The sequence below is a fragment of the Actinomadura sp. NPDC048021 genome, assembly GCF_040653135.1.
Lineage (GTDB): Bacteria > Actinomycetota > Actinomycetes > Streptosporangiales > Streptosporangiaceae > Spirillospora > Spirillospora verrucosospora.
Window position 1 is genome coordinate 226,154 of sequence record NZ_JBEZJQ010000008.1, and the last position, 106,881, is coordinate 333,034.

The 106,881-nt window shown below is 73.8% G+C and carries 103 protein-coding genes and 1 pseudogene (1 of these 104 running past the window's edge); 64 read left to right on the top strand and 40 right to left on the bottom strand.

What is annotated here, in order from left to right; translation table 11 throughout:
• Window positions 1–728: the 5' portion of an ABC transporter permease subunit gene (locus AB0C87_RS15870; protein WP_360578108.1), read on the bottom strand. 109 nt of this gene lie to the left of the window's left edge; the window shows 728 of its 837 coding nt (coding positions 1–728); the start codon lies at window positions 726–728; the stop codon falls past the left edge of the window.
• Window positions 729–763: 35 nt separating this feature from the next.
• On the bottom strand, window positions 764–1,684 hold the full coding sequence (locus tag AB0C87_RS15875; protein WP_360578110.1) for an ABC transporter ATP-binding protein: 921 nt from the start codon (window positions 1,682–1,684) through the stop codon (window positions 764–766).
• A gap of 87 nt (window positions 1,685–1,771) precedes the next feature.
• On the opposite strand from AB0C87_RS15875, the gene AB0C87_RS15880 reads away from it, so the two are divergent.
• The 9 genes from AB0C87_RS15880 (at window position 1,772) to AB0C87_RS15920 (ending at window position 13,253) form a co-directional block, all read left to right on the top strand.
• On the top strand, window positions 1,772–2,242 hold the full coding sequence (locus AB0C87_RS15880; protein WP_345181404.1) for a MarR family transcriptional regulator: 471 nt from the start codon (window positions 1,772–1,774) through the stop codon (window positions 2,240–2,242).
• Between the two features lie 163 nt (window positions 2,243–2,405).
• Window positions 2,406–2,546, top strand: a complete 141-nt coding sequence (locus AB0C87_RS15885) for a hypothetical protein (protein ID WP_345181401.1) — start codon at window positions 2,406–2,408, stop codon at window positions 2,544–2,546.
• On the top strand, window positions 2,543–2,632 hold the full coding sequence (kdpF, locus tag AB0C87_RS15890; protein WP_345181398.1) for a K(+)-transporting ATPase subunit F: 90 nt from the start codon (window positions 2,543–2,545) through the stop codon (window positions 2,630–2,632). The genes AB0C87_RS15885 and kdpF (AB0C87_RS15890) overlap by 4 nt, the downstream gene beginning before the upstream one ends.
• Window positions 2,632–4,299, top strand: a complete 1,668-nt coding sequence (gene kdpA / locus AB0C87_RS15895; protein WP_360578112.1) for a potassium-transporting ATPase subunit KdpA — start codon at window positions 2,632–2,634, stop codon at window positions 4,297–4,299. Before kdpF (AB0C87_RS15890) ends, kdpA (AB0C87_RS15895) begins: the two co-directional genes overlap by 1 nt.
• Window positions 4,299–6,458 (top strand): potassium-transporting ATPase subunit KdpB, encoded by a 2,160-nt coding sequence (kdpB, locus tag AB0C87_RS15900; protein ID WP_353833241.1) that lies wholly within the window; start codon window positions 4,299–4,301, stop codon window positions 6,456–6,458. Before kdpA (AB0C87_RS15895) ends, kdpB (AB0C87_RS15900) begins: the two co-directional genes overlap by 1 nt.
• Before the next feature lie 7 nt (window positions 6,459–6,465).
• Window positions 6,466–7,365, top strand: coding sequence for a potassium-transporting ATPase subunit C (locus AB0C87_RS15905; protein ID WP_360578192.1), 900 nt, complete (start codon window positions 6,466–6,468; stop codon window positions 7,363–7,365).
• Window positions 7,366–7,367: 2 nt separating this feature from the next.
• Window positions 7,368–9,902 carry an ATP-binding protein gene (locus AB0C87_RS15910; RefSeq protein ID WP_360578115.1) on the top strand — a complete coding sequence of 845 codons (2,535 nt, stop codon included), beginning with the start codon at window positions 7,368–7,370 and terminating at the stop codon, window positions 9,900–9,902.
• Window positions 9,903–10,020: 118 nt separating this feature from the next.
• Complete coding sequence (locus AB0C87_RS15915; RefSeq protein ID WP_360578117.1) at window positions 10,021–12,579, top strand: DUF4118 domain-containing protein; 2,559 nt, start codon at window positions 10,021–10,023, stop codon at window positions 12,577–12,579.
• Window positions 12,576–13,253: a response regulator gene (locus AB0C87_RS15920; protein WP_360578119.1), complete on the top strand. Its 678-nt coding sequence runs from the start codon at window positions 12,576–12,578 to the stop codon at window positions 13,251–13,253. The genes AB0C87_RS15915 and AB0C87_RS15920 overlap by 4 nt, the downstream gene beginning before the upstream one ends.
• Window positions 13,254–13,295: 42 nt before the next feature.
• Here the strand turns inward: AB0C87_RS15920 and AB0C87_RS15925 are convergent, their stop codons facing one another.
• From AB0C87_RS15925 to AB0C87_RS15945, 5 genes are all read right to left on the bottom strand, one after another.
• Complete coding sequence (locus tag AB0C87_RS15925; protein ID WP_345181382.1) at window positions 13,296–13,871, bottom strand: hemerythrin domain-containing protein; 576 nt, start codon at window positions 13,869–13,871, stop codon at window positions 13,296–13,298.
• 96 nt (window positions 13,872–13,967) lie between these two features.
• Window positions 13,968–15,110 carry an oxygenase MpaB family protein gene (locus AB0C87_RS15930; protein WP_360578121.1) on the bottom strand — a complete coding sequence of 381 codons (1,143 nt, stop codon included), beginning with the start codon at window positions 15,108–15,110 and terminating at the stop codon, window positions 13,968–13,970.
• Window positions 15,103–16,086: a polyprenyl synthetase family protein gene (locus AB0C87_RS15935; protein WP_345181376.1), complete on the bottom strand. Its 984-nt coding sequence runs from the start codon at window positions 16,084–16,086 to the stop codon at window positions 15,103–15,105. The genes AB0C87_RS15930 and AB0C87_RS15935 overlap by 8 nt, the downstream gene beginning before the upstream one ends.
• Window positions 16,079–16,318 (bottom strand): hypothetical protein, encoded by a 240-nt coding sequence (locus AB0C87_RS15940; RefSeq protein ID WP_360578123.1) that lies wholly within the window; start codon window positions 16,316–16,318, stop codon window positions 16,079–16,081. Before AB0C87_RS15940 ends, AB0C87_RS15935 begins: the two co-directional genes overlap by 8 nt.
• Window positions 16,319–16,488: 170 nt before the next feature.
• Entirely contained in the window at window positions 16,489–17,220 is a 732-nt protein-coding gene (locus tag AB0C87_RS15945) for a polysaccharide deacetylase family protein (protein ID WP_360578125.1), read from the bottom strand.
• A gap of 29 nt (window positions 17,221–17,249) precedes the next feature.
• Here AB0C87_RS15945 and AB0C87_RS15950 point away from each other — a divergent pair, with 29 nt between their 5' ends.
• Window positions 17,250–18,323, top strand: a complete 1,074-nt coding sequence (locus AB0C87_RS15950; RefSeq protein WP_360578126.1) for a hypothetical protein — start codon at window positions 17,250–17,252, stop codon at window positions 18,321–18,323.
• Here AB0C87_RS15950 and AB0C87_RS15955 read toward each other — a convergent pair.
• Complete coding sequence (locus AB0C87_RS15955) at window positions 18,301–19,170, bottom strand: DMT family transporter (RefSeq protein WP_345181365.1); 870 nt, start codon at window positions 19,168–19,170, stop codon at window positions 18,301–18,303. The genes AB0C87_RS15950 and AB0C87_RS15955 overlap by 23 nt on opposite strands.
• Window positions 19,167–20,054 carry a DMT family transporter gene (locus AB0C87_RS15960; RefSeq protein WP_345181362.1) on the bottom strand — a complete coding sequence of 296 codons (888 nt, stop codon included), beginning with the start codon at window positions 20,052–20,054 and terminating at the stop codon, window positions 19,167–19,169. Before AB0C87_RS15960 ends, AB0C87_RS15955 begins: the two co-directional genes overlap by 4 nt.
• Before the next feature lie 243 nt (window positions 20,055–20,297).
• Between AB0C87_RS15960 and AB0C87_RS15965 the strand changes: the two genes are divergently transcribed.
• The 19 genes from AB0C87_RS15965 to AB0C87_RS16055 all read left to right on the top strand — a co-directional run bounded on the left by AB0C87_RS15965 (window position 20,298) and on the right by AB0C87_RS16055 (window position 37,958).
• Entirely contained in the window at window positions 20,298–20,744 is a 447-nt protein-coding gene (locus tag AB0C87_RS15965) for a globin domain-containing protein (protein ID WP_345181359.1), read from the top strand.
• A complete protein-coding gene (locus tag AB0C87_RS15970) occupies window positions 20,711–21,085 on the top strand; it encodes a hypothetical protein (RefSeq protein WP_345181357.1) in 375 nt (124 codons plus the stop codon). Before AB0C87_RS15965 ends, AB0C87_RS15970 begins: the two co-directional genes overlap by 34 nt.
• Before the next feature lie 87 nt (window positions 21,086–21,172).
• Complete coding sequence (locus AB0C87_RS15975; protein WP_345181354.1) at window positions 21,173–21,694, top strand: DoxX family membrane protein; 522 nt, start codon at window positions 21,173–21,175, stop codon at window positions 21,692–21,694.
• A gap of 241 nt (window positions 21,695–21,935) precedes the next feature.
• Window positions 21,936–22,058, top strand: coding sequence for a hypothetical protein (locus AB0C87_RS15980; RefSeq protein ID WP_360578128.1), 123 nt, complete (start codon window positions 21,936–21,938; stop codon window positions 22,056–22,058).
• Between the two features lie 158 nt (window positions 22,059–22,216).
• Window positions 22,217–22,651, top strand: a complete 435-nt coding sequence (locus AB0C87_RS15985) for a hypothetical protein (protein ID WP_360578129.1) — start codon at window positions 22,217–22,219, stop codon at window positions 22,649–22,651.
• On the top strand, window positions 22,648–23,571 hold the full coding sequence (locus tag AB0C87_RS15990; protein WP_353833250.1) for a hypothetical protein: 924 nt from the start codon (window positions 22,648–22,650) through the stop codon (window positions 23,569–23,571). Before AB0C87_RS15985 ends, AB0C87_RS15990 begins: the two co-directional genes overlap by 4 nt.
• The gene (locus AB0C87_RS15995) at window positions 23,558–24,985 is read left to right on the top strand and encodes a V-type ATPase 116kDa subunit family protein (RefSeq protein ID WP_360578132.1); all 1,428 of its coding nucleotides are present in this window, start codon (window positions 23,558–23,560) and stop codon (window positions 24,983–24,985) included. Before AB0C87_RS15990 ends, AB0C87_RS15995 begins: the two co-directional genes overlap by 14 nt.
• Window positions 24,970–25,221 (top strand): ATP synthase subunit C, encoded by a 252-nt coding sequence (locus tag AB0C87_RS16000; protein WP_345181340.1) that lies wholly within the window; start codon window positions 24,970–24,972, stop codon window positions 25,219–25,221. Before AB0C87_RS15995 ends, AB0C87_RS16000 begins: the two co-directional genes overlap by 16 nt.
• On the top strand, window positions 25,218–25,448 hold the full coding sequence (locus AB0C87_RS16005; protein WP_345181338.1) for a hypothetical protein: 231 nt from the start codon (window positions 25,218–25,220) through the stop codon (window positions 25,446–25,448). The genes AB0C87_RS16000 and AB0C87_RS16005 overlap by 4 nt, the downstream gene beginning before the upstream one ends.
• Entirely contained in the window at window positions 25,445–25,969 is a 525-nt protein-coding gene (locus AB0C87_RS16010; protein ID WP_345181336.1) for a hypothetical protein, read from the top strand. Before AB0C87_RS16005 ends, AB0C87_RS16010 begins: the two co-directional genes overlap by 4 nt.
• A complete protein-coding gene (locus AB0C87_RS16015; RefSeq protein ID WP_345181333.1) occupies window positions 25,954–27,462 on the top strand; it encodes a V-type ATP synthase subunit A in 1,509 nt (502 codons plus the stop codon). Before AB0C87_RS16010 ends, AB0C87_RS16015 begins: the two co-directional genes overlap by 16 nt.
• Window positions 27,459–28,868 (top strand): V-type ATP synthase subunit B, encoded by a 1,410-nt coding sequence (locus tag AB0C87_RS16020; RefSeq protein ID WP_345181330.1) that lies wholly within the window; start codon window positions 27,459–27,461, stop codon window positions 28,866–28,868. The genes AB0C87_RS16015 and AB0C87_RS16020 overlap by 4 nt, the downstream gene beginning before the upstream one ends.
• Window positions 28,865–29,482 (top strand): V-type ATP synthase subunit D, encoded by a 618-nt coding sequence (locus tag AB0C87_RS16025; protein WP_360578135.1) that lies wholly within the window; start codon window positions 28,865–28,867, stop codon window positions 29,480–29,482. The genes AB0C87_RS16020 and AB0C87_RS16025 overlap by 4 nt, the downstream gene beginning before the upstream one ends.
• Before the next feature lie 170 nt (window positions 29,483–29,652).
• Window positions 29,653–29,742, top strand: coding sequence for a K(+)-transporting ATPase subunit F (gene kdpF, locus AB0C87_RS16030; RefSeq protein WP_345181326.1), 90 nt, complete (start codon window positions 29,653–29,655; stop codon window positions 29,740–29,742).
• Window positions 29,743–31,413, top strand: a complete 1,671-nt coding sequence (kdpA, locus tag AB0C87_RS16035) for a potassium-transporting ATPase subunit KdpA (protein ID WP_360578137.1) — start codon at window positions 29,743–29,745, stop codon at window positions 31,411–31,413. It abuts the gene before it with no gap.
• Window positions 31,410–33,584, top strand: a complete 2,175-nt coding sequence (gene kdpB, locus AB0C87_RS16040) for a potassium-transporting ATPase subunit KdpB (protein ID WP_360578139.1) — start codon at window positions 31,410–31,412, stop codon at window positions 33,582–33,584. The genes kdpA (AB0C87_RS16035) and kdpB (AB0C87_RS16040) overlap by 4 nt, the downstream gene beginning before the upstream one ends.
• Before the next feature lies 1 nt (window position 33,585).
• Window positions 33,586–34,494: a potassium-transporting ATPase subunit C gene (locus AB0C87_RS16045; protein ID WP_360578141.1), complete on the top strand. Its 909-nt coding sequence runs from the start codon at window positions 33,586–33,588 to the stop codon at window positions 34,492–34,494.
• A 32-nt stretch (window positions 34,495–34,526) separates the two neighbouring features.
• Window positions 34,527–37,247 (top strand): DUF4118 domain-containing protein, encoded by a 2,721-nt coding sequence (locus AB0C87_RS16050; protein ID WP_360578143.1) that lies wholly within the window; start codon window positions 34,527–34,529, stop codon window positions 37,245–37,247.
• A gap of 126 nt (window positions 37,248–37,373) precedes the next feature.
• Window positions 37,374–37,958 (top strand): SPFH domain-containing protein, encoded by a 585-nt coding sequence (locus tag AB0C87_RS16055; RefSeq protein ID WP_345181313.1) that lies wholly within the window; start codon window positions 37,374–37,376, stop codon window positions 37,956–37,958.
• On the opposite strand, the gene AB0C87_RS16060 is transcribed toward AB0C87_RS16055, so the two are convergent.
• The 3 genes from AB0C87_RS16060 to AB0C87_RS16070 all read right to left on the bottom strand — a co-directional run bounded on the left by AB0C87_RS16060 (window position 37,879) and on the right by AB0C87_RS16070 (window position 40,200).
• Window positions 37,879–39,093, bottom strand: a complete 1,215-nt coding sequence (locus tag AB0C87_RS16060; RefSeq protein ID WP_360578145.1) for an MFS transporter — start codon at window positions 39,091–39,093, stop codon at window positions 37,879–37,881. The genes AB0C87_RS16055 and AB0C87_RS16060 overlap by 80 nt on opposite strands.
• A 231-nt stretch (window positions 39,094–39,324) precedes the next feature.
• Entirely contained in the window at window positions 39,325–39,618 is a 294-nt protein-coding gene (locus AB0C87_RS16065) for a DUF1330 domain-containing protein (protein WP_345181306.1), read from the bottom strand.
• A 33-nt stretch (window positions 39,619–39,651) separates the two neighbouring features.
• On the bottom strand, window positions 39,652–40,200 hold the full coding sequence (locus AB0C87_RS16070; protein ID WP_345181304.1) for a MarR family transcriptional regulator: 549 nt from the start codon (window positions 40,198–40,200) through the stop codon (window positions 39,652–39,654).
• A gap of 218 nt (window positions 40,201–40,418) precedes the next feature.
• On the opposite strand from AB0C87_RS16070, the gene AB0C87_RS16075 reads away from it, so the two are divergent.
• Complete coding sequence (locus AB0C87_RS16075) at window positions 40,419–40,763, top strand: hypothetical protein (RefSeq protein WP_360578147.1); 345 nt, start codon at window positions 40,419–40,421, stop codon at window positions 40,761–40,763.
• Between the two features lie 10 nt (window positions 40,764–40,773).
• On the opposite strand, the gene AB0C87_RS16080 is transcribed toward AB0C87_RS16075, so the two are convergent.
• Both AB0C87_RS16080 and AB0C87_RS16085 read right to left on the bottom strand, forming a co-directional pair.
• Window positions 40,774–41,163, bottom strand: a complete 390-nt coding sequence (locus tag AB0C87_RS16080; RefSeq protein WP_345181299.1) for a DUF302 domain-containing protein — start codon at window positions 41,161–41,163, stop codon at window positions 40,774–40,776.
• A 64-nt stretch (window positions 41,164–41,227) separates the two neighbouring features.
• Window positions 41,228–41,914: a pentapeptide repeat-containing protein gene (locus tag AB0C87_RS16085; RefSeq protein ID WP_353835267.1), complete on the bottom strand. Its 687-nt coding sequence runs from the start codon at window positions 41,912–41,914 to the stop codon at window positions 41,228–41,230.
• A gap of 192 nt (window positions 41,915–42,106) precedes the next feature.
• Between AB0C87_RS16085 and AB0C87_RS16090 the strand changes: the two genes are divergently transcribed.
• Entirely contained in the window at window positions 42,107–42,856 is a 750-nt protein-coding gene (locus AB0C87_RS16090; RefSeq protein ID WP_345181294.1) for a ZIP family zinc transporter, read from the top strand.
• A gap of 14 nt (window positions 42,857–42,870) precedes the next feature.
• Here AB0C87_RS16090 and AB0C87_RS16095 read toward each other — a convergent pair whose 3' ends face one another.
• Together AB0C87_RS16095 and AB0C87_RS16100 are read right to left on the bottom strand one after the other, a co-directional pair.
• Complete coding sequence (locus tag AB0C87_RS16095; RefSeq protein ID WP_345181292.1) at window positions 42,871–43,203, bottom strand: MerR family transcriptional regulator; 333 nt, start codon at window positions 43,201–43,203, stop codon at window positions 42,871–42,873.
• Between the two features lie 113 nt (window positions 43,204–43,316).
• Window positions 43,317–44,189, bottom strand: coding sequence for a class I SAM-dependent methyltransferase (locus AB0C87_RS16100; RefSeq protein ID WP_360578150.1), 873 nt, complete (start codon window positions 44,187–44,189; stop codon window positions 43,317–43,319).
• Window positions 44,190–44,258: 69 nt separating this feature from the next.
• Here AB0C87_RS16100 and AB0C87_RS16105 point away from each other — a divergent pair, with 69 nt between their 5' ends.
• Window positions 44,259–44,669 carry a VOC family protein gene (locus AB0C87_RS16105; RefSeq protein ID WP_360578152.1) on the top strand — a complete coding sequence of 137 codons (411 nt, stop codon included), beginning with the start codon at window positions 44,259–44,261 and terminating at the stop codon, window positions 44,667–44,669.
• Here AB0C87_RS16105 and AB0C87_RS16110 read toward each other — a convergent pair.
• Window positions 44,666–45,160 carry a MarR family transcriptional regulator gene (locus tag AB0C87_RS16110; protein ID WP_353835271.1) on the bottom strand — a complete coding sequence of 165 codons (495 nt, stop codon included), beginning with the start codon at window positions 45,158–45,160 and terminating at the stop codon, window positions 44,666–44,668. The genes AB0C87_RS16105 and AB0C87_RS16110 overlap by 4 nt on opposite strands.
• 94 nt (window positions 45,161–45,254) lie before the next feature.
• On the opposite strand from AB0C87_RS16110, the gene AB0C87_RS16115 reads away from it, so the two are divergent.
• Window positions 45,255–47,378, top strand: coding sequence for an MMPL family transporter (locus AB0C87_RS16115; protein WP_353835272.1), 2,124 nt, complete (start codon window positions 45,255–45,257; stop codon window positions 47,376–47,378).
• 6 nt (window positions 47,379–47,384) lie between these two features.
• Window positions 47,385–47,891 (top strand): hypothetical protein, encoded by a 507-nt coding sequence (locus AB0C87_RS16120; protein WP_353835273.1) that lies wholly within the window; start codon window positions 47,385–47,387, stop codon window positions 47,889–47,891.
• A gap of 63 nt (window positions 47,892–47,954) precedes the next feature.
• Here AB0C87_RS16120 and AB0C87_RS16125 read toward each other — a convergent pair whose 3' ends face one another.
• On the bottom strand, window positions 47,955–48,164 hold the full coding sequence (locus AB0C87_RS16125) for a hypothetical protein (protein ID WP_345181279.1): 210 nt from the start codon (window positions 48,162–48,164) through the stop codon (window positions 47,955–47,957).
• A 193-nt stretch (window positions 48,165–48,357) separates the two neighbouring features.
• Here AB0C87_RS16125 and AB0C87_RS16130 point away from each other — a divergent pair, with 193 nt between their 5' ends.
• The 3 genes from AB0C87_RS16130 to helR all read left to right on the top strand — a co-directional run bounded on the left by AB0C87_RS16130 (window position 48,358) and on the right by helR (window position 51,837).
• On the top strand, window positions 48,358–48,843 hold the full coding sequence (locus tag AB0C87_RS16130; protein WP_345181277.1) for a carboxymuconolactone decarboxylase family protein: 486 nt from the start codon (window positions 48,358–48,360) through the stop codon (window positions 48,841–48,843).
• Between the two features lie 62 nt (window positions 48,844–48,905).
• A complete protein-coding gene (locus tag AB0C87_RS16135) occupies window positions 48,906–49,397 on the top strand; it encodes a cupin domain-containing protein (protein ID WP_360578155.1) in 492 nt (163 codons plus the stop codon).
• A 268-nt stretch (window positions 49,398–49,665) separates the two neighbouring features.
• Window positions 49,666–51,837 (top strand): RNA polymerase recycling motor ATPase HelR, encoded by a 2,172-nt coding sequence (helR, locus tag AB0C87_RS16140; RefSeq protein ID WP_360578157.1) that lies wholly within the window; start codon window positions 49,666–49,668, stop codon window positions 51,835–51,837.
• Window positions 51,838–51,878: 41 nt separating this feature from the next.
• Here helR and AB0C87_RS16145 read toward each other — a convergent pair whose 3' ends face one another.
• The 4 genes from AB0C87_RS16145 to AB0C87_RS16160 form a co-directional block, all read right to left on the bottom strand.
• The gene (locus tag AB0C87_RS16145; RefSeq protein ID WP_360578158.1) at window positions 51,879–52,409 is read right to left on the bottom strand and encodes a MarR family winged helix-turn-helix transcriptional regulator; all 531 of its coding nucleotides are present in this window, start codon (window positions 52,407–52,409) and stop codon (window positions 51,879–51,881) included.
• Window positions 52,399–53,121: an SDR family oxidoreductase gene (locus AB0C87_RS16150; RefSeq protein ID WP_360358820.1), complete on the bottom strand. Its 723-nt coding sequence runs from the start codon at window positions 53,119–53,121 to the stop codon at window positions 52,399–52,401. The genes AB0C87_RS16145 and AB0C87_RS16150 overlap by 11 nt, the downstream gene beginning before the upstream one ends.
• Before the next feature lie 72 nt (window positions 53,122–53,193).
• The gene (locus AB0C87_RS16155; RefSeq protein ID WP_360578160.1) at window positions 53,194–53,664 is read right to left on the bottom strand and encodes a DUF1801 domain-containing protein; all 471 of its coding nucleotides are present in this window, start codon (window positions 53,662–53,664) and stop codon (window positions 53,194–53,196) included.
• Window positions 53,665–53,711: 47 nt separating this feature from the next.
• Window positions 53,712–54,167, bottom strand: a complete 456-nt coding sequence (locus AB0C87_RS16160; protein WP_345181264.1) for a carboxymuconolactone decarboxylase family protein — start codon at window positions 54,165–54,167, stop codon at window positions 53,712–53,714.
• A gap of 152 nt (window positions 54,168–54,319) precedes the next feature.
• Between AB0C87_RS16160 and AB0C87_RS16165 the strand changes: the two genes are divergently transcribed.
• The 3 genes from AB0C87_RS16165 to AB0C87_RS16175 all read left to right on the top strand — a co-directional run bounded on the left by AB0C87_RS16165 (window position 54,320) and on the right by AB0C87_RS16175 (window position 60,508).
• Complete coding sequence (locus tag AB0C87_RS16165; protein ID WP_353835136.1) at window positions 54,320–56,866, top strand: tetratricopeptide repeat protein; 2,547 nt, start codon at window positions 54,320–54,322, stop codon at window positions 56,864–56,866.
• Between the two features lie 31 nt (window positions 56,867–56,897).
• Window positions 56,898–57,836, top strand: coding sequence for a DUF5996 family protein (locus tag AB0C87_RS16170; protein WP_345181258.1), 939 nt, complete (start codon window positions 56,898–56,900; stop codon window positions 57,834–57,836).
• Between the two features lie 62 nt (window positions 57,837–57,898).
• Window positions 57,899–60,508, top strand: a complete 2,610-nt coding sequence (locus AB0C87_RS16175; protein WP_353835138.1) for a DUF4132 domain-containing protein — start codon at window positions 57,899–57,901, stop codon at window positions 60,506–60,508.
• Between the two features lie 94 nt (window positions 60,509–60,602).
• Here AB0C87_RS16175 and AB0C87_RS16180 read toward each other — a convergent pair whose 3' ends face one another.
• Together AB0C87_RS16180 and AB0C87_RS16185 are read right to left on the bottom strand one after the other, a co-directional pair.
• Complete coding sequence (locus AB0C87_RS16180) at window positions 60,603–61,844, bottom strand: oxygenase MpaB family protein (protein ID WP_353835139.1); 1,242 nt, start codon at window positions 61,842–61,844, stop codon at window positions 60,603–60,605.
• Between the two features lie 118 nt (window positions 61,845–61,962).
• Window positions 61,963–63,195 (bottom strand): acetyl-CoA hydrolase/transferase C-terminal domain-containing protein, encoded by a 1,233-nt coding sequence (locus AB0C87_RS16185; protein WP_345181250.1) that lies wholly within the window; start codon window positions 63,193–63,195, stop codon window positions 61,963–61,965.
• 173 nt (window positions 63,196–63,368) lie between these two features.
• On the opposite strand from AB0C87_RS16185, the gene AB0C87_RS16190 reads away from it, so the two are divergent.
• Window positions 63,369–63,707, top strand: coding sequence for a VOC family protein (locus tag AB0C87_RS16190; RefSeq protein ID WP_345181248.1), 339 nt, complete (start codon window positions 63,369–63,371; stop codon window positions 63,705–63,707).
• 4 nt (window positions 63,708–63,711) lie between these two features.
• On the opposite strand, the gene AB0C87_RS16195 is transcribed toward AB0C87_RS16190, so the two are convergent.
• The 3 genes from AB0C87_RS16195 to AB0C87_RS16205 all read right to left on the bottom strand — a co-directional run bounded on the left by AB0C87_RS16195 (window position 63,712) and on the right by AB0C87_RS16205 (window position 68,509).
• Window positions 63,712–64,929 (bottom strand): putative PEP-binding protein, encoded by a 1,218-nt coding sequence (locus AB0C87_RS16195; RefSeq protein WP_360578163.1) that lies wholly within the window; start codon window positions 64,927–64,929, stop codon window positions 63,712–63,714.
• Window positions 64,930–65,085: 156 nt separating this feature from the next.
• Entirely contained in the window at window positions 65,086–66,960 is a 1,875-nt protein-coding gene (locus AB0C87_RS16200) for an FAD/NAD(P)-binding protein (RefSeq protein ID WP_360578164.1), read from the bottom strand.
• Between the two features lie 370 nt (window positions 66,961–67,330).
• Window positions 67,331–68,509: an ROK family transcriptional regulator gene (locus AB0C87_RS16205; protein WP_360578166.1), complete on the bottom strand. Its 1,179-nt coding sequence runs from the start codon at window positions 68,507–68,509 to the stop codon at window positions 67,331–67,333.
• A 150-nt stretch (window positions 68,510–68,659) separates the two neighbouring features.
• Between AB0C87_RS16205 and AB0C87_RS16210 the strand changes: the two genes are divergently transcribed.
• Complete coding sequence (locus AB0C87_RS16210) at window positions 68,660–72,151, top strand: alpha-N-acetylglucosaminidase TIM-barrel domain-containing protein (protein ID WP_360578168.1); 3,492 nt, start codon at window positions 68,660–68,662, stop codon at window positions 72,149–72,151.
• Window positions 72,152–72,158: 7 nt separating this feature from the next.
• Here the strand turns inward: AB0C87_RS16210 and AB0C87_RS16215 are convergent, their stop codons facing one another.
• Together AB0C87_RS16215 and AB0C87_RS16220 are read right to left on the bottom strand one after the other, a co-directional pair.
• Entirely contained in the window at window positions 72,159–72,980 is an 822-nt protein-coding gene (locus tag AB0C87_RS16215; protein ID WP_345186608.1) for an SAM-dependent methyltransferase, read from the bottom strand.
• A 129-nt stretch (window positions 72,981–73,109) separates the two neighbouring features.
• Window positions 73,110–73,781: a LysR substrate-binding domain-containing protein gene (locus AB0C87_RS16220; RefSeq protein WP_360578194.1), complete on the bottom strand. Its 672-nt coding sequence runs from the start codon at window positions 73,779–73,781 to the stop codon at window positions 73,110–73,112.
• Here AB0C87_RS16220 and AB0C87_RS16225 point away from each other — a divergent pair.
• Window positions 73,758–74,594: an SAM-dependent methyltransferase gene (locus AB0C87_RS16225; RefSeq protein WP_345186606.1), complete on the top strand. Its 837-nt coding sequence runs from the start codon at window positions 73,758–73,760 to the stop codon at window positions 74,592–74,594. The genes AB0C87_RS16220 and AB0C87_RS16225 overlap by 24 nt on opposite strands.
• 55 nt (window positions 74,595–74,649) lie before the next feature.
• Window positions 74,650–76,176 (top strand): AMP-binding protein, encoded by a 1,527-nt coding sequence (locus AB0C87_RS16230; protein WP_360578170.1) that lies wholly within the window; start codon window positions 74,650–74,652, stop codon window positions 76,174–76,176.
• A 44-nt stretch (window positions 76,177–76,220) separates the two neighbouring features.
• Here AB0C87_RS16230 and AB0C87_RS16235 read toward each other — a convergent pair whose 3' ends face one another.
• Entirely contained in the window at window positions 76,221–76,679 is a 459-nt protein-coding gene (locus AB0C87_RS16235; RefSeq protein WP_345186600.1) for a hypothetical protein, read from the bottom strand.
• 1,315 nt (window positions 76,680–77,994) lie between these two features.
• Here AB0C87_RS16235 and argG point away from each other — a divergent pair.
• The gene (gene argG, locus AB0C87_RS16240) at window positions 77,995–79,443 is read left to right on the top strand and encodes an argininosuccinate synthase (RefSeq protein WP_360578172.1); all 1,449 of its coding nucleotides are present in this window, start codon (window positions 77,995–77,997) and stop codon (window positions 79,441–79,443) included.
• Window positions 79,444–79,475: 32 nt separating this feature from the next.
• Here argG and AB0C87_RS16245 read toward each other — a convergent pair whose 3' ends face one another.
• Both AB0C87_RS16245 and AB0C87_RS16250 read right to left on the bottom strand, forming a co-directional pair.
• Window positions 79,476–80,219: an aquaporin gene (locus tag AB0C87_RS16245; RefSeq protein ID WP_360578174.1), complete on the bottom strand. Its 744-nt coding sequence runs from the start codon at window positions 80,217–80,219 to the stop codon at window positions 79,476–79,478.
• A gap of 112 nt (window positions 80,220–80,331) precedes the next feature.
• Window positions 80,332–80,886, bottom strand: coding sequence for a hypothetical protein (locus AB0C87_RS16250; RefSeq protein WP_360578176.1), 555 nt, complete (start codon window positions 80,884–80,886; stop codon window positions 80,332–80,334).
• A gap of 101 nt (window positions 80,887–80,987) precedes the next feature.
• Here AB0C87_RS16250 and AB0C87_RS16255 point away from each other — a divergent pair, with 101 nt between their 5' ends.
• Window positions 80,988–81,845, top strand: coding sequence for a universal stress protein (locus AB0C87_RS16255; RefSeq protein WP_345186590.1), 858 nt, complete (start codon window positions 80,988–80,990; stop codon window positions 81,843–81,845).
• 7 nt (window positions 81,846–81,852) lie between these two features.
• Here AB0C87_RS16255 and AB0C87_RS16260 read toward each other — a convergent pair whose 3' ends face one another.
• Window positions 81,853–82,443 (bottom strand): TetR family transcriptional regulator C-terminal domain-containing protein, encoded by a 591-nt coding sequence (locus AB0C87_RS16260; protein ID WP_345186588.1) that lies wholly within the window; start codon window positions 82,441–82,443, stop codon window positions 81,853–81,855.
• 93 nt (window positions 82,444–82,536) lie between these two features.
• On the opposite strand from AB0C87_RS16260, the gene AB0C87_RS16265 reads away from it, so the two are divergent.
• Entirely contained in the window at window positions 82,537–83,196 is a 660-nt protein-coding gene (locus tag AB0C87_RS16265) for an HAD family hydrolase (protein WP_345186585.1), read from the top strand.
• Here the strand turns inward: AB0C87_RS16265 and dmpG are convergent.
• The 3 genes from dmpG to AB0C87_RS16280 are packed head-to-tail and all read right to left on the bottom strand — an operon-like array spanning window position 83,191 to window position 85,963.
• Window positions 83,191–84,222, bottom strand: coding sequence for a 4-hydroxy-2-oxovalerate aldolase (dmpG, locus tag AB0C87_RS16270; RefSeq protein WP_345186583.1), 1,032 nt, complete (start codon window positions 84,220–84,222; stop codon window positions 83,191–83,193). The two genes, AB0C87_RS16265 and dmpG, sit on opposite strands and share 6 nt — an antisense overlap.
• 50 nt (window positions 84,223–84,272) lie before the next feature.
• Window positions 84,273–85,169 (bottom strand): acetaldehyde dehydrogenase (acetylating), encoded by an 897-nt coding sequence (locus AB0C87_RS16275; RefSeq protein ID WP_345186581.1) that lies wholly within the window; start codon window positions 85,167–85,169, stop codon window positions 84,273–84,275.
• Window positions 85,166–85,963, bottom strand: coding sequence for a fumarylacetoacetate hydrolase family protein (locus AB0C87_RS16280; protein ID WP_353835096.1), 798 nt, complete (start codon window positions 85,961–85,963; stop codon window positions 85,166–85,168). The genes AB0C87_RS16275 and AB0C87_RS16280 overlap by 4 nt, the downstream gene beginning before the upstream one ends.
• A 93-nt stretch (window positions 85,964–86,056) precedes the next feature.
• On the opposite strand from AB0C87_RS16280, the gene AB0C87_RS16285 reads away from it, so the two are divergent.
• The gene (locus AB0C87_RS16285) at window positions 86,057–86,803 is read left to right on the top strand and encodes an IclR family transcriptional regulator C-terminal domain-containing protein (protein ID WP_353835097.1); all 747 of its coding nucleotides are present in this window, start codon (window positions 86,057–86,059) and stop codon (window positions 86,801–86,803) included.
• A gap of 13 nt (window positions 86,804–86,816) precedes the next feature.
• Here the strand turns inward: AB0C87_RS16285 and AB0C87_RS16290 are convergent, their stop codons facing one another.
• Entirely contained in the window at window positions 86,817–89,669 is a 2,853-nt protein-coding gene (locus AB0C87_RS16290; RefSeq protein ID WP_360578179.1) for an FAD-linked oxidase C-terminal domain-containing protein, read from the bottom strand.
• 17 nt (window positions 89,670–89,686) lie between these two features.
• Between AB0C87_RS16290 and AB0C87_RS16295 the strand changes: the two genes are divergently transcribed.
• From AB0C87_RS16295 to AB0C87_RS16370, 16 genes and pseudogenes are all read left to right on the top strand, one after another.
• A complete protein-coding gene (locus AB0C87_RS16295) occupies window positions 89,687–89,929 on the top strand; it encodes a hypothetical protein (RefSeq protein WP_345186569.1) in 243 nt (80 codons plus the stop codon).
• 96 nt (window positions 89,930–90,025) lie between these two features.
• Window positions 90,026–90,415 (top strand): hypothetical protein, encoded by a 390-nt coding sequence (locus AB0C87_RS16300; RefSeq protein ID WP_345186568.1) that lies wholly within the window; start codon window positions 90,026–90,028, stop codon window positions 90,413–90,415.
• 71 nt (window positions 90,416–90,486) lie between these two features.
• A complete protein-coding gene (locus AB0C87_RS16305) occupies window positions 90,487–91,359 on the top strand; it encodes a Gfo/Idh/MocA family oxidoreductase (protein WP_345186567.1) in 873 nt (290 codons plus the stop codon).
• A gap of 21 nt (window positions 91,360–91,380) precedes the next feature.
• On the top strand, window positions 91,381–91,773 hold the full coding sequence (locus AB0C87_RS16310; protein ID WP_360578182.1) for a rhodanese-like domain-containing protein: 393 nt from the start codon (window positions 91,381–91,383) through the stop codon (window positions 91,771–91,773).
• Window positions 91,774–91,843: 70 nt separating this feature from the next.
• Complete coding sequence (locus AB0C87_RS16315; RefSeq protein ID WP_345186563.1) at window positions 91,844–92,629, top strand: DeoR/GlpR family DNA-binding transcription regulator; 786 nt, start codon at window positions 91,844–91,846, stop codon at window positions 92,627–92,629.
• Window positions 92,630–92,898: 269 nt separating this feature from the next.
• A complete protein-coding gene (locus AB0C87_RS16320; protein WP_345186559.1) occupies window positions 92,899–93,975 on the top strand; it encodes a substrate-binding domain-containing protein in 1,077 nt (358 codons plus the stop codon).
• Window positions 93,976–93,994: 19 nt separating this feature from the next.
• Window positions 93,995–94,777 (top strand): annotated as a pseudogene (locus AB0C87_RS16325) (ATP-binding cassette domain-containing protein); the annotation flags it as partial.
• Window positions 94,778–94,928: 151 nt separating this feature from the next.
• A complete protein-coding gene (locus AB0C87_RS16330; RefSeq protein ID WP_360578184.1) occupies window positions 94,929–96,173 on the top strand; it encodes a sugar ABC transporter permease in 1,245 nt (414 codons plus the stop codon).
• A gap of 46 nt (window positions 96,174–96,219) precedes the next feature.
• Window positions 96,220–97,731, top strand: a complete 1,512-nt coding sequence (locus AB0C87_RS16335; protein ID WP_353835524.1) for an FGGY family carbohydrate kinase — start codon at window positions 96,220–96,222, stop codon at window positions 97,729–97,731.
• Window positions 97,728–99,203 carry an FGGY family carbohydrate kinase gene (locus AB0C87_RS16340; RefSeq protein ID WP_353835525.1) on the top strand — a complete coding sequence of 492 codons (1,476 nt, stop codon included), beginning with the start codon at window positions 97,728–97,730 and terminating at the stop codon, window positions 99,201–99,203. Before AB0C87_RS16335 ends, AB0C87_RS16340 begins: the two co-directional genes overlap by 4 nt.
• On the top strand, window positions 99,200–99,808 hold the full coding sequence (locus AB0C87_RS16345) for a histidine phosphatase family protein (RefSeq protein ID WP_353835526.1): 609 nt from the start codon (window positions 99,200–99,202) through the stop codon (window positions 99,806–99,808). Before AB0C87_RS16340 ends, AB0C87_RS16345 begins: the two co-directional genes overlap by 4 nt.
• Window positions 99,809–100,864 (top strand): 2-hydroxyacid dehydrogenase, encoded by a 1,056-nt coding sequence (locus AB0C87_RS16350; protein WP_345186539.1) that lies wholly within the window; start codon window positions 99,809–99,811, stop codon window positions 100,862–100,864. It begins immediately after the preceding gene.
• A gap of 29 nt (window positions 100,865–100,893) precedes the next feature.
• A complete protein-coding gene (locus AB0C87_RS16355) occupies window positions 100,894–101,697 on the top strand; it encodes a hypothetical protein (RefSeq protein ID WP_353835527.1) in 804 nt (267 codons plus the stop codon).
• Window positions 101,698–101,929: 232 nt separating this feature from the next.
• On the top strand, window positions 101,930–102,637 hold the full coding sequence (locus AB0C87_RS16360; RefSeq protein ID WP_353835528.1) for a hypothetical protein: 708 nt from the start codon (window positions 101,930–101,932) through the stop codon (window positions 102,635–102,637).
• Window positions 102,638–102,985: 348 nt separating this feature from the next.
• Complete coding sequence (locus tag AB0C87_RS16365) at window positions 102,986–103,477, top strand: metallophosphoesterase family protein (RefSeq protein WP_345186531.1); 492 nt, start codon at window positions 102,986–102,988, stop codon at window positions 103,475–103,477.
• A gap of 77 nt (window positions 103,478–103,554) precedes the next feature.
• Entirely contained in the window at window positions 103,555–104,364 is an 810-nt protein-coding gene (locus AB0C87_RS16370) for a crotonase/enoyl-CoA hydratase family protein (RefSeq protein ID WP_360578188.1), read from the top strand.
• Between the two features lie 537 nt (window positions 104,365–104,901).
• On the opposite strand, the gene AB0C87_RS16375 is transcribed toward AB0C87_RS16370, so the two are convergent.
• The 3 genes from AB0C87_RS16375 to AB0C87_RS16385 all read right to left on the bottom strand — a co-directional run bounded on the left by AB0C87_RS16375 (window position 104,902) and on the right by AB0C87_RS16385 (window position 106,340).
• Window positions 104,902–105,378, bottom strand: coding sequence for a GNAT family N-acetyltransferase (locus tag AB0C87_RS16375; protein WP_345186613.1), 477 nt, complete (start codon window positions 105,376–105,378; stop codon window positions 104,902–104,904).
• A 194-nt stretch (window positions 105,379–105,572) separates the two neighbouring features.
• Window positions 105,573–106,046, bottom strand: a complete 474-nt coding sequence (locus AB0C87_RS16380) for a DUF2752 domain-containing protein (RefSeq protein ID WP_345186525.1) — start codon at window positions 106,044–106,046, stop codon at window positions 105,573–105,575.
• A gap of 3 nt (window positions 106,047–106,049) precedes the next feature.
• Entirely contained in the window at window positions 106,050–106,340 is a 291-nt protein-coding gene (locus AB0C87_RS16385) for a CD225/dispanin family protein (protein ID WP_345186521.1), read from the bottom strand.
• Window positions 106,341–106,881 lie beyond the last annotated feature (541 nt).

Consider the following 106,881-nt stretch of genomic DNA (forward strand, 5'->3'; position numbering starts at 1 on the left):
GGTTCGCCGCCGATGTAGTAGTGGAAGGGCGTGAGGGCGCGGAGCCGGTCGGCGCCGATCTGGGCGGCGAAGCCGTTCAGGGCGTAGGTCAGTACCCCTGTTCCCGCGGTGACGCCGAAGACGAAGGCGCGGCCCTTGCCGGTGGCCGCGCCGAGAGCGGTGGACAGGGCGCCGAAGACGAGTGCCAGCAGCGCCAGGTTGAGGGTCTGCGCGGTGAAGCCGGAGACGGCGACGGACTCCAGTCCCGCGCTCGTGCGGACGGCGAGCATCGCGCCCAGCACCGCACCGGCGATGGCGACGGCTCCGGCGGCGAGTGCGGCGAAGCGGTGCAGCAGCAGGCGGGTGCGGCCGATCGGATGGGCGAGCAGCAGGTCCAGGTAGCCGGACTCCTCGTCGGCGGAGATCATGCGGGCGCCGGTGGCGGCGCCGTAGAACGTGGCCAGCAGCGGCACGAGAAGCCCGAACACGGCGCCCTGGAGGTAGCCGGCGGCCGAGGTGAGGTCGTCGAACCCGAACCCGCTCATGGCGGCGGGCACGCTGTCGGCGGCGTCCGCGGTGACCTGCGGGTAGAAGCCGGCGTACGCCGCGGCCAGCAGGCCGGTGGCCAGGGCCCAGGCGGTGAGGACGCGCCGGTTGTCGAAGAGCGTCCTGGCGAACATCGTGCGGCTGAACACACGGGCGGGGCCGGAGGCTCCGGGAAGAACGGCGCCGGCGGGGGTGGTGGTCATGGTCTCGTCCTTGGAAGGGGGTCGGTCGTGGCCGGTCAGGCGGCGGGGACGGCGTCGTCCTCGCCGGTGTAGTAGGCGTGGAAGAGCTCTTCGAGGTCCTGCTCGTCGGCGTGCAGGCGGGTCACGGTGTGCCGGGCGGCGGCCTTGACCAGGGCGTCGGGGCTTCCGTCCACGCGGCAGGTGAGGACGCAGCCGCTGCCGGCGGGCTCCACCTCGGCGCCGGTGACGCCGGGCAGGGCCGCGAACTCGGCGCCCGCGACCGGGGCGGCGAAGCCGATCCGGACGCGCAGGGAAGAACGGGCGCGCAGGCCGGCGATGGTGTCGGTGGTGACGAGGCGCCCCTGGCGGATGATGGCGACCCGGTCGGCGACGGCCTCCACCTCGCTCATGATGTGGCTGGACATGAAGACCGTCTGCCCGGCGTCGCGGGCCTCGGCGACCATCTCCAGGAACGTCTGCTGCACCAGCGGGTCCAGGCCCGAGGTGGGCTCGTCCAGGATCAGTAGTTCGGGATCGTGCATGAACGCCTGGACCAGGCCGACCTTCTGCCGGTTGCCCTTGGAGAGGCTGCCGATGCGGGCCGCCAGGTCCAGGTCCAGCCGCTCGGCCAGACCGGCGATCCTGCGGGCGGGGACGCCGCCGCGCAGGCCGCCCAGGAAGGTCAGGCATTCCCCGGCGCGCTGGCGGCCGTCGGCGACGAAGTCGCCGGGCAGGTAGCCGACGCGGCGGTGCAGTTCGACCGCGCCGGAGCGCGGGTCCAGGCCGAGCACCCGGGCGGTGCCGGAGGTGGGACGGATCAGATCCAGCATCAGCCGGATGGTGGTGGACTTCCCGGCGCCGTTGGGGCCGAGGTAGCCGAGCACCTCCCCGGCGCCGACCCGCAGGGACAGGCCCGTCAGGGCGCGCCGTGAGCCGTAGTTCTTGGTGAGCCCGGTCAGCTCGATCACCGTGTGCATGGCTCGAAGCTATCAGAAGTTTCAAAGATTTCTGAAAACTCTGAGCTGTTAAGCTCTGCTGGAGATCGCGGAGGAGAGGGGAGCATCGTGGCCGACACGGGCGAGGCCGCCGAACGGCTGGCGCTGACCCTGTCCCAGGGGGGTCTGCAGAAGGCGACCGCGCGGGTGCTGGCGGCGCTGATGTTCGCCGAGACCGACAGTGTGACCGCTCCCGAACTGGCCGAGCGGCTCTCCATCAGCTCCGGGTCGGTGTCCGGAGCGATCAAGATGCTGTCCACCGTGGGGCTGATCGAACGGGTCCCGGCCCCGGGCAGCCGCCGGGAGCACTACCGGCTCCGCGAGGGCGCCTGGGCCACGCTGATGTCCACGCAGAACGGGCTGATCCAGGCCATGTTCGAGGCCGCCGACCAGGGCATCGCCGCCGCGGGCCGTGACAGCCTCGCCGCCGGCCGCCTCGGGGAGATGCGCGACTTCTACGGCTTCATGTTCCGCGAGATGCCCGCCCTGGTCGACCGCTGGCGGGCCGAGTACCCCCGCCGGCGGGCCGAGGGCCGGTAGCGCCCGGGGCGAGGGAACGAGCGTTCTCGGCGCACGCCGGAATCCCAGGGCGTTAAGGAAGCGTTAAGCGCGGCCTCCCGCGCGCTAAGAACGCGTCAACGGTTCGGAGAAGTGCCGGGCAAGTGCCGTTTACTGCCTGATGCACCCCCAAAGCGGGTGCGGTGTGACGAGCACCCGGCGCTCCGTGGCGGCATTCCGCCGCCCTCCAAGGAATCGAGAAATGTCAGATCTGGCGTTCATCCTGCTGACGGTGGCGGTCTTCGCCCTGTTCGCGCTGGTCGTGAAGGCGGTCGAGCGGCTGTGACCGCGGAGAACGGAATCGGCCTGACGCTGGCCGTACTGCTGGTCGCCTTCCTGGTCGCGGCCCTTCTTTTCCCGGAGCGTTTCTAGTGAGCCCGACGGTCGCCGGGGTCCTTTTCCTCGGCTCTCTCCTGCTCGCCCTCGCTCTGACGTACAGGCCGCTGGGCGACTATATGTACAGGGTCTATTCCGGGACGCGGCATTCGCGCGTGGAGAGGCTGCTCTACCGGCTGATCGGAGTCGATCCCGAAGCCGAGCAGAGGTGGGGCGTCTACGCGCGCAGCGTCCTGGCCTTCTCGGTCGTCGGCGTGCTGTTCCTCTACGGCTTCCAGCGGGTGCAGAACCACCTCCTTCTCAGCCTGGGGTTCGACCCGGTCAAGCCCGACCAGGCCTGGAACACCGCGGTCAGCTTCGTGACCAACACCAACTGGCAGTCGTACGCGGGCGAGTCGACGATGGGCCACCTGGTGCAGATGGCCGGGCTCGCGGTGCAGAACTTCGTCTCGGCGGCCGTGGGCATGGCCGTGGCCGTCGCGCTGGTGCGCGGATTCGCGCGCCGCAAGAGCGATCACCTCGGCAACTTCTGGGTCGACCTGACCCGAGGGTCACTGCGGATCCTGCTCCCCATCGCCTTCGTCGGCGCCGTCGTCCTGGTGTCCGGCGGGCTGGTCCAGAACTTCTGGGACCCCGCGCACCACACGGTGGACACGGTCGCCGGGGGCGCCCAGACGCTGACGGGCGGCCCGGTGGCCTCCCAGGAAGCGATCAAGGAACTCGGGACGAACGGCGGCGGCTTCACCAACGCCAACTCCGCGCACCCCTTCGAGAACGGCGCGGCGTGGACGAACTGGCTGGAGATCCTGCTGATCCTCCTCATCCCGTTCGCGCTGACCCGGACCTTCGGCCGCATGGTGGGCCAGCCGCGGCAGGGGTACGCGATCGCGGCGGTCATGGGCCTGCTCGCCCTGGTGAGCGTCTCGCTCACCATGGTCTTCCAGGGCCTGCACCACGGGACGGTCCCGACCGCGGTCGGCGCGGCCACGGAGGGCACCGAGGCGCGCTTCGGGGTGCTGAACTCCGCGGTGTTCGCCGCGGCGACCACGCTGACGTCGACCGGCGCCGTGGACTCCTTCCACGACTCCTACACCGGCCTCGGCGGCATGATGACGCTGGTCAACATGATGCTGGGCGAGGTGGCGCCCGGCGGCGTCGGCTCGGGCCTGTACGGGATGCTGGTCCTCGCCGTGATCACGGTGTTCGTGGCGGGGCTGATGGTCGGCCGCACACCCGAGTACCTGGGCAAGAGGATCGGCGCGCGGGAGATCAAGTTCGCCGCGCTGTACTTCCTGGTCACGCCCGCGCTCGTGCTCGCCGGGACCGCCGCGGCGATGGCGACCGGCAGCGGCCGCGCGGGCCTGCTGAACTCCGGCCCGCACGGGCTGACGGAGGTCCTGTACGCGTTCACCTCCGCGTCCAACAACAACGGCTCCGCGTTCGCGGGCCTCACGGTCAACACCGTCTGGTACGACACGGCGCTGGGGCTCTGCATGGCCCTCGGCCGGTTCCTGCCCATCGTCTTCGTGCTCGCCCTGGCCGGCTCGCTGGCCCGCCAGGGGCACACCCCCGAATCGGACGGCACCCTGCCCACGCACCGGCCCCAGTTCGTCGGGCTGGTCGCTGGCGTCACCGTCGTCCTCGTCGCGCTCACGTTCCTGCCCGCGCTCGCGCTCGGGCCGCTGGCAGAGGGAATCCACTGATGGCCACGACGCAGACCGCGCGGACGCCCGCGCAGTCGCCCGCCCCCGAACCCTCGGGCCGTGCCCGGGGCGCCCTGCTCGATCCGCGGCAGATGCTGCGGTCCCTGCCGGACGCGCTCCGGAAACTGGATCCCCGGACGCTGTGGCGGAACCCGGTGATGCTGATCGTCGAGATCGGCGCCGTGTGGTCCACGGTCCTGGCGGCCACCGATCCGACCTGGTTCGGCTGGCTGGTCGTCGCCTGGCTGTGGCTCACGGTGGTCTTCGCCAACCTGGCCGAGGCGGTGGCCGAGGGCCGCGGCAAGGCCCAGGCGGACACGCTCCGGCGGGCCCGGCGGGACATGACGGCCCGGCGCCTGGCCGGCTGGCGGCCCGGGGCGGTGGACGTGCGCGAAGAGCCGGTCCCCGCGCCCGAGCTCGCGCAGGGCGACATCGTGGTCGTCGAGGCCGGGCAGACCATCCCGGCGGACGGCGACGTCGTGGACGGCATCGCCAGCGTGGACGAGTCGGCGATCACGGGGGAGTCGGCCCCGGTGATCCGGGAGTCGGGCGGCGACCGCAGCGCGGTGACCGGCGGCACCCGGGTGCTGTCGGACCGCATCGTGGTGCGGGTGACCCAGAAGCCCGGCGAGAGCTTCATCGACCGGATGATCGCGCTGGTGGAGGGTTCGAGCCGGCAGAGGACGCCGAACGAGATCGCGCTGAACATCCTGCTCGCCGCGCTGGCGGTCGTCTTCCTGCTCGCCACCGCGACGCTCCAGCCCCTGGCGATCTACTCCAAGGACACCAATCCCGGAGTGCCGGACTCGCCGGCCCTGGGTGCGGACGGGGTGACCGGGATCGTGCTGGTGTCGCTGCTGGTGTGCCTGATTCCGACGACGATCGGTGCGCTGCTGTCGGCGATCGGGATCGCGGGCATGGACCGGCTGGTCCAGAGGAACGTGCTGGCGATGTCGGGGCGCGCGGTGGAGGCGGCGGGCGACGTCAACACCCTGCTGCTGGACAAGACCGGCACCATCACCCTCGGGAACCGGCAGGCGGCCGAGTTCCTTCCGCTCGACGGAGTGGGGGAGGACGCGCTGGCCGACGCGGCGCAGCTGTCCAGCCTCGCCGACGAGACGCCCGAAGGTCGTTCGGTGGTGGTCCTCGCCAAGCAGCGGTACGGACTGCGCGAGCGCACCCCCGGGGAACTGTCCCACGCCGAGTGGGTGCCGTTCACCGCCCAGACCCGCATGTCGGGCGTCGACCTGGACGAGGGGACGAAGCGGTCGCTGCGCAAGGGCGCGGCCGGCGCGGTCACCGACTGGGTCCGCCGGGAGGGCGGGACCGTGCCGCCGATGCTCGGCCAGATCGTCGACGGCATCTCCGCCTCCGGCGGGACACCGCTCGTGGTCGGCGAGGCCGCCGGCAGGGGAGCGCGCGTCCTGGGGGTGATCCACCTCAAGGACGTGGTCAAGGAGGGCATGCGCGAGCGGTTCGCCGCGATGCGGGCCATGGGCATCCGCACCGTCATGATCACCGGGGACAACCCGCTGACCGCCCGGGCGATCGCGGACGAGGCGGGCGTGGACGACTTCCTCGCCGAGGCCCGGCCCGAGGACAAGCTCGCTCTGATCAAGAAGGAGCAGGAGGGCGGCCGCCTCGTGGCGATGACGGGGGACGGCACCAACGACGCCCCCGCCCTGGCCCAGGCCGACGTCGGGGTGGCGATGAACACCGGCACCTCCGCCGCCAAGGAGGCCGGGAACATGGTCGACCTGGACTCCGACCCGACCAAGCTGATCGAGATCGTCCAGATCGGCAAGCAGCTGCTGATCACCCGCGGGGCGCTGACCACGTTCTCCATCGCCAACGACATCGCCAAGTACTTCGCGATCATCCCGGCGTTGTTCGTGAGCCTCTTCCCCGGCCTGGACGCGCTCAACGTCATGCGGCTGGCCAGCCCGCAGTCGGCGATCCTGTCGGCCGTGGTGTTCAACGCCCTGATCATCGTCGCGCTGATCCCGCTGGCGCTGCGCGGGGTGAGGTACCGGCCGAGCAGCGCCTCACGGCTGCTGTCGCGCAACCTCCGCGTCTACGGGCTCGGCGGCATCGTCGCGCCCTTCGCCGGCATCAAGCTCATCGACCTCATCGTCCAGTTCCTTCCGGGGATGTCCTGACATGCGTATGCCAATCTGGATCCGCCGGCATGTGGCCGCGGTCCGGGCGTTGCTCGTCCTCACCGTCGTGCTCGGCGTCGCCTACCCGCTCGCCGTCTTCGCGGCCGCCCAGCTCCCGGGCCTGAAGAGCCGGGCCGACGGGAGCATCGTGAAGACCGCCGACGGCCGGGCCGCGGGCAGCGCGCTCATCGGCCAGTCCTTCACCGACAAGGACGGGAACCCGCTCGGGCAGTACTTCCAGAGCCGCCCCTCCGCCGCAGGCGACGGCTACGACCCGACCTCGACGGGCGCGAGCAACCTCGGGCCCGAGGACGTCCTCGACACCCTCGCCGACCCGGCCGCCGGGGTCGAGGGCGGGCAGAGCCTCCTCACCCAGGTCTGCTCGCGGAGCAAGGCCGTCGGCGATCTCGAAGGCGTGGACGGCGGGCGGCCGTACTGCACGCCCGACGGGGTGGGCGCGGTGCTCAAGGTGTTCGGGACGCGGGCGCCCGACGGCGCCGTCCCGAAGCCCTCCCGGGTCGTCAGCGCCAACCAGGCCTGCCCCGCCGTGCCCTTCGTGGCCGTCTACAGGGGGGTCCGGGTCGAGTGCGCCAGGCGGGGTGAGGACCTCGCCCGGGGCCTGACCGTCCCGGTCAGGGGGAGCGCGCACGAGAGGCCGCAGGTGCCGCCCGACGCCGTCACGGCGAGCGGCAGCGGCCTGGACCCGCACATCACGCCCGCCTACGCGAGGCTCCAGGCGCCGCGGGTCGCCAAGGCCCGCGGCATCTCCGAGGCGCGGGTCCTGGCGGCCGTCCGGCACAACCAGACCGGCCGTGCGCTCGGCTTCATGGGGGAGCCGGTGGTGAACGTCCTCCGTCTCAACCTCGAACTGGACCGCGACCACCCCGTCGGCGCCGGGAGGGGCTGATCATGACGCGCGGGCGGCTCCGCGTCTACCTCGGGGCCGCCCCGGGCGTGGGCAAGACGTACGCGATGCTCGCCGAGGCGCACCGGCGGCGGGCCCGCGGCACCGACGTCGTCGCGGGGTACGTGGAGACCCACGGCCGGCCCCTGACCGCGGAGCGGCTCGCCGGGCTGGAGACGCTGCCCCGCAGGACGGTGGAGTACCGCGGGGCGGCGTTCACCGAGCTCGACACCGAGGCCGTGATCGCCCGGCGCCCGCGGGTCGTGCTCGTCGACGAGCTCGCGCACACCAACGTGCCCGGCTCCCGGCACGCCAAGCGCTGGCAGGACGTCGAGGAGATTTTGGACGCCGGGATCGACGTCGTCTCCACCGTCAACGTCCAGCACCTGGAGTCGGTGAACGACGTCGTCGAGCAGATCACCGGCGTGCCGCAGCGCGAGACCGTCCCGGACGAGGTCGTCCGCCGCGCCGACCAGGTCGAACTCGTCGACATGACCCCCGAGGCGCTGCGCCGCAGGATGGCGCACGGCAACGTGTACGCCCCCGAGAAGGTCGACGCCGCCCTCGGCAACTACTTCCGCGTCGGCAACCTGACCGCGCTCCGGGAGCTGGCGCTGCTGTGGCTGGCGGGCAAGGTCGACGACCAGCTCGACCGCTACCGCGCCGACCACGAGATCGACGGCATCTGGGAGGCGCGGGAGCGCGTCGTGGTCGCGCTCACCGGCGGGCCGGAGGGCGACACCCTGATCCGCCGCGCCGCCCGCGTCGCCGCCCGCACCAAGGGCGCCGACCTGCTGGCCGTCCACGTCCTGCCCGGCGACGGCCTCACCGGCGCCGATCCCGCGCACCTCGTGCGGCAGAGGGCCCTCGTGGAGAACCTCGGCGGCACCTACCACCAGGTCGTCGGCGACGACGTCCCGTCCGCGCTGCTGGACTTCGCGCGGGGCGTCAACGCGACCCAGCTGGTGCTGGGCGCCTCCCGGCGGGGCCGGGTCGCCCAGCTCTTCTCCCGGGGCGTCGGCGTGACGACGACCGCCCACTCCGGCCCGATCGACGTCCACCTGGTCACGCACGAGGAGGTCAGCAAGGGACGCCGGGCCCGGCCGTCGCGCGGCGGCCTCACCCGCCGGCGGCGCACCGCGGGCTTCACGATGGCCGCCGCGCTTCTTCCGCTGCTCACCCTGGTGCTCCACCACCTGCAGGGGGAGTTCTCCCTGCCCAGCGACATCCTGCTGTTCCTCGTCCTGGTCATCGGGGTCGCGCTGGTCGGCGGCCTGTATCCCGCGCTCTTCACCGCGGTGTTCGGGTCGCTCCTGCTGAACTTCTACTTCACGCCGCCGCTCAACCGGTTCACGATCTCCGAGCGGGAGAACCTGCTGGCCCTGGTGGTCTACGTCGTCGTGGCCGCCGCCGTCAGCGCCGTGGTCGACCTGAACTACCGGCGCAGCCGCGAGGCGGCCCGGACCCGGACCGAGGCCGAGGTCCTGTCCGCCCTCGCGGGCGGGGTGCTGCGCGGCCAGAGCACGCCGCGCGACATCCTGGAGGACCTGCGGCAGACCTTCGGGCTCACGGCGGTGACCCTGCTGGAGCGCGAGCCGGAGTCCGCCGGGACGCTCGGCTCGCAGGGCGATCCGGGCCGCTGGCGCATCGTGTCGACGGCCGGGGGCCCGCCCTGCACCGCCCCGAAGGCGGGCGAGACCGGGATCCCGATCGACGACGACCTCGTCCTGGTGCTGCGCGGCCGGACGCTGCGGGCCGAGGACCGCCGGGTGGTGGAGGCCTTCGCGGCCCACGCCGCGGCCGCGCTGCAGCAGCAGCGGCTGACCGCCGAGGCCGAGCGGGCGCGTCCGCTGGCCGAGGCCGACCGGGTCCGCACCGCCCTGCTCAACGCCGTCGGCCACGACCTGCGGACCCCGCTGTCCTCGGCGAAGGCGGCCGTGGACAGCCTGCGCAGCCCCGATGTCACCTGGATCGAGGAGGACCGGGACGAACTGGTCGACACCGCCGCCGAGTCCCTGGCGCGGCTCGACCGGCTCGTGGCCGACCTCCTCGACATGAGCCGGCTGCAGGCCGGCGTGCTCGGCGTCGTCGCGCGGCCCCTGGCGGTCGAGGACGTCGTGCCCCGCGCCGTGGCCTCCCTCGACCACCCCGGCGCGGCCGGGGTGCGCATCCGGATCTCCGGCGGGCTGCCCGAGGTGCCGGCCGATCCGGTCCTGCTCCAGCGGGTGCTGGCGAACCTGATCGCCAACGCCGTCCGCCACAACCCTCCCGGGGAGCGCGTCACGGTGACCGCGAGCGCCCACGCGGACCGGGTCGAGCTGCGGGTGATCGACCGCGGTCCCGGAATCCCCGCGTCCGAGAGGGACGCGGTCTTCGCGCCCTTCCAGCGGCTGGACGACCGCGGCGACGGTGCCGGTGTCGGCCTCGGGCTGGCGCTGGCGCGGGGGATGACCGAGGCGATGGGGGGCACCCTCCTTCCCGAGGAGACTCCCGGCGGCGGGCTGACCATGGTGGTCACCCTGCGGACCGGCGGCCGTTAAGAAAGCGTCAAATCCCGGTCCGCGGGGACGGACCGCGCAGGGCCGCCCACCGGGCTTTGCTAGATTTCGCCAGGCCTCATAAAGGGACAATTCAGGCGAGGGGGAGGCGGCGCTCGGCATGGGCAGGCGGGGCGCATGGCGCATCTATCTGGGCGCGGCGCCCGGGGTGGGCAAGACCTACGCCATGCTGAACGAGGGCCGGCGGCGCGCCGGGCGCGGCACGGACGTGGTCGTCGGGCTCGTCGAGACCCACGGGCGCTCCCGGACGGCCGAGCAGATCGGCGACCTGGAGGTCGTCCCGCCCCGCCGCACGCGCCACCGGGGGGCGCGGCTCACCGAGCTGGACGTGGACGCCCTGCTCGCCCGCCGTCCCGAGGTCGCGCTGGTCGACGAACTGGCCCGCGCCAACGCGCCGGGAGGCCGCAACGCCCACCGGTGGCAGGACATCGAGGAGCTCCTGCGGGCGGGCATCGACGTGGTCTCCACCCTCAACGTCCAGCACCTGGAATCGCTCAGCGACGTCGTGGAGGGCATCACCGGGGTCCGGCAGGGCGAGACCGTCCCGGACGCGGTCGTCCGGCGGGCGGACCAGATCGAGCTGGTCGACATGACCGCCGAGGCGCTCCGCCGGCGGCTCGCGCACGGGAACGTCCACGCGCCGGACGAGGCCGCCCTGCCGCCCGGCTACTTCAGGACGGGCAACCTCAGCGCCCTCCGCGAGCTGGCGCTGCTGTGGGTGGCCGGCCGCGTCGACGAGGGGCTGGCCCGCTACCGCGACCAGCACGGCATCACCGAGCCCTGGGAGGCGCGCGAGCGCATCGTGGTGGCGCTGGGCGGCGGCCCGGAGGGCGATGCGCTGCTCCGCCGCGCGGCCCGCATGGGCGCCCGGGCCGGGCGCGCGGACCTCCTCGCCGTCCGGGTGGTGCGCAGCGGCGGTCTCGACGAGGGCTCCGCGGCCGCGGTCGCGCGCCAGCGCGCCCTGGTGGAGAGCATGAACGGGACGTTCCACCAGGTGGTGGGCGACGACGTGGCGACGGCGTTGCTGGAGTTCGCCCGCGGCGTCGACGCCACGCAGCTCGTCGTGGGGGCCGGGCGCCGTTCCGGCCGGCGGCGGATCCTCGCTCACGGGATCGGGAGCGCCGTGGCCAGGGAGTCCGGTGACTTCGACGTCCACATCGTCGGCCACGAGCACGCCGGGAGGCGCGCCGGCGCCACCCGCGCGAGCGGCCCGGCGCTGAGCCGCCGGCGCAGAGGGGCGGGCTGGGCGCTCGCCCTCGCCGGCCCCCCGGCGCTGACCGCCCTGCTGGCCGGGACGGGCCTGCGGTTCGGCCTGGTCATCGACATCCTGCTCTACCTGGTGCTGGCCGTCGGAGTCGCCCTCGCCGGAGGGCTGTGGCCGGCGGTGGCCGCCGCGGTGCTGGGCAGCCTGCTGGCCAACTGGTTCTTCACCCCGCCCTTCCACACCCTCACCATCGGCGACCGCGACAACGCGCTCGCGCTGGTGATCTTCGTCGGGGTGGCGGCGGCGGTCGCCTCGGTGGTCGACCTGGCCGCGCGCCGAGCCCGGCAGGCGGCGCAGAGCGGCGCGGAGGCCGAGACCCTGAGCATGCTGGCGACCAGCGTGCTGCGCGGCGAGAAGGCGCTGCCCGCCCTGCTGGAGCGGGTCCGCGAGACCTTCGGCGTGACCTCGGTCGCGCTGCTGGAGCGGGCGGGGGACGGCTGGACCGTCCTGGGGTCGACCGGCTCCGACCCGTGCCCCGACCCCGACCGGGCCGACGCGCAGGCCAGGGTCGGCGCGGGCGAGGGCGCGGACCGGAGCGGCGAGACCGTGCTGGCCCTGCGCGGGCGCGTCCTGCCCGCCGCGGACCGGCGGGTGCTGTCGGCGTTCGCGTCCCAGGCCGCCGCCGCGCTGGAGTGGCGGCGGCTGGCCGAGGAGGCCGGGCAGGCGCGGCGCCTCGCCGAGGGCAACAAGATCCGTACCGCGCTGCTCGCCGCGGTCTCCCACGACCTGCGCACCCCGCTGGCCTCGATCAAGGCGGGGGTGAGCAGCCTGCGCCAGACCGACGTCGACTGGGACCCCGAGGACGAGGCCGAACTGCTGGCCACCGTCGAGGAGTCGGCCGACAGGCTCGACGGCCTCATCGGCAACCTGCTCGACATGAGCCGCCTGCAGACGGGCGCCGTCTCCCCGCTGACCCAGCCGATCGCCCTGGAGCAGGTGGTGGCGCCCGCCCTCCAGGGCGTCCCGGCCGGCCGCGTCGAGGTGGACGTCCCGGAGACGCTCCCGCCGGTCCTCGCCGACGCCGGGCTGCTGGAGCGGGCGCTGGCCAACGTGGTCGAGAACGCCGTCCGGCACAGCGCGGGCGCCGTCACGCTGCGGGCCGGCGAGGTGCGGCCCGACCGGGTCGAGATCAGGGTCGCGGACCGGGGCCCGGGGGTGCCGGAGGCGGCCAAAGAGCAGATCTTCGCGCCGTTCCAGCGCCTCGGGGACTCGCCCCGGGGCACTGGGGTGGGGCTGGGCCTGGCCGTGGCCAGGGGGTTCACCGAGGCGATGGGCGGCGCCCTGCGGGCCGAGGACACCCCGGGAGGCGGCCTCACCATGGTCTTCGCGCTGCCGGCCGCCGGCGCGTGCGGGGACGGCTCCGCGGCCGGCGGCGAGGACGGGGGGCCACGGTGACGCGCGTACTCCTCGTCGAGGACGAGCAGCAGCTCGTCCGGGCGCTGCGCATCAACCTGCGGACGCGCGGCTACGAGGTGGACACCGCGCCCGACGGCCGCACCGCCCTGGACCTGGCCGCCCGGCGCCGGCCGGACGTGGTGGTGCTCGACCTCGGGCTGCCCGACATGGACGGCGTCGAAGTGATCCAGGCGCTGCGCGGCTGGCTGAACGTCCCCATCCTCGTCCTCTCCGCGCGGCACGCCTCCGACGAGAAGGTCCGGGCCCTGGACACGGGGGCCGACGACTACGTCACCAAGCCGTTCGGCATGGACGAGCTCCTGGCCCGCCTCCGCGCGGCGGTCCGCCGGGCCGCCCCGGCCGAGCCGGCCGCCGCCGTGGTGGAGACCGGGGCCTTCACCATCGACCTGGGCGCCAAGCGGGTGACCAGGGCGGGCCGGGAGGTCCGCCTGACGCCCACCGAGTGGAACATCCTGGAGGTCCTGGTCCGCAGCCCCGGCGCGCTGGTCGGCCAGCGGCAGCTCCTCCACGAGGTGTGGGGTCCCGCCTACGACAAGGAGACGAACTACCTGCGCGTCTACCTCGCCCACCTGCGCCGCAAGCTGGAGCCCGACCCGGCGCGCCCCCGCTATCTGATCACCGAGCCGGGCATGGGCTACCGCTTCGAGCCCTGACCCGCGACGGCGCGGCGAGGACCGTCCGGTTTCCGCCGTTCCTCAGCCCTGCCGCCTGCCGACGGCCTTGCGGATCGCGTCCCGGGTGCGGTCGGCGACGGCGGCGAACGGCCCCGCCACCAGGTTGGCGGGGGCGGACTCGAACCCGACGTGCGGCCGGGTGGGGGCCACGGCTTCGGCGGCCTTCACCGCGGTGGCCATCCTGCGCAGATCCTTCTCGGTGGCATGCCGCCGGATCTGGGGGAACTCCTCTTCCTCCTCGTGCCGGGCGTGGTCCATGACGGACAGGCGCAGGTCGCCGAGCCGCTGGAGGAAGTCGGAACTCGTGGGGCCGAAGTAGTCGACGTCCGACAGGAGTTGCTTGGCCTGGTTCTCTTCGGCCAGGCGGGCGGCGACCACGTCCTGGCCCCGATCGATGTGACGGCGGGCGAAGGGGTGCACGACCTCCTCCTCGGCGGTCTCGTGCACGGCCAGCAACCGGCGCAGCCGGTCGAAGGCCTCGGCCCGCTCGTGCCCGGCGGAGGCCTCGACCCGGTCGAACAGCCGCCGGATCTCCGAGTGCTGCCTCAGCAGGAGGTCGACGACGTCGCCGGGCGCGGCTTCTGATCGCTCACTCATCTTCCCCCCTGGAGAGTCGACGGCGATGGTTGGCCCCTGCCCCTCCTGCGCCGTCGAAACATCCTCCCCGGTACGCCGGACGCCGGTCGCGCACGGTCAGAGGGCGGGGCCGGGCGGTGTCCAGCGGGCGTTCTTCGAGGGGACCCCGAAGTCGGATTTGAGTTCCTGCGGGATGGCGTAGTGCATGACGCGCCCGCGCGTCAGGGAGGACAGTTCCAGCATGGTGACCAGGTGGCCGAGCCGGTCGGAGATGTGCTCGGCCCACGGCCCGCGGTCCTCGACCCATTCCAGGGCGCCCAGCAGGGCCGGGGCGAGCCCGATGAAGGAGTCGAACCGCGAGCGGGGGACCTGGAGCCAGTCCGCGGACGTGTCGCCGATGAGGTAGCGGATGAGCGCGGGCACGATCGGGTCGAGCAGCGTCCCGGGGACGACCTCCTCGTACATGTCGATCAGCTGCCGGGTCAGGTGCGCCCCCTCGGGGGAGGGGCCCATGTGGCGCACCATGTACCGGTCGGAGAACTCCCGGGCCGCCTCCAGGTCCGGGGGGATGGTCGCGGGGTCGATGCCGAGGATCGTGCCGACGACGCGCCAGGCGTAGTAGTAGGCGCCCGCGCCTTCGGCGGTGATGTGGACCCCCATGCGGTGCAGGGCGTCCAGGACCTGGATGCTGAACATCATCAGCCCGCCGAGCATGTCCTCCTGGCAGATCGCGACGGGCTCGGGCCAGCGGTTCTCCTCCCTCAGGTGGCGGCGGATGGAGGCGTGCAGGAGCCGGACCTTCTGCGCCGCCGGCAGGAACCGCCCGCCGGCCTGGAACGCGTCGGGCCGCATGAGGTAGACGGTGAACTGCCCGGTCTCGGCCATGCGGCGGGAGGGGTAGGCCAGCGAGTGCGTGGCCGACAGGAGCCTGGCCACGTGCGGGACGACGTAGCAGGCCGGCATCGCCGCGAACGACAGGGCGGTGGAGACGTGCACGTCGTTGTCGACGAAGAACTGCCGCGCCTGCTCCATGACGCCCCAGTCGACCCAGTCCGGCGGGGTCGCCGTCGCCTCGAGGTAGTCGCGCGCCGCGTCGGGCAGGCCGTCGGGAAGCGCTTGGCCGGAGGTCGTGAACCAGCGCATGAGGGTGTTGTACCTGCCCACCTGCCCGCCGCCGAACAGCGCTTCGACGGTCGCGTCGGCGAGCGGGTCGCCCTTCAGCCGCAGGGCGTCCATGTACCGGTCGGTGTACTCAGTCATCGGCGGTCACCTCGCTGATCAGTTGGGCCAGGGCGTCGGCGGCGTCGGGCCGGAAGCCGGCGAGCGCCGCGCGCGCGGCGTGCGCGCGTTCGTCGATCATCTGCCGGACGCGGTGCGGCGCCCGGGCGCGGAGCATGATCTCCCGGATCTCGGCGGCGCCGGCCGGGGTGAGCGGTCCGTCCAGCAGGTCCCGCAGGCGCCGGCGGTCGGGCTCGCACGCCTCGGTCAGGGTCAGCGCGAGCAGGGCGGTGGGCTTGCGGCCGGCCAGGTCGTCCAGCGGCGACTTGCCGGTCCGGCGCGGGTCGCCGAACACGCCCCACAGGTCGTCCCGCAGCTGGAACGCCTCGCCGAGCGGCCGGGCGTAGGCGGCCAGCGCGTCCAGGGTCGGCGCGGCCGCCCCGCCCAGCACCGCGCCGATCCGCACGGGCCCCTCGACGGTGTAGGAGCCGGTCTTGAACCGCACGATCGTCAGCGAGCGGGCCACGTCGGGCGCCGCCCCGGTCCGCAGGATCTCCAGGCACTCGCCCGCCACCAGCTCGCGGCCCATCGCCGTCCACAGCGGCACCGCCCGGCCGAGGAAGGCCCGCGGCAGGCCCGAGGAGTGGAACAGCTGCGCGGCCCACGCCACCAGAAGGTCGCCGACCATGATGGCGAGGCCGTCGCCGAGCCGCTCGTGCGCGCTCGGCCGCCCGCGCCGCATCGGGCTGCGGTCGATGACGTCGTCGTGGACGATCGCCGCCGCGTGCACCAGCTCCAGCGCCGCCGCCGCGCGCACGGCGGCGTCGGTGTCGGGCTGTCCCGCGGCGCGCCACCCCCAGTAGCAGAACGCCGGGCGGATCCGCTTGCCCCCGCCGACCGAGACGCGCAACTGGTCGGCGACGGGCGCCAGCTCGCCGTCCAGGGCCAGCAGCTCGGCGACCTCCGCCTCGACGAACTCCTCCAGCGCCCGGTCGACGCGGGTCCGGAGGTCAGCCATCCTGGAGCCGTGCGGCGGCCTGACGGGCCAGGATCTCCATGTGCGCCTCCGGAGCCGCGCCGTTGCGCCGCAGCGCCAGCTCACCGCGTGCGCGGAGCTCCTGCCGCACCTCCGCCGGACCGGACATGCGCCGGGTCAGGCCCCGCAACCCCTCCGCCACCACGTCGGCGACCCCGGCCGCCAGGCAGAGCACCTCGTTTCGCGAACCGGCTCTTCCGTCAAACTCCGCCATCGTCACCTTCCGCTCCCTTGTAGTCGCAGTCAGTGATATCAGGAAAGCGGTGGGTCACCCCCGAAACGGGATGGCAGGACTGCCTCGCCGCCGCACAACGGAATAGTCACTCCCCGGCCGTTGCGATGCGGGGCCCGACCCGCGCGCCAGCATGGACGGGCGGCGTCTGGTTATGAGTGACCAGGTGACGTGCTCGGGGAGTACACCTCGTGGTCGCGCAGCGGGCCGACGGTCAGGCCGCCGGCGCGGCAGGTCGCCACCACGCCGGGCAGGGCGCCGAGGGACGCTCTCCACGCGCCCGGCGCCGAGGTGGCGTCGCTGTCGTGCAGGAGGAGCGTCGCGCCCCCCTCCAGGCCGGGGGAGAGCGTGGCCTGCACGGAACGGGGCGTCGCGGAGGCCGTCCAGTCCTTGCCCCAAGCCGTCCACAGGACGGGTTTCAGGCCGTCGCGGTGGGCCGCGAAGAGGGCCTCGGCGGTGAGGACGCCGTACGGGGGGCGATACCAGGAGGGGCTGGCGCCGCAGACGTCCTCGATGAGGCGGACGGTGCGGCGCACCTCGGCCGAGACGCGGCCGGGGCGGGACCTCAGGGCGTTGCCGTGGTGCCATCCGTGGACGGCGATCTCGTGGCCTTCGGCGACGATGCGCCGGCCCAGGGACGGGTCGCGCTGGAGCATCGCGCCGAGGACGAAGAAGGTCGCGTGGCAGTCGAGACGGGCCAGCTCGTCAAGGAACAGCGGCGTGGAGCGCGCGTCGGGCCCGTCGTCCAGGGTGAGCGCGACATGGCGGGCTCCGCCGCGGCCGGCGAGCCGGGGGGTCAGGAGGCGGACGGGTGGAAGCCAGGTCGCGGCGGGCAGGGCGTGCGCCAGGAGGACCCCGGCGAGAGCCCGCGTCAGGTGCGACATGGGACCAGTTTCACAGGGGGATCGATCGTATGGGCAAGCGAGTCCTCATCCTCTCGGCCGCCATGGGAGCGGGCCACGACGCCGTCGCCGGGGAACTGGCGCGCCGGATCGCGCCGTGGGGCGTGGAGGTGTGCGTCGTCGACGTGCTGGACCTGGTGCCGCTGCGCCTCGGGCACGGGCTCAGGCGGATGTACGGGGCGATGCTCCGCGGAGCGCCGTGGCTGTACGAGTGGATCTACCAGGTGTTCTTCGTGGCGCCGCGCCCGCCGCCCGCCTCGCCGCTCACGGTGCTGATCGCCAGGGGGCTGGAGCGTCGGGCGGCGGAGCTGCCGCCGGACGCGGTGGTGTCGACCTTCCATGTCGCGGCGCAGGCCGCGGGGTGGATGCGCCTGCGCGGGCGGCTGGAGGTCCCGTCGCTCGTGCTGGTGACCGACTTCGCCGCCCACCGGATGTGGGTCCACCCGGGCAACGACCGCTACCTGTGCCCGGACGAGGCCTCGGCCCGCGCGGTCGCGGATCGGACGGGATGTCCGGTCGCCCGCGTCGCCCCCGTGGTGCGGCCCGGGTTCCGGCGGGCGGACGACGGCGGACGGCTGCGGCGCGCGGTCGGCGCGCGGCCCGGGGAGCGGATCGTGCTGATCTCCGCGGGCGCCTGGGGCATCGGCGGGGTGGCCGAGACGGCCCGCGGGCTCGCGGCGTCCGGCCGGTACTTCCCGGTCGTGCTGTGCGGGCGGAACCGGAGGCTGCTCGCCCGGGTCCGCGAGGGCGGGACCGGGCACGCCCTCGGCTGGCGGGACGACATGCCCGGCCTGATGTCGGGCGCGTACGCGCTGGTCGACAACGCGGCGGGGCAGACGTGCAGGGAGGCGTTCGCGTGCGGGCTGCCGGTCGTCTCCTACCGGCCGATCCCCGGCCACGGGCGTGACGGCGCCGAGGCGATGGCGCGGGCGGGCCTGAGCGCTCTCGCGCGGTCGCCCGCCGAACTCCTCGACGTGCTGGACGGGCTCGGGGACGAGCGGGCGCGCCGGGCCCGGGAACGCCGGGTGGACGCCCTGTTCGACGCCGCTCGGGCCGATCACGTCATTCGCGCCGCGTTGGGGTGACGGCGCGCTCGTCGTGCAGCAGGGGGGACCGGGCGATGATGGCGCTGCCGAGCAGGATCGCCGCGATGCCGAGGACCTCCCCGGCGATCCACGGACCGGTCCGGATGCTCTCGTCGAAGAGGCCGACGCCCAGCAGGATGCTGGCGGCCGGGTCCGTGACCGTCAGGGCGGGCTGCACGGCCACGAGGCTGCCGCTCTGCAGAGCGTTCTGGAGCAGGAAGAGGCTCGCCGCCCCCGCCACGGCCATCGCGTACAGCTCCCAGGAGGTCAGGACGGCGACGACCCCGTCGGAGAACGCGCGCGTGGCCGTCCTCATGAACGCGGCCGTCAGCGCGAAGCCCAGGGACGTCGTCACGCCCAGGAGCACGCCGCGGAACGGTCCGCGGATGGACCACGCCGCCGCCACCAGGGCGGCGGCGCATCCCACCGTGGCGGCCGTCGCGATGATCCACTCGCCGGGCCCCGGCGTGCCGAGGCCCTCGCTGGGGGAGGCGGCGATGAGCAGCGCCGCCAGGCCCGCGGTGAGGACGGCGACCCCCGTCCACGGGACCTGGCGCAGCCCGCGCGGCGGCATCAAGGCGATGAGGATCATGGTGAACGGCAGCTCCGAGGCCAGCAGCGGCTGGACCAGCGCGAGGCCCGCCATCGACAGCGCCGCGGCCTGGAAGACGAACGCGGCGATGAGCGCGCCCACCCCGCCGAGCCAGAGCGGCTGCCGCAGCAGGTCGAGGATGAGGGACGGCTTGAAGGCGTCGGCCTCGGGCGCGGACCTGGCGGCCCGGCGCTGGAGCACCGACGCCAGGGCGTTGGCCGCGCCGCCCAGCAGGCTGAGGATGACGGCGATCATTGACCTCCGCCTCCGTCCCTGGACGTCAGTTCGCCCGGCTTGCCGAGGTACGGCGACCGGCCGAGGACGACGATGCCCGCCACCATGCCCGCCAGCCCCAGCGCCTCCAGGGCCAGGTCGCGGGTGGACAGCCGGATCCTCTCGCCGAAGATCGCGACACCCAGCGCGATCGCGGTCAGCGGCTCGGCCGCGGTGCTGGCGGGCAGCGAGATGCGCAGCGGCGCCGCGTCGAAGGCGCTCTGAGCGAAGAGCAGTGCGAGCGCTCCGATGAACACCAGGCCGTAGGGCTGCCACGTCGTGAAGGCGTCGGCCACGCCCGCGCCGAACAGCAGCACGACGCTGCGGGTCAGGGTGTCCTGGAGCCCGAAGAGCAGTCCGGCGGCCGAGGCGAGCAGCATCGCGCGGACGCGCAGGTCCCGGTGGCCTCCTCCCACCGCGACGAGCGCGGCGAGGGCCAGCACGACCGCTCCGCTCATCCACCGGAAGGACAGCGTCCCGGGCGGCGCGCCTCCGTGCGGCCGCCCGACGCCGAGGAACAGCGCGACCCCGCCGGTGAGCATCAGCGATCCCAGCAGCGCCCGGACGCCGAACGGCTCCCGGTAGATCACGTGCGCGGCGATGAGGGCGAAGACGAGGTTGACGGTCAGCACCGGCGTGGCCTGGGCGACGCCGGCGAGGTCCAGCGCGAACGCGAAGACGAGCTGACCGGCGATCATCAGGGCGATCCCCGCCAGCCACAGCCGGCTGTGCAGCAGGTCCAGCAGCAGCCTCGGATGCAGGATCCGTCCGAGCGGCTCCTGGAAGGCCGCGTGCTGCTGGGCCACGAACCCCAGGCCGATGAGGCACGCTGCCGCCACCGCGACGACCATCCCGAGAAGGCTCATCCTCGTCCACGATCTCCCGCCGTGACTCCCGCGCGGGTCCCTACCCCGGTCGGGGTGTCCGAATCGGCACTCTGGACCTGGCCGAAAACTCCGGAGAGGTCGGCTCCTGGTGAAGGCCGCCCGCCGCTCTCCCGGCGTCGCCGCACGTCATGGCCATGCGGCGGGCTCCGAGGCGATGCCCACAGGGATGAATCAGACTTCGGATTCCGATTCAAATAATGATCAACCCGTGCACCTGACCCAGTGTTGCTCTCGTCCGACCACGCCGCCATCGTGCGGGCCACGCTGCCCGGCGTCGCCGCCAACGGCACCGCGATCACCGGCGAGTTCTACGCCGCGATGTTCGCCGCGCACCTGGTGACGGAGGAGTCGTCCATCCCCTTCCAGCAGATTCTCTCGCGGATCGCGCACAAGCACGCCTCGCTCGGCATCCGCCCCGAGCAGTACACGATCGTGGGCCGGCACCTGATGGACGCGGTCGCCAAGGTGCTCGGCGACGCGGTGACGCCGGAGGTGCACGCGGCCTGGTCCGAGGTGTACTGGCTCTTCGCGGCGCTGCTGATCGCGGAGGAGGCCCGCCTGTACCAGGACGCCGCCTGCGACCCGGCGGCGCCGTCTCGACGTTCCTGCTCCACCACGTCGCCGCGGGCGACGTGGTGGAGCAGGACGACGGCGACCCCCTCGTCCTGATCAGCGCGGGGATCGGCATCACCCCGGTCGCCGCGATGATCGACCACCTGGCCGCCGAGCAGCCGGGCCGCCCCGTCCTGGCCGTGCACGCCGACCGGAGCCCCCGCACCCGCGCCCTGCGGCGCCAGATCGCGGAGGCGGGCGCCAGGACGACCGACTTCCGGCAGCTGACCTGGTACGAGGACCCGGACGGGACCACGGACGCCCGGCCCGGTCGGATCGACGTCGCCCGCCGGCCGTCCGGAGCGCGGTGGCGGCCGCCTATCGAACTGCACTGGAATGGTTCGTTAAAGCGAATCGAATGCGTTATCGGGCGTGAACCGAGTAGTACGCGGTTCTAGGGAATGAAAGTCTGAAAGATCTCTTGCATTGCAGGACATTGAATAGGAAACTTAATTATTAATAGCCCTCCGCCCCAAGGACTCCTCATGTCCGTACAGACATCTCTGCGGCCCTCTCCGCCCGCGGCGAACGTTCACCCGGCCCGCTACGCCCTCGCGACAGGACGGCTCTTCCTGGGCTGGACCTTTCTCTGGGCCTTCGTCGACAAGCTCTTCGGCCTCGGCAAACCCACGGAGAAGGGCTGGCTGGACGGCGTCTCGCCGTCCAAGGGCTTTCTCAGCCACGCCGAGGGCCCGTTCAAGGAGGTCTTCCACGCGATGGCCGGGAAGGTGTGGGTCGACGCCCTGTTCATGTTCGGGCTCGGCGGCCTCGGCGTCGCGCTGCTCCTCGGGATCTGCCTCCGCCTCGCCGCGATCGGCGGCACCGTCCTGCTCGTCATGCTGTGGGCGGCGTCCCTGTGGCCGGACACCAATCCCTTCATGGACATGCACTGGATCTACGCCGCCCTGCTGATCGCCGCCGCGCTCGCCGACGCCGGAAGGACGCTCGGGCTCGGCCGGTTCTGGGAACGGCTCCCGGTGATCCGCCGCCATTCCCTCCTCCGCTGACGGCGAGGAGGCGGAAGGCAGCGCCTTCTGAGGGGCCGGCCCGTCCTGACCCCTCGGAAGGCGCTCGCGCATTACCGGGCGTTCCAGTCGATGGCGGAAACAGCGGCGCGCCAGAAACGCGCGCCACATTGGCACTGGCCTGCCCCGCCGGCGGCGATGCCGGTGCGCCATTCTCCGGGAAGGGGTTCCGGCTGTGGCCGAAACCCCTTTTCCCTTGCGCTCCGCTCCCGGTGCCGGGCAGATGCCCGGCCGTCGGCACATCCCGGCCGAGGTGATCCGGTTCATGGCCGACCGCGCCTCTTTGCGGGGCACCCGGGGGATCCCCGGCGCGCCGCACGCCGTCGCGGCCTCCAAGCCCGGCTGAGCGCGCCCATGGGAAAGTCGCTCCCTGTGATCAGAAAATAGCTGTTTGTGCGCCGGTGTGGAGGGGACTCGTCCTGCGAAGGGGGCATCCGGCCGTGTCGGCTCGCGACGCCTTCACCGGGGATGAGGGACCGAGCGGGCGAGTCCAGGGGAGGCACGGTGCCGGCACTCCACGACCTTCTCCAGCGCTTCCGCCCTGCCGGAGCACCGGGCGCCGCGGCCGCCGTCCCCTCGGAGCCCCGCCCCGTGGAGGACGAGCTGGAGCCCGTCTTCTCCCGGCTGGAGGAAGCGGAGCAGGAGCGGCGGCGCACCCTGGCGGTGGCGCACGACCTCGCGCTGACCCTCACGAGGTCGGCGCGAGAGCAGGCGGCCGGCCTGGTGGAGCAGGCGCGGACCGCGGCGCCCGGTGAACGGGCCTCGGCCGCGGCCCAGGCTCTGTGGGCCGTCGAGGACGAAGTGCGGGCCATGCGCGTCGCCGCGGAAGACGAAGCCGGGCGGATCCGGGAGGTCGCCGCCATTCGGCTGGACGGACTGGCGGCCCGCGCCCTGGGGTTCGTCGCGGGCTTCCTGGACGAGACGAGGGCCTCCCCGTGAGCGCGGGGTACGTCGCGGGCCAGGTCCGGGCCCGGGCGCTCGCGCGAAACGCGCTCGGCCCCGCGCGGGTCAGGGCGATCGCGCGGGCGGGCTCCCTCGCCGAGGCGCTCGCGAGCCTGGCGGCGACCCCCTACGGGAGGCGGCTTCCCGCCGGGCCGACGCTGGACGCGGCGCAGCACGCGGTCGCGGAGTCGCTGCTCTGGGATCTGCGCGTGCTGGCGGGCTGGCTGCCGCCCCGCGGCGTGATCGCCCTGCGGGCCCTGGCCGGATGGTTCGAGATCGCCGGGATCGACGGCCTGCTCCAGCGGCTGGAGGGGCGGCCCGCCGAGGAGCCGTACGCGCTCGGCGCGCTCGCGACGGCATGGCCGGCGCTGGCGGACGCCCCGGACGCGGGGGCGGTGCGCGAGCGCCTCGCCGCCACCCCCTGGGGCGACCCCGGGGAGGCCGATCCGTACGACATCAGGCTGTTCCTCCGGCTGTCGTGGGCCTCGCGCGTCTCCGGGCTCGGTACGCACGCCGGCGCCTGGGCGGCGGGGGCGGCGGCCGTGCTGGTCGCGGGGGAGCGGTTCGGCGACGGCAGGGTCCTCCCCGAAGCCGCCCTCGTACGGGCTCGCAGGCTGCTCGGCGGCGCGGCGGTGGAGGCGCCCGACATCCCCGCCATGGCCGATCGGCTGCCCCGGGGCGTCCACTGGGCCCTGGAGGGCATCGACGACCCGGCCGACCTCTGGCAGGCCGAGACGCGCTGCTGGCGGCGGCTGGAGCAGGACGGCGGCGCGCTGCTGCGGGGCTCGGCGTTCGGCCTCGGCCCGGTCGTCGGCGCGGTGGCCGTGATGGCCGCCGACGTCCGGCGGGTGCGCGCCGCGCTGGAGACGGCGGCGCTCGGCGGCGGACCGGTGGAGGCCTACGATGAGGTGGCCTGAGGGCCTGCGGCCGGTGCGGATGGCGCGCGTCGCGGTCGTGGCCCCCGCCGACGCGCTGCGCGACGCCCTGGCGCGGGTGGCGGACGCCGGGGTGGTCGAGCTCGATCCGGGACGCCGCCCGCAGGGCGCACGCGACGACACGGCACGTTCACCGCAGCGGGCGGAGGCCGCGGCCCTGGAACCGGCCGTCCTGCCGTCGGCTCCCGATCCGCGGCGACTGGCCGAGTGGAACCGCCCCGACCTGCTCGAAGGCGAAGCCCGGCTCCGAGAGCGCGCCGCCGCTGCGGTCCGCAAGGGACAGGTGGCCGCGGCCGTCGGCTGGACGCCCCGCGCGGCCCAGGCGGCGCTCGCCGCCCGGCTCGCCGAGGTCGGCGCCGCCCTGGTGCGGCTGCCGCACCCGCGCGGCGTGGAGGCGCCGTCCCTGCTGGCGGGGGAGGACCGCAGGGAGAGCCTGCGCGGTTCCCTCGTCCCGCTGGTGGCGACCTACGGTCCCGTCCCGTACGCCGACCTCGATCCGACCCCGCTCGCGTGGGCCGCCTACGTCCTGATGTTCGGGATCATGTTCGGCGACGCGGGCCACGGGCTGATGCTGATGGCGGCGGCCGCGGCCCTGCTCGCGGGCCGCCCGCGCCGGCCGGCGCGCTGGCGGCGGGCGTGGCCGTTCCTGCTGGGCGCGGGCGCCACCGGCACGGTCTTCGGCGTGCTGTACGGGGAGTTCTTCGGCCCGACCCGTGTCGTCCCGCGGCTGTGGCTGTCGCCGCTCGACAGCCCGGTAGAGCTCCTGGTCTCCGCGGTGGGTCTCGGGGCGGTGCTGCTCACCGGCGCCTACGCGCTGGGCATCGTCAACCGGTGGAGGGAGGGGGGCTGGTCCGCAGCGCTGTACGAGCCTTCGGGCATCTCCGGCGCTTCGGTCTTCGTCGGGATCGGCGCCCTCGCCGCGGGCGGCTACCTCCACCGGCCCGCCGCCGCCCTCGCCGGCGCGGCCGTCGCGGTCCTCGGGCTGGCGCTCGCCCTCGCCGGCTTCCTCGCCAGGGCGGGCGGCGGCGGGACGGGCGCGGTCGAAGCGGTCGTGGAGCTGTTCGACCTGGTCGTGCGGCTGGGCGCCAACGTGGTGTCGTTCGCGCGCCTGGCGGCGTTCGGCCTGACGCACGCCGCGCTGGCCGCGGTCGTCTGGACGGGGACCGCCGCGCTGTGGCACCACGGCGGCGTCGCGCGGGCCGCCGCCGCGGCCGTCTTCGTCCTGGGGACGGCGCTGACGTTCGCCCTGGAGGCGCTCGTCGCCGGGGTGCAGGCGCTCCGGCTGGAGTACTACGAGCTGTTCTCGCGGCTCTTCACCACGCAGGGCCGGCCGTTCCGGCCCTGGCACATTCGCATGACGGCAGAGGAGGTGGACGCTCCGTGTCCACGGGTGTGATGGCGGCCGGGCAGGTGGCGGCCGCGAACTGGGCCCCGTTCGTGGGCGCGGGGATCGCGGTCGCCGGGGCCTCGATCGCCGCGGGCGTCGCGGTCGCCTACACCGGCGCCGCGGCGCTCGCCGCGCTGAGCGAGCGTCCCGAGCTGTTCGGCCGCGCGATGGTCATCGTCGGGCTGGCCGAGGGCATCGCCATCTACGGCCTGATCATCGGCATCATCCTGATCGGGAAGGCATGACCGCCGCAGGCCGCGTCGCCGTGCTGGGGGAGCGGGCCCGCGTGGAGGGCTACGGCCTCGCCGGGGCGCTGGTCAGCCCGGCGGACGGCCCCGGCGAGGTCCGGTCCGCCTGGGAGGCGCTCGGCGACCGGGCGGCCGTGGTCGTGCTGACGCCCGCGGCGGCCGCGGTCCTGGGGGACGCGCGCCGCCGGCGTCCCGGGGTCGTGACCGTGGTGATGCCGCCGTGACGGGCGGCAAGGGCATCGCGAGCGCGCTCGCCCCGGTGCGCGAGGCGCTGGCGGACGGCGCCCGCGCCGAGGCCGCCCGCCTGGTCGCCGGTGCCGAGCGCGACGCCGCCGCCATCGTGGACGAGGCCCGCGCCGAGGCGTCCCGGATTCTGGACGGCGCGCGGGCGGAGGGACGCGCCGACGGGGCACTGGCCGCTGCGGCGGCGCGGTCCCGGGCGCGCGCGGAGTCCCGGGCGATCGTCCTCGGCGCGCGCAGGCGGGCCTACGAGGAGCTGCGCCGACGGGTCGGCGGCGAGGTCCGGGCCCTGTTCGACGGCCCGGACGCCCCCGCGAACCGGGCGGCGCTGGCGGCGCGGGCCCGGGCGCTGCTCGGATCCGGCGCGCGGGTCGAGCGGGCGGGCGGGGGCGGTCTGGTCGCCCGCGTCCCCGACGCGGAGCTGGACCTGTCCGCGGGCGCCCTGGCGGACCGGGCGTTGGCGGCCCTCGGGACGGAGGTGGCGGACCTGTGGGCGCCGAGGTGACCCGCGTCAACGGGCCCCTCGTGGAGACCGCCGGGATGCGCGGCGCCGCGATGAACGACGTGGTCGAGCTCGGCCCGGCCCGTCTCCCCGGGGAGATCGTCGCTCTGGAGGGCGCCGCGGCCACCGTCCAGGCCTACGAGTACACCGGCGGCCTCGCTCCCGGCGCGCCCGCCGCCACGACCGGCCGCGCCCTGTCCGCGCCGCTGGGCGCGCACCTGCTCGGCGGCGTCTTCGACGGCCTGCTGCGCCCGCTGAGCGGCGCGGGGGTCTGGCTCGACCCCTCGGCCCGCGCCGTGCGGGCGGACGCGGACCGGGCCGAGCACTGGCCGATCCGGCGGCCGCGCCCCTACGCCGAGCGGCTGGACGCCGGCGCCCCCCTGCACACCGGCCAGCGCGTCATCGACCTGCTCTTCCCCGTGCCGTTCGGCGGGACGGTCGCCGTCCCCGGCGGCTTCGGCACGGGCAAGACGATGCTGCTCCAGCAGGTCGCCAAGTGGTGCGACGCCGACGTGATCGTCTATGTCGGGTGCGGCGAGCGCGGGAACGAGATGGCCGACGTGCTCGAGGAGCTGGCGGAGCTGGACGACCCGCGCACGGGTGGCCGGCTCACCGACCGCACCGTGGTCATCGCCAACACCTCCAACATGCCGATGATGGCCCGCGAGGCGAGCGTGCACAGCGGCGTCACCGTGGCCGAGTACTTCCGCGACCAGGGCAAGGACGCCGTCGTCATCGCCGACTCCACCTCCCGCTGGGCCGAGGCCCTGCGCGAGTTCGCCTCGCGGGCCGGCGAGCTGCCCGGCGAGGAGGGGTATCCGGCCGCGCTGCCGTCCGCGCTCGCCGCCTTCTACGAGCGCGCGGGGCGGGTCCGGACGCGCGGCGGCGCCGAGGGGTCGGTCACCGTCATCGGCGCGGTGTCCCCGCCGGGCGGCGACATGACCGAGCCCGTCACCGCCTACACCGAGCGGTTCGTGCGGGCGCGCTGGAGCCTGGACAAGGATCTGGCGTACTCGCGGCACTACCCCGCGGTGTCCTGGTCGGGATCCTTCGCGCGGGACGTCCCGGCCGTGGCCCGCGCCCACGCCGACGCCGGGGACCCCGAGTGGGCGCGCCGCCGCGCGCGCACGTCGGGGCTGCTGGCGGAGGCCGACCGCCTGACCGCCCTCGCCGAGCTCGTCGGCACCGGCACCCTGCCCGCCGCCGAAAGGGTGACGCTCCTGGCCGGGCGCCTGCTGCGGGAAGGCGTCCTGCAGCAGAGCGCCCTCAGCCCCACAGACGCGTCCTGCACCCCCGAGCGCACCGCCGCGCTGACCGATGCCGTGATCGCCGTGGCGGACCGGTGCCAGGACCTGGTCGGCGGAGGCGTCGCCGTGTCGGCGATCGAGGACCTGGACTACTCGCCCCTCGTGCGGGCCCGCGAGGACGCCGCGGCCCCGGCGGACGTCCGCGACCGCCGGGACGCGGTCCTGGCCAGGCTGGACGGCCTGCGGTGACCGACTGGCCGAGACCGTCCTACACCGGCATAGCGCGGGTGCGCGGACCGCTCGTGGTCGTCACGGGCGCCGGGGACGTGGGGTGGGACGAGTTCGCCGACATCCGGGTCGGACGGGACGGGGACGCGGCGGACGGCGAGGCGGCGGAGGACGACCGCCACGGGCTCGTGCTGGACACCGCGCGCGACCGGGTCCTGGTGCAGGTGCTGGAGGGAACGGGCGGCATGAGCACCGAAGGCATGCGCGTCACCTTCAGCGGCGCGCCGCTGCGCGTCCCGGTCGGGACGGCCTGGCTCGGGCGGGTCTGCGACGGGATGGGGCAGCCGCTCGACGGCGGCCCGCCGGTGCTGGGCGCCGCCGCCCCCGTCGCCGGGGTCCCCCTCAACCCCGTGCACCGCGAGCCGCCCGCCGAGCCGGTGCTGACCGGCGTCTCCGCCATCGACGCGCTCACCACGCTCGCCAGGGGCCAGAAGCTGCCGGTCTTCTCCCGCGCGGGCCTCCCGCACCTGGAGCTGGCCGCCCAGATCGCGGCGCAGGCGTCGGCGGGCGACGAGCCGTTCTGCGTCGTCTTCGCCGCGATGGGCCTGACCCACGCCGACGCCGCCGCCGTCCGGGAGACCCTGGAAGGACGGTCGGCGTCCGGCGAGCTGGTGCTGCTGCTCAACCTGGCCGACGCCCCCGTGATCGAGAGGATCGTCACTCCGCGCATCGCGCTGACCGTGGCCGAGCACCTGGCCTTCCAGGAGGGCCGGCACGTCCTGGTCGTCATGGGCGACATGACGTCCTACTGCGAGGCGCTGCGCGAGGTGTCGGCCGCCCGCGGCGAGATCCCCGCGCGCCGCGCCTACCCCGGCTACCTCTACAGCGACCTGGCCTCCCTCTACGAGCGCTGCGGCCGCGTCCGCGGACGCCCCGGATCGGTCACGCTCGTCCCCGTGCTGACCATGCCCGGCGGCGACATCACCCACCCCGTGCCCGACCTCACGGGCTACATCACCGAGGGCCAGATCGTCCTGTCCGGCGACCTGCACGCGCTCGGCGTGTACCCGCCCGTCGACGCGCTGGAGTCGCTGTCGCGGCTCATGCGCAAGGCCGCCGGGCCCGGCCGCACCCGCGCCGACCACCTCGACGTCGCCGCGCAGACGACGGCCGCGCTCGCCGGGGCGCGCCGCGCCCGCGAACTCGGCGAGCTCGTCGGGGCCGGCGCCCTCAGCGACACCGACCGCCACTACCTCGACTTCGAGCGCGCCTGCCGGGAGACCCTCATCTCCCAGGGCAGGGCGGAGGCCCGCCCGCTGGAAGAGACCCTGGACCTGGCATGGCGGGCGCTCGCGGCACTGCCGCGCCGCGAGCTCACCATGCTGCCCGCCGAGGCGATCGACGAGCACCTCGGGCGCGAGCGGTGAGCACGGGGCCGCGAGGACGCGCGGGACGCCTCTGGCACCGCCAGCGCATCGCGGCCGCCGAGGCCGCCCTCGACCTGCTGGAACGCAAGCTCGGCATCCTGCGGGACGAGCAGGACGGCCTGCACCGGCTCGCCCGCGCCACGAGCGAGGACTGGGAGCGCCGCTGCCGGGAGGCCGACAGGCTGCTGAACCGCGCCACGCTGCTGGGCGGGCGCCGGGTGCTGCCCCTGGCCTCGACCGGTGACCGGGCCGAGCTGACCGTGGAGCACGCCGTCCTCATGGGCGTGACCTACCCCCGGCGCATCGTCTTCGACCTGCCCGACCGGCCCGCGCCGTCGCCGTCCGGCACCGCGGTGGCGCCCGCGCGGCGGGCCTGCCGGGCCGCGCTCGAAGCCGCCTGCGCCCACGCCGCCGCGACCGCGGCGGCGGCCGCCGTCGACGCCGAGGTGGCCGCCACGCGGCAGCGCGTCCGCGCGATCGAACGCCGCCGCCTTCCCCGGCTGCGCGCCGCCCTGACCGAGATCGAGGCCGCCCTGGAGGAGCGCGAACGCGAGGACGGCGCCCGCCTGCGCCTCCTCGCCGGCCGCGAGGGCCGCCCGGACGGCCGTCCCTGAATCCGGCCCGGCCGCTAAGAGGCCGTCAAGTTCCGCCAAAACTCCCCGAGCGGGCGCTTTGCTTCATGCGCTCCTGGAAGGAAGACGACCATGGGCGACGTCGTGTTCGTTCTGCTGACGGTGGCGGTCTTCGTCCTGCTCGCCCTCGTGGTGAAGGGACTGGAGAGGCTGTGACGGCCGAGAACGCGATCGGTCTCGTGCTGGCCGCGGTGCTGACCGTCTTCCTGATCATCGCCCTGCTCTTCCCGGAGCGTTTCTAGATGAGCCCGACCGCCGCCGGAACCGTCTTCATCGCCTCCCTCGTCCTCGCTCTGGCGGCGGTGTACCGGCCGCTGGGCGACTACATGTACCGCGTCTACACCGGCACGCGGCACGCACGCGTCGAGCGGATCGTCTACCGGCTGACCGGGGTCGCGGCGGACGCCGAGCAGACCTGGCCCGTCTACGCGCGCAGCGTCCTGGCGTTCTCGGCCGTCGGCGTCCTGTTCCTCTACGGGCTGCAGCGGCTGCAGAACCACCTGGTGCTGAGCCTGGGGTTCCCGCCGGTCGGGCCGGGCCAGGCGTGGAACACGGCGGTCAGCTTCGTGACGAACACCAACTGGCAGTCGTACGCGGGCGAGTCGACGATGGGCGACCTGGTGCAGATGGCGGGCCTGGCGGTGCAGAACTTCGCGTCCGCCGCCGTCGGCATGGCCGTCGCCGTCGCACTGGTGCGGGGCTTCGCCCGCAAGCGGACCGACCACGTGGGCAACTTCTGGGTCGACCTGCTCCGCGGCACCCTGCGGATCCTGCTGCCCGTCGCGTTCCTCGCCGCGCTCGTCCTGGTGGCCGGCGGGGCGGTGCAGAACTTCTGGGATCCGGCGCACCACGTGGTGCGCACGATCGCGGGCGGCGCCCAGACGCTGACGGGCGGGCCGGTGGCGAGCCAGGAGGCGATCAAGCTGCTCGGGACGAACGGCGGCGGCTTCTACGCCGTCAACTCCGCCCACCCGTTCGAGAACCCCACCGCCTGGACGAACTGGCTGGAGGTCTTCCTGCTCCTGGTCATCGCGTTCTCGCTGCCGCGCACGTTCGGCCGGATGGTCGGCGACAACGGGCAGGGCTACGCTCTCGTCTCGGTGATGGCGGCGCTGGCGATCGTCAGCGCCGTGCTCCTGCAGGTCTTCCAGCTCATGCACCACGGCACGGTCCCGACCGCGATCGGCGCCGCGACGGAGGGCGTGGAGACCCGGTTCGGGGTGCCGGACTCCGGGGCTTTCGCCACCGGCACGACGATGACGTCGACGGGGGCGACGGACTCGGCGCACGACTCCTACACCGGTCTCGGCGGCATGATGGCGATGGTCGGCATGATGCTGGGCGAGGTCGCGCCCGGCGGCGTCGGCTCGGGCCTGTACGGGATCCTGATCCTGGCGGTCGTCACCGTGTTCGTGGCGGGGCTGATGGTGGGCCGCACGCCCGAGTACCTGGGCAAGAAGATCGGGTCGCGGGAGATCAGGTTCGCCGCGCTGTACTTCCTGACCACCCCGATCCTGGTGCTGGTCGGCACGGGAGCGGCGATGGCGACCGGCGACGGCAGGGCCGGGATCCTGAACCCCGGGCCGCACGGCCTGTCGGAGGTGCTGTACGCGTTCACCTCGGCGTCCAACAACAACGGCTCGGCGTTCGCCGGACTGGCCTCCGGCACCCTCTGGTACGACACGGCGCTGGGGCTCTGCATGGCCCTCGGCCGGTTCCTCCCCATGGTCTTCGTGCTGGCGCTCGCGGGGTCGCTGGCGAGGCAGGGCCGCGCCCCCGCCTCGGAGGGCACGCTGCCCACGCACCGGCCGCAGTTCGTCGGGCTGGTCGTCGGCGTCACCGTCGTCCTCGTCGCCCTGACGTTCCTGCCCGCGCTGGCGCTGGGACCGCTCGCCGAAGGCATCCACGCATGACCGCGCGGGTCCGCCGTTCGACGGGCCCCTCGCCGCGGCCGCCGGAACGCCGCGGCGGCAGGGCACGGGGCGGCCTGCTCGACCCGAAGCAGGTGCTGAGATCCCTGCCGGACGCGGCGGCCAAGCTCGACCCGCGCACGCTGTGGCACAACCCCGTCATGCTGATCGTCGAGGTGGGCGCGGTGTTCGCCACGGTCCTGGCCGGCCTGCGCCCGAGCGTCTTCGCCTGGTCGATCGCGGTGTGGCTCTGGCTCACGGTGCTGTTCGCCAACCTCGCGGAGGCGGTGGCCGAGGGCCGCGGCAAGGCGCAGGCCGACTCGCTGCGCAAGGCGAAGACCGACGCCGTGGCCCGCCGCCTGCTCGACTGGACGCCGGGCCGGGAGCGGGCCGGGGAGGAGGCGGTCGCCGCCACGCGGCTGCGGGAGGGCGACCATGTCGTCGTCGAGGCGGGGGAGGTCGTCCCCGGTGACGGGGACGTGGTCGAGGGCATCGCGAGCGTGGACGAGTCGGCGATCACGGGGGAGTCGGCCCCGGTGATCCGGGAGTCGGGCGGGGACCGCTCGGCGGTGACGGGCGGGACCAGGGTGCTCTCGGACCGCATCGTCGTGAAGATCACCCAGCGGCCGGGGGAGTCGTTCGTCGACCGGATGATCGCGCTGGTGGAGGGTTCGAGCCGGCAGAAGACCCCCAACGAGATCGCCCTGCACATCCTGCTCACCGCGCTGACGGTCATCTTCCTTCTGGCGGTGGCGACGCTGCAGCCGCTGGCGATCTTCTCCAGGGCCATCAACCCCGGAGTCGGCGACAGCCTCGCCCTGAACGCCAACGGGGTGACCGGGATCGTGCTGGTGTCGCTGCTGGTGTGCCTGATCCCGACGACGATCGGTGCGCTGCTGTCGGCGATCGGGATCGCGGGCATGGACCGGCTGGTCCAGAGGAACGTGCTGGCGATGTCGGGGCGCGCGGTGGAGGCGGCGGGCGACGTCAACACTTTGCTGCTGGACAAGACCGGCACCATCACCCTCGGGAACCGGGAGGCGGCGGAGTTCCTGCCCGTCCAGGGCGTCGGCGATGACGAGCTGGCCGACGCGGCGCAGCTGTCCAGCCTCGCGGACCAGACGCCCGAGGGCCGCTCGGTGGTGGTGCTCGCCAAGCGGCGGTACGGCCTGCGGGAGCGCTCGCCGGGCGAGCTGTCGCAGGCGCGGTGGGTGCCGTTCTCGGCGCAGACCCGGATGAGCGGCGTCGACCTGGGCGAGCCCGGGGACCGCGGGCCGGACAGGATGCTGCGCAAGGGCGCGGCCGGGGCGGTCGCCGACTGGGTGCGCCGGCGGGGCGGGACCGTGCCCGCCGAGCTGAGCCGCGTCGTGGACGGCATCTCCGCCTCCGGCGGCACTCCGCTGGTCGTCGGCGAGGTCGCGCACGGCGCGGCCAGGGTCCTCGGCGTCATCCACCTCAAGGATGTGGTGAAGGCGGGGATGCGGGAGCGGTTCGAGGAGATGCGCCGGATGGGCATCCGCACCGTCATGATCACCGGGGACAACCCGCTCACGGCCAGGGCGATCGCGGACGAGGCGGGCGTGGACGGCTTCCTCGCCGAGGCCCGGCCCGAGGACAAGCTCGCCTTGATCAAGAAGGAGCAGGAGGGCGGCCGCCTGGTCGCGATGACGGGGGACGGCACCAACGACGCCCCGGCGCTCGCCCAGGCCGACGTGGGGGTGGCGATGAACACCGGCACCTCCGCCGCCAAGGAGGCCGGGAACATGGTCGATCTCGACTCCGACCCGACCAAGCTGATCGAGATCGTGATGATCGGCAAGCAGCTGCTGATCACGCGGGGGGCGCTGACCACGTTCTCCATCGCCAACGACATCGCCAAGTACTTCGCCATCATCCCGGCGATGTTCGCCGGGCTGTACCCGGGCCTGGACGCGCTCAACGTCATGCGTCTGCCCAGCCCGCAGTCGGCGATCCTGTCGGCCGTGGTGTTCAACGCCCTGATCATCGTCGCGCTGATCCCGCTGGCGCTGCGCGGGGTGAGGTACCGGCCGAGCAGCGCGTCCAGGCTGCTGTCGCGCAACCTCCGCGTCTACGGGCTCGGCGGCATCGTCGCGCCCTTCGTCGGGATCAAGCTCATCGACCTGGTCATCCGGCTACTACCCGGGATGTCGTGACATGTCATATCCGACCTGGGTCCGGCAGCACCTCGCCGCGCTGCGCGCCCTGCTCGTGCTGACGGCCGTGTGCGGCGTCGCCTACCCGCTCGCCGTCTTCGCGGTCGCGCAGGCGCCCGGCCTCCAGAGCCGCGCCGGCGGCTCGACCGTCTCGCTGCGCGGCCGGACGGTCGGCAGCGCCCTGATCGGCCAGTCGTTCACCGGCAGGGGCGGGACCCCGCTCAGGCAGTACTTCCAGAGCCGCCCGTCGGAGGCCGGGAGCGGATACGACCCGACCTCGACGGCCGCGAGTAACCTGGGACCCGAGGACATCGTGGACACCCTGCCCGGTCCGGAGACGGCCGCGGCGGGGGAGAGTGCCAGGCTGAGCCTGCTCACCCGGGTCTGCTCGCGGAGCAAGGCCGTCGGCGCCCTCGAAGGCGTCAGCGGTGCGCGCCCGTTCTGCACCCCGGGCGGGGTCGGCGCGGTGCTGGCGGTGTTCGGGCGCCGCGCGGCCGACGGCACCGTCCCGCACCCGACCCGGGTGGTCAGCCTGAACGAGGAGCAGGGCGTGGTGAAGGCTCCGTTCATCGCCGCCTACAGGGGCGTTCCCGTGGAACCGGCCCGTCCCGGCGCGAACTACGCCGACGGCCTGGTCGTCGCCGTCAGGGGCGGCGCCCCCGCCGATCCGGCCGTCCCGGCCGACGCGGTCACCGCCAGTGGCAGCGGCCTGGACCCGCACATCTCGCCCGCCTACGCCGCCCTCCAGACCGGCCGGGTCGCCCGGGCCCGCGGCGTCACCCCCGGCCAGGTGAAGCGGCTGGTCCAGGCAAGCACCGACGGCCGCGACCTCGGCTTCATGGGCGAGCCCAGGGTGAACGTCCTCAGGCTGAACATCGCGCTGGACCGGATGTACCCGGTCCGCGGCTGACCCCGCGAGGGGCCTCGGCGACTGGAGGTGTGATGGCACGCGGCAGGTTGCGCGTCTACCTGGGCTCGGCGCCCGGCGTGGGCAAGACCTACGCGATGCTCGCCGAAGGCGGCCGCCGCGCCGGCCGCGGGACCGACGTGGTCGTCGGCTTCGTGGAGACCCACGGCCGGCCCCGCACCGCCGCGCTCCTGGAGGGGCTGGAGATCGTCCCGCGCGCCGCCGTGTCCTACCGCGGCGCGAGCTTCACCGAGATGGACACCGGCGCCGTCATCGCCCGGCACCCGCAGGTCGCGCTCATCGACGAGCTGGCCCACACCAACGTGCCCGGCTCCCGCCACGCCAAGCGCTGGCAGGACATCGAGCAGATCCTGGACGCCGGCATCGACGTCGTCACCAACGTCAACGTCCAGCACCTGGAGTCGGTGAACGACGTCGTCGAGCAGATCACCGGCGTGCCGCAGCGCGAGACCGTCCCGGACGAGGTCGTCCGCCGCGCCGACCAGGTCGAACTCGTCGACATGACCCCCGAGGCGCTGCGCCGCAGGATGGCGCACGGCAACGTCTACCCGCCCGAGAGGATCGACGCCGCCCTCGGCAACTACTTCCGGCCCGGCAACCTCACCGCCCTGCGCGAGCTGGCGCTGCTGTGGCTGGCCGACAAGGTCGACGACCAGCTCGACCGCTACCGCGCCGACCACGGCATCGCCGGGACGTGGGAGGCGCGGGAACGCGTCGTCGTGGCGCTCACCGGCGGGCCGGAGGGCGACACCCTGATCCGCCGCGCCGCCCGCGTCGCCGCCCGCACCAAGGGCGCCGACCTGCTGGCCGTCCACGTCGCGCGCAGCGACGGGCTGGCCGGCGTGAGCCCGGCGAACCTGACCCGGCAGCGCGCCCTGGTGGAGAGCCTCGGCGGCAGCTACCACCAGGTCGTCGGCGCGAACGTGCCGGACGCGCTGCTGGACTTCGCCGGCGGCGTCAACGCCACCCAGCTCGTCCTGGGGGCGTCCCGGCGCGGAAAGGTCGCGCAGATGTTCTCGCCCGGCGTCGGCGTCACGACGACGGCGCGGTCCGGATCCATCGACGTGCACCTCGTCACCCACGAGGAGATCGGCCAGGGGCGCCGCTGGAGGGCGCACCGGGCGGCGGGCCTTCCGTCCGTCCGCCGCTACGCCGGGTTCGCGCTGGCCGCCGCCGGGCTGCCGCTGCTGACCCTCCTGCTGGTGCAGATGCGCTGGCAGGTGCCCCTGGCCAGCGACATCCTGCTCTTCCAGGCCGCGGTGGTCGGGGTGGCCCTGGTGGGCGGGCTGTATCCCGCGCTGTTCGCCGCCATCGGCGGTTCGGTGCTGCTGAACTACTTCTTCACCCCGCCGACCGGGCAGTTCACCGTCGACCGAACCCAGGGGCTGCTCCAGCTCGTCGTCTTCGTCGTGGTGGGGGTGACGGTCAGCACGGTCGTGGACGTCACCGCCCGCCGCGGCAGAGAGGTGGCCGGGGCCCGCGCCGACGCGGAGGTGCTCTCCACCCTCGCGGGGGACATCCTGCGCGGAGAGCACGGCGCGGTCACCGCCCTCGGGCGTCCCCACGACGCGCTCGGCGGCATCCTCGAACGGCTCCGCGAGACGTTCGCGCTGACCACCGTCACGCTGCTGGAACGCGACCCCGAAGCGCCGGTGACCCCCGACAGCCTCAGCGACCCGGACTGCTGGGACGTCGTCGCCAGCACCGGCGGCGAGCCCTGCACCTGCCCGGACGCCGGCGAGGTCGACGTCCTGGTCGAGGACGGCACCCTGTCGCTCGTCCTGCGGGGACGGACGCTGCCCGCCTCGGACCGGCGCGTCCTGGAGGCGTTCGCCGCCCAGGCCGCCGTCGCGCTGCAGCACCGGCGCCTCGCCGAACGGGCCCGGAGGCTCCGGCCGCTGGAGGCCGCCGAGGAGATGCGCACCGCGCTGCTCACCACCGTCAGCCGCGACCTGCGCGCCCCCCTGGCGTCCGCGAGGGCCGCCGTCGAGAGCCTGCGCGGCCCGGGCGCGCCCGCCCCCGGCGAGCGCCGCGACGACGCGGTCGACACGGCCGCCGACTCCCTGGCCCGGCTCGACCATCTGGTGGACGACCTGCTGGACATGAGCCGTCTGCAGTCCGGCTCGCTCGACGTCTCCCCGCGCCGGGTCGCCGCCGGGGACGCCGTCCCCCGCGCCGTCAGCGAGAACGACCGGGAGGCCGTCGAGCTCCGCATCCCCGAGGGCCTGCCCGACATGGTCGCCGACCCGGCCCTGCTGCGCCGCGTCCTGGCCAACGTCATCGCCAACGCCGTCCGTTTCAACCCGCCGGGCGCACCCGTCCTCGTCACCGCCAGCGCTCTCGGCGACCGCCTGGAGATCCGCGTCATCGACCGCGGGCCCGGGGTCCGGCTCGGCGACCGCGACCGCCTCTTCCAGCCGCTCCGGCGCCTCGGCGGCCGGGACGACGAGGCCGGCGTCGACCTGGCCCTCGCCTGCGGCCTCGCCGAGGCCATGGACGGCGACCTCACCCCCGAGGAGACCCCCGGCGGCGGGCTGACCATGGTCCTCACCATGCCGACCCGCCCGCCGCGGCCCCCGCCTCCGTCCGGGGAGCCGCCCGCCGCACCGGTCGGGGACGTGCCGGAATCCGACCTCGCCGACCCACTGATCGTCGACCGGGTCGCCGCCTGGCGCGACCGCATCGGCCACGGGAGGGACCGCCCGCCCCCACCGGACGGACCCGGGCAAGGCTGACGGTGCGGTTATACAGGGCAGGACTGGACGATCTGGTGGTCGCACCCGATGGCAAGGCAGCCGTCCGGCGGTGACGATGGAGGCTGAGGAGACCAGGCGAAGCGCCGGACCAGCGGGGGAGGGTTCATGACCAAGGGCCTCGCGAGGGAGCAACTGCTGCCCGGTTTCCTCACGTGGCCGTCGCTGGCGCTCCTGGCCTGCCTCGTCCTGATCACGATGCTGGCCGTCGCGTCGCTGCGGGTCGTCCCCGAGGGGGAGCGCCTGGTGGTCTCCCGCCTGGGCGGCCCTCCCACGGTGCGGGGGCCCGGCCGCACGCTGGTGGTTCCGGGCGTGCACCGCTCGGTCCGCGTCCCCATGAGATGGGGACCCCTCGACATATGGCTGGAGGCCCCCACCCGCGAGGGGGTGCCCCTGCGGCTGAAGGCCGTGGCCCTGGTGTCGGTGTCGGATCCCGCCCGCTGCGCGCTGCGGCCGGTTCCCCAGACGGCCGCGATCAGCGTCATCGTGGAGGGCCGCCTGCGCCGCCACGTGGCCCAGCGGCGCCTGAACGAACTCGGCGACCTGCTTCCCGGCCGGGCTAACCCCCTGGCCGCCGACCTGGACGCCGCCGTCGCCGAGTGGGGCCTGAAGATCACCGCGCTGGAGGTCGTCCGGGCCGACGTGCCCCTCCCGGCGCTTCACCGCTGGCTGACCGGCGAGGCCGCCCGCTGACCACGGCCACCACCATGACGGCCGCGGTGGCTCCGCCCAGCATCATGACCGTCGAAGGGGAGGTGCGGTCCATGATGACCCCGCCGACCAGGGCGCCGGTCGACAGCGTCGCCTGGAACGAGGCCGTGAAAAGGACGGATGCCGCCTCCGGCGCGTGCGGGGCGGCTCTGGCGAACCAGGTCTGCGAACAGACCGGGACCGCCCCGTAGCCGGCGCCCCACAGGATGAGCAGCGTGAGGGCGCCAAGATCCCATCGCCCCAGAAGAGGAAGCGCCAGGGTGGCGATGGCGATCAGACCTCCGGCCACGCCGAAGGTGGCGTGCGGATGGCGGGCCAGAGCCGTGCCCGCCAGGAAGTTGCCCAGGATGCCCGCGGCACCGTAGGCCAGCAGGAACACCGTGATCAGCCCCGGGGACACCTGCGTCACCCGTTCCAGGAAGGGCGTGACGTAGGTGTAGGCGCCGAAGTGCGCGAGGACGACCAGGACGGTCACCAGGAGCGCGCGCCGTGTGTCGAGGCCGCGCACCATGCCGCGCAGCGCGGTGAGGCGGGTGGCCCCCTCCGCAGGCAGCGGGGGGACGAGCACGGCGAGCGCGATGAGCACCGCCACGGACAGCAGGCCCATGACCGCGAAGCTGGTCCGCCAGCCCGCGAGGTCTCCGATCAGCGTCCCGAGCGGCACGCCGAGAACCGATCCCAGCGGGACGGCCGAGAAGACGACCGCCGTCGCCCGGCGCGCCGACCGTGCGGGGACCAGCCGGTCGGCGAGGCCCGCGCCGATCGACCAGAAGCCGCCGATGACCACCCCGACGAGGACGCGTGAGACGAGCACCGCCCAGAACGCCGGGGCGGCCGCGGCGATGAAGTTCGCCGCCGCCAGCAGGAACATGCAGGCGCACAGCATGAGCCGCCGGTCGATCCGCGCCGTCGCGACGGTGACCGTGGGCGCGGCCGCCGCCGCGAGGTAGCCGGGCATGGTCATCATCAGCCCGGCCGTCCCGTCGGAGACGGTGAAGCCGGAGCCGATGGACGTCAGCAGCCCGATCGGCAGGATCTCGGTGGTGACGATCGCGAAGATCCCCATCATCACCGAGACCACCGCCGGCCAGTTGTTCGAGCCCGACCGAGCTGACATGGGAGAGCCGTCGGCCGAGGCGGTCACTGTTGACATCGGGTTCCGTCCTGTGAGGGGGAGTGGTCGTGCCTGCCCACTCAACAGGCGGTAACGGCCCAGGTCTGGCGGGTTCACGACGTCAACGTCGCCGACCCTGTTGGGGGTACGACAATAAGATCGCCGCCGTCCTGCCCCCCGCCGGCATCGTCTCCGGCCGGTCCACGCGTAAGTGAAGATCCGCCTGGACCTCGGTCAGTCGATGCCCTCGACGATGCGGAAGTCGCGCTCGACGCCGTCGGAGAGGGCGGCCAGCGCCTCCTGGTAGGCCGCGCTCTCGTGCGCCGCGACGGCCTGCTCGAAGCTGTCGAACTCGATCAGGACGGTGCGCTCGGCGATTCCGGCGTCATGCGCCTCGACCCGGCCGCCACGGACGAGGGCCCGGCCGCCCCCGGCCTTGACGGCCGGACCGGCCAGCTTGTTGTAAGCAGCCAGCTTCTCGGGGTCTGAAATGGTGCGGTAGGCGCTGACCCAGTAGCCCTTGGGCATGGAACCTCCAGTGTTGGGATGAGTGCATCTGACTTACGGGTTGGTCTCGGACGAGCGTCGGCGGGCGAGAGCGAGGCTTGTCGGCGTCGTGATCGCCATGGCGCTCGACGTCCCGCTCTCGGGCGTGACGGCCGGCCCTTCGCGGTCCTGGCATTCGAACTCTGCCAGATGCTTCAGCGCCGGAAGGGCCGCCACCAGCGCCTCGACCTCGTCGCCGGTGAGCTCGCCGATCAATCGCTCGAAGGTCTGGACGCCCGCCTGGCGCCGCGTCCGGACGTAGGAGGCCCCGGCCTCGGTCAGGCATACCAGCGTGACCCGCCTGTCGGACGCGTCGCCCCGCCGCTCGACCAGGCCGGACTCCTCCATCACCCGGACCAGGGCGGTCATCGCGGGCTGGGTGACGCCCTCGACCGCGGCCAGGTCGGTGATGCGCCGCGGGCCGGTCCGGTCCAGGGTGGCCAGGGTGGCGGCGGACGTCAGGCTCATGTCCCGGGGCAGGCGCCTCGCGGCCCTGGTGGCCAGGCCGTAGAGGGCTTCCCCGATGGCGGCGGACGCGCCGGGAGCGGCGGCGTGACGATCCATGCCCGAAGCATAGCCCTTTTATATTCATAGTTTATGTAAATGGAACTCGCTCGCGCCGCCATCGACCGGACCGCCGAGGAGATGCGGGCCTCCATCGACGCGCAGTTGTCCGGGCCGGGCACGGCCGTCGAGCGCATCGCCGCCTACCTGCGCCGGGCGACGGGTCGTCCGCCGAGGCCGGGGAGCCGGTCGGCGACGGTGAGTACCGCGGGGGCCGGGTGGAGGACGTCCAGACGGTCACCCGTACGGTCCTGCTCGACCAGGTGCTGGCGGCGCCCCGCAGCACGCAGCGGGTCGAGGTCAGGCGCATCACCATCGCGCCCCGCAGGGCGGCCGGACTGCACGTGCACAACGGACCGGTCTTCGGCAGCGTCGAGACCGGGTCGGTCGTCTACCAGATCGAAGGCGAGGCCGCGGCCGTCCTGCGTCCCGGCGACGTGTTCCACGAGCCCGAGGGCGCCCGGATCGCGCGCTTCGACGCCGGGGAGGACGGCGTGACGTTCCTCGGGTACTTCCTGCTCGGCGCCGGCGAGGCCGCCGAGATCGAGTTCCCGGGCGGCTGAGCGAGGAGGGTCAGGCGTCCAGCCGCCTCAGCGCGGCGGCCAGCCGCTCCGCCGCCTCGTCGGCGACCGGTCCGAGGTCGCGCTGTTCGCTGACCGACACCATGACCTGCGGGTCCATCGCCTCCACGACGGTGTCGTCGCCGTCGGTGCGCACCACGACGTTGCAGGGCAGCAGCAGGCCGATCCGCCGGTCGACGCCGAGCGCACGGTGGGCGAGCCGCGGGTTGCAGGCCCCCAGGATGAGGTAGTCCTCCATCGCCTCGCCGAGTTTCTCGCGCAGGGTGGCCCGCACGTCGATCTCGGTCAGCACGCCGAAGCCCTGGTCCTTCAGGACCGCGCGCACCTGCTCGACCGTCTCGCCGAACGGCCGGCGCAGGCGGACGCTGATCGCGTAACCCATGATGCTCCCCCCAGGGAACCCTTCCCCGTGCGGCTCGGCCGACGCATCGGCTCCTTCGGGCCGGTCAGTCCTCGATGGTGATGCCGAGCTCCGCGGCGAACGCGTCCAGGAGGCTCATGGCGTCGCCGCTCGCGACGATCGCCCCCTGGAAGGAGTCCAGGCCGGCGACGCCGCGCAGGTCGCAGCCGCGGAACCGGACCGTCCTCATCCTGGCCTTGGAGAACTGGGCGCCGCCGAGCCGGCAGTTCTCGAACCGGACGTCGGTCATCTCGGCGGCCTGGAAGGTCGCCTCGGTCAGGTTGCAGTCGCGGAACACCACGTCCCGCAGATGCGCGTGCCTGAACCCGGTGAGGTCGGCGCGGCACCCCTCGACCAGCACGTCGCGCAGCCCGCTCTCGGCGAGCTGCATCCCCGTCATCCGCGCGTTCGCGATCCGCGTGTTGAACATCCGCGAGTTGAACGCCCGCAGGTTCGCCAGGTCGGCGTCGCTGAACGCGCAGTCGGCGAACCCCGCCCTGTGCAGGACCAACCCGGAGAAGCCGGTCTGGGTGAACCGGCAGCGTTCGAACTCGACGTCTTCGACACCGTCCGGGTCGTCCATGGAGAGGGCGTCCGCGCCGTACTCCAGCGACAGGTACTTCCCGTCGTGCCGGATGTGCCGCTCGACCTTCCCGGCGGGCGTGAGGCTGCGGGGGATGCGCGGTGGCCTGGGCTCTCTCACCGGGGACGAGGCGGGGGTACGAGCGGGCATGCGGCCGACCTTACTAGCCGGCCGCCCGTAGGTTGCGCGGGGTGCAGGTCTCCCAGTACACAGCACCATCGAGCAGGGCCGGTCAACGTTTTGCGGGAAATTTGCGGGTAGCAGAGCGTCGGCGGGGTCTGGATCCGCGCCAGGGCGCCGGCACCGGCGTTCGCGTGGCGGTCGTGGACGGAAGGGAGAGCCGTGCAGGGAGCGTTGCAGGCCGGAGGGTGGGGCCTGCTGGCCGGGTCGGCGCTGGTGATGGGGGCCCTGGTCGGCTACCTCGTGCCGGTCCCGGCCCGCATCGTCGCGAGTGTGATGGCGTTCGGCAGCGGCGTGCTGCTGTCGGCGGTGTCGTTCGACCTCATCGCCGAGGCGCATGAGAAGGGCGGGCTGACCCCGACGGCGATCGGCGCGGTGATCGGCGCGGTGCTCTACGCGGGCGCCAACGCCGTCCTGGCCTGGAGGGGCGCGCGGCACCGCAAGCGGTCGGGCGGGCAGCAGCCGTCGGAGGAGCAGCGGCCCGGCTCGGGCGGCGCGATCGCGCTGGGCGCGCTGCTGGACGGCGTGCCCGAGTCCATCGTGATCGGCACGAGCCTCCTGGGCGGCGGCGCGGTCAGCGTGGTCACCGTGGTCGCGGTGTTCATCAGCAACGTGCCCGAGGGACTGTCCAGCGCCTCGGGGATGCGCCGCGCGGGACGCGGCCGCGGGTACGTCTTCGGGCTGTGGAGCGGGATCGCGGTGATCAGCGCCCTGGCGGCGGTCTCGGGCTACACGGTGCTCGGCGGTGCCTCCGCCGACGTCCTGGCCGGCATCACCGCCCTGGCCGGCGGCGCCATCCTCACCATGATCGCCGACACGATGATCCCCGAGGCCTACGAGGACACCCACCTGTTCACCGGCCTGATCATGGTCGTGGGGTTCCTGGCGGCGTTCGCCCTGTCGCACGCCTGAGCCGCCCGGCCGCCTCACGCGGCCGCGAGGGGCCCTCCGGACGACCCCTCGGGCGGCTCGGCGGCCGGGGCCCCGTCGTGCACGACCACCTCGACCCCCGGGGCCAGGACCGCCGACCGCCCGGCGGCCAGGGCACGGGCCGCGCGGTGGGAGGAGGCCACGTTCAGCCCCGCGCCGTGGAGGCGGACCATCAGCGCGGCGACGCGGACCTCCTCGGCGCTGTAGTCGCGGGCGTGGCCCGCGCCTTCTCCCGCCTGCGTCGCGCGCAGGTAGCCGGCGTTGGTCCATCTGTCGAGCTGCCGGTACGTCAACCCGGGGAGCCGGTCGAGCAGTTGACCTGCGTTCACATGCACCTCCTGCAACGGAGGTGTTCCCGCCCGGCGGGGTTCATGCGCGTCCGGAGGCGAGGGGGCCAGTGCCGGAAGCAGGACCGGGGACGGTCGAACCACCACCTGCCGGGCTAGCGGTCGGCGACCAGCACGCGGCCGGAACCGAGAGTCCGCCGGCTGCGGACGGGCATGGCGAGCGCCCCGGCCAGGGTGAGCAGGTCGGTGTCGCGAGCCACCGCGTAACCCTGCCCGGTCAGCAGCTCCCGCATGGCGGCCGGCGTCCATGCCGACCGCCACGGTTCGTGCGCCATCGGGTCGGGCTGCCGGGACAGCCGCCTCATCGCACGGGCCACCGGCCGGCCGAGCGAGGCGACCAGCGACGGCGCCTGGTAGTGGACGACGAGCCGGCTTCCCGGCGCGGACGCCTTGGCGAGGGCTTGCAGCGTGGCCGCCGCCTCGGCGCGGGTCAGGTAGGGGACCACGCCCTCCCAGATCCAGGTGGTGGGCCGGTCGGTCCGGTGGCCCGCCGCGTCCAGGGAGTCGTCGAGCCTGTCGGCGGTGAAGTCGACGGGCACGAAGGCGATCTGCCCGGCGGGCGGGGAGAGAGCCGCGGCGCGCCGCCGCTTGTCCTGCTGGGAGCGGGGGTGGTCGACCTCGAAGACGGCGGTCCCGGCCAGCTCGGGCATGCGCCAGGCCCGTCCGTCCAGGCCGGCGCCGAGGATCACGACCTGCGGGTGGAGGCGCTCCCTGACGGCGTCGTCGACGGCCACCGTGCGGGGCGCCAGCCCCTCCGCCGTGGCCCGCAGGAACTCGTACTCCATCCGGGGCCCCCAGCCCTCGGGAGGCACGCCCGAGCGGGCCTGCTCCACCGCCGCCAGCTCGCCGGGCTCCAGCAGTGCCGACGCGGTGGGATCCGCGAACCGGTCCGGGGCCAGGCGGCCGTGCGCTACGGCCCGGGCCTGGCAGACGAGCACGGCGGTGCGGCTTCCTTCCCTCGTGTCCATGGCGGGTGTCCCTTCGTTCGCGGCCGCCTCGTCGCCCGGACGACCGCGGCGCGCCGTACCCTCGTGACGGTGCTGCTCGATCTCATCACGATCGTCGTGGACGACTACGACGAAGCCGTCGAATTCTTCACCGGCGCCCTCGGGTTCGACCTGGTCGGGGACTCGCCTTCGCTCACCAACGACGGGCGTCCCAAGCGGTGGGTGGTCGTCCGGCCGCCGGGCGCCCAGACCGGGATCCTGCTCGCCCGCGCGGACGGCTCCCGGCAGGCCGCCGTTGTCGGCGACCAGGTCGCCGGGCGGGTGGGGTTCTTCCTACGGGTGGAGGACTTCGAGGCCGCCCGCGAGCGCATGACGGCCGCGGGCGTCGAGTTCGTCACACCGCCCCGCTCCGAACCCTACGGACGCGTCGCCGTCTTCCTCGATATCGCCGGCAACCGCTGGGACCTGCTCGGTCCGGCCGAGGACCCGCCGGGCCCCTAGCGGCGGGAATCCCGGGTGCGGAGGGCCGACAGCTCCTCGTTCATCGCGCGCAGGAAGCGCAGGACGAGACGCAGCTCCTCCTCGCTGAACCCGCTCCGCGCCGCGTCGGTGCTCTCCGCCAGGGGACGGAAGTACTCGCGGCCCATGGCCATCGCCGACGGCTCGTACCGCAGATGGACGACCCGCCGGTCGGCGGGGTCGCGCGTCCGGGTGATGTGGCCGAGGCGTTCGAGGCGGTCGAGGCAGGCGGTGACCGCGCCGGAGGTGACGTTCAGCTCCTCGCGCAGCCGCCCCGGCGTCATCGGCCGGCCGGGGGAGCGCAGCGGCGCGTCCATGATCGCGACCAGGGCCTGGACGTCGGTGGGGTGCAGGCCGCTGGCGTGGGCGAACTCGTGCGCGATCCGGTTGAACTCGGCGTTCATCCGGCGCAGCTCGACGGCGAACGTCCGGAGGCCGGCGGGACCCTCCGTCTCCTCCGCTCCCTCGGGCATGCGGACAGATTACATTAACTCAATCATTGAGATAGTTAATGATTGAGCTATTTGTGGGTAGGGCCGCCGCAGGTCGAACTCGCTGGAGGAACCGATGCGTACACCACCGCGCCCCGTCCGCTGGGCGATCCCGGCCGTGCTGCTCCTGGTCTGGCTCGCCGTCGGCGGCGCCTTCGGCCCGTACGCCGGGAAGCTCGGCGAGGTGTCCACCAACGACCAGGCCGCCTTCCTGCCGCGCAGCGCCGAGTCCACCCAGGTCCTGCGGGCCCAGCAGGCCTTCGCCGAGAAGGAGACCGTGCCCGCCATCGTCGTGTGGACGGCGAACGGCCGGGTCTCCGACGCCCAGCGGGACGCGGCGACCCGCGCGCTCGCCGGCCTGCGGGGCGCGCCCGGCACGCTCGGGGCGCCGTCGCCCGCCCTGCGCTCGGACGACGGCCGGGCGCTGGAGGGCGTCGTCCCCCTCAGACCCGACCTCGGCGACGAACTGCCGGCCGTGCTGGACGAGGTCCGGGCGGCGGCGAAGACCGTCCCCGGGACGAAGGCGCAGATCAGCGGGCCGGCCGCCACCCAGGCCGACCTGTCGGACGCGTTCGCCGGGATCGACGGGCTGCTGCTGGGCGTCGCGCTCGTCGCCGTCCTGCTCATCCTGCTGCTGGTGTACCGCAGCCTGCTGCTCCCGCTGGTGATCATCCTCGGGGCGGTGTTCGCGCTGGGCCTGGCGTGCGCGGTGGTCTACGCGCTCGCCAAGAACGACATCGTCAGAGTCGACGGCCAGGTCCAGGGCATCCTGTCGATCCTGGTCATCGGCGCCGCCACCGACTACGCGCTGCTGCTGGCGGCCCGCTTCCGGGAGGAGGCGGCGGCGGGCCGGGACCGCTTCGCCGCCGGCTGGGCGGCCGTGCGCGGATCGTTCGGCGCCATCGTCGCCAGCGGCGCCACCGTCGCGCTCGGACTGCTCGCGCTGCTGCTCAGCAACCTCACGAACAACCGGGCCCTCGGGCCCGTCGGCGCCATCGGCATCGCCTGCGCCGTCCTCAGCGCGCTCACGTTCCTCCCCGCGGTCCTCGTCGTGCTCGGACGGGTCGCGTTCTGGCCCGCCAAGCCCAGGCCCCCGGCCGAAGGCGCCCACGGGGGGAGGGGGCTGTGGGCCCGCGTCGCGCGCCTCGTCGACCTGCACCCGCGCCGCGTCGTCGCCGGGACGGGCATCGCCCTCATCGCCTGCGCCGCGTTCGCGCCGGGGCTGCGCGCCCACGGCGTCCCGCTGGACGAGACGTTCATCAACGACGCGCCCTCCGTCGCCGCGCAGCGCACGCTCTCCCAGCACTTCCCCGGCGGGTCCGGCCAGCCGGCGATCATCATCGCCGACGCGGCGCAGGCCAGGGCCGTGACCGACGCCGCCGCCCGCACCGAGGGCGTCGCGGACGCCGCGCCCGTCGGCGCGTCGGGCCGTCCCGGCGGGCCGCCGAAGATCGTGGACGGGCGGATCCGGATCGACGCGACGCTGAAGGCGGCCGCCGACAGCGACGCCGCGAAGGCCACCCTCAAGCGCCTGCGCGCCGCGGTGCACGGCGTCCCCGGGGCGGACGCGCTGGTCGGCGGCTACACCGCGCAGCAGTACGACACCCAGCAGACCGCGGCCCACGACCGGACCCTCATCATCCCGGTCGTCCTGGCGATCATCCTGGTCATCCTGGTGGTGCTGCTGCGCTCGCTGCCGCTGCCCGTCCTGCTCATCGCGACCGTCGCGCTGAACTACGTCGCCACGCTCGGCGTCGCGGCCCTGGTGTTCCGCCACCTGTTCGGCTTCACCGGCCTGGACGCCTCCGTGCCGCTCTACGGTTTCGTGTTCCTGGTCGCGCTCGGCGTCGACTACAACATCTTCCTGATGTCGCGGGTCCGGGAGGAGACGCGGCGCTGGGGCGTGCGGGAGGGCGTCCTGCGCGGCCTGACGGCGACCGGCGGCGTCATCACCTCGGCGGGGGTCGTGCTGGCCGCCACGTTCGCCGCCCTCGTCGTCATTCCGCTGTCCTTCCTGGCGCAGATCGCGTTCATCGTCGCGTTCGGCGTGCTGCTGGACACGCTCGTGGTCCGGTCCCTGCTGGTTCCGGCGCTCGTCCGTATGATCGGCCCCAAGGTGTGGTGGCCCGCCCGTTTCGACCACCATCCGCAGGACGCCGGAACGGCCGAGACCGTCCGGGCCGCCCGGGGAGACAGGTGACGAGGCGTGAGCAACACCTTCGAAGCCCTCGGGACGTCCGAGGGTGATCTGCACCTGTCCAACGGCGGGACGGACGTCTTCTTCGACGTGCTCACCCTTGCCGGGTGCGCCCTCGCGGAATCCGCCTGGGAGAGCAATCTCGTGCTGTACTTCGCGGACGGGCACCGCCTCGGCCGCGGTACGGACGGGTTCGATCTGAACGAGCTCCCGTGGACGGCGAACTGGCCGGCCGAGAAGGCGTTCCTGCTGCGCGTCCTCGACCTGGCGCTGACCCGGCACGGCTGGGACCTGCTCGCCTACCACCCTCCTTTCGCGCTCGACTACCTCGGCCGGTACCGCGCGATGGTGGACGGATGGCCCGCGCCCATCCCGGTGCGGACTCCGGCGCCACGACCCGACTGGACCGTCCCGCCGCCTCCCGACCACCTTGAGCGCTGCCCGAAGCACGCCCTCTACAACGGCATGCTGGGCTGCCGCCTCTGCGACCTGAGCCTTCAGCCCCTGCCCGAGTAGCGGCTGGGGAGTGCTCGGAGGAGGCCGCCCGTCGTTCCACGGGGCACCGGCGACGGGACCGCCTCAGGACTCGGAGAAGTCGTCCCGGGACAGCCCCTTCTCCGCCATCTTGTCCTCGAGCTCGGCGCCCAGTTCGGTGCGCACGTCAGGCCGCTTCCCGCGTTCCTGGCCGGGCTCCGCCTGGTCGGTGTCCTCGGTCTTCGGAGCGTTCTCCTCCGGCGTGGTCAACTCCGCCCCCTCGGTGTCGATCGAGTCGCCGGCTCCTCCGGCCACCGCATACGGCTACCCGGCCACATCCGGCTCTAACGACCCGGCCGCCCCGCCCTCCGCCCCGGGAGGCCGGGACGTGGCGCAGGTCACAGGGCGGCGCTGTCACGCGGAGCGGGGCGCCGGCATCTCCATGGTCGTCAGGACGCCGCGGGAACGATCCGCGCGGTGCGCACCTCAACACGCTGGGAGCAAAGGCATGGAACCCCGTCTGAACCTGATGACCAACGAGTTCGCCGCCAGGGTGGGCCGGCGGTTCGCCGCCGTCAGCGTGGCGATCGAGCAGTCGTCGCTGCCCCGGGACCTGCAGGAGCTGGTGATGCTGCGCGCCAGCCAGATCAACGGCTGCGGCTGGTGCGTGGACCTCCACACCAAGGAGGCCGCGGCCGCCGGGGAGAGCGCGGTCCGGCTGCACCTGGTCGCCGCCTGGCGCGAGTCGACCGTCTTCACCGAGGCCGAGCGGGCCGCGCTGGCGCTGGCCGAGGAGGGCACCCGGCTCGCCGACGCGCACCAGGGCGTCTCGGACGAGACGTGGGCCCGGGCCCGCGAGCACTACGACGACGACCAGCTCGCCGCGCTGGTCTACCTGGTGGCGATGATCAACGCGGCCAACCGGCTCGGCGTGATCGCGCGCAACCAGGGCGGCTCCTACGAGCCCGGCATGTTCGCCGCCCTGGCGGACTGACCGGCGCGCGAACGTCAGGGCCGGCCGCCACGATGGGGAGGACACCCGAAGAGGAGGACGGAATGTCGTATCCGAAAGAGCTCTTCCACGGAGACGAGGGCGAGGTCAGCGGCAGGATGCGGGAGGGCGGCTCCGCGCCCGACCTGCTGATCGGCACGCGCTCCGAGGTGCACTACCTGGCCACGGGCGCATCAACCGGCGGCCAGTACGGGCTCTACCGGTGGGACATGAGTGCCGAGCCAGGGCGCGGCGCGGGCGCGCACTTCCACAAGACGATGTCGGAGTCGTTCTTCGTCCTGTCCGGCACCGTCGCGCTCTACGACGGGGAGCGCTGGGTCGACGCCTCGCCCGGCGACTTCCTGTTCGTCCCGCCGGGTGGGATCCACGCGTTCGACAATCCGCACGGGGCGGCCTCGATGCTGGTCCTGTTCGCCCCGGGGGCTCCGCGCGAGGCCTACTTCGAGGAGCTGGCGGAGATCGTGAAGAGCGGGCGGCGGCTCAGCGAGCAGGAGTGGGCCGACCTCTACCACCGTCACGACCAGTACATGGTCTGAGGTGGGGCCGGGAATCCGGGGGAATGGAGGGCGCGCGTAGGGCGACTCTCCCCTCCACTCTCAACGTATAGCGCACCGGGGGGCTTGCGGCAAGACCCGGGTCGTGCCGCAGAATCGTCCGCCGAGGCCGGAACCTGCGGAGACCGGGGGCGCAGCGCAGGGCCGTCGTCGTCGTGCCGGTGGCGCGCGGACGGCGGTCCGCCGGCGGCTCCCCGGCGGTCGCGGGAACCCGCCGCCACGACCAGCGATCACGACCCGGAGCCGATACGTGAATCCTCTGACCGCCAGCGTGTTCGACCTCCCCGAGCGCCTGTCCGCCAAGGCCGACCCGGCGCTGATCGAGCGTGACGAGCGGCATTTCGCGGCCGTCGCGCGGTGCCTCGACCAGACGATCTCCGACCTGTCCGACCGCCTCGAAGCCGAGCGCAGGGCGCCCGGGGGGATCGGCCAGGGCGCGATGGACCGGGACATGGAGATCCACCGGCTGACCGCCCGCCTGCGCACGCTGCGCCGATTCGGCCTCGACCTCTGCCTCGGGCACATGGCCGCCGCGGACGGTTCCGAGCCCGTGTACATCGGGCGGCTCGGGCTCACCGACGGCGAGGGCCGCCGGCTGCTGCTCGACTGGCGCTCGCCCGCGGCCGAACCGTTCTTCGGGGCGACCCACGCCGACCCGATGGGGCTGGCGAGCCGCCGCAGGTACCGCTGGACCCGCGGCCGGATCAGCGACTACTGGGACGAGGTGTTCACCGCCGAGGGGTTCGCGGGGCACGCGGCGCTGGACGACCAGTCCGCGTTCATCGCGAGCCTGGGGAGCGACCGCTCGGACCGGATGCGCGACGTGCTCGGCACCATCCAGGCCGACCAGGACGCGATCATCCGCGCGGGGTCCCGCGGCGCCCTCGTCGTCGACGGCGGACCGGGGACGGGCAAGACGGTCGTCGCCCTGCACCGCTCCGCCTACCTCCTCTACTCCGACCCCCGCCTCGGCCACCACCGCGGCGGGGTGCTGTTCGTCGGCCCGCACCAGCCCTACCTGGCCTACGTGTCCGACGTGCTCCCCAGCCTCGGCGAGGAGGGCGTGCAGATCTGCACCCTGCGCGACCTCGTCGCCGAGGGGCCCGGCGCGGCGGTCGAGACCGACCCGGAGGCGGCCCGCCTGAAGTCGTCCGCGGACATGGTGAAGGCGATCGAGAAGGCCGTCGCGTTCTACGAGAACCCGCCCACCGAGGGCATGGAGGTCAGCGCCCACTGGGGCGAGGTCTGGCTGAGCCCCGCCGACTGGGCCGAGGCGTTCCAGGCGCCGGAGCCCGGCACGCCGCACAACGAGGCGCGCGACCAGATCTGGGAGGAGCTGCTCACGATCCTCGCGGACAAGCACGAGGGGGTGGACGAGGGCGAAGGGGCGGCGTCGCCCGACATGCTCCGCAGGTCGCTCGGGCAGGACCGGGGGCTGCGCACCGCCTTCAACCGGGCGTGGCCGCTGATCGAGGCGGCCGACCTCGTCGGCGACCTGTGGTCGGTGCCCGCCTACCTGCGTTTGTGCGCTCCCTGGCTCGGCAGGGACGAGATCCGCAGGCTGCAGCGCGAGGACGCCCACGCCTGGACGGTGTCGGACCTGCCGCTCCTGGACGCGGCGCGGCAGCGCCTCGGCGACCCGGGGGCCTCGCTGCGCAGGCGCCGCCGCGAGGCCGCCCTCGCCGCCGAGCGCGAGCGCAGGGAGAGGGTCGTGGACGACCTCGCCGAGGTGGCCGACGACGAGTACGGGACGGGGCTCGTGACGATGCTGCGCGGCGAGGACTTCCATGACGCCCTCGTCGACGAGAGCGCGCTGGCCGTCGCCGACCCCGACCTGCTCGCCGGCCCGTTCGCGCACGTCGTCGTGGACGAGGCGCAGGAGCTGACCGACGCGGAGTGGCAGATGCTGCTGCTGCGCTGCCCGTCGCGGAGCTTCACCATCGTCGGGGACCGCGCGCAGGCCAGGCACGGGTTCACCGAGTCGTGGCGGGAACGGCTCGAACGGGTCGGGCTCGACCGGATCGAGCTGGCCTCCCTCGGCATCAACTACCGGACGCCGGAGGAGATCATGGCGGAGGCCGAGCCGGTCATCCGGGCCGCGCTCCCGGACGCCAACGTGCCGACCTCGATCCGCGCCACCGGCATCCCCGTCGTCCGGGGACCGGTCGCGGACCTGGACCGGGTCCTCGACGCCTGGCTCGACGCGAACGACGACGGGGTCGCCTGCGTCATCGGCGCCCCCGCGTTCAAGGGAAGGCCCCGCGTCCGGTCGCTGACCCCCGAACTGGCCAAGGGGCTGGAGTTCGACCTGGTCGTGCTCGTCGACCCGGACGGGTTCGGCGAGGGCATCGAAGGCGCGGTCGACCGCTATGTCGCGATGACCCGGGCGACGCGGGAGCTCGTCGTCCTCACGGGCTCCTGACACCGTCCGCGCGGACCCCGGGCCGGCCGGGCCCCGGAGGGTCAGTCCCCGACCTGGCTCGCCGGGCTCGGGCGGCCGAGCCCGGCGAGCAGCTCGCGCAGCAGGTCGGCGAGCTGCTCGCGGCGGTCGGGGGCGAGATGGCCGATGAGCCGGTCCTCGGCGGCGAGGAGATCGGCGACGACGCGGTCGAGCAGGGCGTTGCCCTCCCGGGTGAGGGTGACCGCGCGCGCGTGGTACCCGGACCCGGGGGTGGTCCGCTCGACCAGCCCGGCCCCGGCGGCCCGCTCCACGCGCTGGGTGATCGCCCCGCGGGTCACCATGCAGGCGTCGGCCAGCTCGCCCGGGCTCATCCGGTACGGCGGGCCGGAGCGGCGCAGGGTGGACAACAGGTCCAGCGTCGCGACGTCCACCCCCAGCCTCGCCAGGAGGCGGCGGCGCTCGTCGCCGAAGACCTTGGCGGCCCACCAGATCCGGGTGACGACCCCGATCGACTCCACCGGGACGCCCGGCAGTTCGCGCCGCCAGGCGTCCTGGATGGCGTCGGCGCCGTCGCGCGGCGGCTCAGCGGCCACGTTCGGCACCGCCGTTGACCTGGACGATCTGTGCGGTGACGTGCCCGGCGCCGGGCGAGGCGAGCCAGTGCACGGTCTCGGCGACGTCCCCCGGCGTCCCGGCCCGCCCGGTGTGGGTCTGCGCGACGAGCGCCGCGCGGCGCTCGTCGTTCATGGAGCCGCCGAAGAACTCGGTGTCCTCGATGAACCCGGGGGCGACCACGTTGACCGTGATGCCGCGCGGCCCGAGCGCGGCGGCGAGGTCGAACGCGTACGGGTGCAGGGCCGCCTTCATCGGGCCGTAGGACGTGCCGCCCGAGCCGCGCAGCGCCGCGACCGAGGAGATGAACACGACCCTCCCGGACGGGTTCAGCAGGTCGCGGAGCGCCTCGGTCGGCAGCACCGACGTCAGGACATTGGTGCGGAAGTTGCTCGTCCACCGCTCCAGGACGCCGCCGGAGCCGCCCTGGTACTCGGCGTTGCCGCCCGCGGCGTGGACCAGCACGTCGATCGATCCGAAGCGCTCGGCCAGCTCGGCGCGGACCCGCTCGACCCCGTCCGGATCGCTCAGGTCGGCCGGCAGCGCGGTGCCGCCGATCTCTCCGGCCGCCTTCTCCAGCACCGCGGCGCGGCGGCCGACGACGGCCACCCGGTCCCCGCCGGCCGCGAAGCGAGCCGCCACCGCCCTGCCGATGCCGGTGCCGCCGCCGCTGACCACGATCGTGCGCGCCATGTCGGAACCTCCTCTGAGTTTAGGTCTAAATTCACCCTAGCAGGGAGCCCCGGGGCGCAGCCCGCCGCGCCTTCAGCCCGCCGCCCGCTTCACCAGGTCGGCGATCCGCGCCTCGCCCTCGGCGGTCAGCTCCGGCAGGGCGAAGGAGGTCGGCCACATGGCGCCGTCGTCGAGGGCCGCCACGTCGCTGAACCCGAGGGTCGCGTACCGCGTCTTGAACTTCGCCTTCGCCTGGAAGAAGCAGAGGACCTTGCCGTCCTTGGAGTACGCGGGCTGGCCGTACCAGAGCCTCGGCACGAGGTGCGGCGCGGCGGCCCGGACGATCTCGTGCACCCGTTCGGCGATGGCGCGGTCCGCGTCCTCCATCTCGGCGATCTTGGCGAGGACGTCGCCCTCCCCGTCGGCCTTGGCCTTGCCCGGGCTGCGGCGCGCGGCCTTCTTCAGCTCCTGGGCGTGCTCCTTCATCGCGGCCCGCTCCTCGGCGGTGAAGCCGTCGAACTTCTCGCCGGACGCCGCGCTCGTGCTCTTCTTCGTGTCGCTCATGACGGGATTCTCCTGGTTCGTTGAGGGGGTCGCCGGACGGGGTGCGCTCAGCCCCACGCGCCGGCGATCTGCCGGGTCGTGGCGTTGAGCCGGTTGAACAGGTTGGTGACGCTGATCATCAGGACGATCGCGGCCAGCTCCTTCTCGTCGAAGTAGGTGGCGGCGGCGTCCCAGACGTCGTCGCTCACGGCGTCGGCGCGGTCGGCCAGCCGCGTCGCGGCCTCGGCCAGCGCCAGCGCCGCGCGCTCCTCCTCGGTGAAGTACGGGGCCTCCCTCCAGGCGGCGACGGTGGCCAGCCGCTCGTCGGTCACCCCCGCCTTGCGCGCCGTCTTCGCGCCGGCGTCCACGCAGGCGCTGCAGCCGTTGATCTGGCTGACCCGCAGGTGCACCAGCTCCAGGGTCTCCTCCGAGACGCCGCCGGCGTGCACGGCCTTGAAAAGCTCCTGGATGGGCTTCATCGCGCCGGGCAGGACCATCGCGGGGTTCTTCATACGGGACTGCATCTGCGTTCTCCTCTGCGGTCGTGCCCCCGTCCCTCGGGGGCATGTCCCAATTCCAGCCCGGGCGGCCTACGATGACGACGTCGATGGGACACCGTGGGACAGGCGCAACGCACGTGAGCAGCGGCGACGCGCTCCGCAGGAGTTCTGCCGCGGTGGGACGGAAGGCGGGGACGGTGGTCGTGCAACAGCGCGGAGCAAAGAAGGGCGACCCGCAGGACGAGCTCGCGGCCCGGCTGCGCATGTTGCAGGAGCTGTCCGGGCTCGGCGTCCGGGCCCTCGCGCGGGACGCCGGGCTCAGCTCGTCCTCGCTGTCGCGCTACCTCAGCGGGCAGACGGTGCCGCCCTGGACGGCGGTGATCGCGCTCTGCCGCCTCCTCAAGCGCGACCCGCGCCCGCTGCGCCCCCTCTGGGAGCGGGCCTCCAGCCCGCTGCCCGCGCCGCCGAAGACCAGCCGGCAGGTGCAGCCCCCGGCCCCGCCCTCCGGCGCGCCGCGCCCGCCCCGCAACGACCTGCCGCGCGACGTCCCCGACTTCACCGGCCGCGAGGCCGAGCTCGCGGCCGTGCTCGCCGCGGTGGACGCCGGCGGCGTGGTCGCCGTGGACGGCATGGCGGGCGTCGGCAAGACATGCCTGGCGGTGCACGCCGCGCACCGGCTCGCCGCCGCCTATCCCGACGCCCAGCTCTACATCGACCTGCACGGGTTCACCGCCGGGCGGGAACCGCTCGGCGCCGACCCCGCGCTGCGGGCCCTCCTCGCCGCCCTGGACGTGCCGTCGGAGAAGATCCCGCAGGAGGGCGGCATCGAGCCGCTGGCCGCCTGCTGGCGCTCGGAACTGGCGCACCGGCGGGCCGTGGTGGTCCTCGACAACGCCGTGGACGCCGACCAGATCCGCCCGCTGCTGCCCGGCGCGGGCCCGTCCGTCGCGCTGGTCACCAGCCGCAACCGGCTGCTGGGCCTGGAGGAGGTGCCCCCCGTGTCGCTGGACGTGCTGACGCCAGGGGAGGCCGCCGACCTGCTGGCCCGCGCCAGCGGCGACCCGGGCGGATCCGACGGCCGGCTGGCCCGCGAGCCGGAGGCCGCGGCCGAGGTGCTGCGGCGGTGCGGCCACCTGCCGCTGGCGCTGCGGCTGGCGGCGGCGCGGCTGCGGCACCGGCCGGGCTGGACCGTGGGCATCCTCGTCGAGCGGATGGCCGAGGGGGCCACGGAGTTCGACACGGCGTTCGCGATGTCCGTGCGGCAGCTGGACCGGGGGCGGCGCCGCTTCTTCCGCCTGCTGGGCCTGGTGCCCGGGTCGACCTTCGACGAGCACGTGGCCGCGGCGCTGGCGGACGTCCCGCTGCGCGCAGCCCGGGCGATGCTGGAGGACCTTCTCGACGCGCACCTCGTCCAGCAGCCCGCGGCCGGGCGCTACCGGCTGCACGACCTGGTGCGCCAGCACGCGCTCCGCGCCGCCGCCGAGGAAGACCCGCCCGCCGAGCGGGAGCGGGCGCTCGGCCGGGTGCTCGACTACTACGTGCACGCGGCGGCGGCCGCGGACGCCGCGGTGTCGTACCTGCCCTCCGGCCTGGATGTCGCGGCGGGCCCGCCGCCGGCCGACCTGCCGGAGTTCGCCGGCAAGCACGCGGCGCTCCTGTGGTTCGCCACCGAGTACACCAACCTGATGGCCGTCTTCGAGGCGGCGGTCGCCGCCGGAGCCGACGCGCACGTGTGCGAGCTGCCCCGCCGCATGCGGGCCTTCTTCGCGCGGCGGTGCGGCACCACGCACCTCAACGTCCTCTTCGAGCACTCGCTGGTCGCCGCGCGGCGCCTGGACGACCCGGCGCGACTCGGGGAGGCGCACAGCGACCTCGGCTTCGCCCGCTACAACGCGGGACGGATGGCGGAGGCGGACGCCGCCTACGAGGCGGCGGAGCCGCTGGTGTCCCGGGCCGGGAACGCCAGGACGGAGGCCGAGCTGACCATGCGGCGGGGCTACCTGAAGTGGGACGAGGGCCGGGTCGAGGAACCCCTCGACCTCTTCCGGCGGGCGGGCGGGCTGTACCGGGACGCCGGCTGCCCGACGGGCTCCGCCCACGCGACCGCGTACGAGGCGTGGGCGATGCTGCAGCTCGGGCAGCGCGAGGAGGCGGCGCGGCTCGCCCGCGCCGTGCTGGAGATCCCGCACGCCGACCCCGCCTGGCCGCCCGCGCTGACGGCCCGGATCACCCTCGGCGTCGCCATCGCCGCCGAGGAGCCCGGCGAGGCTACGGAGCATCTTGAGCGGGCGCTGGCGCTGGCCCGCGAGGACGGCCACCGGCACAACGAGGCCTGGTGCCTGAACTGCCTGGGCGTCGCCCTGCGGCAGGCGGGCCGCCACGAGGAGGCGCTGGCCGCGCACCGCCGGGCCTTCGCCCTGCTGGACGAGCTGTTCGAGGAGCACTGGAAGATCCACTTCCTCTACGGCCACGCCGAGACGTGCCGGCTGGCGGGACGGCCGGAGGAGGCCCTGCGCCTGCACCGGCAGGCGCTGGAACTGGCCCCGAGGCTGGGGAACCGCCACGCCGAGGCGCTGGCCCGCGAGGGGATCGCCGCCGTCCTCGACGGGACGGACCCGGCGGCGGCCGCCGAGCACCGCGCGGCCGCGCTGGCCGTCCGGCGGGACCTCGATCCGGGCGGTCCCGCGTCCCGCACTGTTGCGGAGGCCCGATCCGGGGCATGACCCGGATGTTCCGGCTGGAAGGGGGGCCCTCGTGGAACGGCAGGCCTGGCCACGGCTGCGCGTCGCCGACTGGACGCCGACGCGCGACACCCTGCACATGTGGACGCAGATCGTCGGCAAGGTGCGTCTGGCCCACGCACCGCTGGTGAACCACTGGTGGAACGTGACGCTCTACGTCAGCCCGCGCGGGCTGACCACGTCGGCGGTCCCGTACGACGGGGGCGCTTTCGACATCGAGTTCGACTTCGTCGACCACCGGCTGCGGCTGCGGACCTCGGACGGCAGCCTCCGGGAGTTCGAGCTCGCGCCCATGCCGGTGTCGCGGTTCTACGCCCGGACGATGGCCGCCCTGCACGAGCTGGGGATCGAGACGCGCATCCAGGCGCGCCCGAACGAGGTCGAACCGGCGATCCCGTTCGAGGAGGACGACCAGCACGCCTCGTACGACCCCGAGGCGGCGCACCTGTTCTGGCGCCAGCTGCTCCAGGCGGCGCGCGTGCTGGGGGAGTTCCGGGCCCGCTACATCGGCAAGGTCAGTCCCGTGCACTTCTTCTGGGGCGCCATGGACCTCGCCTGCACGCGCTTCTCCGGGCGGGACGCGCCCGAGCACCCGGGCGGCGCCCCGAACTGCGGGGACTGGGTGATGGTCGAGGGGTACTCGCGGGAGCTCAGCAGCTGCGGGTTCTGGCCGGGCGGCGGCGAGGAGGGGTCCTTCTACGCCTACGCCTATCCCGAGCCCGCCGGGTTCGCCGACCGTCCGGTGGGCCCGTCCGGCGCCTTCTACAGCAGGGAGAACGGCCAGTTCCTGCTCCCGTACGAGGTGGTGCGGGAGAATCCCGACCCCGACCGGGCCCTCCTGGAGTTCCTGCAGGGCACCTACGAGGCGGCGGCCGACCTCGGAGGCTGGGACCGCGCCGCACTGGAGGCCGATCCGGCGCGGTGGGACCACAAGATCCGCGAAGGGACCTGATCCGAGGCGCCGCCGCGGTCGGGTGACCGGGATGTCGGACGCCGCCGCTAGCTTGCGGTGCCATGGTCGAGACGGTGGAGATCCCGGTCGAGTGGCGCGAGCACATCCATCCGAGGCGCGGCGGCGTCCCCGGCCCGCCGGTCGCCGTGGACGAGGGGGCGGCGCGGCGGGCCCGCGAGTGGGACCTCGCGGCCCGTCCGATCGCCGAGGAGATGCTGGAGCACGAGCGCACCGACCCGGAACTCGGGCGGGCCCTGCGGGCATGGCTGGCCAAGGAGGCCGACCCGGCGGGCGCGGCGGCGGTCGCCGCCGTCGCGCTGAAGTACCTCGACGGAGTCGAGGGCGCGGCGTTCCTGGACGCGTGGGTGCTCGACCACGGGCTCGCCTTCGCCGCCTGCGCGGTCACCGAGGCGATTTCGATCGAGCCCGGCCCGGTGCCGCGCCCGGCGAAGCCCGGCCCCGGCGGGTTCGTCGTCGGGCTCGTCGCCTACGGAGACGGCGGAGCCCCCGGAGGATGGCGCGGCGAGATCCGGCGCGTCACCGTCCACGACCACTTCCCGGCCGGCCGGTGGGTCTCCGGGGACGCGGTGCTCAAGCGCCTCCGCACGCTGCTGGCCGTCGCGCCCGAGGACGAGTACGGCGAAGCCGTCGAACGGCTCTCGCGCCACCGCGGCGACGCCTGGAGGCGGCGCGTCGCGTCCTACCTCGTCCCGACCGAGACGGCCTGGCTGGACGTCTCTCCCGGCGTCTCCCTCGGAACCGGAGAGCACGACCACGAGTACCTGCTCTGCTCCCTGTCCAGCGCGGCGCAGATCCGGGAGGTGAGATGGGTGCCGGCCACCCCCGCCGTGATCGGGACCCTGCTCGACGGTCTGGGCGCGGACGCGCTCCCGCTGCTCGCCCTCGCGCTCCGGCACAGCCACGACGCCGACGAGACGCATCCGATCGTGCTGCGGGCGCTCATGGAGATCGCCGACGAGGCGGTCTTCGCGCTTTTGCTCGACCGCATGGGCGACAAGGGCGTGCCGGCCGCCTTGCAGGAGGCGGCGGAGAGGCATCCGGAACTCGCGCTCCGGGCGCTGGCCCCGCTGGCCGGCGACGACACGACCAGGGGCCTGCAGGCGGCGGGCACGGTGCGCGGGCTGCTGTACGCCAGGCCCGACCTGGCCGAGGCGGCGCCTTCGGGAAGCGTCGAGGCGCTGCTGCCCCGTCCGGCCGTTCCGGACTGCGCCGACCTGCCCGACGTGCTCACCGGCAGGCCCGCCCGCGGCGCGAAGACCGACTGGGCCGACCCGACGCTGCTGCCCCGGATCCTCACGCGCGGCCGCGACCGGGCCCTGCCCGCGAGCGCGACCCGGCGCCTGCTGGGCCTGCTCGCCAAGAAGGCGCCCGAGGCCGCGCGAATTCGCGCGTTCTGCGACCGGCACTCGCTGGCCGAGTTCTCCTGGGCGGTGTTCGAGCGCTGGCACGCGCTCGGCGCACCGACGCGGCACAACTGGGCGCTGGCGCAGCTCGGCCTGATCGGCGACGACACCACGGTGCGTCGGCTCAGCCCGCTGATCAGACTCTGGCCGGGCCAGGGGCTGACCGCACGGGCCGCGGCCGCACTGGACGTCCTGGCCGCGATCGGCTCCGACACGGCCCTCACCCACCTGTTCGAGCTGACCCGCCGCGGCCGGTACAAGGGGCTGAAGGCCAGGGCCGCCCGCAAGATCGACGAGATCGCCGCGGCGCGCGGCATGACGCGCGACGCCCTCGCCGACCGGGCCGTCCCCGACTTCGGGCTGGACGAGCGGGGCACGCTCGTCCTGGACTACGGCCCGCGCCGGTTCACCGTGACCTTCGACGAGCAGCTCGTCCCGCTGGTGGAGGAGCCCGGCGGCAAGGTGCGCAGGAGCGCGCCGAAGCCCGGCCCGAAGGACGACCCGGCCCTCGCCCCGGCCGCGCACGCCCTGTTCACCGGCCTCAAGAAGGACCTGCGGACGATCGCCGACCAGGAGATCAGGCGCCTGGAGCTGGCCATGACCACCCGGCGGAGCTGGACGCCGGAGGACTTCCGCTCCCTGTTCGTCGCCCACCCGCTGCTGGGGCACATCGTCCGCCGGCTCGTGTGGACGACCGACTCCGGGACGGCCTTCCGCGTCGACGAGGCGGGCGACTACGCCGACGTCCGCGACGACCCGTTCGCCCCCGCCCCGGACGACCGCATCGCCATCGCCCACCCGGTCCTGCTGGGCGACGACCTGCACGCCTGGGCCGAGCTGTTCGCCGACTACGAGATCCTGCAACCGTTCGAGCAGCTCGGACGGCCCGTGCACCGGCTCACCGAGGCCGAGCGCGCCGCGCACCGGCTCGCCCGGGTCGAGGGGCTCGTCCTGCCCTACGGCAAGGCCAAGGGCCACTCGCAGGGGCGCTGGGAGTCCGTGGACGCGGACGGCGGTTTCGCGGGCGGCTGGCTCGCCCGGCGCGACCCGGCCGGCCTGTACGTCGTGGCCCGCCTGAGCCCCGGCCTGGGCCACTACATGTACGGGGAGGGCGAGGACCAGAAGATCGAAGCCGTGTGGGCCGCTCCGGCCCCGGGGCGCGCCCCCGAGGACACGGTGCCGCTCGGCCGGGTCGATCCGGTCACGATGAGCGAGGCCGTCCACGACCTCGTCCGCAGCGCCTCCTAGCAGGGCGGGGGAGAAGCCGGGCTCGGGGTCCGGCCGGTTCCGAGCCCGGCGCCGCCGCGGTGCCCGCGCCCGCGGGCACCGCGGGCGTCCCGGCTCAGTAGTGCGGGTTGTTGGTCTGCGGGATCTCGATGCTGATCGGCATCTTGAAACCGGACAGGTAGAGCAGGGCGCCCTGGCGGAGGATCTCGTCGAAGGCCCAGTAGAGCTGCCGCAGCTCCTTCGGCGCCTTCGTGAGGTCGAGGAGGCCTTCGCGGACGGCGACGAAGGGCGGCCAGAGGTTCCGGATGAGCGGGTCCCACAGCGGGTCCCGCGGGATCTTCAGCCATCCGGCGATCTCGTCGCCGAGCATGAAGCGCGTGAGCGAGCCGAGGATGGGCTTGGTGAGGAGCCCGCCGTCGATCGTGGAGCCGAGGTTGAGCAGGATGTCGGCCAGCTTGACGCCCTCGGGGGTCGGCGCGAGCACCGGGGTCAGCACCTGCTCGGCCTGGGAGTTCGCCTCGTTCCACGACTTCGGGAGGTACTCGTCCCTGATGCCGAGCATGTGCCCGGCGAGCTGCCAGGACAGCAGGAACGCCTCGGACTCGGCGTCCGGGATCGGAACCTTCCACCGGACCAGGTTCTGCATGACGGTCGTGGGCAGGCTGTGCCAGGTGACCATCATGTCCGCCTGGCTGATCGGGATCTTCTCGTCGGCCGCCTTCGTCCAGTACGGGGACTTCGGCAGCAGGTGCCGCACGGCGGCGTGCACCAGCCGCGTCTTGACGCAGGTGACGATCATCTCGCCGTCGGGCTCGAACGCCTTCTCGGTGCCGATGTCGTAGCCGAGCTTGGCGGTCTTGGTGATGCGGTCCCTCATGTCCGCGCCGCCCTTGGAGTAGTAGACCGCGCGCGCCTCCTTGGGGATGGCCGTGCTCATCATCCCGCTGGCGAAGCCGTAGGTGACGCCCAGGTAGAGGCCGCGCTTCTCGTTGAACTCGAACGCGGTGGCCAGCTTGCCCGGGTCGGCCCACTCCGGCAGCCGGCGGGCGCGCTCCATGAAGTCGCGCAGATCCGCCGGCAGCCCGTCCGGCAGCGGCTGGCCGTTCCTGGTCCACGTGCGCAGCAGCTCGTTGACCCTGGGCACGTCGCCCCGGTCGAGCAGCGAGGCGACCAGCGCGTCGGCCTCCGGGTCCCACACCCACCGCGGGTCGGCGCCCGCGCCGGCGCCCGCCACCGAGCCCTCGGGCGACCACGTCCACAGGGGGGACGCCTGCGCCGGCGAGGCGACGCCGAGGGCGCCGAGCGCTCCGAGCGCCCCGCCGGTCATCAACACGTTGCGTCTGCTGGGTCTGTCCATGCCTTCGCTCCTCCTGGGGGCCGGAGGCGTGCCGCCGATAGCGAAGCCGGCCGCCCCCGGGTTTCCTGAGCTGACCGGAACACTAGACCCTTATTGGCGACGTGCCAATAGCTGGCGATCAGCGGAGCGGGAAGCCGAGCTCGCGGCCCTGCTCGCGCAGCTCGTCGCGGGCGGAGGGGTGGGCGACGTTGTCGATGATCTGCTGGGCCTGGGAGGCGGCGTCGTTCCCCCACACGGTGGCGGCGCCCCGCTCGCTGACGATGTAGCTGTGCTGGAACGAGGTGACCGGACCGGAGAGGCGCGGGATGACGGTCGAGACGTCCGCGCGCGGATGCCAGGACGGCAGGGCGATGACGGCGTGCCCGCCGGGGGAGTGCAGCGCGCCTACGACGAAGTCGGTCTGCCCGCCGAAGCCGGAGTAGATCACCCCGCGGACGCGGCTGGCGTTGGCCTGGGCGAACAGGTCGACCTGGAGCGCGGAGTTCACCGAGACCATGCGGGGACGGCGGGCGATGAGGCTCGGATCGTTGGTCTTCTCGGTGCGCAGCATCCGGATCCGCTCGTTGCGGTCGGCCCAGGCGTACAGCTCCGGACCGCCGAAGGCGAAGGACGCGGTGATCGGTGTCGCGGCGTCGAGCGCGCCCGCCTTCTCCAGCGCCAGCACCCCGTCGCTGAACATCTCCGACCAGACGCGCAGCCCCCGCCGGTCGAGCAGCGACGAGAGCACGGCGTCCGGTATGGCGCCGATGCCGAGCTGCAGGGTGGCGTCCTGCGGGACGAGCCGGGCCACCCGCTCGCCGATCTCATGAGCGACCTCGCCGGGAGGCCGGGGGACCGGGGTCGCGAGCGGCTCGTCGTCCTCGATCGCCAGGTCGATCTCGTCGGTCGACAGGACCGCGTCGCCGAACGTGTAGGGCATGCGGGGGTTGAGCTGGGCGACGACCAGGCCGCCGCGCGCGCGGACCGCCTCGATGGCCGCGGGCAGGATGTTGACCTCGATGCCGAGCGAGACGGTCCCGCCGACCGGCAGAGAGGTCTGCACGATCACCACGTCCGGCGGCAGCGAGTCCTTCAGCAGGTTCGGCACCAGCGACAGCCGCGACGGGAAGTAGCGGAGGTTCGCGCGGCCGCGCATCCCGGCGCCCACGAAGGGCGTCTCCAGGTCCACCCCGTCGCGCTCAGGCAGGTCCAGCTGGGCGTTGAGCATGAACAGGCGGTACTCGGCGACCGCGGAGTCCAGGAGCCGCAGGGCCCGCCGGGGGGCGGCGAAGTTGCCGCCGGCCACGATCCGGGGCCGTCCCGGCAGCCCGGCCAGCACCCGTGCCAGATCCTCCTGGGAGACAACGCGCATCGAGATCCCTTTCCGAGAGACTTCACGACCAGGTCGCGGCGGGTCCGCGTGGCCAGTCTGCCCGACCGGCGGGACGGCGCCGGGGCCGAGGGCGGCGACGCCATGGGCGGCGATGAGTTCGCGGCCCCGCCGCGGTCATCACCTGTGACGCATCCCGACGCACGAGGAGCGACATGTCTCTCGATCTCTTCGCAGGCATCCCCGTCACCGACTACGCGGAGGCGCTGCCGTGGTACGAGCGGTTCTTCGGCGCGGAGCCGTCGTTCCTGCCCAATGACGTCGAGGCCGTCTGGGAGGTGGCCGAGCACCGGTACGTCTACATCGTGCAGGACCCGGAGCGGGCCGGGCACGCCCTGGTGCTCGCGTTCGTCGACGATCTCGCCGACCGGGTCGCGGGGGTCGCGCGGCGGGGCATCCCGCCGGCGGGACGCGAGGAGTACGGCGGCGGCGTGACCAAGGTGGTCTTCCGCGACCCGGAGGGCAACGAGATCGGTTTCGGCGGCGCCGGCTGACGCGCTAGGCCGCCCGCCTCCCGGCGAGGTGCCGCAGCTCGGCGGCGCACATCATGAGCCTGCGCACCGGAAGGTGCCGGGCGTAGTGGTCCAGGTCGGCGCCGAGCGCGAACACGTGCACCGGGACCCCGGCGCCGCGGCCGGACTCGACGGCCTGGCGCAGCGCGGCCAGGACCGCCGGATGCCGGGTCTGGTAGGCGGCCGAGACCAGGTGGTTCCCGCGGTCGGCGGCGAGATAGAACTGGATCAGGTCCTTGGTGCCGACGAACAGCTCGCCCGCCCCGGAGGCGCAGAAGTCGGCCGCCGAGTGCACCGCGGCCGGCGTCTCGACGAAGACGGCGAGCGGCGTCTCGTCCCCGAGGCCGAGGAACCGCCGCAGCCGCACGTACTCGTCGCGGTCGTTGATGAACGGAACGGCGAAGCGCACCCGGTCAGCGTCCGCGCCCAGCCGGTCCCGCAGGCGGGCGCGCAGCGCCCGGAAGGCGTGCGGGTAGCGGCGCTCCCGCAGCAGCCACCGGGCGCCGTGCCGGCCGAGTTCGGGGTTCGGCTCGTCGTCCACGTGGGCGCCGGACGTGATCTTGGCGGCGTCGTCGGAGCGCAGGTCGAGGAGCCTCATGATCAGTCGCTGGCCGGGCAGGAGTTCGCGCACCATCGGGCACAGCTCCGACGCCACGGCCGCGCCGTAGCGCTCGGCCTCCCGGACGCCCTCCCGGAGCGAGTCGATCGGGCTCAGCCCGGCGGAGAAGCAGACGAACTCCTCGCGAATGAAGAAGGAGTCGGCGTGCTCCACGCGCGGTGCGAGGGCGTTGGTCGCCCGGATGTCGGTGGTGTCGGCGACGACCACGCAGATCGACTCGACCCCGCCGAAGGCGGCGGCCGGGCGCCCCGGGGCGGGCGCCGCCGGCGCGGCCTCGCCGAGGACGACCGACGCGCGATCGAGCAGGAGCGTGGCCTCCCCGGCGAGCGATTCCAGATCGGACGGCGCGACGCGCAGCACGGGGATTCCGCGGGAACGGCAAAGGGATTGCATGTGGCCGGTCCGGCCGCCTTTGGCGCAGATCACGGCGGAGCAGGCGACGATGGCGTCGTAGAGGTCGGGACCGAGCGCATCGACGACGAGAATGGCGCCGCCGACCGGTTTCCTACTGCGGTTGCAAGGTCCTTGAACGGATCGCTGGTGCGAATCGACGAGCACAACCCCTGGAACTTCGCGAGGGCTCACGGACGTCCTCTCTCTCGCCGGACCCGGGTGGCGGCGCCGGCCCGGCCGCGCCGAAAGCGACGCGCGGTCGGGCCCGTCCCGGGCAGAGCATGAATAGAGAGTTACAGCCGTGGATGAGAAAACGCACCCGCTCGAATGCCGATACGCCTTTTCGGGCTATCGGGAATCCGGCGGCCCGTCGAGTTCGAGCAGCGCACGGAGGTCCCGTGGCGTTACGGACAGGTCGTTGAGCTCGGCCGTGGCCTCGATGTTCACGACGAAGCGCAGCGCCCCCTCCGAAGCGGCGGCCTCGCCGTCGGCGGTCATGGCGCCGCGCAGGGCCCGGAGACCGCTCGCGAGCCGCGCCGCCGCCACCCGCCGGTCGCGGCGGCGCCGGGCGGCCATCCGGTGCACGTCGAGGCGGACCGCGCGGGCGAACGCCTCGCGCACCGCGTCGTCCGCGCCGTGGGCCACCGCCTTGGACACGGTCTCGGCCGGTTCCTCGTAGCGGGATTCGAGGTCGCGCAGCACGGCCGCGGCGACGCCGACCGAATGGTTCTTGATCGCGGCGAGGTTGAACGTGAACGCGCCCATCCGGCCGTACCGGGTGATCTCGTCACCCTCCCGGGGGCAGCCGACCACGGTGATCGGGGCGGTGCGCACGCCGGCCGGTCCGAGCAGGAAGCCGTGGCCGTCCACCTCGACGCCGCGCCCGGTCCGCCGGTGCCGCACCGCGAGCCCCCTGCGCAGCAGGTTCCTCCAGAGCGCCGAGCCGACCCGCCCGTAGTCGGTCTCCCGACCGAAGTTGGAGATCACCAGGTCCGCCTCGACCGTCCTCGCCGGCGCGGGCCCGGACACCGCCACCCGCAGGGCGCCGGCCTCGGTGGCGGTGATCGAGCGGACGGCGCCGGTGGTGAGGACGACCTGACCGCCCTCCGCCATCGCGGCGTCGACGAACTCGGTGATGTCGGGGACGGCGCCGACGCGCAGCGTGGCCAGCAGGCTCGCGTACCGGTCGAGGAGCGCGCGGAGATCGGCCGAGGGGACCCGGGCGAGGACCTCGGGCAGGTGGGGCTCCCAGGACTTGGCGATGCGCTCGCTCACGACCGCGGGCGGCACGCCGGGGTGCCGCCGGGCGACGTGGGCGCGGGCGCGTTCCCACTCGTCCCTGAAGAGCCGGACGAGCTCGTCGCACCCCTCGTAGCCGTCGGCGTGCAGCCGCGGGGCCGGAAGGTCGAGGACGTGGTGCCGGTGGTCGGAGGGATAGGTGCGCAGCGTCAGCCCGGAACGGGAGATCATGTGGATCTTCCCGGTGTGGCCGTGCCGCAGCAGGAGCGACGCCGAGTCGTACGCGCTCAGCAGCGTGCCGATGATGGCGACCTCGGCGTCCCGCCGCACGCCGAGGATCCGCTCGATGCCCTGCTCGGAGTACGGATGCCGGACGAAGCAGGGGTGGTCCTCGACGCCGGCGGCGAACGGGAGCTCCCGCTCTTCCAGCCCCGTGGCGAGGACGGCGTGGTCGGCCTCGATCGTCAGCGGGTCAGGCCCGGCGCCGGTCCGGGGCGAGGAGCGCCTCTCGACGACCACGCGAACGCGGTCGGCGCCGCCCTCGGTGCGGACCGTCATGTCGACCGCCTCGCCGTCGACTTCGAGCAGCTCCACGCCGTCCGACGCCTCGCGCGCGGCCTCGGCCAGGCGCGTGCTCAGGTAGTCGGCGTAGAGCCTGCGGGGCGCCGGCCCGGACTCGGTGAAGGTGAAGCCGCTCCACCTCGGGGGCCAGCCGGTCCGGTCGGCCTCGGTGTTGGCCCAGTCCACGAAATCGTCGACGTCCTCCCGGAACATCGACATCCGGCCCGCCTGAATATTGAAGACGTGATGCCAGTGGTTGCCCGAAGGATGATAGGCCACGCCCGCACTGCGATATTCGGGCCGCCGCTCTATCAGCACCACTTGTAAAGGTTCCCGGGCGAACTGCATGAGACGTATGGCGGTGGCGGTTCCGGCTAAGCCCGCTCCGACGACGACGACTCTTCGGGTCTCTGGAAAGCCCACGTGGCAACCCCCGCCCGCACCGAACGGCTACAAAGCATTCACTGTTGAGCGTAGCGCATTGTCATCCGCGCTCAATGGTTCGGCGGCCGATCGGGTGGAGCATATTCGTGCGGCGGCGCCCCGCTCGGCGCCGGGGCCAATGCGCCGGCGTTCGCGCGCCGGAAAATCGGCTTCCCGTGAATGGCCTCGCCCGCTGAGCAATTCGCTATATGAATTATTAGCGATTGCCTGGACGGTCGAACGGCGGGCGGGGCGTTCGGGAGCCGCGTCACGTGGGCGGGGCCGCGCCGGCCCGCGCCCGTCCGGGTCTCCGGGCGCTACCGGTTTTCCCTGTGGCGGCCGCGCGGCGCTCCAGGTGATCTTTCGCGTCTCAGACGGTGAGGCGGCGCCAGACCTCGTCGAGGGCCAGGTGCAGGGCGCCGGTGAGGACGGTGTCCTCGGCGAGGCCGGAGAACTCCACGGCGGGCGGGGTCAGGGTCAGCTCGGTGAGGTGCCGGGTGATCGCGGTGAGCAGGACGGGCCCGGCCCGGGCGACGCCGCCGCCGATCACGACGGCGTCGGGGTCGAGGACGAGCACGGCGGGCGCGATCGCCTGCGCGAAGGTCGCGGCCACGGCCTCCACGACCCGCTGGGCGGCGGCGTCGCCGGCCGCGGCGGCGGCGAAGACGGAGGCGGCGTCGGGCTCGCCGTGCCGCAGGGCGGACTCGGGGTGGCGGCGGGCGGCGCGGCGGGCCCGCGCGGCGATGGCCTCGGCGCCGATGGTGCGCTCCAGCGGCCCCCGCCCGTCGCCGGTCTCCGGGACGCGTCCGGGCGGGCGGATGAAGCCGATCTCCCCGGCGGCGCCCGAGCCGCGGTGGAGGCGGCCGTCGATCACGACGCCGGCGCCGAGGCGCTCGCCCCACTGAACGGCCAACAGGGTCCCGCGCTCCCCGGCGACGGCCAGGGCGGCGAGGTTGGCGTCGTTCTCCACCTGGACGGGGCAGGGGAAGCGGTCGCGCAGGTGGCCGGCGAGGTCGACCGACGTCCAGCCCGTGACGCTCGGTGCCAGCAGGACGCGTCCGGCTCCGGGGTCGACGATGCCCGGGGTGGCGGCCACCACGCCGGCGATCTCGTCCGCGCCGAGGCCGGCCTCGCCCAGGGCGCGCCCGACCACCTCGTCGACGGCGCGCAGGAGGTGGCCGGCCTCGCTCCGCCCGACCGGGCGGCGCACGGCCGCCAGGCGCCGGGCGGCGAGGTCGCTCACCCCCGCGCTGACCGTGTGGGGGCCGACGTCGAGCCCCAGCACGGGCGCGGCGCGTCCCCGCAGCGAGACGCGCACGGCGGGGCGGCCGCCGTGCCGCGAGGCGGCCGCCGGATCGTGCTGCTGGAGCCAGCCCGCCTCGACCAGGTCGTCCACCGCCTGCCCCACGGTGGGGCGGGTGAGCCCGGTGAGCTCGACGAGTTCGGCGAGGCGCAGCGGATCGGGCGCGCGCCCGCGCACCGCGCGCAGGACGGCGGCGGTGTTGAGGCGGCGCAGCACCGGGGTGCCGACCGCGCGATCCTCTCCCATGCCCCTCCAGAAGATCGCGGACGGACCCTTGACCGAGGGCCCCGGCGCCCTCATGATGAAGGCCGCTCCAGTTTTTCAACGAGCTTAACAAACCTCGCGGTGGAGGTGTCCGCCATGGTCCCGGGCCGACGGAGGGAAGCCGGTGCCCGCATGCGGTCGGCCATCGTCATGCTGGTCGCACTGCTCGCGCTCCCGCTGACCGCGGTGGCCCCGGCGGCGGCGCGCGGCGCGGAGCCGGCGGCCCCCGCCACGGGACCCGCCGCCCGCGCGCTGGAGCGGCTCCTCGGCCGGGGCAGGGCCGCCCAGGTCGTGCTGCGGACGCTCCCCAAGGGCTCCGGCCCCGACCGCTTCAGGGTCTCCGCCGAGGACGGTCGCCTGGTCGTCGCGGGCACCACCCCGGCCGTCCAGCTCACCGGGTTCGGCCGCTACCTGCGGGAGGTCGCGCACGCGAACGTCGCGATCGGCGGGACGCAGCTCGACCTGCCCGGGCGGCTTCCCCTGCCCTCCGCGCCGATCGAGGCGGACTCCTCGGTCGCGCACCGGTTCGCGCTCAACGACACCAACGAGGGATACGCCGGCGCCTACCTGAGCTGGGAGGAGTGGGAGCGCCGCATCGACGCGCTCGCGCTGCTCGGCATCAACGAGGTCCTGGTGTACGAGGGGCAGGACGCGGTCTACCAGCGGACGTTCCAGCAGTTCGGCTACAGCGCGGCGGACATGCGCGCCTGGATCCCGCAGCCGGGCCACCAGGCGTGGTGGCTGCTGCAGAACATGTGCTGCACCGACTCGCCGATCTCCCAGCAGCTGATCGACCGGCGCGCGGCGCTCGCGCGGCGCATGGTCGACCGGCTGCGCGAGCTGGGCATGACGCCGGTGCTGCCCGGCTACTACGGCACCGTCCCGACCGACTTCGAGACCCGCAACCCGGGGGCGAACACCGTCCCGCAGGGCACCTGGAACGGCCTGGAGCGCCCCGACTGGCTCGACCCGACCGGGCCCGAGTTCGGCAAGGTCGCGGCGGCCTTCTACAAGGCGCAGACCCAGCTGTACGGGGCGAGCACGATGTACAAGATGGACCTTCTGCACGAGGGCGGGCGGGCCGGGTCCGTGCCGGTGCCCGAGGCGTCCCGGGCCGTGCAGGACGCCCTCGAAGCGGCGCATCCCGGCGCGACCTGGGTGATCCTCGGCTGGCAGAACAACCCCCGCGCGGAGACCCTCCAGGCGGTCGACCGCTCGCGGATGTTCATCGTGGACGGCATCACCGAGCAGCCCGGGGTGACCGACCGCGACAAGGACTTCCTCGGCACGCAGTACGCGTTCGGCACGATCTGGAACTTCGGCGGCCACCAGAACTTCGGCGCGGGCCTCACCGTGTGGAACGAGAAGTTCCACGCCTGGCGCGCCAGGCGGGGCACGGCCATGAACGGCATCGCGCTGATGCCCGAGGCCATCGACAACAACCCGGCGGCGGTCGCGTTCTTCGCCGACATGCCGTGGCGGGACGGCCCGGTCGACGTGGACGCCTGGTTCGACGAGTACGCCACGGCCCGGTACGGCGCCGCCGACCCGCACGCGCTCGCGGCCTGGCGGATCATCGGCCGGACCGCCTACGCGTGGCCCGCGGGCAAGGACACCCGGCACGTGACCGGCCTGTTCGACGACCAGCCGAGCCTCACCACCACCGGGACGCCGCTCCAGTACGACCCGGGCGAGTTCGAGAAGGCCCTGCGCGAACTGCTCGACGTCGATCCGCGCCTGCGGCGCTCCGGCGCGTACCGCTACGACCTCGTGGACGTCGCCAGGCAGGTGCTGGCGAACCGCGGCCGGCTGCTCCTGCCGAAGATCCGCGCCGCCTACCGGGACGGCGACCGCACCGCGTTCGCGCGGCTCACCGCCCGCTGGACGAGCGAGATCCGCCTCATGGACGACGTCCTCGGCGCCGACCCCCACTTCCTCCTCGGGACCTGGCAGCGCGAGGCGGCCCGGCAGGCGGCGGACCCCCGGGAGGCGCGGACCCTCGACTACAACCTCAAGTCACTGGTCACGCTGTGGGAGAGCGACAGCCCCGGCCTCCAGGACTACGCGCGCCGCGAGTTCAACGGGCTGGTCGGCGGCTACTACGCCGAGCGCTGGAAGCTGTTCTTCGACGAGCTCGGGCGCGCGATGAGGACCGGCGCCGAGCCGCGGCGGATCGACTGGCGCGCCGTCGCCGAGCGCTGGGCGCGGGCGGGCACCCGCTACGCCGCCGAGCCGCGCGGCGACGCCCACCGGCTGGCGCGGCGGGTGGCCGAGGAACCGGCGGGCGCGCTGGCCCTCGCCGCCGACCGCAAGGGCGTCCGGCCGGGCGGCGCCGTCCGCGTGACCGCGACGTTCACCAACGAGTCGGCGCTCGGCGAGGCCCGCGGGGTGCGCTTCGGGCTGGCCGCGCCCGAGGGGTACAAGATCACGGCGACATCCGGCCCGGCCGGCGACGTCGCCCCGGGCGCGACCGCCACCGCGACCTGGACGGTGACCGCACCCGCGGACGCGGAGCCCGGCGCCCTCCCGGGCCTGGACGCCACGGTCTCGTGGCGCGCCGCCGGAGGCGACTCCGAGCAGGCGAGCGCGCACTCCCTCCTCATGGTCGGCGGCGGCGCGGTGGGGGAGCCCTACAGGACCTCCGCCTCGACCGCGGCCGAGTTCGCGCGGTCCGGCGACACGGTCGGCATCGCCGCGGGCGGCAAGGACATGTGGGGCGACACCAACGAGTTCGCGACCGTCTACGAGGACGACGGGCTGGCCCCGGGGCACGCGGTCTCCACGAAGGTGACCGAGCTGGACGGGTCGTCCGGCTGGACGCGAGCCGGACTGGTCGCGAGCGACGACCTGGCCCGGACCGGGTCCGCCGGGTACGCCGCCATCGCCGTGACGCCCGCGCACGGGTGCGTCTTCTCCTACGACGCCGACGGCGACGGCCGGCTCGACCACTACACCGAGGTCGGCGGGTTCACCGCGGGCGAGGTCCGGGTGCGGCTGCGCAGGGACGGCGACCGGATGTCCGGATCGTGCAGCTCCGACGGCGTGAACTGGGCCGTGGTCGGCTCCGGCACGGTCCCCGGCTCGGCGGGCGCCCAGGACGTCGGGATGTTCGTCAGCGCGGTGAACGCCCACACGGCGCAGGAGGCGATCGCCCGGTTCGACGGCGGCATCGCCGCCTCGCCCGACACGTCCCGCAACGGATCGGACGACCCGCTCCAAAGCCTCCGCAAGCCGGTGACGGCGCTGTCCTCCGAGCCCGGCCGGCCGCCGGAGGCCGCCAACGACGGCAGCCGCGCCAACTCGCCCTACTGGGGCGGTCAGATGACCTACGGCGAGACCTGGTGGCGGGTCGACCTCGGCGCCGTCGACGACGTCTCGCGCGTCAACGTCCGCAACTACGTCGACGGGACCCGCTTCTACACCTACCGCCTGGAGGGCAGCCTCGACGGCGGCCACTGGTTCACCCTCGGCGGGCGCAACGGGCCGCGCCCCGCCGCCGACGCGGGCGACACCATGGCCACCGAGGCCAGGGCCCGCTACATCCGGGTGGTCGGATCCGGCAACACCGCCAACCTCACCTTCCACCTCACGGAGGTGAGCGTCTACGGCGCCCCCGCCGGGTGACGGGCGTTCAGGGTTTGCGCCCGACGCCCCCGACGCTCCAGATCGGCCTGGACGACTCGATGGTCTCGTGCTCGGGACGCCACAGGGGCAGGTAGACGACGCCGGGCTCGATCAGGTCCCAGCCGGAGAAGAGCTTCTCCACCTCGGCCCTGGTCCGGATGTTCGAGCGCGGCGTGCCGCGGATCGCGTGGGTCTCCTGCTGGTAGAGGAAGGCGAGCCTGGCGGTGACCTCCGGGCACAGGTCGCTGACCGGATGCGAGATCGCGATGTGGCTGCCCGGCGCCATCAGGTCGCTCAGCCGCCGGACGCTCCCCGCCACTTCCTCGTCGTCGGGGATGGTGTAGAGCACGTGGAAGAACAGCAGCGCCGTCGGCTGGTCGAGGTCGATCAGGCGGCGCAGGTCGGGGTGGCGCGCGATGCCTTCGGCGTCCCGCATGTCGGCCTCGACGACCGCGGTGCGGGGGTCGCCGCCCAGCAGCGCCTGCGCGTGGACGCGCACCACGGGGTCGTTGTCCACGTAGACGACCCGGCAGTCCGGCGCCACCGCCTGAGCGATCTGGTGCACGCTTCCCTGGGTGGGCAGGCCGGTGCCGATGTCGAGGAACTGGCGGATCCCGGCGGCGGCGAGGAACCGGACGACGCGGTCCAGGAACTTGCGCCCTTCGCGGGCCAGGACCGGCAGTTCCGGCGCGAGTTCGATCGCCTGGAGCGCCGCCTGCCGGTCCGCGGCGTAGTTGTCCTTGCCGCCGAGGAAGTAGTCGTGCATCCGGCTCTCGTTGGGCGCCGTCGGATCGAAGGCCAACGGCTCGTGCCCCGCGGGGAAGGGCATGGCTTCTCCATTCACCTGACATCCGAGCGGTGACGCGCGGCCGCCGCGAGGAATCGCCCAGTATGGCACGCTACTTTCTGGTACGTCCGACGTACCCGAGGTAGGCGCCCCCGCCCGGCGAGTCGAACGTCAGCGCCGCCCGGCCGCGCGGAGCGCCTCCAGACCCCGCGCGATCGGCGGCTGCGTCTCGCTGCCCTGGCGGACGATCGCGATGATGCGCCGGGACGGCGCCGCCGCGCCCTGCAGCGCCACCCGGACCACGGCGTCGTCCGGCGGCAGCGGCGCCAGCCGCGGCACCAGGCCGATGCCGAAACCGCGGGCGACGAGCGCCGAGACGGCGAACCACTCGTTGGCCTCGTGGGCGAGCCGCGGCGTGAACCCGGCGGCGGCGCAGGCGGCGAGCATGAGCTGGTGCTGGTCGCACCGGTCCGGCGAGCCGATCCACGGCTCGCCGGCCGCGTCGGCGAGCCCGACCGCCCCGCGCGCGGCGAGCGGGTGCCCGGCCGGGACGAGCAGGTCCTGCGGCTCGTCGAGCACGGGCCACTGCGCGAACCGCGCGTCGTCCGCGGCCGGGGTCTGCTCGCTCGGAATGACCACGGCGATGTCGCACCGCCGAGCGAGAAGCAGGTGACCGGCGTCCTCGCTCTCGGCGGCGGCGGCCGGAGGGCGCCCTCGCGGCCGGACGGGCGGGCCGCGTCTGTCGGACCGAATCGTGATCGGTCGTTCTCGTGGACCGGTCCGGCGGCGCGATCCCAGCCCGTAGAGTGGGGCGCGAAGATGATCAGCGTGGGCGGCCGGCAGGGAGGCACGGTGGCAGGCGAGCGGTTTGGGCCAGGCGGATTCGACCCGAGCGTGCCGAACATCGCTCGCATGTACGACTACTACCTCGGCGGCAAGGACCACTACGAGGCCGACCGCCTCCGCGCCGAGGAGGCCAAGGCCGCCGACCCCACCCTGATCACCCTGATCAAGGAGAACCGGGCGTTCATGGGGCGCGCCGTTCGGTACATGGCCGAGCAGGGCATCGACCAGTTCCTCGACATCGGCACCGGGCTCCCCACCCAGCAGAACGTCCACCAGATCGCCCAGTCGGTGAACCCCGCCGCCCGCGTCGCCTACGTCGACTACGACGGCCAGGTCGTCGCGCACGGGCGGGCGATCCTCGCGGACTCGCCCGGCACCCGGATGGTCCAGGCCGACATCCGCCGCCCCCGCGAGATCCTGGAGCATCCCGAGATCACCCGGCTGCTGGACTTCGGGAAGCCGGTCGCGCTGCTGACGATCGCCACCCTGCACTTCATCCCGGACGAGGACGACCCGCCCGGCGTCATGGCCGAGCTGCGCGAGGCGCTCGCCCCCGGCAGCCACATGGCGATCACCCACGCCTCCGCCGACGGCGTGCCCGACATCGTGGCGAAGGTCGTCGAGGTCTACAAGAGGACGAACGCGCCCGGCACCCCGCGCAGCCTGGAGCAGGTGACCGGTCTGTTCGGCGACTTCGAACTGGTGGACCCCGGCCTGGTGTGGGCGCCGCTGTGGCGGCCCGAACGCCCGGTCACCCTGGAGGAGGCCCTGCCGATCTGGTTCTACGCCGGAGTCGGCCGCAAGCCCTGAGGTGTGCGTGCACGACCGCTCCCTGACGAATGCCACCGGGAAGAGGGAAGGCGACATGCGGGCAGTGACGGTCGGAGGGGCACTGGAGGCCGCGGCGACGCGGGACGCGGTGTTCCTCCACGACGGCGACGACACCATCACGTTCTCCGGGTTCGACGAGCTGGTCGACCGTGTCGCGGCGGGCCTGCTGGCCCGCGGCGTCGGGCGGGGCGACCGGATCGGCCTCCTCGGACCCAACACCGCGCAGTGGCTCGCGGTGTTCTTCGGCGCGGCCCGGATCGGCGCCGTGGTCGTCCCGCTCAACGTCCGCTACCGGGAGCGGGAGCTGTCGTACATGCTCGGGCAGAGCGGCGCCCGGCTGGTCGTCGGCGTCGAGGCCGTCCCCGACTTCGACTTCGCCGCGTACTTCGCGTCGTCCGGCATTCCCGCCGTGCACTTCGGCGAGGGCTTCGACGCCCTGGCCTCGACCCCGGCCCCGCCGGCCCTGGCCGCGGCCCGCGCCGCGGTGGACCCGGGCGACCCGCTGATGATCCTCTACACGTCCGGCACCACGGGGCGCCCCAAGGGCGCCGTCATCACCCACCGCGGCATCCTGGCCTCGGCCTCGGCCCAGGCCGACCACTTCCGGATGACCGGCGAGGACGTCCTGCTCGGCCACCTCCCGTTCAACCACGTCGGCGGCATCACCTGCACCGTCATGGCCGCCCTGGTCAGCGGCGGCTCGATCGCGCTGCTGTCCGCGTTCTCCCCGGACGCCGCGCTGCGCGCCGTCGAACGCCACCGGGTGACGTTCCTCGGCGCCGTCCCCACGATGTACGTGCTGATGCTCGGCCGCCCCGACTTCGCCGAGCACGACGTCTCGTCCGTCCGGCTGTGCATGGCGGGGGGCTCCAACGTGGAGCCGGCGCTCGCCGACGCGATCCGCCGAGGCTTCCCCGGCGCGCCTCTCTACGGTCTCTACGGGCTGTCCGAATCCTCGGGCGCCTGCGTCCTGTCCCCGACGGACGACGACCCCGAGACCGTCTCCCGGACCCTCGGCGCGATCATCGGCGACTTCGAGGCGCGCGTGACGGCCCCGGACGGGACGGTGCTGCCGCCGGGCGAGACCGGCGAGCTCCAGATCCGCGGCGCCTGCGTCGCCGCCGGCTACTGGGACATGCCGGACGAGACCGCCGAGGTCTTCCTGCCGGACGGCTGGCTCGCCACCGGCGACATGGTCGCCATGGAGCCCGACGGGCACCTGGTCCTGCGCGGGCGCAAGAAGGAGATGTACATCCAGGGCGGCTTCAACGTCTACCCGGTGGAGATCGAGAACGTCCTGACCGCCCACCCGAAGGTCGCGATGGCCGCCGGGATCGGCGTCCCCGACGCGGTCCTCGGCGAGGTCGGCCGCTTCTACGTCGTCCCGCGCCCGGGCGCCGAGCCCCCCACCGCCGACGAGCTGACCGCCTACTGCCGCGACCGCCTGGCCGACTACAAGGTGCCCCGCCAGTTCGTCATCACCGCGGACGTCCCCCTGACCCCCGTAGGCAAGATCCACAAAGCCCTCCTCAAGGACCGCGACGGATCCGTCCCGGGCTGAACCCGGGTGCCGGGGAGGAGAAGGCCTCCCCGGCACCCGGGGCTCTAACTGTGCGCGTGGACGTCGAGGATGGCCTGGGCGAGGGTCTCCGAGGCGGGCGCGTTGACGAGCCTCCACTGCGCGGCACAGGGGATGAGCGCCCACCATTCCTTGGTGTGGGTGCCCCACCAGCACAGGACACCGAAGCGGGCGCGGAGGTAGGCGATCGTGTCCGTGTGGGGCGCGCCGGGGTCGGGCGGCGGGATCGGCAGCGCGGTGCCGTCCCGCACCGGACGCCGCGCCCGGGCGGCGAGCGCCGCCGCCACGTAGGGGGTGAGGATCCGGGTGATCCGCTCCGCCGCGCCGGCCGGGTTGGTGTGCGGGGCCAGGTCCTCGCCGGTGCTCGACCGGTACCACCAGGCGTCGGACGCCGATCCGGAGGCGAGCGTGATGCTCTCCCCGAACCCCGGGACGGCCGGGTCGTAGACGCGCAGGAGCGGGAGGGCCCCCTCGTAGCGCGGCACGGCCTTCCAGCCCTCTCGGACGACTTCATGTGCAAGTCGGTCAAGGTGGCTTGTCATAGAGGAAGCCGAGGCTCCGGCGTGCAGATTCTTCGGTTCGATCCACCCCATTACCGGCGCACCCACTTACGGGGGTCGGGCGTCGGGCGGCAGGCCGCGCGGCTGAGCTCGTTGGTGAGGACCCTGCGAAGCTCTTCGGCGGTGCTGCATATAACGGTCGGGTCAATGCCGGCCTTTGGGTCGTGCAGCGTGGCGACCCAGTCGCCGAGCCTTCCGTCGTAGCGCGTGGCGCGCCAGATTCGGTGGCCTTGGAAGTCCTCGCGGAGTCGGGCTAACGCCTGGTCAGCGGGGTTGACGGGCGTATCCATGATCAGTTCAAGCTTCCGTCGGTGTGGTTGCTCTTCGTTACCGTCCCCAATCTTCCCGTGACCGGGTCGTCTTTTGGAAGAGCGGGGAGCCCGCCAGATGGAAAGCTCTCGGCGTCGTTAGAAAACACTTCGCTTTCGGGTCTCCCGGGTTTCCCGTCCCCGCCGTCCCGCAACGCAGGGGTTCCGCGTACCTCCGGCTGCTTTGACGGTGAACGCCTGTTTGCCGAACCGACTCCATCTTGTTTCCCTCCGTTCCGTGCAATCCGGTGCAACCGGACAATTCTCCGTCGGATGTCGGCGCGTTGGGGATCACTGGGTGGGGCCGGGATTCGAACGGATCCGCGAAGAACCGCCTCATCCGCTCGTGCGACCGGCTTCCTGCAGCGCCATGAACCAGGGAACGCGAGGTCGCGGAGAAAGTAAGGCGAACGGCCACAAGCGGCCATTCTCGGGTTTCGGAATGGCGCATTACGGTCATTCCCCATTACGTGAGTGAAACTTGCGCGGCAAGTCTTGATGCCACGATCGATGATTATTAACCGGCCGCGAGGATCGGCCTCTCGGTGGAGCGAATGCGCGGCGAATGGCGCGTCGCGTATTGAGTCTTGGTCCGTGCGGCTTCGCGTGCTTGCGTTCGCGGAGGTCTTCCTGGTAGGGGAGAACCGCGAAAGGCGAATGATCCCCACATGCGAAACCGGTGCGAACTCAGAGCCGAGTGATTGAACGATGTCATTGGGGTCGTTCTGATGCGGCGATCCGCGGAGGTGGAGGGCGATTCACCGGGTAAGAGCCATGATGACTGCTGGTCAAGCCCTTCTGAGAGGAGAGATGCGGCGGCCGCTTTCGCCGGCCGGGGGCCGCGGCCGCCCCGCGTCCGCCCGTCCGTGCCCCAACGGGCGGGCGGAGGAGGCGCGTTGCATGTTCATGCAGGAGCGTGCATACTTGTGCTCATGTCCAAAGTGCTGACCTCCCTGCCCGTCGGTGAGCGCGTCGGGATCGCCTTCTCCGGTGGCCTCGACACTTCGGTGGCGGTCGCGTGGATGCGCGACAAGGGCGCGGTGCCCTGCGCCTACACCGCCGACATCGGGCAGTACGACGAGCCCGACATCGCCTCCGTGCCCGGCCGCGCGGCCAAGTACGGGGCGGAGGTCGCGCGCCTGGTCGACTGCCGGGCCGCCCTCGTGGAGGAGGGGCTCGCCGCCCTGGCGTGTGGCGCGTTCCACATCCGGTCCGGCGGCCGCAGCTACTTCAACACCACGCCGCTCGGACGAGCCGTGACGGGGACGCTCCTCGTCCGCGCCATGCTGGAGGACGACGTCCAGATCTGGGGCGACGGCTCGACGTTCAAGGGCAACGACATCGAGCGGTTCTACCGCTACGGGCTGCTGGCCAACCCGTCCCTGCTGGTCTACAAGCCCTGGCTCGACGCCGACTTCGTCGCCGAGCTCGGCGGCCGCACGGAGATGTCGCAGTGGCTGCTGTCCCGCGGCCTTCCCTACCGGGACAGCACGGAGAAGGCCTACTCCACCGACGCCAACATCTGGGGCGCGACCCACGAGGCCAAGGCGCTGGAGCACCTCGACGCCGGCATCGAGACCGTCGAGCCGATCATGGGCGTGCGGTTCTGGGACCCCGCCGTGGAGATCGCCGCCGAGGACGTCACGATCGGGTTCGAGCAGGGCCGCCCGGTGACGATCAACGGCAAGGAGTTCGGGTCCGCCGTCGACCTGGTGCTGGAGGCCAACGCCATCGGCGGGCGGCACGGTCTCGGGATGTCCGACCAGATCGAGAACCGCGTCATCGAGGCCAAGAGCCGCGGCATCTACGAGGCGCCCGGCATGGCGCTGCTGCACGCGGCCTACGAGCGGCTCGTCAACGCGATCCACAACGAGGACACCCTCGCCACCTACCACAGCGAGGGCCGGCGGCTCGGCCGGCTCATGTACGAGGGACGCTGGCTGGACCCGCAGGCGCTCATGCTGCGCGAGTCGCTGCAGCGCTGGGTCGGGACGGCCGTCACCGGCGAGGTGACCCTGCGGCTGCGGCGCGGCGAGGACTACTCCGTCCTCGACACCTCCGGCCCCGCGTTCAGCTACCACCCCGACAAGCTGTCCATGGAGCGCACCGAGGACTCCGCCTTCGGCCCCGTGGACCGGATCGGCCAGCTGACCATGCGCAACCTCGACATCGCCGACTCGCGCGCCAAGCTGGAGCAGTACGCCGGGCTCGGCATGGTCGGCAGCTCGCACCCGGCCCTGATCGGTGCCGCGCAGGCGGCCTCGACCGGGCTGATCGGCGCGATGCCGGCGGGCGGCGCCGAGGCGATCGCCTCCCGCGGCAAGGACTCCCGGGACGCCGAGGTCCTCGACCGCGCCGCCATGGAGTTCGGCACCGACTGACCAGAGGTCCGGTCCGGGCCGCCGCAGAGGAGCTAGGGGGCCTCCTCCTCCACGGGAGGAAGCGGGGTCTCCTTCTCCGGCGGTCCGACGAAGCCGTGCAGTGCCGCCGCCACCACGGCCCCCACCAGGGGCGCGACGATGAACAGCCACACCTGCGAGAGGGCGGTCCCGCCGAGGACGACGGCCGGGCCGAGGCTGCGGGCCGGGTTGACCGAGGTCCCCGTGATGGGGATGCCGATGAGGTGCACGGTCGTGAGGGCGAAGCCGATGCCCACCCCGGCGACCGACGGGATGGCCGCCGTGCTCGTCATGGACAGCACGATGAACACGAACAGGGCGGTCAGGACGACCTCGGTGAGGAACGCGCCGCCCATGTCGATGCGGATGAGGCTGGCGTCGCCCCACCCGTCCGCGCCGAGACCGGTCACGGAGCGGGCGTAGAGCGGCGAGCCGGAGAAGGTCGCCCACAGCAGGAGCGCGCCCAGGATGCCGCCGGCGAACTGGGCGGCCCAGTAGCCGACGGCGTCGAGCGGCGGGATCCGGCGGGCGAGCAGCACGCCCAGCGTGACGGCCGGGTTGACGTGGCAGCCCGAGATCGGGCCGATCGCGTAGACCAGGGCGAGGAGCACCAGGCCGAAGGCCAGCGCCGTCGCGACGACGCCCGCCGAGAGGCTGCGCCCGGCGACGCCGAAGCCGAACGACAGGGTCGCCACGCCCACCGCGAAGTAGACCAACAGCAGCGTGCCCACGAGCTCCGCAGCCATCCTCCTGAACACGCGCTCCCCTTCCCCCGGGACTCCGATGGCCTCGGCCTACCCCGGGAGGCCGGGAAGATCGTCTCCGTGTGAGCGCCGTGACCCGGAAATGGGGGCGGCTTGGGGGAGCCGGTCAGGCGTGCTGGGCCAGGCTGGTCCAGCTCTCGTCCCAGAGGGCGCCGCGACGGCGGTCGCAGCGGCGGCGGACGAGGAGGTAGCCGGCCAGCAGGGGGACGCCCACGGCGACGGCGGCCGTGGCCGCGGCCACGGCGGTGGTGGCCAGGGTGGCGGCGCGGGTCTGGGGGTGCTGGATCGGGTTGCCCGCCGTGTCCACCCAGATGCGCTGCTCCATGCCCGGCCTGACGGACTTGTCGGCCGGGACGACGGTGGTCCGCGTCCGGCCGTCGCGGGACGTCCAGGCCAGCTCGGCGTAGGTGTGCCGTATGCCGGCGCCGCCCTGCGAGTCGGTGTGGACGACCTGCGCCGTGACGCGGTGGACGTTGCGGTGCTCGGCCCGCACGCCGCTGCGGTAGGCGTCGGCGGCCAGGAGCGCGGACGCGGGCGGGGCGAGCACCGTGAACAGCACCGCGGCGACGACGCCGACCGCCCACTGGCGGCGGTCGACGGCGCGTCGCAGTTCGTTGCGGTCGAAGCCGAAACGGCGGCGGACCCGTCCTAGCCTTCTCATTGCCTCCTCCTTCGTCCGTGACAGTAATCGCTCCGGGAAGCGGTCGGGCACGCGCCTCTTCTGGTGCGCTCGCATAGCGCGCAAACTGGCAGGAGGAGGGCATGCACATGACGGGCGTGGAGAGCGGCGAGCAGGCGCACGTCCTGTTCGGCTACGACGGGACGGCGGAGAACGACACGGCGCTGAGCTGGGCGATCGAGGAGGCCCGGCTGCGCGACCTCGATCTGGTGATGTGCCACTGCTGGCACTGGCCCTACCCGGAGGGGCACGAGGACCCGCACGGCGAGGCGGTCATGAGGCGGGCTGGATGGAACCTGCTGGAGCGCGGCAGGCGCCGCGCCCGCGAACTGGGGGCGCCCGGCACGGTGCGCGGTCGCCTGGTCCGCGGCCCCGCCCGGGGCGCGCTGCTGAGCGAGTCCCGCGACGCGGAGCTGGTGGTGGTCGCGGCCCCCGAGCGGCTGGACGAGGGCGCGGGGGTGCTGGAACTCGCGGCCGGCGCCACCCGCCCGGTGGTCGTCGTGAAGGACGGGGTGGGCCCCCGCCGGGTCGTGGCGGGGGCCGACGGGACGACGTGGTGCGACCCGGCGCTGGGCTTCGCCGCCGCCGAGGCGGCGCTGCGCCGGTGGGAGCTGCGCGTGGTGTACGCCTGCTGGGAGCCCGCCGCGGTCGACGCGGACGAGCTGGCGCTGTTCCACGACAGGGAGCTGCTGGAGAAGACGCGCGCCGCCGAGCTGGAGGCGGCCGTGGCCCCGTGGCGCGAGCGGTATCCGCGGCTCGACATCCGGGTCTCGCTGCTGCTGGAGCGCCCCATGGAGGCGCTGTTCGACGCCGCGGACGACGCCGGGCTGCTGGTGCTGGGCGACCGGGGCGCCGGGATCGCCCCGCTGGGCTCGACCAGCACGGCGGTGCTCCGGCATGCCCGCCGCGCCGTCGCGATCGTCCCCGCGCGCCCGGACTGAGCGCCGGTCAGGAGTCCCCGGCCCAGGCCTCGGTCGCGTGCAGGGCGGGGTCGGCCGGCAGGTCGGGCTCGAGGATCAGCTGGAGTATCAGGCCGTCCAGCACCGCGGTGAAGAGCATGGCGGTCCCCTCGCGGCGCTCGGCGGGCCACCCGGGGCGCAGGTGCTCCAGCCGTGCGGCGACGCGGGCCCGCGCGTCCCTCGACCAGTCCCGCCGCTCGGCGCCCATCCGCGGGTCGCGCAGCGCCCGGACCAGCAGTTCGGCGGCGAGCCTGAGGTTGCGCTCCCCGGCGAGCACGTCCAGGACGCGCTCGCGCAGCGCCCGCAGCGCGGCCGCGGTGTCCGGCGCGGCGACCAGCGCGTCCACCACCGGGTCGACGATCGTCTCGCTGGCCCGCTGCGCGACGGCCACGTGCAGCCCCGGCAGCCCGTTGAAGTAGTGGTGGAGCAGCCCCGGCCGGATCCGGGCCCGGTCGGCGACGGCCCGGGCCGTGAGCGCGGCCCAGCCGCCCTCGGCGAGCAGGTCGAGACCGATCCCCACGAGCTGCTCCCGGCGTGCCCGTCCGCGGGGTGTGGACGCGCGAGGCTCCTCGTGGGTCATCACGCCACGCTATCCCAACGCTTGCACCGTGCAACCGACCAAGATCGTCGCGGATGCCCGATTCCCGGGGCGCGGACGGGGTAGGGCCGCCGCATGATCGATGCGGTGCTCTTCGACGTCGACGGCACGCTGGTCGACACCAACTACCTGCACGCGGCCACCTGGTGGCAGGCGTTCCTCCAGCACGGGCACACCGTCCCCATGGCGGACGTGCACAGGGCGGTCGGCATGGGCTCGGACAAGCTGCTCGACCACCTGCTCCCGGACGACCGGGACCGGGACGCCGACGACGGGATCCGCACCGCGCACACGGCCCTGTACGCCCAGTACTGGTCGCGGCTCCAGGCCTTCGACGGCGCCGCAGACCTGCTGCGGGCGTGCGCCGGGCGCGGGAGCCGCGTCGTGCTCGCCAGCTCGGCCGCCGCGCCCGAGCTGAAGGCGCTGCGCGCGGCGCTGGACGCCGACGACGCCATCGACGACGCCACCTCCGGCTCGGAGGTGGAGGCGACCAAACCGGCGCCGGACCTCGTCCAGCTCGCCCTGGAGCGCGCGGCGGCGCCCGCCGCCCGGGCCGTGTTCGTCGGCGACACCCGCTGGGACGTCGAGGCCGCCCGGCGCGCGGGAATGCCGTGCGTGTGCGTGCTCACCGGCGGCTGGAGCCGCGCCGAGCTGGAGGAGGCGGGCGCGGCGGCCGTCTACGACGACCCCCGCGCCCTGCTGGACGACCTGGACCGGAGCCCGCTCGCGCTATGAGGCGCGGTCGCGCTCGGCGGCGAGTTGGAGCGCCACGTCGATGATCATGTCCTCCTGGCCGCCCACGTAGCCGGCCTCGCCGACCTTCTGCAGGATCTCGTGCGCCGGGACGCCGTAGCGCTCGGCCGCCCGCTCGGCGTGCAGCAGGAAGCTGGAGTACACGCCCGCGTACCCCTGCGTGATCGCGCCCCGGTCGGCGAACGGCAGCCGGTGCAGGAACGGCTTCACCACGTCGTCGGCGGCCGCCAGCGCGCCCTGCACGTCGACGCCCGTCGGGACGCCGAGCCGCTCGAACGTCGCGACCAGCACCTCGGTGGGGGAGTTGCCCGCCCCCGCGCCGAGCGCGCACAGCGCGCCGTCGATCTGCCGGGCGCCGTTCTGCTGCGCCAGGACGGAGTTGGCGACGCCGAGGGACAGGTTCTGGTGGCCGTGGAAGCCGACCTGCGCCTCGTGCCCGATCTCCTTGACCAGCGCGCTGATCCGCTCCTGCGCCTCGCCGAGGACCAGGGCGCCGGCGGAGTCGACGACGTAGACGCACTGCGCGCCGCCGTCCACCATGATCCGGGCCTGCCGCGCCAGCTCGTCCGGGCCGACCCGGTGCGAGAGCATGAGGAACCCGACGGTCTCCATGCCGAGCTCGCGGGCGGCGGCGAAGTGCTGCAGCGACACGTCCGCCTCGGTGCAGTGCGTGGCGACCCGGGCGACGGACGCGCCCGCGTCGTGCGCCATCTTCAGGTCGTGGACCGTGCCGAGGCCCGGCAGCAGCAGGACGGCGATCTTGGCCCGGGTCGCCTCGTCCACGGCGGCGGCGACGAGCTTGACGTCGTCCTCCAGCGAGAAGCCGTAGTTGAAGGACGACCCGCCGAGGCCGTCGCCGTGGGTGACCTCGATGACCTCGACCCCGGCGGCGTCGAGGGCGTGCACGACGCCGCGGACCTGCTCCTCGGTGAAGCGGTGCGCCATCGCGTGGCTGCCGTCCCGCAGCGTGGAGTCGGTGATCCGGATCTTCTCGCTGACGTCGCTCATACCTGTTCCCTGCGAGGGGGCGACCCCCCGCACCCCCCGGTTCGCTTCGCTCATTCTGAGGCCTTCCTGCGCGCGAGCTGCTCGCCGACCCGGGCGGCGGCCGCGGTCATGATGTCGAGGTTGCCGGCCCACGGCGGCAGGTGGTCGCCGTTCCCGCGGACCTCCAGGAACACCGCGACGCGGGCCATCCCGTTCCAGATGTCGCGGGGCTCGTCGAACTGCGGCTCGACCCGCAGCGTGTAGCCGGGGACGTAGGCGGCGACCTGCGCGACCATCTTCTCGATCGACTCCGCGATCGCCCCGGTGTCGGCGTCGGACGGGATCGCGCAGAACACCGTGTCCCGCATGATCATCGGCGGGTCCACCGGGTTGAGGATGATGATCGCCTTGCCCCGCCCGGCGCCGCCGACCTGCTCGATCGCGCGGGCCGTGGTCTCGGTGAACTCGTCGATGTTCGCGCGGGTGCCGGGACCGGCCGAGCGGGACGCGATCGACGCGACGATCTCGGCGTACGGCACCGGCACCACCGAGGACACCGCGTGCACGATCGGGATCGTCGCCTGCCCGCCGCAGGTGATCATGTTGAGGTTGGGGGCGTCCGACAGCGAGTCCAGGTTCACCGGCGGGCACACCAGGGGGCCCGTCGCGGCCGGCGTCAGGTCGATCGCCGTGATCCCCGCCTCCTCGTAGCGGGGCGCGTTGGCCAGGTGCGCCTTCGCCGAGGTCGCCTCGAACACCAGGTCGGGCAGAGTGGGCTGCTTCAGCAGCCAGTCCACGCCCTCCGCCGACGCCTCGACGCCCATCCTGCGGGCGCGCTCCAGGCCGTCGGACTCCGGCACCACCCCGACCATCGAGTGGACGTCGATCAGCTCGCTGCGCTGGAGCTTGACCAGCAGGTCGGTGCCGATGTTGCCCGGCCCGACGATCGCCGCCGTCAACGTGCTCATGCCTGCTCCCTCCTTCCGAACCGAGCGGTGACGGAACCGATCCCGGCGAACGTCGCCGTGAGCGTCTCCCCGGGCGCGACCGGCACGGCCGCGGTGATCGAGCCGGGCAGCACCACGTGCCCGGCCTCCAGGCTCACGCCGCGCTCGCCGAGGACGTTGGCCAGCCAGACCAGCGCGTTGATCGGCGATCCGAGGACCGCGCCGCCCGCGCCGGTGTCGATCAGGTCGCCGTCGCGGCGCAGCAGGCAGCCCATCAGCGACAGGTCCTGGTCGTCCAGCCGGACCGGGCGGGTGCCGAGCACGACGCCGCCGCTGGAGGCGTTGTCCGCGATCGTGTCCGGAAGGGTGATCCTCCAGTCCGCGATGCGGGAGTCGATCACCTCCAGGGCGGGCAGCACGTACTCGACGGCCGCGACGGCGTCCGCCGCCGTGGCGCCGGGACCGGCCAGGGGACGGCCCAGCACGAACGCGATCTCCGGCTCGATCCGGGGCTGCAGGAACCGGCCGGTGTCGATCGGCGCGCTCTCCGGCAGGAACATCGTGTCCAGCAGCACGCCGAAGTCCGGCTGGTCCACGCCCATCTGGCGCTGCATCGCGGCCGAGGTCAGGCCGACCTTGTGGCCCTTGATCCGCGCGCCGGCGGACGTCCACGCCTTGACCTGGGCGAGCTGGACCGCGTAGGCGTCGGCCACCGACATGGTCGGATGGTCCTTCGTCAGCGGCGAGATGGGAGTGCCGGTGGCGTACGCGTCAAGGAGCGCGGCCGCGGCCTTCTCCACGGAACCCGGGTCCATGGGGCCGTCCTTTCGTTCGTGGGCAGGCCGAGCCTCTCCCGCCGCGACCCCCGCGGGCAACGCGGCCGTCCCGCGTGGTGGGACACTTCTTCCATGACGTCCGTCCCGTCCGAGGAGAGCTTCCTGCGCCGCGTCGTCGCGGTGCTGTCGGCGTTCCGCCCGGAGGACGACGGCCTGGGCCCGGCCGAGCTGGCCCGCCGCAGCGGCCTGCCGAAGTCGACCGCGCACCGCATCGCCCTCGACCTGGTGGACGCCGGGCTGCTGGAACGCCGGGGCCCGCGGGTGCGGCTCGGGCTGCGGCTGTTCGAGATCGGGCAGCGGGTGCCGCGCCAGCGGGTGCTGCGGGACGCCGCCGTCCCGTACATGTCGGACCTGCGGGAGGCGACCCGGCAGACCGTCCACCTCGCGGTGCTGGAGGGCGGCGAGGTCGTCTACGTGGAGATCCTCGGGTCCTCCGGCGGGCCGCGGCTGCCGTCCCAGGTGGGCGGGCGGCTGCCCGCGCACGTGACCGGGGTGGGCAAGGCGATCCTCGCGTTCTCCCCGCCGGAGGTGGTCAAGGGCGTGCTGGAGTCGGAGCTGGTCAGGGTCGGCGAGCGCAGCGTGACCGCGCCCGGGCTGCTCGCCCGCGAGCTGGAGACGATCAGGCGCGAGGGCGTCGCCTACGACCGGGAGGAGTCCGGGAGCGGGATCGTCTGCGCCGCCAGCCCCGTCCTCGGCCCGGACGGGCTGGTCCTCGGTGCGCTGTCGGTGTCGGGCTGGGCGACCCGGATGCGGCTCGCCGCGGTCGCCCCGGCCGTCCACACCGCCGCGCTCACCCTCTCGCGCACCCTGGGCGGTTAGCCGCTCCGGGCGGTCATCGCCCCGGCAGGCGGCGGGCCAGGAGCTGGGCGAGGTGCTCGCCGTCGCGGTGCGCGAGCTCGCGCAGCTGCGTGCGGCAGCTGAACCCGTCGGCCAGGACCACGGCGTCCTCCCCGGCCGCGCGGACCGCCGGGAGCAGCCGGTGCTCGGCGACGGCGACCGACACCTCGTGGTGGCCCTTCTCGACGCCGAAGTTGCCGGCCAGGCCGCAGCAGTCGCCCAGCCGCTCGACGCCCGCGCCCGCCTTCCGCAGGAGCTCGGCGTCCTTCGCCCAGCCCATGACGGCGTGGTGGTGGCAGTGCGGCTGCGCGACCCCGGTCACGCCGGACAGGTCGGGCGGCGTCCAGTCCGGTGTCTCGGCGAGCAGTTCGGCCAGGGTGCGGGTCGCGGCGGCGACCTCGCGGGCGGCGGCGGCGTCCACGCCCCTCAGCAGCTCCTCGGCGTCGGACCGCAGCACGCCGGTGCAGGACGGCTCCATCCCGACGACCTTGGCGCCGCGCCGGACATGGGGGAGCAGCGCGCGGACAGCGCGGCGCGCCTGCGCCCGCGCCCCGTCCAGCTGCCCGGTGGAGATCCACGTGATTCCGCAGCACACGGGGCGCTCGGTCACCGTGACGCGGTAGCCGGCGTGCTCCAGCACCCGCACGGTCGCCCGGCCCACATCGGGGGAGAACGCGTCGGTGAAGCTGTCCACGAACAGCACGACGTCGCCGTTGCGGCCCTCCGGGCTGTGGTGGGAGGCGAACCAGCGCCGGAACGTCTCGGGCGCCAGCGCGGGGAGCGTGCGCCGCCGGTCGATGCCCGCGCCCCAGGCCAGCAGCGGCTTCAGCGCGCGCGACCGCATCGCCGCGTTGACCACCCTGATCGCCGCGGGGGCCCTGGCGGCGAGCCGGGTCCAGCGCGGGAGCCGGCCGAGCGCGTAGTGGGAGCGCGGCCGGATCCGTCCCCGGTACCGCTGGTGCAGCGCCTCCGCCTTGTAGGAGGCCATGTCGACGCCGGTCGGGCAGTCGGACGCGCAGCCCTTGCAGGCCAGGCAGAGGTCGAGGACGTCGTGCAGGGCCTCGGACTTCCAGCCGTCCGGGCCGAGCCTGCCGCTGACGACCTCCTGGAGGACCCGGGCCCGCCCGCGCGTGGAGTCCTTCTCCTCCCGGGTCGCCAGGTAGGACGGGCACATCACGCCGCCCGCCCCGGTGTTGTCGGCGCGGCACTTGCCCACGCCGGTGCAGCGGTGCACGGCCCGGGACAGGTCGCCGCGGTCGTCCCGGTAGGCGAGACCGAGCCCCCGGTTCAGCGGGACCGTCTGCACGGCGCGCAGGTCGGCGTCCACGGCCGCCGGGCGGACGACGATGCCGGGGTTGAGCAGGTCGTCCGGATCGAAGACGTCCTTGACGGCCGAGCACAGCGCCAGCGCCTCGGCCGAGTACATGTGCGGCAGCAGCTCGCTGCGGGCCCGGCCGTCGCCGTGCTCGCCGGACATGGTGCCGCCGTGCCGGGCCGCCAGCGCGGCCGCGTCGTTGAGGAAGTCGCGGAAGACGCGCGTCCCGCCGGTCCGCCCGAACGGGAAGTCGATCCGGACGTGGATGCACCCGTCGCCGAAATGCCCGTACGGCACGCCGAACAGGTCGTAACCGGCCAGCAGCGCCTCGAACTCCCGCAGGTACGCGCCGAGCCGCTCGGGCGGGACGGCCGCGTCCTCCCACCCGGCGTGGGCCTGCTCGCCGGCGGGCGTGCGGGCGACGAGCCCGGAGCCGTCCTCGCGGATCCGCCACAGCGCGTCGGCCAGCGCCATGTCCTCCACGAGCGCCGAGTCGGCGCAGCCGGACGCGGCGACGACCCCGCGCGCCGCGGAGCGCAGCGCCCCGGGCTCGGATCCGGCCAGCTCCACCAGCAGCCATCCCGACCCGGACGGCAGCGGCGGCACCGCGCCGGCGCCCCGCCGCTCCCGCACGACGTTCACGATCCGCGAGTCCAGGCCCTCGCACGCGACCGGGCCGTGCGGGAGGATCGCCGGGACGGCGTCGGCGGCCTCGGCCATCGACCCGTACCCGAGCACCACGAGCGCCCGGTGCGCGGGTTCGCGGACCATCCGCACCCGTGCCGCGAGCGTCAGCGCGAGCGTCCCCTCGCTTCCCACCAGCGCGCGGGCGACGTCGAAGCCCTTCTCCGGCAGGAGGTGCTCCAGCGAGTAGCCGGAGACCTGCCGGCCGAACCTCCCGAACTCCGTCCGCACCAGGGCCAGGTTCTCGCCGACCAGCCCGCGCAGCCGCTCCATCAGGACGCCGCCGGTCCGCGCCCCCGGCACGTCGCCGATCCGCAGCCGCTCCCCGGACCCGGTGACGACGTCGAGGCCGAGCACGTTGTCGCTCGTGCGCCCGTAGCCGAGCGCCCGCGACCCGCAGGCGTTGTTGCCGATCATCCCGCCGAGCGTGGCCCGCGTCCGGGTGGACGGATCGGGCCCGAACCGCAGCCCGTGCGCGGCCGCCCTCCGGTGCAGGCGCTCCTGCACGATGCCGGGCTCCACCAGCGCCGTCCCCGCCTCCGGGTCGATCTCCAGCACCCGGTTCAGGTGCCGGCTCACGTCCGCGACGACCCCGGGCCCGACCGCGTTGCCCGCGATGGACGTCCCGGCGCCGCGCATCGTGAGCGGCACCCCGGCGTCCCGGCACACGGCGAGGACGGCGGGCAGCTCGTCCGCCTCACGGGGCGTCACCACGACCCGCGGCGGCACCCGGTACAGGGAGGCGTCCGAGGAGTACAGGGACCGCGCGAGCGCAGAGTCGTCCACCCCGCTGACCCCGGCCGCCCGCAGCGCCTCCACCAGCTCGCCGTGCTCACGATGGTCGGTCACGGTGACCACGGTAGGTCATGGTGCGGGCGCCGGACGCCGGGCGCCCCGCTTCCCTGCGGGGGCCTCTGTCGGTCCCCTTCGGCAGCCTCGTCGTGGCGCTCGGCCACGTCGGCGGGCTGTCGATCCCCGACACCTGGACGCGGGCCCCCGGCGTGACCGGGGAATGTCGGCTGCCTGACCGCCCCTCCATCGTCTACCGCAGCCGCGACGAGCAGCTCGGCATGCACCGTCCCCGCCGGGGATGGAAGCGGGCCGCCTGAGAACCCCGGGGTGCCGCCGGGCCCCGCCGGGGCAGGCGGTAGCGTCCGGGAGCGACCCGTCACACCCCCGCCCGGTACGCCCTCGGAGGCCTCCTCGTGCTCGCCGTCACCACCGCCGACGTGCGGATCTTCCTGCATGTGCTCGCCGCGACGATCTGGGTCGGCGGGCAGATCACCCTCGGCGCGCTCGTGCCCGCCCTGCGCGGCTACGAGGGCGTCACCAAGGCCGCGGCCCGCCGGTTCAACGCGATCGCCTGGCCCGCGTTCGCCGTCCTCGTGCTCACCGGAGGCTGGAACATCGCCGCGGGCGACCTCGCAGGCCCCGCCCAGCGCACCCTGGAGGTGAAGCTGGTGTTCGTCCTGCTGTCCGGCGTGGCCGCGTTCCTGCACGCCCGCGCCAAGTCCAAGGCCGGGCTCGCCGTGTGGGGCGCGCTCGGAGCCCTGGGCGCGCTCCTCGCGCTGTTCTTCGGCGTCCAGCTCGGCTGACGCCCGCCGCCGCTCGCCCGCCGCCGCCGCGCGTTGCGCCGGGAAGCAGGTAGATCGTCTAGGTTTGTCCCATGAGCGATGCGGTGGCGGTGGGGCTGGTCGGGGCGGGACCCTGGGCGGGGATGGTGCACGCGCCCGCGCTGGCGGCGGGCCCGGCCACGCGGCTCGCGGGGGTGTGGGCGCGGCGGCCCGAGGCGTCCGCCGCGCTGGCCGGCGAGCACGGCGCGCCCTCGTTCGAGCGGATCGAGGAGCTGTTCGACGCCTGCGAGGCCGTGGCGTTCTCCGTCCCGCCGGACGTCCAGGCCGACCTCGCCGCCCGGGCCGCCCGGGCGGGCAAGGCCGTCCTGCTGGAGAAGCCCCTCGGCATGGACCTGGACGGCGCCCGCCGGCTCGCGGGCGCGATCGCCGAGGCCGGCGTCGTCTCGCAGATGGTCCTCACGCTGCGCTACTCGCGCGCCGCCCGCGACTTCCTCGACCGGACGCGGGAGCTGGAGCCGTTCGGCGGCTACGGCTCGTTCGTCTCCTCCGTGCTGAGCGGGGGCCCCTTCGCCACCCCGTGGCGGCTGGAGAAGGGGGCGCTGCTCGACCTCGGCCCCCACATCGTCGACATGCTGGACGCCGCGCTCGGCCGGGTCGCCGGCGTCCGCGCGCACGGCGACCCGCTCGGCTGGCTGGGGCTGACGCTGGAGCACGAGAACGGCGCGATCAGCCAGGCGTCGGTGTCGATGGCGGGCACGGGGGAGCTCCCGCCCGCCCACGTCGAGGTCTACGGGCGGGGCGGCCACGCGCGGCTCGACTGGTCGCAGCTCGGCGACGACGCGTTCGCCACGATGGTGGCCGAGTTCGCCGCCGCCGTCAGGAGCGGGGCGAGCCCCGCGCTGGACGCCGCCCACGGCCTGCGGATCCAGGAGGTGCTCGCCTCGGCCGAGGCGCAGCTGGTCTGACCTGCCTGCCATGCTTGGTCCATGGCACGCACCATCGATGACATCCTCGCCGCGGCGCGCGACCGGCTCGCGCGCGTCCACCCCGACCAGGCCCACGCCGAGAGGAGTGACGGGGCGGTGCTGGTGGACATCCGCCCGGCCGCCCAGCGCGCGGAGGAGGGCGAGATCCCGGACGCGCTGATCGTGGAGCGCAACGTCCTGGAGTGGCGCTTCGACCCGGCCTCGGGCGCCCGGCTGCCCCAGGCCACCGGCCACGACCTGCGCGTGATCGTGTTCTGCTCGGAGGGCTACACCTCCAGCCTCGCCGCCGCCTCCCTGCACGACCTCGGGCTGACCAACGCGACCGACATCGTGGGCGGGTTCAAGGCGTGGCGCGCGGCGGGCCTGCCGACGACCGGGGGCGCCGACCGGTGACCAGGTGAGTTGAGCTCTTAACATTCCTGGTGTTGACTTCTGGCCTGGCGTCCGGACGGAGGAGCGGGGCATGAGCGACCGGCAGCGGCGGGGGCCCGCGCAGCGGCAGGACGCGATCGCCGAGGCGGTGCTCGCCGCGGGGTCGGGGACGGCCGCCGAGCTCGCCGAGCGGTTCGGGGTCAGCCTCATGACGATCCACCGCGACCTGGACGAACTGGAACGCCAGGGCATCGTCCGCAAGTACCGCGGCGGGGTCACCGCGCAGCGGTCCGGGGTCTTCGAGAGCAGCGTCGCCTACCGGGCCAAGACGATGCGCGAGGAGAAGGAAGCCGTCGCCGCGAGGGCGGTCGAGCTGGTCGAGCCCGGCATGGCGATCATGCTCGACGACTCGACGACGGCCCTCGCCCTCGCCCGGCGGCTCCCCGACGTCGGCCCGCTGACCATCGTCACCAACTTCCTCGACGGCCTGAACCTGCTGGCCCCGGTGCAGGGCATCCGGCTGATCGCGCTCGGCGGCGACTACGACCCGCTGCACAACTCGTTCATGGGCGTCTCGTGCGTCGAGATGATCGAGTCGTTGCAGGTCGACCTGTGCTTCGTGTCGACCTCGGCGGTGTCGGCGGGCAACGCCGGCCACCAGGAGCAGCGGGTCGTGGTCGTCAAGCGGGCCATGCTGCGCAGCGCCGTCCGCAACGTCCTGCTGGTGGACCACACGAAGCTGGGCCGCACCGCGCTGCACCGGGTCGCGCCGCTGAGCGACTTCGAGCGGGTCGTCGTGGACGACGGGGCGGCGCCGGAGGCGCTGGCCGAGCTGGCGAAGCACAAGGTCGACTACGACGTCGCCCCGCGCCGCTGACCTCCGTGTGAGCACGGACGTTATAACTAACATCGCCTGACCCGCACGTGCCTAGATCCCTCATGGGATCGATGCCGAGCTGTGACCAGGCTTTTCCGGCTTCCGGCGCGATCTTCTTCACGATCATCCGTGTTAGTTAACGTGCATGTATTGACACTTCTAACGTTCGTGATGTTACGTTCTCCCCGCGGTGGCCGCCGACCCCGGTCGCGCGGACGCCGCATCGGCTCCAACGCCCCCTTCACGGGCGCACCCCCGAGGAGATCTCAGTGAAGAAGCCCTCCCTCAGGACGGTCGCCGCGGCCGCCGCGGCGCTCGCCGCGCTCGCTCCCGCCGCGGCGTGCTCCTCCAAGAGCGCGGGGTCCGGCGGCGGCGACGCGAAGAACGCCAAGATCGCGTTCCTGATGCCCGACATCGCCTCGACCCGCTACGAGCTCTACGACGCCCCGCTCTTCAAGGCCAGGATGAAGCAGCTGTGCGGCGGCTGCACGGTGCTCTACCAGAACGCCGGCGCCGACGCCTCCAAGCAGCAGCAGCAGGCCAGCTCGGTGCTCGCCCAGGGCGTCAAGGCCATCGTGATCGACCCGGTCGACTCGGCCGCGGCGGCGTCGATCGTCCGGATGGCGCAGTCCCGGGACGTGAAGGTGATCGCCTACGACCGCCCCATCCCGGCGGCCAAGGCCGACTACTACGTCTCCTTCGACAACGAGAAGATCGGCGCGATGATCGGCCAGTCGCTGGTCGACCACCTCAAGCAGGAGAAGGCCGAGGGCGGCATCCTGGAGGTCAACGGCTCGCCCACGGACGCCGCCGCGAACCTGATCAAGAAGGGCATCCACAGCTCCGTCGACCCGAGCGGCTTCAAGCTGCTGGCCGAGTACGACACGCCCGGCTGGGAGCCCGCGAAGGCCCAGCAGTGGGTCAGCGGCCAGATCAGCAAGTTCCGCGGCCAGATCGCGGGCGTCGTCGCCGCGAACGACGGCACCGGCGGCGCCGCCGTCGCCGCGTTCAAGGCCGCCGGCACCGACGTCCCGCCGGTGACCGGCAACGACGCCGAGCTCGCCGCCGCGCAGCGGATCATCGCCGGCGACCAGTACAACACGATCTCCAAGCCGATCAAGATCGTGGCGGAGGCCGCCGCCAACGCGGCCCACACGTTCGTCCAGGGCGAGACCCCCAAGGGCAACACGACGCTGTTCGGCACGCCGTCGGAGCTCTTCACGCCGACCGTCGTCACCCAGGACAACATCGGCAAGGTCCTGCTCGGCCCGGACGGTGCCCTCAAGGCCGACAAGGTCTGCACCGCCGAGTACGCGGCCGCCTGCGCCAAGCTCGGCCTCAAGTAGCGATCTCCCGAGGTTCGTCATGTCACCAACGCCCACCCCGGCCGCCGGCGCGGCGCGCCCGCTGCTGTCGCTGCGCGGCGTCAGCAAGTCGTTCGGCGCGGTCGCCGCGCTCACCGGCGTCGACCTGGACGTCGCCGCCGGCGAGGTCGTCGCCCTCGTCGGCGACAACGGCGCCGGCAAGTCCACCCTCGTGAAGGTCCTGTCGGGCGTGCACGCCCCGGACGCGGGGACCATCACCTTCGAGTCGCGGGAGGTGAGCATCCCCACCCCGGCCGCGGCGCAGCAGCTCGGCATCGCGACCGTCTTCCAGGACCTCGCCCTCTGCGAGAACCTCAACGTGATCGAGAACCTGTTCCTCGGCCGCGAGATGCGGGCGCTGCGCCTGGACGACGTCGCGATGGAGGTCCGCTCGCGCGAGCTGCTCACCCAGCTCTCGGCGAAGATCCCCTCGGTGGGGGTCCCGGTCGCGGCGCTGTCGGGCGGCCAGCGGCAGACGGTGGCGATCGCCCGGTCGCTGCTCGGCGACCCGAAGGTCATCATCCTGGACGAGCCGACCGCCGCGCTCGGCGTCGCGCAGACCGCCGAGGTGCTCAACCTGATCGAGCGGCTCAGGGAGCGCGGCCACGGCGTCCTCATGATCAGCCACAACATGGCCGACGTGCAGGCCGTCGCCGACACCGTCGCCGTGCTGCGCCTCGGCCGCAACAACGGCGTGTTCGACGCGCGGACGACCTCCGCCGAGGAACTGGTCGCCGCCATCACCGGCGCGACCGACAACGTGGTGAGCCGCCGCGCCGGCAAGCTCCGCCCCGAGGCGCGGGACACCCCCGCAGAGGACGGCGGCGACACCGGGACGGCGCAGGAGAAGGACGCCGCCGCCGGCGGCGCGGACGGGCCGGACGGCGACCGGCCCGAGCGGGTCGCACCGGGCGGCCCGAGGAAGGGAGCGGGCGATGAGTGACCTCATGGCGCCCCCGCAGACCGGGACCGGCCTGCCGGGCGAGCAGGGGGAGCGGGGCGTGCGCGCCGCGCTGGCGGCCGCGGCCGACCGGGTCCGCGGCGGCGACCTCGGCGTCGCGCCGGTGGTCGGCGGGCTGATCGTGATCTGGACCGTGATGCAGATCCTCAACCCGGTCTTCCTGTCCAGCGCGAACCTGGTGAACCTGGCGCTGGAGTGCGTGCCGGTCGGCGTGATCGCGCTCGGCGTGATGTTCATGCTGCTGGTCGGGCAGATCGACCTGTCGGTGGGCTCGGTCAGCGGGCTCAGCGCCGCCGTCGTCGCGGTGCTGTTCGTCGACCACGGCTGGCCGTCCTGGCTCGCGATCGTCGCCGCCGTGGCGCTGGCCGTCGCGCTCGGCTGGTTCTACGCCCAGGTGTTCAACCGGCTCGGCGTGCCCAGCTTCGTGATCACCCTGGCGGGGCTGCTCGGCTGGCTCGGCCTGCAGCTGTGGATCCTCGGGCCCAAGGGCTCGATCAACCTGCCGTTCGACTCGCGGCTGGTGACCTTCGCCCAGCTGGACTTCCTCCCGCCGTGGTTCGCCTACGCGCTGGTCGCCGTCGGCGCGGCCGGGCTGTACCTGACGGGCCACAACCGGGCCGCGCAGCGCCGCAGGGCGGGCCTGCCCGCGACGACGGAGCGCACGCTCATCCTGCGCAGCGCCGCCCTGCTCGCCGGCCTCGGCGTGGCGGTCTGGTACCTGAACCGGGACCGCGGCGTCGGCTGGATGTTCGTCCTGTTCCTGGTGCTCGTGCTGGCGACGCACTACGTCCTGTCCCGGACGAAGTACGGCAAGTCCGTGTACGCGGTCGGCGGCAACGTCGAGGCGGCTCGGCGCGCCGGCATCAACGTCAGGACGGTCTACGCCTCGGCGTTCGTCCTGTGCACCACGCTCGCCGCGATCGGCGGCGTCCTCGCCGCGGCGCGCCTCGCGGCGGCCAACCAGAGCAGCGGCGGCGGCGACGTCAACCTGAACGCGATCGCGGCGGCCGTCATCGGCGGGACGAGCCTGTTCGGCGGGCGCGGCAACGCCTTCGCGGCACTGCTCGGCATCCTGGTCATCCAGTCGATCTCCAGCGGGCTGACGCTGCTGAACCTCGACTCGTCCTACCGTTTCATGGTCACCGGCGCCGTGCTGCTGCTCGCCGTGGCGCTGGACTCGGTCGCCCGCCGCTCCCGCGCCTCGCACGGCCGCGCCTGACCGGCACGGGTTGGATGGGACCACTACGCAACGGACGGGGGAGCCGATGACGGTCGTCTGCGTCGACGCGGGCACCACGATGATCAAAGCGGTGGGGTACGCCGGGGACGGCGCCGAACTGGCCGTCGCCCGGCGGCCCACCGAGGTCGCCCGGCCCGCGCCGGGACACGCCGAGCAGGACATGGCCGCGGTGTGGCGGGCCGTCGCCGACGCCGTCCGGGAGGTGCTCGGGAAGGTCGGCGGCGACGTCGACTTCCTCGCGCTCACCGCGCAGGGCGACGGCTGCTGGCTGGTGGACGGCGACGGCGCGCCCACCGGCCCGGCGATCCTGTGGAACGACGGCCGCGCCGCCCCCGCCGTCGAGCGCTGGGCGGCCTCCGGCGTGCTGGAGCGGGCGTTCCGCGTCAACGGGTCGCTGCACTTCGCGGGCCTGCCGAACGCGATCCTCACCTGGCTGCGCGAGCACGACCCTGACCGGCTCGCCCGGTCGGCGGCGTCCCTCACCTGCGGCGGCTGGATCTTCTCCCGCCTCACCGGGCGGATCGCGGTGGACGGCTCGGACGCGTCCGCGCCGTTCCTGGACATCGCCGAGCTCCGCTACTCGGACGAACTGGTCCGCGCCTACGACATGGAGTGGGCGCGGCGGCTCCTGCCCGACGTGCTCGGCGACGACCGGCGCGCCGCTCCCCTGACCCGGGGCGCGGCGGACGAGCTGGGGCTGCCGGAGGGCCTGCCCGTCGTCCTCGCCCCCTACGACATCGCGTCCACCGCGATCGGCGTCGGCGCGGTCGACCCCGGCCAGGCCTGCACGATCCTCGGCACGACGCTGTGCACCGAGACGGTCGTGGACGGCCCGCGGCTGGGCGGCGACCCGTCCGGCCTCACGGTCGCGATGGGCCTGCCGGGCCGCTACCTGCGGGCCTTCCCGACGCTCGCGGGCGGCCAGGTCGTCGACTGGGCGTGCCGCGTGCTCGGCCTCGCCGCGCCCGCGGCGCTCGCCGAGCTGGCCGCGTCGGCGGCGCCGGGCGCCGACGGGCTGGTCTTCCTGCCGTACCTGTCGCCCGCCGGCGAACGCGCGCCGTTCCTGGACCCGCAGGCGCGCGGCGCGTTCCACGGCCTCACCGTCCACCACGAGCGCGAGCACGTCGCCCGCGCCGTCCTGGAGGGGCTCAGCCTGGTCGTCCGCGACTGCCTGACGGCGGCAGAGACCCGTCCCACCGAGCTGCGGGTCAGCGGCGGCGGCTCGGCCAGCCCCGTCTGGCTGGGCATGCTGGCCGACGTCACGGGCGTCCCGGTCGTCCGGTCCGCCGACAGCGAGGCCGGGGCGCGCGGCGCGTTCATCACCGGCCTCCTGGCCACCGGGCGGGCCGCCGACGCCCGCGCCGCCGCCGGAGACCACGTCCGTCCCGGCGACACCCACGCGCCCGACCCGGACCGGGCGGCTCACTACTCCCAGACCTACGAGGACTTCTTGACGATCCGCTCCACCACGGCGCCCGCCTGGCCGACCCTCGCGGCGGCCCGCGCCCGCACCGGCCTGGACGGCGGCGCCCGGTGACCGACCAGAACGAGGCGGTGTGGGTCGGGGTCGACCTGGGGACGCAGAGCGTGCGCGCGCTCGCCGTCACCGCGTCGGGCGACGTGGCGGGCGCCGGCAGCCGGGCGCTGACCGGGCGGCGGGACGGCCCCCGGCACGAGCAGGACCCCGAGGACTGGTGGACGGCGGTCGGCGCCGCCTGCCGGGAGGCGCTGCGCGACGTCCCGGCGCCGGCGGTGCAGGCCGTCGCCGTCGACGCCACGTCCGGGACGATCCTGCTCACCGACGACGGCGGGCGGCCGCTGACCCCGGCGCTCATGTACGACGACACCCGCGCCGCCGGCCACGTCCAGCGGGTCAACGAGGCCGGCGGCGAGGTATGGCGCGCCCTCGGCTACCAGCGCATGCAGCCCGCCTGGGCGCTGCCGAAGCTGCTGTGGCTCCTGGAGCACCACCCGCGCGAGGGCGCCCGCCTCGCCCACCAGGCCGACTTCGTCAACCGGCGGCTGACCGGGCACCCGGTGGCCGCCGACCTCAGCAACGCGCTCAAGACCGGGGCGGACCTCGTCGCCGAGGACTGGCCCGCGGACGTCCTCGACGCGCTGGGCGTCCCCGCCGGCCTGCTCCCGCCCCTGGAACGGTCCGGCACCCCGCTCGGGACGGTCTGCGCCGCGGCCGCCGAGGCGACCGGCCTCCCCGAAGGGACCCCGGTCGTCGCGGGCGCCACCGACGGCTGCGCCGCGCAGCTCGGCACCGGGTGCCTCACCGTCGGATCCTGGAACTCCGTCCTCGGCACGACCCTCGTCCTCAAAGGCGTCAGCGACGACCTCGTCCAGGACCCGTTCGGAGTCGTCTACTCCCACAAGGCCCCGGACGGGCGGTGGCTGCCCGGCGGCGCGTCCAGCACCGGCGCCGGCGCGCTCTCCCGCGACTTCCCGGGCCGCGACCTGGCCGACCTGGACCGGCGCGCCGCCCGGCACGAACCCGCGGCGGCGCTCGCCTACCCGCTCGTCCCGGCGGGGGAGCGGTTCCCGTTCCTCGCGCCGGACGCCCGCGGCTTCCGGCTGGGCGGCACGGGCGACGAGGCCGACGACTTCGCCGCCCTCCTGCAGGGCGTCGGCTACCTGGAGCGGCTCTGCTTCGACCACCTCGACCTGCTCGGCGCGCCCACCGGCGGCGACCTGACGCTGACGGGCGGGGCCGCGCGCAGCCGGTACTGGTGCCAGCTGCGCGCCGACATCCTCGGCCGCCCCGTCGTGCTGCCCCGGCAGGCCGAGCCCGCGCTCGGCGCCGCCGTCCTCGCCGCCGCGCCGGGCCGCGACATCGCCGAGACCGCCGGGCGGATGGTCGCCGTCAGGGCGGTGATCGACCCGCGTCCGGACAGGACCGGCGTGTTCGACGCGCCCTACCTGCGCCTGGTCGGTGAGCTGGAACGGCGCGGATGGCTGCCCGCCGAGACCGCCGCGCACGCACGCGAGAGGACATCACGATGACGCGCCTCATCCTCGTCCGGCACGGGGAGACCGAATGGCACGCCGACAACCGCTACGCGGGGACCAGCGACGTCGCGCTGACGCCGCGCGGCCTGGAGCAGGCCCGCGCCCTGGCCGCGTGGGCGGGCACGGCCCGGCCCGACGCGGTGTGGTGCTCGGACCTGTCGCGGTCCCGGCTGACCGCGGCGCCGTCCGCCGCGGCGATCGGCGCGCGGCTGCACGTCGACGAGCGGCTCCGGGAACTGGACTTCGGGCAGGGCGAGGGGCTCACCCGCGCGGAGATGGAACGCAAGTTCCCCGAGGATCTGCGCGCCTTCCTTGCCGACCCCGTCGCCGCGCACCTTCCCGGCGGCGAGGATCCGTCCGCCGCCGCCCGCCGCTTCACCGCGTGCCTGGACGACATCTCCCGCCTGCACCAGGGCGGCCGCGTCCTGGTCGTCGCGCACTCCACGGCGATCCGGCTCGCGCTGTGCCGGCTGCTGGGGGTGCCGCTCAAGGACTACCGGCGGCGGTTCCCGTCGCTGGGCAACTGCGCACTGACCGAGATCCGGCTCCGGGACGGCGAGGCCGCCCTCCTGGAGTTCAACACCCCACTGGAGCGATGAATGACTACCCGCGTGCTCGCGGCCGGTGACCTTTTCGTCCGCAACGAGCTGCTCATCGACGCCCTGCGCGCCGAGGCGCCCGCCGACCTGGCGTTCTCGGAGGTCACCCTGCCGTGGCCGGTGGAGCCGTTCGGGCGCGTCGCGGAGGTGGACGAGGCGTCGGGGACCGAGGAGCAGCTCATCGAGGCGCTGCGCGGCGCCGAGGTCTGCGTCACCCAGATGGCCCCGCTGACCCGGCGGATCCTGGAGGCCTCGCCGGACCTGCGGCTGTTCGGGATCAGCCGCGGCGGGCCCGTCAACGCCAACCTGGAGGCGGCGACCGAGCACGGCGTGGCCGTCTGCTTCGCGCCCGGCCGCAACGCCGGCGCCACCGCCGAGCACACCCTCGGGCTGATCCTCGCGGCGGTCCGGCGCATCCCGCAGACGCACGTCGACCTGATGGCGGGGCAGTGGCGCGGCGACTACTACCGCTACGACGACGTCGGCATCGAGATCCAGGGCAGCACCGCCGGTCTCGTCGGCTGCGGCGCCGTCGGCCGCCGCGTCGCCCGGGCCCTCGCCGCGCTCGGCGCCCGCGTGCTCGTCCACGACCCGTACCTGGACGACCTCGGCGACCTGTCCGGCATCGCCGAACTCGTCCCGCTCGACGAGCTGCTGGCGCGCGCGCAGATCGTCTCCCTGCACGCCCGCGCGACGCCGCAGACCACGGGGATGATCGGCGCCGCGCAGATCGCCGCGATGCCGCCCGGCTCCATCATCGTCAACTGCGCGCGCGGGTCGCTGCTGGACTACGAGGCCGTCTGCGACGCCGCCGAGTCCGGCCACCTGTTCGCCGCCGCGTTCGACGTCTTCCCCGAGGAGCCGATCCCCGCCGGGTCGCGGCTGCTGACCACCCCGAACATCATCGTCACACCGCACCTGGCCGGGGCCAGCAAGCAGACCGCCGCCAACGCGGCCCGCATCCTCGCCGCCGACGTCGGCCGCCACCTGCGCGGCGAGGCCCTCCTGCACTGCGCGAACCCCGAGGTGCTGGCCCCCCGGCCCACCGGCCCCTGACCTCCCCACCCCCCACCCAAGGAGGCACGATGCACGGACCCGGACTCGGCGAGGCAGCTCTCACTCGCCGCAGAGTCCTCGGCTTCGCGGGCGCCGCCACGCTCGCCGGAGCCGCAGCCCTGGCCGGCGCCCGCCCCGCCGCGGCCGCCGGACGCTCCTTCACCTTCGACCTGTTGTTCAACGTCCCCCACACCGACAACATGCAGGGCCTGGCCTACCGCCGCGGCCGCTTCTACGTCGGCTTCGACGTGGGCGGCGGACACGGCGTCATCCGCGAGTACGACCGCGACGGCACCACCCTCAAGGAGAGCGCGCCGCTCGCCGTCGGGCACGCCGCCGAGATCAGCGCCGACCGCGACGGGCTCCTCTACGTCGCCACCGGCGGCGGCACGAACCCGACCAAGGTCAACGTCGTGGACTGGAGCGGCGAACCCGAGGTCGTGCGCACCATCGACTTCGGCGCGCTCGGCAACTCCGGCCTGGTCGCGGTCGACGACCGGCGCGACGGCCTGCTCGTGCACGCCGGACCGGGCGACCAGGGCCCCTTCGTGTTCGCGTTCACCGACCTCGACGGCACCGTCCGCTCGACCTTCGACCTCGGCTACCAGGGCGTCCCGCAGGGCCTGGAGATGGCCGGTGACAAGGTCCTCTACTACACCAACAACGCCATCACCGTGCTGGACCGGGCGGGGAACATCCTCGAAGCGATCCCCATCCCGCTGACCGGGGAGAGCGAGGGGCTGGCGGTCGCGCCCGCGGGCCGCGGCACCCGCGTCTTCTTCGGCTACAACAAGCCGAACCGCGTCTACGCGATGACGCCCGTGTTCCACTGACAGGCCAGGCGCGCGGCCGGGTTCCGTCCATACCTCCCGTCCCGGCCGCGCGCCCTCCCATTTCTGCGCACAAAGTGCTTGACTCCGCGGTCGATATCACGGTCGACTTAGCATCCGGCGGCCCTCGTTTATCGGAATCTTCTAGAGTGCGGATATCCGGCGGGAAGGGTCTTGCATTTCACGGCCACTCGGGTAGAAAAAATCAAATCCCTCTCCCCGAGGAGGAAACCCCGTGAAGGCTCCCATCAGGCTGGCCGCCCCCCTCGCGGCCGCCTCCGCCGCGCTGGCCCTGACGGCGCCCGCCGCGTCCGCCGCCACCACCACGATCCGCCAGGAGACCGCCACCGGAGCCCCCTACTCCGGCAACTGGCAGGTCGCCACCGTCGGGGGTCTGGCGTTCTCCGTCGACTACCTGGGCGCGAAGGTGACCGGCTCCTGCGACGGCGCCGAACTGCAGGGCACCGTCCAGTCCACCGGCGCGGGCGAGCTGACCGCCGCGTCGATCGGCGCGTGCCGGACCTCCAACGGCCTGAGCTCCCCGCCCACCGACCTCGACCTCAGCCAGATGCCCGACAAGAGCGGGAGCGTCGCCTACGACCCGGTCTCCGGCGGCCGGGACGGCGTCCTGTCCATCAACGGCGGTCTTCGCTTCAAGATGGAAGGAAAGATCCTCGGCATCACCGTCACCTGCTACTACGGATTCCGGACGGGCGGCACCGACGGTCTGCGCTTCGACGTCTACAACCGCGACAACCCGAACCGCCCCCTGCCGGGCCAGGACGACGCGCAGGGCAGGGCCGACGGCATCACGCTCGTGCGGCAGACGGGAAGCAGCGGCCTCTGCCCGTCCAACGGCACCGGCAGCGGCTCCGCCATCGCCCGCGGTGAGAGCACGCCGGGCTCCGGCGTCTTCGACCGCAAGCTCTACCTGACCCCCTAGCCCAGGGCGAGCGTGCGGAGAGGCGGCCGGGCCCGGGGCCGGTGCAAGGGAGTGATCATCCTCCTCGGGCCCGGCCGCCCTCACTGTGCCCTCGCGGTGCTGGGTCGCCGTGTCGGGAAGAACGACCGGGGGCGTACGGCCGAATCCTTCTGGACGATCGCGAGGAATTCGAGCGTAACTCCGCAGTTCAGCCCTGAGTAATGACTGCGTGTTTACAGTTGTTTCCCACGCGTGTCCGAGACCTGCCGTGGCAAAATCACTCACTTTTCAGCTCGAACGCGCCGACGGGCGGCGCCCCGGCGAGGTCGGCATCCGGCCCATGGTGACCCCTGAGGGAGAATGGGGCGCATGAGAGCGGTGGCCATCTCCGACACCCACGCGCCCCGGCGCTGGAAGTCGTGCCCGCCGCGGGTGGCCGAGCACCTGCGGGACGCCGACGTGATCCTGCACGCCGGCGACGTGTGCGTCGCGTCCGTCCTGGACGAGCTGGCCGAGTACGCGCCCGTCCACGCCGTCCTCGGCAACAACGACGGGCCCGACGTGGCCGGGTGGGGCGCGCCCGAACGCCTCGAACTCGACCTGGACGGCCTCGCCGTCGCGATGGTCCACGACAGCGGCCAGGCCAAGGGCCGCACCGCCCGGATGCGGCGCTGGTTCCCCGGCGCCGACCTCGTCGTGTTCGGGCACTCCCACATCCCCCTGGACGAGACCGGCGACGGCATCCGCATCTTCAACCCCGGGTCGCCGACCGACCGGCGCCGCCAGCCGCACGGCACCCTCGGGCTCCTGGACATCGACGGCGGCCGGCTCACCGAAGCGCGGATCGTCCCCGTGACCTGAGCCTCGCCCTCGACCGGCCGGACGCCGCATGGAATCGTCCCTTGGAGACGACCCGCGAGGATGAGAGGGCCCCCGGCATGACCGACCGCGTCACCGTGCACGTCCACGAGGGGGTCGCCGACGTGCGGCTCAACCGTCCCGACAAGCTGAACGCCCTCGACCTGGCCACGTTCGAGGCGCTCGCCCGCACCGGGGACGCCCTCGCCGCCGACGGCTCCGTCCGGGCCGTGGTCCTGTCGGGGGAGGGCCGCGCCTTCTGCGCGGGCCTGGACTTCGCCGACTTCGCCGCCATGGCCGGCGACGGCGCCGGGCGGCGCGCCGGCGACATCACCGCGCGCGAGCCGGGACGCATCACCAACCTCGGGCAGCAGGCCGTGCACGTATGGCGGGAGCTGCCGCAGCCCGTCATCGCCGCCGTCCACGGCCACGCCCTCGGCGGCGGCCTGCAGATCGCGCTCGGCGCCGACATCCGGATCGTCGCCCCGGACGCGCGCCTGTCGGTCCTGGAGATCCGCTGGGGCCTGGTGCCCGACATGACCGGCACGGCCGCGCTGATCCGCCTGGTCGGAGAGGACGTCGCGAAGGAGCTCACCTTCACCGGCCGCATGATCTCCGGCGCGGAAGCCGTCCGCATCGGCCTGGCGACCCGCACCGCCGACGACCCGCGCGCCGCCGCCACCGAACTCACCCGCGAGATCGCCGGCAACAGCCCCGACGCCGTCCGCGGAGCCAAGCGCCTGCTCAACCGCGCCGCCGACACCGACCTGGCCGGCCAGTTCCTGGAGGAGTCCCGGACCCTCGGCGCCCTGCGCGGAAGCCCCAACCAGGTCGAGGCCGTCCGCGCCTACTTCGACAAGCGCCCGCCCGCCTTCACCGACCCGGCCTGACGCCCCGCCGACGCCTTCACCGGACGACACCGGGCGGGTGGCCTCGCATGGCGATTGCCCCCCGCTTGCTGCGGTGAACCTCCCGTGTGTCCGTCACGTTCGTGTGCCAGCCCAGACAGGACATCGTGCAGCAGCGGACACCGCCGCTAGGGGGACGCGTACAACCGGTGGCCGTCGCCGTGCCGCCGGTCCGAACGCGCGCGACCAACGTCTCGCGTCCAAGGCGGGACGGCCTCGACCGCCGAGGGAGCGGAGCGGTCGGGGGCTCGCGTCGCCTCGAAATGACTGGACCGTTCGGGATCGCGCTCGCCGCGGGACGCGTGAGGGGAGCGCGGAGAACAGATACTTCAGGCCGTGGGCGACTCCTTTGTCCAGCCGCGTTCCGCCTTCCGCCCGTTCGCCGCGAGCGCGGCGAACGGGCAGGTACGCGCCGGATGGCGATCGCGGCGGTGCGGTCCCGTCTCTAGCGGAGAGGTTCTTGATGCCTCTTCACGGTCGAGCGTGGACGCATGCGCGGGGCCAGGCGCGAGACGGACTTCAGTCGAGCGGAAGCTCGGCGGTCACCTCGTCCCCTTCAACGGTGAGCACGGCGCCTGCGGTCGCCAGCAACGAGCGGGCACCGCGGTTGCCGGTGGTCGTCGAAGCGAGGAACCTTGCCGCTCCGGTCGACCGGGCCTCAGCCAGCAGCAACGCCGTCACCCGCGTGCCGATCCCGCGACCCCGGGAAGCGCGGCTCAACCAGATGCCCGCCTCCACCGCGTCACCTCGGGGCTCCAGGCGCGCCGCCCCGACCGCCTCCCCGTCGACATCGATCACCCACGTGCGCTCCACCGCCGTCGCCGGGTTCAGGCATCTCGCCCGGTGGAACTCCAGGAACGCCGTCCGGCGCTCAGGTGTCCAGCCGGGCGCGCCGGCGACCGGAGGCATGACCTCCAGAGGATCGGCGCCCGCCACGGCCGCGTCCAGCAGCCGCGCCAATGCGGGCTCATCCAGGGAACATAGGGCTACTTCCATCACGCACAGAGTGTGATTGCTGGCCGGGGGCCTGCGCGAGCGAATTTCGGCCCAGCACGCTCCACTGGGGGTGCTACTCCACTGGGAAAGCACAGCGGAGCTGCCGCGAACACCGGGGAGCCGAGGGCCATGGAGTGCCTGGCGTGCCGCGCCGGGCATGGCGAAAGGAGCGCCCGGACCATGGCCGTTGGTGGTCAGGCGGCGAGGGCCGATCCGACCGGGAGGTTCCGGATCAGCCAGAAGAGAAGGATGGCGCCGAACAGGGCCCAGATCAGCGCGGGGTGCGCCACCTTTGTCCTCACCGGACGATCCAGGGCGCGGGCTCTCGCCCACCGGAGCCAGAAGAACGCCAGAACCGGGAGCATCGCGACGGTCAGCACGTTCAGGCCGAAGGCCTCCTGGAGATGGCCGTGGGCGAGCGCGTGGACGGTGCGCATCGAACCGCAGCCCGGGCACTGGAACCCGGTGAGAGCGAGGAAGGGGCATGTCGGATAGTGCCCCGCCTCGTTGGGGTCGACCGCGGCGACGTACAAGACGGCGGCGACGCTGAGGACCAGCACCCCGCCGGGCCGCAGGAGCCGGACGGCGAGGGGCTGTCGAGAACCGTCCGGTGCTCCGGGAACCGGCCCGCCCCGCGGGAGCGGGACGGGCCGGGACTCATCCGTCATCGGTCAGCTGCCGCTGTTCCCCGCCATGGCGATGAAGAAGTAGATGGCGCCGACGACCACGCCGAGGACCGCGGACACGATCGCCCAGGTCTTCGCGTTGTTGGAGGACTTGATCGCACCGGCCTGGTCGCCCGCCGACCACTTGGAGTTGACCTGGGCGGCGTAGACGATGGACACGACGCCTGCGGGCAGGCAGCACAGGATGGTGGTCGCGATCGCCCACGGGAGGTGGTTCGGGGGCGGAGAGCCGGCGCCGGAGCTCGGGGGCGGCGGCGGGGCGGGCGGGTAGGCCATGGTGGTACCTCTCCTGCTTGGGCTGGGTGATCTACTTAGATAGATGGTGACAGGCCCCACCGGGTTCCCCCAATACGCTGCAACCTGCGGAGGAGCATCGGACCGGGGTGCCGATTTGACGCGGGCGCTCCGACCGCGTAAGTTAACCCCTCGTCCCCTCACGGATGCAGGACGCTCGCATGGCGGCCGGCCGAACCATGGGGAAACCACCTACGAACCAGCCGACACGGCTTCGTCGTGTCGGCCGTGCCGTGCCGTGGTGGGTCGGAAAAGCTCGATTTTGACAATCGGGCCGGATCTGATGAAATAGCGACACCGCCGGGAAGGAACCGCGCAAGCGGATTCGGAATGGCGTATCGGAAAAGCCCGGAATTGACAGTCCGAGCGGATCTGATAAAGTAAGAATAAGTCGCCCCGGGGCGGGAAACGCGAAAGCGGATCCGGTACGGTGGGTGTCCGTTTCTTGAGAACTCAACAGCGTGTTAAAAGCCAGTGCCTTTATCGGCCCGGTCTTTATTCGACCGGGTCGCCCCGTGCCATC

Excerpts from the sequence above, each read along its gene's own strand:
- AB0C87_RS15875 (WP_360578110.1), bottom strand. The coding sequence starts at position 1,684 with ATGCACACGGTGATCGAGCTGACCGGGCTCACCAAGAACTACGGCTCA.
- kdpB (WP_353833241.1), top strand. The coding sequence starts at position 4,299 with ATGGCCACGACGCAGACCGCGCGGACGCCCGCGCAGTCGCCCGCCCCC.
- AB0C87_RS15905 (WP_360578192.1), top strand. The coding sequence starts at position 6,466 with ATGCCAATCTGGATCCGCCGGCATGTGGCCGCGGTCCGGGCGTTGCTC.
- AB0C87_RS15910 (WP_360578115.1), top strand. The coding sequence starts at position 7,368 with ATGACGCGCGGGCGGCTCCGCGTCTACCTCGGGGCCGCCCCGGGCGTG.
- AB0C87_RS15915 (WP_360578117.1), top strand. The coding sequence starts at position 10,021 with ATGGGCAGGCGGGGCGCATGGCGCATCTATCTGGGCGCGGCGCCCGGG.
- AB0C87_RS15925 (WP_345181382.1), bottom strand. The coding sequence starts at position 13,871 with ATGAGTGAGCGATCAGAAGCCGCGCCCGGCGACGTCGTCGACCTCCTG.
- AB0C87_RS15930 (WP_360578121.1), bottom strand. The coding sequence starts at position 15,110 with ATGACTGAGTACACCGACCGGTACATGGACGCCCTGCGGCTGAAGGGC.
- AB0C87_RS15935 (WP_345181376.1), bottom strand. The coding sequence starts at position 16,086 with ATGGCTGACCTCCGGACCCGCGTCGACCGGGCGCTGGAGGAGTTCGTC.
- AB0C87_RS15940 (WP_360578123.1), bottom strand. The coding sequence starts at position 16,318 with ATGGCGGAGTTTGACGGAAGAGCCGGTTCGCGAAACGAGGTGCTCTGC.
- AB0C87_RS15945 (WP_360578125.1), bottom strand. The coding sequence starts at position 17,220 with ATGTCGCACCTGACGCGGGCTCTCGCCGGGGTCCTCCTGGCGCACGCC.
- AB0C87_RS15950 (WP_360578126.1), top strand. The coding sequence starts at position 17,250 with ATGGGCAAGCGAGTCCTCATCCTCTCGGCCGCCATGGGAGCGGGCCAC.
- AB0C87_RS15955 (WP_345181365.1), bottom strand. The coding sequence starts at position 19,170 with ATGATCGCCGTCATCCTCAGCCTGCTGGGCGGCGCGGCCAACGCCCTG.
- AB0C87_RS15960 (WP_345181362.1), bottom strand. The coding sequence starts at position 20,054 with ATGAGCCTTCTCGGGATGGTCGTCGCGGTGGCGGCAGCGTGCCTCATC.
- AB0C87_RS15975 (WP_345181354.1), top strand. The coding sequence starts at position 21,173 with ATGTCCGTACAGACATCTCTGCGGCCCTCTCCGCCCGCGGCGAACGTT.
- AB0C87_RS15980 (WP_360578128.1), top strand. The coding sequence starts at position 21,936 with ATGCCCGGCCGTCGGCACATCCCGGCCGAGGTGATCCGGTTCATGGCC.
- AB0C87_RS15995 (WP_360578132.1), top strand. The coding sequence starts at position 23,558 with ATGAGGTGGCCTGAGGGCCTGCGGCCGGTGCGGATGGCGCGCGTCGCG.
- AB0C87_RS16005 (WP_345181338.1), top strand. The coding sequence starts at position 25,218 with ATGACCGCCGCAGGCCGCGTCGCCGTGCTGGGGGAGCGGGCCCGCGTG.
- kdpA (WP_360578137.1), top strand. The coding sequence starts at position 29,743 with ATGAGCCCGACCGCCGCCGGAACCGTCTTCATCGCCTCCCTCGTCCTC.
- kdpB (WP_360578139.1), top strand. The coding sequence starts at position 31,410 with ATGACCGCGCGGGTCCGCCGTTCGACGGGCCCCTCGCCGCGGCCGCCG.
- AB0C87_RS16045 (WP_360578141.1), top strand. The coding sequence starts at position 33,586 with ATGTCATATCCGACCTGGGTCCGGCAGCACCTCGCCGCGCTGCGCGCC.
- AB0C87_RS16050 (WP_360578143.1), top strand. The coding sequence starts at position 34,527 with ATGGCACGCGGCAGGTTGCGCGTCTACCTGGGCTCGGCGCCCGGCGTG.
- AB0C87_RS16055 (WP_345181313.1), top strand. The coding sequence starts at position 37,374 with ATGACCAAGGGCCTCGCGAGGGAGCAACTGCTGCCCGGTTTCCTCACG.
- AB0C87_RS16060 (WP_360578145.1), bottom strand. The coding sequence starts at position 39,093 with ATGTCAGCTCGGTCGGGCTCGAACAACTGGCCGGCGGTGGTCTCGGTG.
- AB0C87_RS16065 (WP_345181306.1), bottom strand. The coding sequence starts at position 39,618 with ATGCCCAAGGGCTACTGGGTCAGCGCCTACCGCACCATTTCAGACCCC.
- AB0C87_RS16070 (WP_345181304.1), bottom strand. The coding sequence starts at position 40,200 with ATGGATCGTCACGCCGCCGCTCCCGGCGCGTCCGCCGCCATCGGGGAA.
- AB0C87_RS16080 (WP_345181299.1), bottom strand. The coding sequence starts at position 41,163 with ATGGGTTACGCGATCAGCGTCCGCCTGCGCCGGCCGTTCGGCGAGACG.
- AB0C87_RS16085 (WP_353835267.1), bottom strand. The coding sequence starts at position 41,914 with ATGCCCGCTCGTACCCCCGCCTCGTCCCCGGTGAGAGAGCCCAGGCCA.
- AB0C87_RS16100 (WP_360578150.1), bottom strand. The coding sequence starts at position 44,189 with ATGGACACGAGGGAAGGAAGCCGCACCGCCGTGCTCGTCTGCCAGGCC.
- AB0C87_RS16110 (WP_353835271.1), bottom strand. The coding sequence starts at position 45,160 with ATGCCCGAGGGAGCGGAGGAGACGGAGGGTCCCGCCGGCCTCCGGACG.
- AB0C87_RS16115 (WP_353835272.1), top strand. The coding sequence starts at position 45,255 with ATGCGTACACCACCGCGCCCCGTCCGCTGGGCGATCCCGGCCGTGCTG.
- AB0C87_RS16130 (WP_345181277.1), top strand. The coding sequence starts at position 48,358 with ATGGAACCCCGTCTGAACCTGATGACCAACGAGTTCGCCGCCAGGGTG.
- AB0C87_RS16135 (WP_360578155.1), top strand. The coding sequence starts at position 48,906 with ATGTCGTATCCGAAAGAGCTCTTCCACGGAGACGAGGGCGAGGTCAGC.
- AB0C87_RS16150 (WP_360358820.1), bottom strand. The coding sequence starts at position 53,121 with ATGGCGCGCACGATCGTGGTCAGCGGCGGCGGCACCGGCATCGGCAGG.
- AB0C87_RS16155 (WP_360578160.1), bottom strand. The coding sequence starts at position 53,664 with ATGAGCGACACGAAGAAGAGCACGAGCGCGGCGTCCGGCGAGAAGTTC.
- AB0C87_RS16160 (WP_345181264.1), bottom strand. The coding sequence starts at position 54,167 with ATGCAGTCCCGTATGAAGAACCCCGCGATGGTCCTGCCCGGCGCGATG.
- AB0C87_RS16175 (WP_353835138.1), top strand. The coding sequence starts at position 57,899 with ATGGTCGAGACGGTGGAGATCCCGGTCGAGTGGCGCGAGCACATCCAT.
- AB0C87_RS16180 (WP_353835139.1), bottom strand. The coding sequence starts at position 61,844 with ATGGACAGACCCAGCAGACGCAACGTGTTGATGACCGGCGGGGCGCTC.
- AB0C87_RS16185 (WP_345181250.1), bottom strand. The coding sequence starts at position 63,195 with ATGCGCGTTGTCTCCCAGGAGGATCTGGCACGGGTGCTGGCCGGGCTG.
- AB0C87_RS16190 (WP_345181248.1), top strand. The coding sequence starts at position 63,369 with ATGTCTCTCGATCTCTTCGCAGGCATCCCCGTCACCGACTACGCGGAG.
- AB0C87_RS16205 (WP_360578166.1), bottom strand. The coding sequence starts at position 68,509 with ATGGGAGAGGATCGCGCGGTCGGCACCCCGGTGCTGCGCCGCCTCAAC.
- AB0C87_RS16210 (WP_360578168.1), top strand. The coding sequence starts at position 68,660 with ATGCGGTCGGCCATCGTCATGCTGGTCGCACTGCTCGCGCTCCCGCTG.
- AB0C87_RS16215 (WP_345186608.1), bottom strand. The coding sequence starts at position 72,980 with ATGCCCTTCCCCGCGGGGCACGAGCCGTTGGCCTTCGATCCGACGGCG.
- AB0C87_RS16225 (WP_345186606.1), top strand. The coding sequence starts at position 73,758 with ATGATCAGCGTGGGCGGCCGGCAGGGAGGCACGGTGGCAGGCGAGCGG.
- AB0C87_RS16230 (WP_360578170.1), top strand. The coding sequence starts at position 74,650 with ATGCGGGCAGTGACGGTCGGAGGGGCACTGGAGGCCGCGGCGACGCGG.
- argG (WP_360578172.1), top strand. The coding sequence starts at position 77,995 with ATGTCCAAAGTGCTGACCTCCCTGCCCGTCGGTGAGCGCGTCGGGATC.
- AB0C87_RS16250 (WP_360578176.1), bottom strand. The coding sequence starts at position 80,886 with ATGAGAAGGCTAGGACGGGTCCGCCGCCGTTTCGGCTTCGACCGCAAC.
- AB0C87_RS16255 (WP_345186590.1), top strand. The coding sequence starts at position 80,988 with ATGCACATGACGGGCGTGGAGAGCGGCGAGCAGGCGCACGTCCTGTTC.
- AB0C87_RS16260 (WP_345186588.1), bottom strand. The coding sequence starts at position 82,443 with ATGACCCACGAGGAGCCTCGCGCGTCCACACCCCGCGGACGGGCACGC.
- AB0C87_RS16265 (WP_345186585.1), top strand. The coding sequence starts at position 82,537 with ATGATCGATGCGGTGCTCTTCGACGTCGACGGCACGCTGGTCGACACC.
- dmpG (WP_345186583.1), bottom strand. The coding sequence starts at position 84,222 with ATGAGCGACGTCAGCGAGAAGATCCGGATCACCGACTCCACGCTGCGG.
- AB0C87_RS16275 (WP_345186581.1), bottom strand. The coding sequence starts at position 85,169 with ATGAGCACGTTGACGGCGGCGATCGTCGGGCCGGGCAACATCGGCACC.
- AB0C87_RS16280 (WP_353835096.1), bottom strand. The coding sequence starts at position 85,963 with ATGGACCCGGGTTCCGTGGAGAAGGCCGCGGCCGCGCTCCTTGACGCG.
- AB0C87_RS16285 (WP_353835097.1), top strand. The coding sequence starts at position 86,057 with ATGACGTCCGTCCCGTCCGAGGAGAGCTTCCTGCGCCGCGTCGTCGCG.
- AB0C87_RS16295 (WP_345186569.1), top strand. The coding sequence starts at position 89,687 with ATGGTGCGGGCGCCGGACGCCGGGCGCCCCGCTTCCCTGCGGGGGCCT.
- AB0C87_RS16305 (WP_345186567.1), top strand. The coding sequence starts at position 90,487 with ATGAGCGATGCGGTGGCGGTGGGGCTGGTCGGGGCGGGACCCTGGGCG.
- AB0C87_RS16310 (WP_360578182.1), top strand. The coding sequence starts at position 91,381 with ATGGCACGCACCATCGATGACATCCTCGCCGCGGCGCGCGACCGGCTC.
- AB0C87_RS16315 (WP_345186563.1), top strand. The coding sequence starts at position 91,844 with ATGAGCGACCGGCAGCGGCGGGGGCCCGCGCAGCGGCAGGACGCGATC.
- AB0C87_RS16330 (WP_360578184.1), top strand. The coding sequence starts at position 94,929 with ATGAGTGACCTCATGGCGCCCCCGCAGACCGGGACCGGCCTGCCGGGC.
- AB0C87_RS16335 (WP_353835524.1), top strand. The coding sequence starts at position 96,220 with ATGACGGTCGTCTGCGTCGACGCGGGCACCACGATGATCAAAGCGGTG.
- AB0C87_RS16345 (WP_353835526.1), top strand. The coding sequence starts at position 99,200 with ATGACGCGCCTCATCCTCGTCCGGCACGGGGAGACCGAATGGCACGCC.
- AB0C87_RS16350 (WP_345186539.1), top strand. The coding sequence starts at position 99,809 with ATGACTACCCGCGTGCTCGCGGCCGGTGACCTTTTCGTCCGCAACGAG.
- AB0C87_RS16355 (WP_353835527.1), top strand. The coding sequence starts at position 100,894 with ATGCACGGACCCGGACTCGGCGAGGCAGCTCTCACTCGCCGCAGAGTC.
- AB0C87_RS16365 (WP_345186531.1), top strand. The coding sequence starts at position 102,986 with ATGAGAGCGGTGGCCATCTCCGACACCCACGCGCCCCGGCGCTGGAAG.
- AB0C87_RS16370 (WP_360578188.1), top strand. The coding sequence starts at position 103,555 with ATGACCGACCGCGTCACCGTGCACGTCCACGAGGGGGTCGCCGACGTG.
- AB0C87_RS16375 (WP_345186613.1), bottom strand. The coding sequence starts at position 105,378 with ATGGAAGTAGCCCTATGTTCCCTGGATGAGCCCGCATTGGCGCGGCTG.
- AB0C87_RS16380 (WP_345186525.1), bottom strand. The coding sequence starts at position 106,046 with ATGACGGATGAGTCCCGGCCCGTCCCGCTCCCGCGGGGCGGGCCGGTT.
- AB0C87_RS16385 (WP_345186521.1), bottom strand. The coding sequence starts at position 106,340 with ATGGCCTACCCGCCCGCCCCGCCGCCGCCCCCGAGCTCCGGCGCCGGC.